This window comes from Acinetobacter sp. RF15B (assembly GCF_007558235.1).
GTDB classification, from domain to species: domain Bacteria; phylum Pseudomonadota; class Gammaproteobacteria; order Pseudomonadales; family Moraxellaceae; genus Acinetobacter; species Acinetobacter lwoffii_C.
Map to the genome: position 1 here is coordinate 173,015 of NZ_VLSR01000001.1, position 115,343 is coordinate 288,357.

104 protein-coding genes and 1 pseudogene (2 of these 105 running past the window's edge) are annotated in these 115,343 nt (G+C 44.3%); 47 read left to right on the plus strand and 58 right to left on the minus strand.

What is annotated here, in order from left to right; genetic code table 11:
- The 5 genes from ahcY to E2K74_RS00845 all read right to left on the minus strand — a co-directional run.
- Nucleotides 1-1,119 carry the 5' portion of an adenosylhomocysteinase gene (gene ahcY, locus E2K74_RS00825; protein WP_151205867.1) on the minus strand. Its footprint begins 264 nt before the window's first position, so only the first 1,119 of its 1,383 coding nucleotides appear in the window; it begins with the start codon at nucleotides 1,117-1,119; its stop codon lies beyond the left edge, outside the window.
- A 526-nt stretch (nucleotides 1,120-1,645) separates the two neighbouring features.
- Nucleotides 1,646-2,170: a tetratricopeptide repeat protein gene (locus E2K74_RS00830; protein WP_151205868.1), complete on the minus strand. Its 525-nt coding sequence runs from the start codon at nucleotides 2,168-2,170 to the stop codon at nucleotides 1,646-1,648.
- Nucleotides 2,171-2,290: 120 nt separating this feature from the next.
- Entirely contained in the window at nucleotides 2,291-3,295 is a 1,005-nt protein-coding gene (locus E2K74_RS00835) for a Tim44 domain-containing protein (RefSeq protein WP_151205869.1), read from the minus strand.
- 113 nt (nucleotides 3,296-3,408) lie between these two features.
- A complete protein-coding gene (radA, locus tag E2K74_RS00840) occupies nucleotides 3,409-4,800 on the minus strand; it encodes a DNA repair protein RadA (RefSeq protein WP_151205870.1) in 1,392 nt (463 codons plus the stop codon).
- A 140-nt stretch (nucleotides 4,801-4,940) separates the two neighbouring features.
- The gene (locus E2K74_RS00845; RefSeq protein WP_151205871.1) at nucleotides 4,941-6,293 is read right to left on the minus strand and encodes an alanine/glycine:cation symporter family protein; all 1,353 of its coding nucleotides are present in this window, start codon (nucleotides 6,291-6,293) and stop codon (nucleotides 4,941-4,943) included.
- Nucleotides 6,294-6,933: 640 nt separating this feature from the next.
- On the opposite strand from E2K74_RS00845, the gene E2K74_RS00850 reads away from it, so the two are divergent.
- From E2K74_RS00850 to E2K74_RS00880, 7 genes are all read left to right on the plus strand, one after another.
- Nucleotides 6,934-8,337 (plus strand): amino acid permease, encoded by a 1,404-nt coding sequence (locus tag E2K74_RS00850; protein ID WP_151205872.1) that lies wholly within the window; start codon nucleotides 6,934-6,936, stop codon nucleotides 8,335-8,337.
- A gap of 133 nt (nucleotides 8,338-8,470) precedes the next feature.
- Entirely contained in the window at nucleotides 8,471-8,704 is a 234-nt protein-coding gene (lptM, locus tag E2K74_RS00855) for an LPS translocon maturation chaperone LptM (protein WP_151205873.1), read from the plus strand.
- A gap of 24 nt (nucleotides 8,705-8,728) precedes the next feature.
- Nucleotides 8,729-9,973: a diaminopimelate decarboxylase gene (gene lysA / locus E2K74_RS00860; protein WP_151205874.1), complete on the plus strand. Its 1,245-nt coding sequence runs from the start codon at nucleotides 8,729-8,731 to the stop codon at nucleotides 9,971-9,973.
- 15 nt (nucleotides 9,974-9,988) lie between these two features.
- Nucleotides 9,989-10,834, plus strand: coding sequence for a diaminopimelate epimerase (dapF, locus tag E2K74_RS00865; protein WP_151205875.1), 846 nt, complete (start codon nucleotides 9,989-9,991; stop codon nucleotides 10,832-10,834).
- Between the two features lie 97 nt (nucleotides 10,835-10,931).
- The gene (locus tag E2K74_RS00870) at nucleotides 10,932-11,537 is read left to right on the plus strand and encodes an alpha/beta fold hydrolase (RefSeq protein WP_151205876.1); all 606 of its coding nucleotides are present in this window, start codon (nucleotides 10,932-10,934) and stop codon (nucleotides 11,535-11,537) included.
- Nucleotides 11,537-12,478 carry a site-specific tyrosine recombinase/integron integrase gene (gene xerA / locus E2K74_RS00875; protein ID WP_151205877.1) on the plus strand — a complete coding sequence of 314 codons (942 nt, stop codon included), beginning with the start codon at nucleotides 11,537-11,539 and terminating at the stop codon, nucleotides 12,476-12,478. The genes E2K74_RS00870 and xerA overlap by 1 nt, the downstream gene beginning before the upstream one ends.
- A 264-nt stretch (nucleotides 12,479-12,742) precedes the next feature.
- The gene (locus tag E2K74_RS00880) at nucleotides 12,743-13,114 is read left to right on the plus strand and encodes a hypothetical protein (RefSeq protein ID WP_151205878.1); all 372 of its coding nucleotides are present in this window, start codon (nucleotides 12,743-12,745) and stop codon (nucleotides 13,112-13,114) included.
- Here the strand turns inward: E2K74_RS00880 and E2K74_RS00885 are convergent.
- Nucleotides 13,041-13,634, minus strand: coding sequence for a GNAT family N-acetyltransferase (locus tag E2K74_RS00885; protein WP_151205879.1), 594 nt, complete (start codon nucleotides 13,632-13,634; stop codon nucleotides 13,041-13,043). The two genes, E2K74_RS00880 and E2K74_RS00885, sit on opposite strands and share 74 nt — an antisense overlap.
- Nucleotides 13,635-14,238: 604 nt before the next feature.
- Here E2K74_RS00885 and E2K74_RS00890 point away from each other — a divergent pair.
- From E2K74_RS00890 to E2K74_RS00910, 5 genes are all read left to right on the plus strand, one after another.
- Nucleotides 14,239-14,991, plus strand: coding sequence for an electron transfer flavoprotein subunit beta/FixA family protein (locus E2K74_RS00890; protein WP_151205880.1), 753 nt, complete (start codon nucleotides 14,239-14,241; stop codon nucleotides 14,989-14,991).
- 18 nt (nucleotides 14,992-15,009) lie between these two features.
- Nucleotides 15,010-15,942, plus strand: coding sequence for an FAD-binding protein (locus E2K74_RS00895; RefSeq protein WP_151205881.1), 933 nt, complete (start codon nucleotides 15,010-15,012; stop codon nucleotides 15,940-15,942).
- Nucleotides 15,943-16,244: 302 nt separating this feature from the next.
- Nucleotides 16,245-16,844 (plus strand): hypothetical protein, encoded by a 600-nt coding sequence (locus E2K74_RS00900; protein WP_151205882.1) that lies wholly within the window; start codon nucleotides 16,245-16,247, stop codon nucleotides 16,842-16,844.
- A gap of 311 nt (nucleotides 16,845-17,155) precedes the next feature.
- Nucleotides 17,156-20,131 carry a DNA gyrase subunit A gene (gyrA, locus tag E2K74_RS00905; RefSeq protein WP_151205883.1) on the plus strand — a complete coding sequence of 992 codons (2,976 nt, stop codon included), beginning with the start codon at nucleotides 17,156-17,158 and terminating at the stop codon, nucleotides 20,129-20,131.
- A 66-nt stretch (nucleotides 20,132-20,197) separates the two neighbouring features.
- Entirely contained in the window at nucleotides 20,198-20,608 is a 411-nt protein-coding gene (locus E2K74_RS00910) for a DUF3887 domain-containing protein (RefSeq protein ID WP_151205884.1), read from the plus strand.
- 38 nt (nucleotides 20,609-20,646) lie between these two features.
- Here E2K74_RS00910 and E2K74_RS00915 read toward each other — a convergent pair whose 3' ends face one another.
- The 4 genes from E2K74_RS00915 to E2K74_RS00930 are packed head-to-tail and all read right to left on the minus strand — an operon-like array spanning nucleotide 20,647 to nucleotide 25,435.
- A complete protein-coding gene (locus tag E2K74_RS00915) occupies nucleotides 20,647-21,738 on the minus strand; it encodes an ABC transporter permease (RefSeq protein ID WP_151205885.1) in 1,092 nt (363 codons plus the stop codon).
- Nucleotides 21,735-22,877, minus strand: a complete 1,143-nt coding sequence (locus E2K74_RS00920; RefSeq protein ID WP_151205886.1) for an ABC transporter permease — start codon at nucleotides 22,875-22,877, stop codon at nucleotides 21,735-21,737. The genes E2K74_RS00915 and E2K74_RS00920 overlap by 4 nt, the downstream gene beginning before the upstream one ends.
- Nucleotides 22,878-23,960, minus strand: coding sequence for an HlyD family secretion protein (locus E2K74_RS00925; RefSeq protein ID WP_151205887.1), 1,083 nt, complete (start codon nucleotides 23,958-23,960; stop codon nucleotides 22,878-22,880).
- A gap of 11 nt (nucleotides 23,961-23,971) precedes the next feature.
- Entirely contained in the window at nucleotides 23,972-25,435 is a 1,464-nt protein-coding gene (locus E2K74_RS00930; protein WP_151205888.1) for a TolC family protein, read from the minus strand.
- A gap of 437 nt (nucleotides 25,436-25,872) precedes the next feature.
- Here E2K74_RS00930 and serC point away from each other — a divergent pair, with 437 nt between their 5' ends.
- Nucleotides 25,873-26,952, plus strand: coding sequence for a 3-phosphoserine/phosphohydroxythreonine transaminase (gene serC, locus E2K74_RS00935; RefSeq protein ID WP_151205889.1), 1,080 nt, complete (start codon nucleotides 25,873-25,875; stop codon nucleotides 26,950-26,952).
- Between the two features lie 54 nt (nucleotides 26,953-27,006).
- Here serC and E2K74_RS14655 read toward each other — a convergent pair whose 3' ends face one another.
- Nucleotides 27,007-27,147 (minus strand): hypothetical protein, encoded by a 141-nt coding sequence (locus E2K74_RS14655; protein ID WP_162850556.1) that lies wholly within the window; start codon nucleotides 27,145-27,147, stop codon nucleotides 27,007-27,009.
- A 381-nt stretch (nucleotides 27,148-27,528) separates the two neighbouring features.
- Complete coding sequence (locus tag E2K74_RS00940; RefSeq protein ID WP_151203501.1) at nucleotides 27,529-28,461, minus strand: hypothetical protein; 933 nt, start codon at nucleotides 28,459-28,461, stop codon at nucleotides 27,529-27,531.
- 236 nt (nucleotides 28,462-28,697) lie between these two features.
- Here E2K74_RS00940 and E2K74_RS00945 point away from each other — a divergent pair, with 236 nt between their 5' ends.
- Nucleotides 28,698-29,183 (plus strand): YaiI/YqxD family protein, encoded by a 486-nt coding sequence (locus tag E2K74_RS00945; RefSeq protein WP_161982755.1) that lies wholly within the window; start codon nucleotides 28,698-28,700, stop codon nucleotides 29,181-29,183.
- A 12-nt stretch (nucleotides 29,184-29,195) separates the two neighbouring features.
- The gene (locus E2K74_RS00950; protein WP_151205891.1) at nucleotides 29,196-30,101 is read left to right on the plus strand and encodes a DMT family transporter; all 906 of its coding nucleotides are present in this window, start codon (nucleotides 29,196-29,198) and stop codon (nucleotides 30,099-30,101) included.
- A gap of 10 nt (nucleotides 30,102-30,111) precedes the next feature.
- On the opposite strand, the gene E2K74_RS00955 is transcribed toward E2K74_RS00950, so the two are convergent.
- Nucleotides 30,112-30,678 (minus strand): PilZ domain-containing protein, encoded by a 567-nt coding sequence (locus tag E2K74_RS00955; protein ID WP_151205892.1) that lies wholly within the window; start codon nucleotides 30,676-30,678, stop codon nucleotides 30,112-30,114.
- A gap of 25 nt (nucleotides 30,679-30,703) precedes the next feature.
- On the opposite strand from E2K74_RS00955, the gene E2K74_RS00960 reads away from it, so the two are divergent.
- The 3 genes from E2K74_RS00960 to E2K74_RS00970 all read left to right on the plus strand — a co-directional run bounded on the left by E2K74_RS00960 (nucleotide 30,704) and on the right by E2K74_RS00970 (nucleotide 35,147).
- A complete protein-coding gene (locus E2K74_RS00960; protein ID WP_151205893.1) occupies nucleotides 30,704-31,939 on the plus strand; it encodes a lipoprotein-releasing ABC transporter permease subunit in 1,236 nt (411 codons plus the stop codon).
- Nucleotides 31,932-32,615, plus strand: coding sequence for a lipoprotein-releasing ABC transporter ATP-binding protein LolD (lolD, locus tag E2K74_RS00965; RefSeq protein ID WP_151205894.1), 684 nt, complete (start codon nucleotides 31,932-31,934; stop codon nucleotides 32,613-32,615). The genes E2K74_RS00960 and lolD overlap by 8 nt, the downstream gene beginning before the upstream one ends.
- A gap of 84 nt (nucleotides 32,616-32,699) precedes the next feature.
- Nucleotides 32,700-35,147, plus strand: a complete 2,448-nt coding sequence (locus E2K74_RS00970; protein WP_151205895.1) for a DNA internalization-related competence protein ComEC/Rec2 — start codon at nucleotides 32,700-32,702, stop codon at nucleotides 35,145-35,147.
- 8 nt (nucleotides 35,148-35,155) lie between these two features.
- Here the strand turns inward: E2K74_RS00970 and E2K74_RS00975 are convergent, their stop codons facing one another.
- Entirely contained in the window at nucleotides 35,156-36,124 is a 969-nt protein-coding gene (locus E2K74_RS00975) for a lysophospholipid acyltransferase family protein (RefSeq protein WP_151205896.1), read from the minus strand.
- A gap of 125 nt (nucleotides 36,125-36,249) precedes the next feature.
- On the opposite strand from E2K74_RS00975, the gene sppA reads away from it, so the two are divergent.
- Together sppA and E2K74_RS00985 are read left to right on the plus strand one after the other, a co-directional pair.
- Nucleotides 36,250-37,272 (plus strand): signal peptide peptidase SppA, encoded by a 1,023-nt coding sequence (gene sppA, locus E2K74_RS00980; protein WP_151203517.1) that lies wholly within the window; start codon nucleotides 36,250-36,252, stop codon nucleotides 37,270-37,272.
- Nucleotides 37,269-38,063 carry an alpha/beta fold hydrolase gene (locus E2K74_RS00985; RefSeq protein ID WP_151205897.1) on the plus strand — a complete coding sequence of 265 codons (795 nt, stop codon included), beginning with the start codon at nucleotides 37,269-37,271 and terminating at the stop codon, nucleotides 38,061-38,063. Before sppA ends, E2K74_RS00985 begins: the two co-directional genes overlap by 4 nt.
- 83 nt (nucleotides 38,064-38,146) lie before the next feature.
- Here E2K74_RS00985 and purN read toward each other — a convergent pair whose 3' ends face one another.
- Together purN and purM are read right to left on the minus strand one after the other, a co-directional pair.
- Complete coding sequence (gene purN / locus E2K74_RS00990; protein ID WP_151205898.1) at nucleotides 38,147-38,776, minus strand: phosphoribosylglycinamide formyltransferase; 630 nt, start codon at nucleotides 38,774-38,776, stop codon at nucleotides 38,147-38,149.
- Between the two features lie 7 nt (nucleotides 38,777-38,783).
- On the minus strand, nucleotides 38,784-39,854 hold the full coding sequence (gene purM, locus E2K74_RS00995; protein ID WP_151205899.1) for a phosphoribosylformylglycinamidine cyclo-ligase: 1,071 nt from the start codon (nucleotides 39,852-39,854) through the stop codon (nucleotides 38,784-38,786).
- Nucleotides 39,855-39,989: 135 nt separating this feature from the next.
- Between purM and cxpE the strand changes: the two genes are divergently transcribed.
- The 4 genes from cxpE (at nucleotide 39,990) to E2K74_RS01015 (ending at nucleotide 46,269) form a co-directional block, all read left to right on the plus strand.
- Nucleotides 39,990-41,210 carry a chloramphenicol efflux transporter CxpE gene (cxpE, locus tag E2K74_RS01000; protein WP_151205900.1) on the plus strand — a complete coding sequence of 407 codons (1,221 nt, stop codon included), beginning with the start codon at nucleotides 39,990-39,992 and terminating at the stop codon, nucleotides 41,208-41,210.
- Between the two features lie 15 nt (nucleotides 41,211-41,225).
- Nucleotides 41,226-41,930 (plus strand): DnaA regulatory inactivator Hda, encoded by a 705-nt coding sequence (gene hda / locus E2K74_RS01005; protein ID WP_151205901.1) that lies wholly within the window; start codon nucleotides 41,226-41,228, stop codon nucleotides 41,928-41,930.
- 121 nt (nucleotides 41,931-42,051) lie between these two features.
- The gene (rbtA, locus tag E2K74_RS01010) at nucleotides 42,052-43,851 is read left to right on the plus strand and encodes a rhombotarget A (RefSeq protein WP_151205902.1); all 1,800 of its coding nucleotides are present in this window, start codon (nucleotides 42,052-42,054) and stop codon (nucleotides 43,849-43,851) included.
- A gap of 9 nt (nucleotides 43,852-43,860) precedes the next feature.
- Nucleotides 43,861-46,269: a CSLREA domain-containing protein gene (locus E2K74_RS01015; RefSeq protein ID WP_151205903.1), complete on the plus strand. Its 2,409-nt coding sequence runs from the start codon at nucleotides 43,861-43,863 to the stop codon at nucleotides 46,267-46,269.
- 19 nt (nucleotides 46,270-46,288) lie between these two features.
- Here E2K74_RS01015 and E2K74_RS14515 read toward each other — a convergent pair whose 3' ends face one another.
- From E2K74_RS14515 to E2K74_RS01045, 7 genes are all read right to left on the minus strand, one after another.
- Nucleotides 46,289-46,426 carry a hypothetical protein gene (locus tag E2K74_RS14515; protein WP_153228200.1) on the minus strand — a complete coding sequence of 46 codons (138 nt, stop codon included), beginning with the start codon at nucleotides 46,424-46,426 and terminating at the stop codon, nucleotides 46,289-46,291.
- Between the two features lie 60 nt (nucleotides 46,427-46,486).
- Nucleotides 46,487-47,236 carry an IS30 family transposase gene (locus E2K74_RS01020; RefSeq protein WP_151205904.1) on the minus strand — a complete coding sequence of 250 codons (750 nt, stop codon included), beginning with the start codon at nucleotides 47,234-47,236 and terminating at the stop codon, nucleotides 46,487-46,489.
- Between the two features lie 143 nt (nucleotides 47,237-47,379).
- Nucleotides 47,380-47,787: a DUF3106 domain-containing protein gene (locus E2K74_RS01025; RefSeq protein WP_151203533.1), complete on the minus strand. Its 408-nt coding sequence runs from the start codon at nucleotides 47,785-47,787 to the stop codon at nucleotides 47,380-47,382.
- Entirely contained in the window at nucleotides 47,777-48,094 is a 318-nt protein-coding gene (locus tag E2K74_RS01030) for a hypothetical protein (protein WP_151205905.1), read from the minus strand. The genes E2K74_RS01025 and E2K74_RS01030 overlap by 11 nt, the downstream gene beginning before the upstream one ends.
- Nucleotides 48,091-48,705 (minus strand): RNA polymerase sigma factor, encoded by a 615-nt coding sequence (locus E2K74_RS01035; protein WP_151203537.1) that lies wholly within the window; start codon nucleotides 48,703-48,705, stop codon nucleotides 48,091-48,093. The genes E2K74_RS01030 and E2K74_RS01035 overlap by 4 nt, the downstream gene beginning before the upstream one ends.
- A 165-nt stretch (nucleotides 48,706-48,870) precedes the next feature.
- Nucleotides 48,871-49,647, minus strand: coding sequence for a TrmH family RNA methyltransferase (locus tag E2K74_RS01040; RefSeq protein WP_151203539.1), 777 nt, complete (start codon nucleotides 49,645-49,647; stop codon nucleotides 48,871-48,873).
- Nucleotides 49,648-49,696: 49 nt separating this feature from the next.
- Nucleotides 49,697-50,671 (minus strand): class 1 fructose-bisphosphatase, encoded by a 975-nt coding sequence (locus E2K74_RS01045; RefSeq protein ID WP_151205906.1) that lies wholly within the window; start codon nucleotides 50,669-50,671, stop codon nucleotides 49,697-49,699.
- 184 nt (nucleotides 50,672-50,855) lie between these two features.
- Between E2K74_RS01045 and E2K74_RS01050 the strand changes: the two genes are divergently transcribed.
- Complete coding sequence (locus E2K74_RS01050) at nucleotides 50,856-51,035, plus strand: NF038105 family protein (RefSeq protein WP_151203547.1); 180 nt, start codon at nucleotides 50,856-50,858, stop codon at nucleotides 51,033-51,035.
- Nucleotides 51,036-51,112: 77 nt separating this feature from the next.
- On the opposite strand, the gene pal is transcribed toward E2K74_RS01050, so the two are convergent.
- From pal to E2K74_RS01100, 11 genes are all read right to left on the minus strand, one after another.
- Nucleotides 51,113-51,685, minus strand: coding sequence for a peptidoglycan-associated lipoprotein Pal (pal, locus tag E2K74_RS01055; RefSeq protein WP_151203543.1), 573 nt, complete (start codon nucleotides 51,683-51,685; stop codon nucleotides 51,113-51,115).
- A 54-nt stretch (nucleotides 51,686-51,739) separates the two neighbouring features.
- Nucleotides 51,740-53,023, minus strand: coding sequence for a Tol-Pal system beta propeller repeat protein TolB (gene tolB / locus E2K74_RS01060; protein WP_171480648.1), 1,284 nt, complete (start codon nucleotides 53,021-53,023; stop codon nucleotides 51,740-51,742).
- 205 nt (nucleotides 53,024-53,228) lie between these two features.
- Entirely contained in the window at nucleotides 53,229-54,851 is a 1,623-nt protein-coding gene (gene tolA, locus E2K74_RS01065) for a cell envelope integrity protein TolA (RefSeq protein ID WP_151205908.1), read from the minus strand.
- Nucleotides 54,852-54,854: 3 nt separating this feature from the next.
- Complete coding sequence (gene tolR, locus E2K74_RS01070; RefSeq protein WP_151205909.1) at nucleotides 54,855-55,304, minus strand: protein TolR; 450 nt, start codon at nucleotides 55,302-55,304, stop codon at nucleotides 54,855-54,857.
- Nucleotides 55,304-56,002 carry a protein TolQ gene (gene tolQ, locus E2K74_RS01075; RefSeq protein WP_151205910.1) on the minus strand — a complete coding sequence of 233 codons (699 nt, stop codon included), beginning with the start codon at nucleotides 56,000-56,002 and terminating at the stop codon, nucleotides 55,304-55,306. Before tolQ ends, tolR begins: the two co-directional genes overlap by 1 nt.
- A 27-nt stretch (nucleotides 56,003-56,029) precedes the next feature.
- Complete coding sequence (gene ybgC, locus E2K74_RS01080; RefSeq protein ID WP_151205506.1) at nucleotides 56,030-56,437, minus strand: tol-pal system-associated acyl-CoA thioesterase; 408 nt, start codon at nucleotides 56,435-56,437, stop codon at nucleotides 56,030-56,032.
- A 508-nt stretch (nucleotides 56,438-56,945) separates the two neighbouring features.
- A complete protein-coding gene (ruvB, locus tag E2K74_RS01085; protein ID WP_151205911.1) occupies nucleotides 56,946-57,953 on the minus strand; it encodes a Holliday junction branch migration DNA helicase RuvB in 1,008 nt (335 codons plus the stop codon).
- Nucleotides 57,954-58,189: 236 nt separating this feature from the next.
- Nucleotides 58,190-58,792 (minus strand): Holliday junction branch migration protein RuvA, encoded by a 603-nt coding sequence (gene ruvA / locus E2K74_RS01090; RefSeq protein ID WP_151205912.1) that lies wholly within the window; start codon nucleotides 58,790-58,792, stop codon nucleotides 58,190-58,192.
- Nucleotides 58,793-58,910: 118 nt separating this feature from the next.
- Entirely contained in the window at nucleotides 58,911-60,251 is a 1,341-nt protein-coding gene (locus tag E2K74_RS01095) for a deoxyguanosinetriphosphate triphosphohydrolase (RefSeq protein WP_151205913.1), read from the minus strand.
- Nucleotides 60,252-60,423: 172 nt separating this feature from the next.
- Nucleotides 60,424-60,555 (minus strand): putative transporter small subunit, encoded by a 132-nt coding sequence (locus E2K74_RS14775; protein WP_005097597.1) that lies wholly within the window; start codon nucleotides 60,553-60,555, stop codon nucleotides 60,424-60,426.
- Nucleotides 60,556-60,566: 11 nt separating this feature from the next.
- Complete coding sequence (locus tag E2K74_RS01100) at nucleotides 60,567-62,204, minus strand: sodium:solute symporter family transporter (RefSeq protein ID WP_151205555.1); 1,638 nt, start codon at nucleotides 62,202-62,204, stop codon at nucleotides 60,567-60,569.
- 1,372 nt (nucleotides 62,205-63,576) lie between these two features.
- Between E2K74_RS01100 and purL the strand changes: the two genes are divergently transcribed.
- Nucleotides 63,577-67,410, plus strand: coding sequence for a phosphoribosylformylglycinamidine synthase (gene purL / locus E2K74_RS01105; RefSeq protein WP_151205914.1), 3,834 nt, complete (start codon nucleotides 63,577-63,579; stop codon nucleotides 67,408-67,410).
- 286 nt (nucleotides 67,411-67,696) lie between these two features.
- Nucleotides 67,697-68,014, plus strand: a complete 318-nt coding sequence (locus E2K74_RS01110) for an NGG1p interacting factor NIF3 (protein ID WP_151205915.1) — start codon at nucleotides 67,697-67,699, stop codon at nucleotides 68,012-68,014.
- 232 nt (nucleotides 68,015-68,246) lie between these two features.
- Here the strand turns inward: E2K74_RS01110 and E2K74_RS01115 are convergent, their stop codons facing one another.
- Both E2K74_RS01115 and E2K74_RS01120 read right to left on the minus strand, forming a co-directional pair.
- The gene (locus E2K74_RS01115; RefSeq protein ID WP_151205916.1) at nucleotides 68,247-68,993 is read right to left on the minus strand and encodes a nitroreductase family protein; all 747 of its coding nucleotides are present in this window, start codon (nucleotides 68,991-68,993) and stop codon (nucleotides 68,247-68,249) included.
- A 102-nt stretch (nucleotides 68,994-69,095) separates the two neighbouring features.
- Nucleotides 69,096-69,896, minus strand: coding sequence for an enoyl-CoA hydratase-related protein (locus E2K74_RS01120; RefSeq protein WP_151205417.1), 801 nt, complete (start codon nucleotides 69,894-69,896; stop codon nucleotides 69,096-69,098).
- A gap of 103 nt (nucleotides 69,897-69,999) precedes the next feature.
- On the opposite strand from E2K74_RS01120, the gene E2K74_RS01125 reads away from it, so the two are divergent.
- Together E2K74_RS01125 and E2K74_RS01130 are read left to right on the plus strand one after the other, a co-directional pair.
- The gene (locus tag E2K74_RS01125) at nucleotides 70,000-70,569 is read left to right on the plus strand and encodes a nicotinate-nicotinamide nucleotide adenylyltransferase (RefSeq protein WP_151205917.1); all 570 of its coding nucleotides are present in this window, start codon (nucleotides 70,000-70,002) and stop codon (nucleotides 70,567-70,569) included.
- A gap of 47 nt (nucleotides 70,570-70,616) precedes the next feature.
- Nucleotides 70,617-71,183, plus strand: coding sequence for a YceI family protein (locus E2K74_RS01130; protein ID WP_151205918.1), 567 nt, complete (start codon nucleotides 70,617-70,619; stop codon nucleotides 71,181-71,183).
- An 8-nt stretch (nucleotides 71,184-71,191) separates the two neighbouring features.
- Here E2K74_RS01130 and E2K74_RS15090 read toward each other — a convergent pair whose 3' ends face one another.
- Together E2K74_RS15090 and E2K74_RS15095 are read right to left on the minus strand one after the other, a co-directional pair.
- The gene (locus E2K74_RS15090; RefSeq protein WP_413773035.1) at nucleotides 71,192-71,620 is read right to left on the minus strand and encodes a LysR substrate-binding domain-containing protein; all 429 of its coding nucleotides are present in this window, start codon (nucleotides 71,618-71,620) and stop codon (nucleotides 71,192-71,194) included.
- A complete protein-coding gene (locus E2K74_RS15095; protein WP_374982201.1) occupies nucleotides 71,548-71,862 on the minus strand; it encodes a hypothetical protein in 315 nt (104 codons plus the stop codon). Before E2K74_RS15095 ends, E2K74_RS15090 begins: the two co-directional genes overlap by 73 nt.
- A gap of 138 nt (nucleotides 71,863-72,000) precedes the next feature.
- Here E2K74_RS15095 and E2K74_RS01140 point away from each other — a divergent pair.
- Nucleotides 72,001-72,600 (plus strand): annotated as a pseudogene (locus E2K74_RS01140) (LysE/ArgO family amino acid transporter).
- A gap of 73 nt (nucleotides 72,601-72,673) precedes the next feature.
- On the opposite strand, the gene E2K74_RS01145 reads toward E2K74_RS01140, so the two are convergent.
- The 5 genes from E2K74_RS01145 to dapD form a co-directional block, all read right to left on the minus strand.
- Complete coding sequence (locus tag E2K74_RS01145) at nucleotides 72,674-73,132, minus strand: peroxiredoxin (RefSeq protein WP_151205919.1); 459 nt, start codon at nucleotides 73,130-73,132, stop codon at nucleotides 72,674-72,676.
- A gap of 78 nt (nucleotides 73,133-73,210) precedes the next feature.
- Nucleotides 73,211-73,621 (minus strand): hypothetical protein, encoded by a 411-nt coding sequence (locus E2K74_RS01150; RefSeq protein ID WP_151205363.1) that lies wholly within the window; start codon nucleotides 73,619-73,621, stop codon nucleotides 73,211-73,213.
- 16 nt (nucleotides 73,622-73,637) lie between these two features.
- A complete protein-coding gene (gene queC / locus E2K74_RS01155; RefSeq protein ID WP_151205364.1) occupies nucleotides 73,638-74,306 on the minus strand; it encodes a 7-cyano-7-deazaguanine synthase QueC in 669 nt (222 codons plus the stop codon).
- A gap of 32 nt (nucleotides 74,307-74,338) precedes the next feature.
- The gene (queE, locus tag E2K74_RS01160; RefSeq protein WP_151205920.1) at nucleotides 74,339-75,049 is read right to left on the minus strand and encodes a 7-carboxy-7-deazaguanine synthase QueE; all 711 of its coding nucleotides are present in this window, start codon (nucleotides 75,047-75,049) and stop codon (nucleotides 74,339-74,341) included.
- Between the two features lie 128 nt (nucleotides 75,050-75,177).
- Nucleotides 75,178-75,999, minus strand: a complete 822-nt coding sequence (gene dapD, locus E2K74_RS01165; protein WP_151205921.1) for a 2,3,4,5-tetrahydropyridine-2,6-dicarboxylate N-succinyltransferase — start codon at nucleotides 75,997-75,999, stop codon at nucleotides 75,178-75,180.
- Between the two features lie 295 nt (nucleotides 76,000-76,294).
- Between dapD and carO the strand changes: the two genes are divergently transcribed.
- The 3 genes from carO (at nucleotide 76,295) to E2K74_RS01180 (ending at nucleotide 79,662) form a co-directional block, all read left to right on the plus strand.
- Complete coding sequence (gene carO / locus E2K74_RS01170) at nucleotides 76,295-77,029, plus strand: ornithine uptake porin CarO (protein WP_151205367.1); 735 nt, start codon at nucleotides 76,295-76,297, stop codon at nucleotides 77,027-77,029.
- 308 nt (nucleotides 77,030-77,337) lie between these two features.
- Nucleotides 77,338-78,528, plus strand: coding sequence for a 2-methylaconitate cis-trans isomerase PrpF (gene prpF, locus E2K74_RS01175; RefSeq protein WP_151205922.1), 1,191 nt, complete (start codon nucleotides 77,338-77,340; stop codon nucleotides 78,526-78,528).
- Nucleotides 78,529-78,753: 225 nt separating this feature from the next.
- On the plus strand, nucleotides 78,754-79,662 hold the full coding sequence (locus E2K74_RS01180; protein ID WP_151205369.1) for a polyprenyl synthetase family protein: 909 nt from the start codon (nucleotides 78,754-78,756) through the stop codon (nucleotides 79,660-79,662).
- 83 nt (nucleotides 79,663-79,745) lie between these two features.
- On the opposite strand, the gene putP is transcribed toward E2K74_RS01180, so the two are convergent.
- From putP to E2K74_RS01205, 5 genes are all read right to left on the minus strand, one after another.
- On the minus strand, nucleotides 79,746-81,257 hold the full coding sequence (gene putP / locus E2K74_RS01185) for a sodium/proline symporter PutP (RefSeq protein ID WP_151205571.1): 1,512 nt from the start codon (nucleotides 81,255-81,257) through the stop codon (nucleotides 79,746-79,748).
- A 215-nt stretch (nucleotides 81,258-81,472) separates the two neighbouring features.
- Entirely contained in the window at nucleotides 81,473-82,327 is an 855-nt protein-coding gene (locus E2K74_RS01190) for an SPFH domain-containing protein (protein ID WP_151205570.1), read from the minus strand.
- A 3-nt stretch (nucleotides 82,328-82,330) separates the two neighbouring features.
- Nucleotides 82,331-82,813 (minus strand): NfeD family protein, encoded by a 483-nt coding sequence (locus E2K74_RS01195; protein WP_151205923.1) that lies wholly within the window; start codon nucleotides 82,811-82,813, stop codon nucleotides 82,331-82,333.
- A 102-nt stretch (nucleotides 82,814-82,915) separates the two neighbouring features.
- Nucleotides 82,916-83,833 (minus strand): patatin-like phospholipase family protein, encoded by a 918-nt coding sequence (locus tag E2K74_RS01200; protein ID WP_151205924.1) that lies wholly within the window; start codon nucleotides 83,831-83,833, stop codon nucleotides 82,916-82,918.
- Nucleotides 83,834-83,896: 63 nt separating this feature from the next.
- Entirely contained in the window at nucleotides 83,897-84,526 is a 630-nt protein-coding gene (locus E2K74_RS01205; protein ID WP_151205925.1) for a 1-acyl-sn-glycerol-3-phosphate acyltransferase, read from the minus strand.
- A 136-nt stretch (nucleotides 84,527-84,662) separates the two neighbouring features.
- Between E2K74_RS01205 and E2K74_RS01210 the strand changes: the two genes are divergently transcribed.
- Nucleotides 84,663-85,901, plus strand: a complete 1,239-nt coding sequence (locus E2K74_RS01210) for an MFS transporter (RefSeq protein WP_151205926.1) — start codon at nucleotides 84,663-84,665, stop codon at nucleotides 85,899-85,901.
- Between the two features lie 354 nt (nucleotides 85,902-86,255).
- A complete protein-coding gene (locus E2K74_RS01215; protein ID WP_151205927.1) occupies nucleotides 86,256-87,560 on the plus strand; it encodes a DcaP family trimeric outer membrane transporter in 1,305 nt (434 codons plus the stop codon).
- Nucleotides 87,561-87,861: 301 nt separating this feature from the next.
- Here the strand turns inward: E2K74_RS01215 and E2K74_RS01220 are convergent, their stop codons facing one another.
- Both E2K74_RS01220 and E2K74_RS01225 read right to left on the minus strand, forming a co-directional pair.
- Complete coding sequence (locus E2K74_RS01220) at nucleotides 87,862-88,539, minus strand: DUF421 domain-containing protein (protein ID WP_151205928.1); 678 nt, start codon at nucleotides 88,537-88,539, stop codon at nucleotides 87,862-87,864.
- Nucleotides 88,540-88,724: 185 nt separating this feature from the next.
- Nucleotides 88,725-89,261, minus strand: coding sequence for a hypothetical protein (locus tag E2K74_RS01225; RefSeq protein ID WP_151205155.1), 537 nt, complete (start codon nucleotides 89,259-89,261; stop codon nucleotides 88,725-88,727).
- A 167-nt stretch (nucleotides 89,262-89,428) separates the two neighbouring features.
- Between E2K74_RS01225 and E2K74_RS01230 the strand changes: the two genes are divergently transcribed.
- The 4 genes from E2K74_RS01230 (at nucleotide 89,429) to E2K74_RS01245 (ending at nucleotide 92,337) form a co-directional block, all read left to right on the plus strand.
- Nucleotides 89,429-90,451: a molecular chaperone DnaJ gene (locus tag E2K74_RS01230; RefSeq protein ID WP_151205929.1), complete on the plus strand. Its 1,023-nt coding sequence runs from the start codon at nucleotides 89,429-89,431 to the stop codon at nucleotides 90,449-90,451.
- Nucleotides 90,452-90,653: 202 nt separating this feature from the next.
- The gene (locus E2K74_RS01235; RefSeq protein WP_151205930.1) at nucleotides 90,654-91,016 is read left to right on the plus strand and encodes an endonuclease domain-containing protein; all 363 of its coding nucleotides are present in this window, start codon (nucleotides 90,654-90,656) and stop codon (nucleotides 91,014-91,016) included.
- 261 nt (nucleotides 91,017-91,277) lie between these two features.
- The gene (locus E2K74_RS01240; protein WP_151205931.1) at nucleotides 91,278-91,469 is read left to right on the plus strand and encodes a hypothetical protein; all 192 of its coding nucleotides are present in this window, start codon (nucleotides 91,278-91,280) and stop codon (nucleotides 91,467-91,469) included.
- Complete coding sequence (locus E2K74_RS01245; protein WP_151205932.1) at nucleotides 91,420-92,337, plus strand: GTP pyrophosphokinase family protein; 918 nt, start codon at nucleotides 91,420-91,422, stop codon at nucleotides 92,335-92,337. The genes E2K74_RS01240 and E2K74_RS01245 overlap by 50 nt, the downstream gene beginning before the upstream one ends.
- 49 nt (nucleotides 92,338-92,386) lie before the next feature.
- Here the strand turns inward: E2K74_RS01245 and E2K74_RS01250 are convergent, their stop codons facing one another.
- Nucleotides 92,387-95,281, minus strand: a complete 2,895-nt coding sequence (locus E2K74_RS01250; protein WP_151205933.1) for a valine--tRNA ligase — start codon at nucleotides 95,279-95,281, stop codon at nucleotides 92,387-92,389.
- Nucleotides 95,282-95,470: 189 nt separating this feature from the next.
- Here E2K74_RS01250 and E2K74_RS01255 point away from each other — a divergent pair, with 189 nt between their 5' ends.
- Together E2K74_RS01255 and E2K74_RS01260 are read left to right on the plus strand one after the other, a co-directional pair.
- Nucleotides 95,471-96,136 carry a hypothetical protein gene (locus E2K74_RS01255; RefSeq protein ID WP_151205934.1) on the plus strand — a complete coding sequence of 222 codons (666 nt, stop codon included), beginning with the start codon at nucleotides 95,471-95,473 and terminating at the stop codon, nucleotides 96,134-96,136.
- Between the two features lie 308 nt (nucleotides 96,137-96,444).
- Nucleotides 96,445-97,251, plus strand: coding sequence for an SDR family oxidoreductase (locus tag E2K74_RS01260; protein ID WP_151205935.1), 807 nt, complete (start codon nucleotides 96,445-96,447; stop codon nucleotides 97,249-97,251).
- Nucleotides 97,252-97,403: 152 nt separating this feature from the next.
- On the opposite strand, the gene metH is transcribed toward E2K74_RS01260, so the two are convergent.
- Entirely contained in the window at nucleotides 97,404-101,090 is a 3,687-nt protein-coding gene (gene metH, locus E2K74_RS01265; RefSeq protein ID WP_151205936.1) for a methionine synthase, read from the minus strand.
- 520 nt (nucleotides 101,091-101,610) lie between these two features.
- Here metH and E2K74_RS01270 point away from each other — a divergent pair.
- Nucleotides 101,611-103,233, plus strand: a complete 1,623-nt coding sequence (locus E2K74_RS01270) for an inorganic phosphate transporter (RefSeq protein ID WP_151205937.1) — start codon at nucleotides 101,611-101,613, stop codon at nucleotides 103,231-103,233.
- 393 nt (nucleotides 103,234-103,626) lie between these two features.
- Here the strand turns inward: E2K74_RS01270 and E2K74_RS01275 are convergent, their stop codons facing one another.
- Together E2K74_RS01275 and E2K74_RS01280 are read right to left on the minus strand one after the other, a co-directional pair.
- Nucleotides 103,627-105,171, minus strand: coding sequence for a hypothetical protein (locus E2K74_RS01275; protein ID WP_151205938.1), 1,545 nt, complete (start codon nucleotides 105,169-105,171; stop codon nucleotides 103,627-103,629).
- A 363-nt stretch (nucleotides 105,172-105,534) separates the two neighbouring features.
- Complete coding sequence (locus tag E2K74_RS01280; RefSeq protein ID WP_151205939.1) at nucleotides 105,535-106,152, minus strand: rhomboid family intramembrane serine protease; 618 nt, start codon at nucleotides 106,150-106,152, stop codon at nucleotides 105,535-105,537.
- Nucleotides 106,153-106,311: 159 nt separating this feature from the next.
- Between E2K74_RS01280 and nfuA the strand changes: the two genes are divergently transcribed.
- Nucleotides 106,312-106,950: a Fe-S biogenesis protein NfuA gene (gene nfuA, locus E2K74_RS01285; RefSeq protein WP_151204875.1), complete on the plus strand. Its 639-nt coding sequence runs from the start codon at nucleotides 106,312-106,314 to the stop codon at nucleotides 106,948-106,950.
- Between the two features lie 120 nt (nucleotides 106,951-107,070).
- On the opposite strand, the gene E2K74_RS01290 is transcribed toward nfuA, so the two are convergent.
- Together E2K74_RS01290 and E2K74_RS01295 are read right to left on the minus strand one after the other, a co-directional pair.
- Nucleotides 107,071-108,072 (minus strand): hypothetical protein, encoded by a 1,002-nt coding sequence (locus E2K74_RS01290; protein ID WP_151205940.1) that lies wholly within the window; start codon nucleotides 108,070-108,072, stop codon nucleotides 107,071-107,073.
- 13 nt (nucleotides 108,073-108,085) lie between these two features.
- Nucleotides 108,086-109,126: an alpha/beta fold hydrolase gene (locus tag E2K74_RS01295; protein WP_151205941.1), complete on the minus strand. Its 1,041-nt coding sequence runs from the start codon at nucleotides 109,124-109,126 to the stop codon at nucleotides 108,086-108,088.
- 313 nt (nucleotides 109,127-109,439) lie between these two features.
- On the opposite strand from E2K74_RS01295, the gene E2K74_RS01300 reads away from it, so the two are divergent.
- Entirely contained in the window at nucleotides 109,440-110,054 is a 615-nt protein-coding gene (locus E2K74_RS01300; protein WP_151204872.1) for a carbonic anhydrase, read from the plus strand.
- A 131-nt stretch (nucleotides 110,055-110,185) separates the two neighbouring features.
- Here the strand turns inward: E2K74_RS01300 and E2K74_RS01305 are convergent, their stop codons facing one another.
- On the minus strand, nucleotides 110,186-110,815 hold the full coding sequence (locus E2K74_RS01305; protein ID WP_151205942.1) for an arylesterase: 630 nt from the start codon (nucleotides 110,813-110,815) through the stop codon (nucleotides 110,186-110,188).
- Between the two features lie 11 nt (nucleotides 110,816-110,826).
- Here E2K74_RS01305 and E2K74_RS01310 point away from each other — a divergent pair, with 11 nt between their 5' ends.
- Together E2K74_RS01310 and E2K74_RS01315 are read left to right on the plus strand one after the other, a co-directional pair.
- Nucleotides 110,827-111,552 (plus strand): ABC transporter ATP-binding protein, encoded by a 726-nt coding sequence (locus E2K74_RS01310; RefSeq protein WP_151205943.1) that lies wholly within the window; start codon nucleotides 110,827-110,829, stop codon nucleotides 111,550-111,552.
- Between the two features lies 1 nt (nucleotide 111,553).
- Complete coding sequence (locus tag E2K74_RS01315) at nucleotides 111,554-114,049, plus strand: ABC transporter permease (protein WP_151205944.1); 2,496 nt, start codon at nucleotides 111,554-111,556, stop codon at nucleotides 114,047-114,049.
- Nucleotides 114,050-114,069: 20 nt separating this feature from the next.
- Here E2K74_RS01315 and E2K74_RS01320 read toward each other — a convergent pair whose 3' ends face one another.
- Entirely contained in the window at nucleotides 114,070-114,888 is an 819-nt protein-coding gene (locus E2K74_RS01320; RefSeq protein WP_151205945.1) for a rhomboid family intramembrane serine protease, read from the minus strand.
- A gap of 78 nt (nucleotides 114,889-114,966) precedes the next feature.
- Here E2K74_RS01320 and mtgA point away from each other — a divergent pair, with 78 nt between their 5' ends.
- A protein-coding gene (gene mtgA, locus E2K74_RS01325) for a monofunctional biosynthetic peptidoglycan transglycosylase (protein WP_151205946.1) crosses the window boundary here: on the plus strand, nucleotides 114,967-115,343 show its 5' portion. 298 nt of this gene lie beyond the right edge of the window; only the first 377 of its 675 coding nucleotides appear in the window; its start codon is at nucleotides 114,967-114,969; its stop codon lies off the right edge, out of view.

A 115,343-nucleotide genomic window follows, 5' to 3' on the forward strand; every position in this document is an offset into this window, starting at 1 on the left:
GTGACCTGTTGCGTTCCCCAGGTTCACCAGACGACCTTCAGAAAGCAGGATCAGGTAATCGTTTTCATTTTCAGAACGATATACTTGATGAACTTGAGGTTTTACTTCAACCCACTTGTAACCACGTAAATAGTTGGTGTCAATTTCAGTGTCAAAGTGGCCAATGTTACATACCACTGCACCCGGTTTTAAAGTGTCCAACATGGCAGCATCACATACGTGGTAGTTACCTGTTGTGGTAACAATCAGATCCGTGTTTTGCAGAAGCTCAAGGTTGATGTCTTCTTTTTTGCCTGTTTGAACGCCATTTTTGTATGGTGCAACCACTTCGTAGCCGTCCATACATGCTTGCATGGCACAGATTGGGTCGACTTCAGTGACACGTACAATCATGCCTTCTTGGCGAAGTGACTGGGCAGAGCCTTTACCTACGTCACCATAACCAATCACAAGCGCGCGACGGCCAGATAACAGCATATCTGTACCACGTTTGATCGCATCGTTAAGTGAGTGACGGCAACCGTATTTATTGTCGTTTTTAGACTTGGTGACTGAATCGTTGACGTTGATTGCAGGTACTTTCAGAGAACCGTCTTTCCACATTTCTAGCAGACGTTGTACGCCTGTAGTGGTCTCTTCAGTAATCCCGTGGATTTTTGCCAGCATTTCAGGATATTTTTCATGAACCAGTGCAGTCAAGTCACCGCCATCATCCAGAATCATGTTGGCATCCCAAGGTTTACCATTGACATTAATCTGTTGTTCTAGACACCATACATATTCATCTTCGGTTTCACCTTTCCAGGCAAATACAGGTACGCCAGACGCTGCAATTGCAGCCGCAGCATGGTCTTGAGTCGAGAAAATATTACAAGAAGTCCAGCGAACTTCTGCACCTAATTCAACCAATGTTTCAATTAAAACTGCAGTTTGAATCGTCATGTGGATACAGCCGAGAATTTTCGCGCCTGCCAGTGGTTTCGCAGCTGAATAACGCTTACGAAGCCCCATTAATGCCGGCATTTCTGCTTCAGCAAGTTTGATTTCTTTACGGCCGTAGTCAGCCAGTGAAATATCAGCAACTTTATAATCTGTAAATGAAGCATTAACCGCGTTCATCACGATCTCCTTATAAAAAACAATAATTGATCATTCAGTTCGCGGATGCCGTTGTTGGTCTGTCTAGAAAAAGACTGGCCGATCGTCGAGCCTGGCGCCTTTACATTTTGTACCTGTAAAACGTCGCAGCATCCCTCGACTAGCGAGGTATTGTACTTGGAAACTAATTCTGTTCCAACTCTATCGCTGCGCTATTTATAGATAAAGGTCAAAATTTAGGAAAGCTAGTCTGCAAAAATAGTAATCGCGTGTGGAGTTTAGCCAATAAAAAGTAAATAGCTATGCTCAGAAGTCTTGCTAAAAAGTGATTGATGATTCTGGATTATTTTTTTCGGACTCAAGCGAGTGTGGTGATTTTCATCTGGTTTTAAAGTAAAGAGGGAATTCAAATTGCTATTATAAATTTGGACAAACGAGCTTAAGTGTTGAATATTTAACTATAAAAAAACTGAAGATATTTTTGATTGCATAAAAAACTGGCGAATCTGAAAATATTGAACAGCCCATGATTAGATGGGCTTCTCATTTATTCTATTTTCTGCTCAATTTCATCTGCTTTCTTAGTCCAGTAATCTGCCTGTTCTTCATCAGCATCAATCCCCAGACCATTGGCATAGATAAAGGCCAGATCACGCATCGCCTGAACGTCACCCCATTCAGCAGCTTGCTTCACCAGTGTGATAGATTTTTCGACATCTTTTTCAATGACATCACCGCGGCGGTAAAAACCTGCCAGTTCCAAGGTTGCTGCAGGGTGCTTCTCGATATTGGCCTTGCTTAACCAGTAATAGGCTAACTCAAAGTGTGCTTTGGATTCTTCCGGGTCTTCTTCCGCCAGTTCTTTGGCATAGACCGTATAGCCTTCACCCAGCCAGTACATGGCTTCAACCAGTCCGCCGTTGGCTGCTTTTAAAGCCCATTCTTCTGCCAGAATGATGTCATCTTCATGCTCGCTTTGCATATACAGTTCAGCCAGTTCAAATTGCGCTTCGGCATTACCGGCAAGGGCACGATTAGAAAGGGCAGCAGGAGGAAAAATACGCTGAGTCATAAGGCAACCTCAAATATAGTGGCCCTAGGGTAAAATGAAAGCTCAAGAAAAGCTAATACTGCGCCATAAAAAAGCGATCCGAAGATCGCTTTTAAAACAGTATTGTTAAATTGCTATAAATTACAGTTCTTGCTGGATGCCTGCAACCAGCCAGTCTTGTTGGGAACCGGCAGGCTTTACAAAGTGCCAGATCTCAGCAAATGGTTGTGGTTGGCTGTTCAGGTCTTCGCTTACTGTACCGGTAAAGCGTACACTCACCACGTATTGACCATTTTCTGTAGATGAATCTGCAACCATCGCATTTAAGTTCGAGAACTCCGCTACGTCCTGATCCTGATTGGCCATAATATCGTTATACATGGACTGATACAGGTCAGGAGTTAAATAGCGCTGAATCTCAGAAATGTTGCTTGCTGTATTCATGGACTGAATATGGTTGAAGCGCTGACGTGCAACACGCAGGAAGGCAGCCGGTTCAGTTCCATCTGGTAGTTGCTGACCACTATTGGTATACGCTGTACCGAATGGCGCATTATTTACCGGCGCTGAACCAAATGATGCATTATTGCCCGTAGTGTTCCCGCTCACGCTTTGACCAAAGATGTTGGTATTATCACCACCACGCGGTGCAGCAGGCGCTTGGCCAAAGGGTGCTGGCTGACCAGCACCACTATTTGGCGCATACGGATTAGAAGCTACTTTTTTTTTTGCGCCCATCTTACGGAAAATGAAGAAGGCAACAGCAGCAGCAAGCAGGATCCAGATCCAGCCTGGAATACCGCCTTTTTCCTCTTCTTGAGCTGCCTGAGCTTCAGAGGCTGCAGCATTTTGATCATCAGCCAGTGCGTTGGCAGCAACTGCACCAATGGCAGCACCCGCAACACCCGCAGCAACCATACCACCTACACCTGGGCCAGATTTTTGCTGGGTTGCAGCACCCGCGGCTGGAGCCTGTTGTGCAGGTGCAGCTTGACGCGGTTGCTGATAAGACTGAGTAGGCGCCGCAGAACGTTGCATACCGTGGCTTTTACCGCCACCGACACGTTTTGCTTCAGCAGTTAAAGGTGCAACCAGTAATGCTGCTGTTAAAAAGCCGGCGATCAAACCACGCTGTCGAACTTCCATCCAATTTTCCTATATGAATAAATCTATTTGAACTCTCTATTTATATAGGCTTTATAGAGAATTTCAATTAGAAATCTGTATTTTTTTAGGCTTTTTCCGGATTTTAATCCACGCTAATTTAGTTCGTCACTTAAGCTGATGGCTTCTGTCAAGGCTTCATGTAAACGTGCTACCGCAATCACCTGAACGCCTGGAATCGGTTTTTGCGGTGCATTGGCACGTGGCAAAATAATATATTTAAAGCCATGTTTGACTGCTTCTTTCAGGCGCTCCTGGCCATTGGGTACCGGACGAATTTCTCCAGACAATCCGACTTCACCAAACACTGCGAGCTGCTGAGGCAGGGCTTTGGTACGGATGCTGGAAGCACAGGCAAGTAGAACAGCCAGGTCTGAACCTGTTTCGGTAATTTTCAGGCCACCGACTATATTGACATAGACATCCTGTCCGGAAGTCTGAACGCCTCCATGCCGGTGCATCACCGCCAGTAACATATTAAGCCGATTCTGTTCCAGTCCAAGTGCCACACGGCGTGGTTGACCATGAGCATCATCTACAAGCGCCTGAACTTCAACCAGTAAAGGGCGCGTACCTTCACGGCTAATCATCACGATTGAACCCGGAATGGCTTCATCATAGCGGCTCAGGAAAATCGCAGAAGGGTTGGCCACTTCACGCAGGCCTTTATCGGTCATGCCAAACACGCCGAGTTCATTCACTGCACCAAAACGGTTTTTGACTGCACGGATCATGCGGTAACGTGAATCTGACTGACCTTCAAAATACAGCACACAGTCCACCATGTGTTCCAGCACACGTGGACCCGCCAGCGCACCTTCTTTGGTCACATGGCCGACAATAAACAGGGCGGTACCACTATTTTTAGCAAAACGCGTCAGCAGGGCTGCCGATTCGCGGATTTGGGAAACACCACCCGGTGCAGACTGTAAGGTTTCGGTATATAAGGTTTGAATCGAGTCCAAAATGGCCACCGCAGGACGTTCCTGTGCCAGCACTTCACAGATGCGTTCCACGCAGGTTTCAGCCATGACTCTAAGCCGATCTGTTGGCAGATCCAGACGCTGGGCGCGTAAAGCCACCTGCGATAAAGATTCTTCACCGGTTACATAAAGCGCCGAGCTGTTGCCTGCTGCCATATGAGTGGCTGTTTGCAGCAGGATGGTGGATTTACCAATACCGGGGTCCCCTCCGATCAGGACCACAGAACCTGTGACCAGACCACCCCCCAGTACACGGTCAAACTCGCTGATTCCAGTCGGAAGACGGGTTTCATGAGAAACAGAAATTTTATTTAAAGTGGTGATTGCGGCGGCCTGACCGGCGTAACCTCCGCCCATTTTAGGCTGGGCACGGTGTGTCGTTGCAGGGGCAATAGTCACTTCTACCAAGCTGTTCCATTCACCACATTCTGAACATTGACCAGCCCATTTAGAATGATCTGTGCCACATTGTTCACAACGATATACACTTTTTGCTTTAGCCATAATCGATATAAAAACTGATAAAACTACTGCACAGCATACAGAGTAAAGGTGGTTTTTAAAATCATTCAGCGAAGATGAAAATCAAAAACCACCAGAAGCCAGAAGAGAAGGTAGTTTGCTGGTTCAGAAAACTTCTGGTCTTAATACAGCTCGCCAGATTGGCGACGGGCAACAAAGTCTTTGGACTCCTTAACGATAATGCCGGACAGTAATAGCAGCGCAATCAGATTAGGTACAGCCATCAGGCCATTAAAGGTATCGGCGAAAAGCCAGACCAGATCTAGAGTGGCGACGCAGCCGACAAAAACCGACAGGATATAAATGATGCGATACGGCAGGACAAACCTCTCACCAAGCAGATAGGTGGCACATTTTTCACCATAATAGCTCCAGCCGAGAATCGTGGAATAGGCAAAGAAAATAATCCCGAAAGTCACTACCCAGCCCCCAACGCCCGGCAGCAACCGGTCAAATACCTGGGTGGTCAGCACGGCGCCGGTTTCACCACCAAAACTGCTGCCAGCCAGAATATAACCGATTACCAGTACAATACCGGTAATTGAACAGACAATAATGGTGTCAATAAATGTACCGGTCATCGATACCAGACCCTGCCGAACAGGATGGTCGGTTTTGGCCGCAGCAGCAGCGATTGGGGCAGAGCCCATGCCAGCTTCATTGGAAAATACTCCGCGCGCCACACCATAGCGAATGGCAGCACCGACGGCACCACCCATGGCAGCCTCACCAGTAAAGGCATAAGTGAAAATCATTTTTAGGGCAGGCATCACCAGTTCAAGATGAGTAAAGATAATAATTAAGCCTCCGGCCACATAGCCCAGTGCCATGATCGGAACAATCAGGGAAGCCGCTTTGGAAATAGATTTAATCCCGCCCAGAATCACCAGGGCAGAAAGTAGGGTAATCACCACACCAGTGATCCAGGTTTCAACTCCCAGACTGTTTTCTACAGCCAGCGCAACGGTATTGGATTGAACCGAACTGCCGATTCCGAAAGAGGCCAAGGTGCCGAACAGGGCGAAGATCAGGGCCAGCCACTTCCATTTAAGTCCGCGCTCAATGTAGTACATCGGGCCACCGGACATTTCACCTTTTTCATTTTTAATGCGGTATTTCACTGCCAGTACGCCTTCACCATACTTGGTGGCCATACCAAACAGCGCCGTCATCCACATCCAGAAGATTGCACCCGGACCGCCCAATACACAGGCCGTGGCCACCCCGGCAATATTACCGGTACCAATGGTGGCAGACAGGGCAGTCATGAGAGAGGCAAAATGGGAAATATCCCCATGTTTTTCATGAGCAGGATGCTTGCCAAACACTTGTTTGATTGCAAAAGGCAGCATACGGAATTGCCAGAACACTAGGCGGAAAGTGAGGAATACACCGGTACCAACCAGCAGTACCAGCATATAAGGGCCCCAGATCCAGCCGCTCAAAGTTTCCATCAGACTTTGTAAATTTTGCATAAAATTCTTCTTATTGATCCATGTCAGTTTTATTTGAGGTCTTGATTAAAAAGTAATTACGATGCCAAGTGCGTTCATCCTGAACACAAATAATGGCGGATTTGTCTTCTATTTTTTGCACAATTTAAAAGTTTTGACAAGAAAATACTTGTTCAATTCACGAAGATAGAGAAACTCGGCAGGGCAAAAGATAGCGCTAAATGTCAAGCATGACGTACAGGCCTGTGGGGGAATGGGAATTGAAGGAGACCAGTCATCTGCTCATAGACGAAAGGCTGTTATTGGAATACACGAGTTATCCTCAAACTTAATAAAAAATAACTTCAACAAGACTTAGCTAAGTAGCTTGATTTTTCAGGCAGAAAGGCGGCTGTCTGAGAAATATCAACACCGATTGACTCAAATTTTAGAGAAATCCTCAAGAATGCAGAATAATTCGCTACTATACCTTTCCTGGAAACCAGAGGGATCAGTTTGGTGTACTCACTGAATGGATGGCTCTGGTTCTCTTGGTTTCAAGTCAATTTCTTAGCCGCGACTCGAGTGAATGGGAAAATATAAATGAAAAGCGATTTTCTTTTTTGTATTTTTATATTTTTAAGTTAACTTGTCGCCATTAAAAACAAAGTTGAAATGAATAATGTCAGAAAAATATAGCCACTCATCATCGCAAGAGGGTGAATTACAGCGTAGCTTGTCTAACCGACATCTGCAGCTAATTGCGATTGGTGGGGCAATCGGAACCGGCCTGTTTATGGGCTCAGGAAAAACCATCAGTTTGGCAGGACCGTCTATTCTGGTGATCTATATGATCATCGGCTTCATGGTGTTTCTGGTCATGCGTGCCTTAGGCGAATTATTGCTGTCTAATTTGCGCTATAAATCGTTTATTGATTTTGCTACTGACCTGATCGGACCATGGGCAGGATATTTTGTCGGCTGGACCTATTGGCTGTGCTGGATCACAATCGGTATTGCAGATCTTTCTGCAATTATTTATTACCTGCAGTTCTTCAATAACGGCCTGCCTTTCACCGCGGGTGAAGGGGTGCTGATCAGTATTGCTGCTATTGTCTTTATCATGGGACTGAACCTGGTCACGGTAAAACTGTTTGGTGAAATGGAGTTCTGGTTTGCCCTGATCAAGATTATTGCCATTATCGTATTGATTGCGGTGGGCTTATGGATGATCTTTACTGGATTTACCTCCGATGCAGGTACACAGGCTTCCTTTAGTCATCTCTGGGAGCATGGCGGTTTATTCCCAACGGGCGCTATGGGTTTTCTGGCGGGTTTCCAGATTGCCATCTTCGCCTTTGTCGGGGTAGAGCTGGTCGGTACTACAGCTGCTGAAACCAAAGACCCGGAAAGAAACCTGCCTAAAGCGGTCAATTCGATTCCGATTCGTATCATTATTTTCTATGTGCTTGCCTTGCTCATCGTGATGTCGGTTACGCCGTGGAATCAGATTGACCCGAATATTTCGCCATTCGTTGATCTGTTCAGTCAGGCGGGCATTGCTGCGGCTGCTATTATCATGAACTTGGTCGTGTTGTCCTCGGTCATGTCTTCCATGAATAGTGGGGTGTTTTCGACCAGCCGGATGTTGTTTGGTTTGTCACGTGAACAGCAGGCACCGAAATCCTTTGGACGTTTAAACAGTCGCGCTGTACCTGCCAATGCCCTGTATTTTTCTGCAGTATGTCTGTTATTAGGCGCAGCTTTACAGTACTTCGTGCCGAACACCGTAGAAGCATTTACTCTGGCAACGACCCTGTCGACGATTTTATTTATCTGTGTATGGCTCATGATTATCTGGAGTTATATGATTTACTATAAAACCCGTCCCGAGTTACATGCCAAGTCGGTGTTTAAATTACCAGGTGGACTGGTGACCTGCTGGATTGTGATTATTTTCTTTGTTGCCATGATTGGTGTCTTGGCGCTGGAAGAAGATACGCGTCGTGCCCTGATGGTCAGTCCGATCTGGTTTGTTTTACTGATTATTGGTTATCTGGGCTTCTATAAACAGAAACATAAATAATCCATATCAATAAAAACGTCAGCGATCTGCTGGCGTTTTTTAATGTCTCAAGATACTCTCTAAGCTTGAGCGCTTTGGTCTATTTCTATCATCGCGCTATACTTATATGAAAATACTCAGATTAGGTGGTCAGATGCATCAGGTCATTTGCTACATCAGTTTAATTACAGCCGGCTTTGTGCTGGCAGGTTGTGGACAATCGGGAGCTTTACATCTTCCTGCTGACCCAAATCACGATAAGCGTGCCAAATATCTGCTTTACAAAAACACCGAGCCTGCGGCACCTGCGTCTGGTGAAAAACAGGATGCACCAGTTAGGCAGCAGTTTGAAGCACCCGTAGAATCCGATTCAACATCATCTCCTTAAAACGTTCAAAGAAAGGATACGTTCATGAGTTTCACCCGTATTAATGGGGTATTGCACGCCGAGCAATGTTCACTGCAACAGCTTGCCGAGCAGTTTGGCACACCACTGTATGTTTATTCCAAAGCCACTTTTGAAAAGCATTATCTGGAGATGGACCGTGCTTTTAGCTTTATCGATCATCAAATCTGCTTTGCGGTAAAGTCAAACTCTAATATTGCGGTATTGAATGTATTGGCCAAGCAAGGTGCCGGTTTTGATATTGTGACCGGTGGTGAACTGGCTCGTGTACTCAAAGCCGGTGGTGAAGCGGCAAAAATCGTATTCTCGGGTTTGGGTAAATCTGAAGCGGATATTCAAAAAGCATTGGAAGTGGGGATTGCCTGCTTTAACGTTGAGTCACATGCCGAGCTGGATCGCATCCAGAAGGTAGCGGCTAAGATGGGTAAAAGAGCCCCGATTTCTTTACGCGTTAATCCAGATGTTGATGCCAAAACCCATCCTTATATTTCGACGGGTTTAAAAGAAAACAAGTTTGGTATTCCATCGGAGAGTGTATTTGACACTTACCAATACGCCGCGTCTTTGCCGAATCTGGAAATAGTGGGAATTGACTGTCATATCGGTTCGCAATTGACTGAAACCCAGCCTTTTGTCGATGCACTGGATCGTGTCATTGTGATGATTGATAAGCTGAAAGAGATGGGGATTCAGTTGAAACATATCGACATTGGAGGTGGTTTGGGAGTGACCTATAAAGATGAAACTCCGCCATCTGTCGAAGAATATGCCAATGCACTACGTCCGGCCCTGAAAAAACTGGGTTTAAAAGTTTATATGGAACCGGGCCGTAGCATTTCAGCCAATGCCGGCGTATTGCTGACTAAAGTGGATTTACTGAAACCAACGGTTCACCGCAACTTTGCCATCATCGATGCCGCTATGAATGACTTGATCCGCCCGGCGTTGTATGAGGCCTGGATGGATATTCAGCCGGTAACGCCACGTACAGATACAGCGAGTAAAGAGTGGGATGTGGTCGGTGCGATCTGTGAGACGGGTGACTTTCTGGGTAAAGAGCGTCAGCTTGCTATTCAGGAAAATGATGTGCTGGCTGTACTCGGTGCAGGCGCATATGGTTTTGTGATGAGCTCGAACTATAACAGCCGTGGCCGAGCCGCTGAAGTGATGGTCAATGGTGATCAGGCACATCTGATTCGTGAACGTGAAACGATTGAATCACTTTGGGAACGCGAGCGTTTATTGCCTTAAAAGGAGTAAATCAAAGTGTTATTAGAATTTACCAAGATGCATGGCCTGGGCAATGACTTTATGGTGGTGGATTTGATCAGCCAACGCGCTTATCTGGATACGCTGACCATTCAACGTTTGGCTCACCGTAATTTTGGTGTGGGTTTTGATCAACTGCTGATTGTTGAACCGCCTGATATTCCAAGTGCAGATTTTAAATATCGTATTTTTAACGCTGATGGTTCTGAGGTTGAACAGTGTGGTAATGGCGTGCGTTGTTTTGCGCGTTTTGTGCATGAACGTCAACTGACCAGCAAGACCAAAATCAAGGTGCAGACCAAAGCTGGCATCATTGAGCCGGAGCTGGGGGCCAATGGCTGGGTGCGGGTCAATATGGGCTATCCGAAATTCCTGCCGCAGGAGATTCCATTCCTGGCGGATGAGCCGGATAATTTATATGACATCGATTTGGAAGGTGATAAAAAGCTGACCATTGATGTGGTGAATATGGGCAATCCACATGCGGTGACTATTGTTCCGAATGTACTCACCGCAGATGTCGCAAAAATTGGTCCGCAGGTAGAATCGCATCAGCGTTTTCCTGCGCGGGTCAATGCCGGTTTTATGCAGATTGTGGATGAAATGCATGCACGTTTGCGAGTCTATGAGCGTGGGGTGGGGGAAACTCTGGCCTGTGGCACAGGGGCCTGTGCGGCAGCAGTTTCGGGTATGCGCCGTGGCTTGCTGTCCAGTAAGGTCGAAATGGAGCTTGCTGGCGGCAAATTGCAGATTGAATGGGTCGAGGGCGATGTGGTCTGGATGACCGGGCCAACGGCAAATGTCTATGAAGGACGGCTGGATCTACGTTATTTTCAGGGTTAATGTAGAACCTCGGGCGATCTAAAAAAGCGTCGTGCTCAGAACGGCGCTTTTTTTATGTTAGGATAAAATTATATTAAATGCATAGAACAGCAACGCCATGAATCAGCTTGTATTTTTACCCGGAGCATCGGGCAGTCAAGGTTTCTGGCAACCTTTGACTACTTATTTAGCACCAGGACAGGCTTATCAGATTTTGGCTTATCCGGGATTCGATGGCATCGCGCCAAATTCGGCCATTCACAACCTGCATGATCTGCAAGCCTATCTGAATCAGCAGATTGAAGCAGATTCTATCTTGGTTGCACAGTCTATGGGCGGTGTGCTGGCGCTTGGGCTTGCGCTTAATCACCCCGAAAAAGTCAAAGGACTGGTTTTGCTGGCTACATCTGGCGGCCTAAACGTGCAGCAGTTTGGCTGTGCAGACTGGCGAAAAGGTTATCGCGAGCAGTTTGAGGCAGTCCCTGACTGGTTTTTAGAAGACCAAACCGAATTTAGTCCGGAGCAACTTGCCAGCCTTGAGATTCCCATCTTGCTGATCTGGGGAGATCAGGATTCTTTAAGTACTGTTCAGCTAGGACAATATCTGGAACAGACCTTTCGAAGTGCAACACTACATACCCTCCAAGGCGGGGATCACTTTTTTGCTGCCAGTCAGCCTGCACAGGTGGCTGCGCTGATTGATACCTATCTGGAGCGTATTTAATGGGGTATATGGAGGGAACTGCTAAAGAGTTGCTCGGGATCTGGTTAAAAGAACGGGAAATTCAAAACCAGTCCAAACATACTTTACAGGCTTATACGCGTGATGTGACTGATTTTCTGGAATTCTGTGCACAGCAAAAACTGGCTTTAAATGATGTCGAAGCCACAGATTTGCGTCAGTTTCTGGCTGAAAAGGTAGAACAGCAAGGCTTGAGTTCAAGCAGTTTGCAACGCATGCTGTCCTCTATCCGCCAGTTCATGAAATGGGCGCAGCAGTCTCAGTATCTGGTCTTTAATCCGGCCGATGATTTTCAGCTGAAGCGTCAGTCACGTCCTTTGCCGGGAATGATTGATATTGAAACGGTCAACCAAATTCTAGATCAGTCCGCACCGGAAACTCAAGCACAGCAGCAGATGTGGCTGAGAGACAAAGCAATTTTGGAGTTGTTATATTCCAGCGGCTTGCGGCTAGCGGAAATTCAAGGTCTAAGAATCAAGGACATTGATTTCAATCGTCAATTATTAAGAATTACCGGTAAGGGGAACAAAACTCGAGTGGTACCATTTGGTTCAAAAGCCAAAGACAGCTTAATGGAATGGCTGAAAATTTATCCGTTATGGAATGGTGATTTTGTCGCAGATGCGAATGTCTTTATTACCCAAAAAGGCCAGCCACTGGGCGCCCGTCAAATTGAAAACCGGGTCAAGTTTCAGGCACAGCGCGCCGGTGTAAATGTCGATCTGCATCCGCATTTATTAAGACATTGTTTTGCCAGTCACATGCTGTCAAATAGCGGAGATCTACGCGCCGTTCAGGAGATGCTGGGGCATAGCAATTTAAGCACCACACAAATTTATACCCATCTTGATTTTGACCGTCTGGCACAGATTTATGATCAAGCCCATCCTCGGGCTCAACTTAAAAAATCGGACAGTTTTTAAAAATTAAGAGAGCAAGCAGGCTTTGCCGGTTTATGGTTTGTTAATTCTGGCGACCTCCTTGTCATCTAATTTAAATCAGGGGGTGAAACAATAGGGCGTCTAGATAGCATTTGAACTATTGTCGCATAATAAAAAGTCAATTTATAAGGTATAAAAGCCTCCTATCAGTATAAAGTGGGTTTGCATGAATAATCGAAGGGAAGGAAATTATTAACTGCCCCCACTCGTCATGTAAATATTGGAAAGAAAAATATAGGCAAAGTAATGATTTTAGATATTTTAGAGAAATATGATCAATTAACTGCTGCACAAAAAGAAATTTTTGCAGGCTATGGCTTGCGTCAGGTCAAACACTTTGTAGAAATCAGTTTAGCCAAGATTGAACCTGTACTTCCAGAAAATACCGTGGTTCAAGGAGTCAATGCTGCCGGTAAAGTTCAGGCGGTAAATCCGGTTACACAACAATATTATCTGTGGATTTCAGACCTACAGTGGCAAGAAACAGCACAGCCCTCGGATCATATTGATTTGAAAGAAGACTTTATGGCCGTTTGGGAGGTTTTTAAACTGGCGCAATATGAATTGATTGACTTAAGCCATGTACATCGTGATTTCCTGGAAAGTCAGCCTGCTTAAGGCTATATAAAATATGTGGGGCTAGAGCGTGGTGTTTGTCCAAGGCAGGATGATCAAAATATTCCACAATATTCATATTTAAACGCTGCATTACGGCTTGTGACTTTATATTATTCACTGCAGTAAATGACACAACTTCGGCAAGATTTAAATGTTGAAATGCAAAGACGAGACAGGCAAGTGCCGCTTCAGTTGCATAGCCTTTTCCCCAATACGCCTGAGCCAGACGCCAGCCCACTTCAGTACAGGGAGAAAAACTGAATTGTTCCGGTTGATAATGTGAGCCGGTAAAACCAATAAATTGTCGGCTGCATTTTAATTCTAGTGCCCAAAATCCCCAACTCTGTCTTTCAATCAGTTGGTAGAATTTATCTGCCAAGGTATTGCTTTGCCTGGTATTCAGGCATTGTGGGAAATGGCGCATCACTTCCGGGTCTGCATTCATCTTGGCAAAAGCCGGATAGTCCGACGGATGCCATTGCCGCAGTAATAACCGTGTGGTCTCAATTTCAATAGGCATAAAATATTCCGGAGGTTTTTTACAAGGGAAAGAGAAGTATATTTGCTCATTTAACCCCGTCTACAGTTTGTAAGTAGTCGCTAATTCTGAACCCTCAGATTTTAAAATCAAACCCCCTGAATTCGGCATGCTTTGGGGATGAAAGAAGGGAGAAAGTACAAGAAAATTTAACCTGAATGGAGGAGAAATAGACATCAGAATAATACTTCATCGAAGATGAATGGTCAGTCAGAGAAAGCTATGTCTAAAATGACAAAAATATTAAGGCCAGAGAATTGATTGTTTTGTGGGCCAAAAGAGGTGGGCTGGATATTTTAGCAGCACTACATCAAAACTACTGATGGGATTAATCAAATAAAAAAATACTAAAAATCAAAGGTTAATTTTTATATAAAACTGGATGCAATCCCTTGTAATAAAAAGATACTTATTAATTGTGAACGCATCGTTCAAGGAAATTTATATATTTTTACAGCTCTTTCCTGAATTGTGACTTGACCGAAATGCCGTACGCATTGCAAGATAGGGCACCTAAAAAAATTTAAGTGAAGAGTTACAATAACTTTTCTCAACATTTACATTTGCTAAAACAGCCGAGGATTACATGAAGGCTCTTGTTGCTGTAAAACGTGTGGTTGATGCCAACGTTAAGGTTCGCGTTAAGCCGGACAACAGTGGTGTTGACTTAACAAACGTTAAAATGTCAATTAACCCATTCTGTGAAATCGCAGTGGAAGAAGCGGTTCGTTTAAAAGAAAAAGGAACTGTTTCAGAAATCGTTGTTGTGTCTATTGGTCCTAAAGAAGCGCAAGAACAAATCCGTTCTGCGATGGCGCTTGGCGCTGACCGCGGTATTCTGGTGGAAGCTGATGATAGTCAGCTGGGTGCACTGGAAATTGCCAAAATTCTAAAAGGTGTGGTTGACGCTGAACAACCGCAACTGATCCTTCTGGGTAAACAGGCAATTGATGACGACTCTAACCAGGTTGGTCAGATGCTGGGTGCGCTTATGGGTGCAGGCCAAGGTACATTCGCTTCAGAAGTGAAAGTTGAAGGCGATAAAGTACAAGTGACGCGTGAAATCGACGGTGGTCTACAAACTGTTGAATTATCACTTCCAGCGATCATTACCACTGACTTGCGTTTGAACGAGCCACGTTATGCAGCTCTGCCAAATATTATGAAAGCGCGTAAAAAGCCGCTGGATACCAAGTCTCCTGCAGATTTCGGTGTAACCGCTACAACTAAACTGAAAACAGTGAAAGTTGAGTCTCCTGCAGAGCGTAAAGCTGGCGTACAAGTGAAGTCTGTAGATGAGCTTGTAGAAAAATTGAAAAACGAAGCGAAAGTGATCTAATACAGAAGGATAAAAATCATGAGTATTTTAGTTATCGCTGAGCACGACAACAAAGCATTAAACGCTGCTACTTTAAACGTTGTTGCTGCGGCGCAAAAAATCGGTGGTGATATCACTGTATTGGTAGCGGGTTCTGGCGCGCAGGCAGTTGCTGATCAGGCTGCGAAAGTGGCTGGTGTAAGTAAAGTATTACTTGCTGATGACGCTACTTATGCAAACCAGCTGGCTGAAAACGTAGCGAAACTGGTTGCAGAACTAGGCAAAGGCTATAGCTATATTCTGGCTGCTTCTACGACAACTGGTAAAAATATTCTGCCACGCGCAGCTGCTTTATTAGATGTCAGCATGATTACTGACATCATTGCGGTTGACGGTCCTAAAACCTTCAAGCGCCCAATCTATGCAGGTAACGCGATTGCAACTGTAGAATCAGGCGAAGACATCGTACTGGGCACAGTTCGTGGTACTGCATTTGATGCTGTGGCAGCAGAGGGTGGTTCAGCTGCGGTTGAAGCTGCTGCGTCCCAAGGTGATGCCGGTATTTCTAAGTTTGTATCAGAAGAAATTGTGAAATCTGAGCGTCCAGAACTGACAGCTGCACGTATTGTGGTTTCAGGTGGTCGTGGTGTAGGTTCGGGTGAAAACTATCACGCGATTCTTGATCCACTGGCTGACAAGCTGGGTGCTGCTCAAGGTGCTTCACGTGCTGCGGTAGATGCTGGTTTTGTTCCTAATGACATGCAAGTGGGTCAAACAGGTAAAATTGTTGCACCTGAACTTTATATCGCTGTCGGTATCTCTGGGGCGATTCAGCATTTGGCAGGTATGAAGGAATCTAAAGTGATCGTTGCGATTAACAAGGATGAAGAAGCACCAATTAATGCAGTTGCTGACTACTGGTTAGTAGGTGATTTGAATACTGTTATTCCTGAATTGGTTTCTAAAATCTAATTCCTGAATCAGGTTTAAAAAAGACGCTCTTGTGTAAGCAGTTAAAGTAATACTTTACTGTTTTGCTCAAGGGCGTTTTTTATGGCCGGTGTTAAAGTTCGAGCGATGAGTGATTTTTGTACGTTACATTTCCAATAGGAGCAGTTCTAAGTTAAGGGCAGAGTAGGGCTATGCTCGTATTGTGTCTTTGCAATGTGTGATTAAAACACACAGGGCTATTATTCGTATAAAGCATTTATGATATTATTCGCCATCTTTTTTTAAGCTTTACCCTACTTTGTCGTTTGGGTAGGAGTAGTCTTTTGTTGGTCGATACCCGGCTTACGTGGCCGATTGTAGCCATTGCCATACTGTGTTTTTTATTTCCATTCTCTGCTGATCTGCAAGTACCATTACACGATGGTGAAATAGTTCGTTTTGTGGAAAATTTACAAGCCTTGTTATTGCTAATGTGTGCCATATTTAGCTATTTCTATATTCGGCCCTTAGATTTGCAAGACGGAAAAAAGCAGTTTTGGTTGTGGGCAGTCCTGTGGTGGTTGTTGCTGTTTGGGCGCAGCACCAGTTGGGGGCGAGATTATTTTCCTGAGGTTCCTAAGCCTTATTTTCGTGCAATTTCGATCATGTTGATTTCCCCTGTGGTATTTATGCTGTTTTCTGAGCATTTAAGAAAAGAAATTATTCGAAAGCTTAAGCATTTTATGCTGCCAGTATGGGCGCTAATATTGGCTTGCTCGGGCTTAATTATTTCAGATGCGATTGAGCATGAACGTGTCATTGATACATTATTTCTACGTGACATTCAGTATAAGGATTTGATGGAAGAGCTTTATGAGTTCCCCTTAATCCTAGGGTTATTTTTGATCAGCTTTCATTTGATGAAGCAAGATAAATCCGAATAAATATAACTGCTGCGTATGAAAGGTTTTTAAGCTCGCTTGATTTGAAATGTGAGCGATTTAGCCAATTCCTAGCATAAGATGATATGTGGCTATATTTCTATTTTTGTTTGGCGGTTTGTGTAAAAAATAATCACTAAATTTAAGTAAATTAACAAGATTAAGATTGAAGCTAAAGCACAAAATTAGCCAGGTTTATGCTATAATTTAGGGCTGTATTTTAGTTTTTAGCTCTGTCGTTTGAGTTAATAATTTTGCTGGATTTACGACATATAAATATAAGCCAAAGCTGGCTTATAGAATAAGGAGTATGCATGAGCGTATCGGAAATTAGACCGATTGCCATTGAGGATGAACTCAAGCACTCGTATTTAGACTATGCAATGAGCGTGATTGTTTCACGTGCCTTGCCGGATGTACGAGATGGTCTAAAACCTGTTCATCGTCGTGTGCTTTTCGCAATGCACGAATTGGGCAATGACTACAACAAAGCTTACAAAAAGTCTGCCCGTGTTGTAGGTGACGTCATCGGTAAATATCACCCGCATGGGGATTCAGCCGTTTATGAAACAATTGTACGCATGGCACAGGACTTCAGTTTACGTTACCAACTGGTAGATGGACAAGGGAACTTTGGTTCGATCGATGGCGATAGTGCTGCTGCGATGCGTTATACCGAAGTCCGCATGCGTAAGCTGACCCATGAATTACTGGCGGATCTTGAAAAAGATACCGTTGACTGGGAAGACAACTACGACGGCTCAGAACGTATTCCACAAGTGATGCCGACCCGTATTCCAAACCTGTTGGTCAATGGTGCTGCGGGGATTGCAGTTGGTATGGCAACCAATATGGCACCGCACAACATGACAGAAGTGGTGAATGCGTGTCTGGCCTATGCAGATAACCCGAATATCAGCATTGAAGGATTAATGGAGCATATTTCCGGTCCAGATTTCCCTACAGGCGGTATTATCTATGGTAAATCAGGGATTGTTGATGCTTACCGCACCGGTAAAGGCCGTTTGCATATCCGTGGTAAATACCATTTTGAGGAAGATCAGAAGTCTGGCCGTACCACCATTGTATTTACTGAAATTCCTTATCAGGTCAATAAAGCTAAAACCATTGAGCGTATTGCCGAGCTGGTTAAAGAGAAAAAACTCGAAGGAATTTCAGAACTTCGTGACGAATCAGATAAAGATGGGATGCGTATTGCGATTGACCTGAAGCGTGGTGAAAATGCTGAAGTCATCGTTAACAACCTGTTTCTGAATACCCAGCTGGAAAACTCGTTCAGCATTAATATGGTTTGCCTGGACAATGGCCAGCCAAAATTGATGAACCTGAAAGATATCGTTGCAGCGTTTATCCGTCACCGTCAGGAAGTTGTGACCCGCCGGACCATGTTCGAATTACGCAAGGCACGTGAACGTGGTCATATATTAGAAGGCCTGACAGTTGCGCTGGCAAATATTGATGCCATCATTGAAACCATCAAAACTTCTGCTAACCCTGCTGAAGCGCGTGAGCGTTTGCAAGCGGGTGAGTGGGCAGCAGGTGGTGTGGCAGCATTGCTTGAAAAGGCGGGCGCTGTTTCTGTACGTCCTGATGAAATTGAAGGCGAAGATCCAAACCGTCCATTTGGTATTGATGGTGATGTGTATCGTTTATCTCCGACTCAAGTCAACGCGATTATGGAATTGCGTTTACACCGTTTGACCGGTCTTGAGCAGGATAAACTTCAAGCTGAATATTCTGAAATCTTGGCTCAAATTGCTGAATATACTGCTATCTTAAATGACTTCAACTTATTGATGAATGTGATTAAAGAAGAGCTTGCGCTGGTGCTGCAACAATATGGCGATGCACGTAAGACAGATATTGTTGAGTCTCGTATCGACTTCTCGCGTGAAGATCTGATTCCAGAAGAGCAGATGGTATTGACTGTTTCCCAGTCAGGTTATGCAAAAACTCAGCCATTGTCTGATTATGCCGCACAACGTCGTGGTGGCCGCGGCAAGTCTGCTACTTCGATGAAAGAAGATGATTATATCCAACATCTGATTGTGACCTCGAGCCATGCTACGGTGCTTTGTTTTACTAATGTTGGTAAAGTTTATCGTCTGCGTGTGTTTGAAGTGCCGCAAGCCTCACGTGGTTCCAAAGGCCGTCCAATGGTCAACCTGTTACCACTGGAAGAGCATGAAACCATTACTGCGATTCTGCCAGTCATGGAAGCGCCGAAGAAATTCAAAGAGCGTCTGGCAGGCTTCCGTAGCTTTGTAAAAGCAAATATGGAACAGCTGCAGAAGAATGACATTATCGCCAAGCATTATGCGGGTCTGGAAGCAGCATTTGCAGAGCTTAAAGATGGAGATGACCTGTCTGATGCCTTGCGTGTTCAGCTGAAGGAGTTGGGCGTTGAGCTTTCTGCGACTGATCTGGATGATGAAGTTGTTGCTGAATTTGCAGAGCTGGCAGAAAACCTGCGTAAAAACTTCTATGTGTTTATGGCTACCGAGTACGGTACGATTAAACGTGTAGAACTGGAACAGTTCTCCAATGTCCGTTCAAATGGTCTGCGTGCGATTGAGCTGAATGGCGATGATACCCTGATTGGCGTGGCCATTACCGATGGCGAACAGCAGATCATGCTGTTCTCGAATGAAGGCAAGGCAATCCGTTTTGCAGAAACTGATGTTCGTGCCATGGGGCGTTCAGCCAAAGGTGTACGCGGTATGCGTGTAACCATCGGCGCTGCTCAGGTCGAAGATGCCGAAGATGCAGATGTCGAGTCTGATGATGACGAGGCGATTGAAACCAGCTTTATTAGCCGTATTGTATCACTGGTGGTCGTTCCAGAAACAGGTGAAGTGCTGTGTGCTTCTGCCAATGGTTATGGTAAACGTACCACAGTAGATGAATTCCCGACCAAGAAACGCGGCGGTAAAGGCGTAATTGCAATCAAGACGTCCGAGCGTAATGGTGAACTTGTAGGTGCAGTTGCGATTGATGCTTCTAAAGAGTTGATGCTGATTTCAGATGGCGGAACATTGGTACGGACTCGTGCATCCGAAGTTGCACAAACTGGCCGTAATGCTCAAGGGGTTCGTCTGATCCGTCTTGGTGAAGATGAAACACTGGTTGGTGTAGAAGCCATTGAAGCGGTTGAAGATGAAGAGTTGGATGTATTGGCAGATACTGAAAATACAGAGTCGACTGCGGATCTTGTGGCTGGTGAGCAAGATGCTGAACAGGCAGATGATAACGCTACAGTAAAAGAGTAAATTCTTCACTGAACAAGAGGACGCTGCGGCGTCCTTTTTCATACATCGACTAAAAAAAGGTGAATGATGAAAACCAGATTAATGCTACTGGCTACCCTGATCGGATTGCATGGCTGTACTCAAGAGGAGATTCCGAATCCTAGTCCGGCACAGGAACAGGCTGCGCAAGCTGCTTATAATGATTTGCGCGAGGGTAAATATGATGAATTTTTGACCCATCTTGAACCTCAGCTACAGGCAGAATTTAAAGATAACCAGAAGCTAATGAAGCGCTTTTCTCGCACGATTCCTCAAGAAGCTTATAAGACCAAAACTTTAATGAGCAAACGCATTGAAGAGGAAAAAGGAGTGACTCAATATAAGATCAGTTATGAAATTGCCTATCCCAAAAATCTGGTGCAATATGATGTCAGTTTTGATCAGCCTCATGGTAGCAGCAAAATTCGTAACTTTAATATTCAGGTTTTTGGTGAATAACGTTGTGTTGGATGGGTCTTAATGAAACACGGCTTAATTTAACTGTGTGGGCGTAGTCGATAATAGCCTAAGCCTATGCAGATCATGCCGACCACAAACAGATAAGCAAGCTTTCCTAGAATCAGATGAGTGGGCACGCCCATCTGATTCAGCTGGATAAACATTTGAACAATCTGTGTCGAAGGTAAAGCCTGTCCAATGAATTGCATCCAGACGGGCATTGCAGCGTGTGGCCAGGCAACTCCGGACAGCATAAAAAATGGAATGGAAGTGAAGACAATTACATGTCCGGCACGTTCCGGCATATCTAGAAAACTGGCGAACAGGATCGTGATGCCAATTATACAGAACACAAACACTGGTACAGCGAGTAGCATGCCCCAGAAATTGCCACCACGTGGATAGTCAAACAACCAGAAGGTAAAGCCAAACAGGTAATAACAGCCCAGACAACCAATCATCAAAATGGCCAGACCAATCCCGCCCAAGGTAGTTAGATTAAGTATCTGTTTATTTTCCCGGTACAGGGCAATTAGCATGCTAAGTCCCAGAAAAATTGTCTGATGAATAATCAGTGGTGCAACAGCTGGAAATACATAACTGCCATAGCCGGATAGGGGATTGAAAAGCGGAATCTGGTGAATAGACAGGGCAGGTGAGAAATGTGAAATTTCGCTAAAACGTTCAGTATATTCACTTAGAGTATTTTCAACGGAAGCCACTAGACCTAAGCCAATCTGTTTAGTAATCAGGAAATTGGCTGCACTCAGGTATAGCCCGATCCCCCCATTTTCCCCATGTAGAAGGGATTGTGAAAGATTGTCCGGTAATAACAAGATCCCGTCAGCTTTTTGAGATTCTACCCATTGCCTGGCTTCAGCAAAATTCCCGGTGACGGCTATGGTCTGTACATTCGGGCTTTGACTGACGTGACTGATAATGCTGCTGGTTAGGGCGCTTTGCTCTTCATCGACAATAATAATCGGCAAGGCTTCGGCCTGTTCAGCTTTGTAGGCGGTTGGATAGAAAAAGCTGTAAAATAGTACCGAGAGAATCAGCGTGGTAAAAATACTGCTATTGCTGACAATATCTTTAAAGGTTTTGCAGTAAGCCCTCCAGAGTGCTTTCATGTCGACACTCCTTTAGTGGTCTTCTTTAAAAAAATATAGGCCAGTCCGGCGTAAAGTAGTACATAGATTATCAGTATTAACATCGGTTGCAGTGAAATAGCTTGCGGACTGCCAATCACCCATTGCTCGGTTTGTAATTTGGCATAAGGTGTATAAGGAATAATATGGGCCCAGAACTGGGTAAACAGCGGGGCATTATTTAAGGGTAAAGTCACACCGGCAAAACTGAGCGATGAACCACCATAGACCGCGAGTAGACCAAAAGATTTGGTCAGGTCCTGTGTAGCGAGTACGACCGCGCTACTGATAAAGGCATAGGCGCTATAGAATAAGATTTGAGCCAATACAATCAGCCAGAATGAGCCGGCAATAAACCAGCCGCGGAACTCAACCATCCACAACATCCAGGCCCAGGTCCAGAGACAGAAGATCGTCACATAGACCAGATTCTTAGAGAGAAGGGCTGACCAGAGATTCTGTTTATTAACCCAATGATGAAAAGTATGCCGCCTGAGCTCCTGACCTACTGAAAAAGCCACACAGCAACACAAGAGCAAATGCAGAATCGCCGGAACCATATACGGTTCCAGATAAAACTCATAATTCAGCTGCGGGTTATAAAGTGGAGAAATTTTAATATTCGGTGTTGGTGCATTCAGATCAGGCAGAGTATTGCCCAGATACTGTTTTCCGGTAAATTCAGCCATTGCCTGTAGTGTACTGAGTAACATGGCTGAAGAAATGGTATTGCCGATACTGAAATAGCTCTGATTAAAGGCAATACTGATTTCGGCATCTTGTGCCTGGACCAGTCGCTGTTCGGCACCTGTAGGAATATGGATGTAGCCCCAGATTTTATTCTGGTTGAGCAGTTTTTCAACCTCAACGCTCTGATCAGAAACGCTATACACTCGCAGAGTAGAATTCAGAGATAAATGATCATAGATCTGAGTACTCAGGCTGCTTTGATCTTGGTCAATAATAGCAATCGGTAAATGATCAGGTTTGCCTTTGGCAAACATGCTGCTGAATAAAATTAAAATGCAGGCAGGGGCCAGCAAGACCAGTGCCAGGTCCCATTTTTCTCTATATAAATAGGCCAATTCACGCTGAATGCCGGCCCAGAATCCAGTTGCCATTTATTTCGGCTCTTGCAGTTTAAACAATACACTCATGCCGACTTTCAGCTCTGGAATTTTGGCGGCAGGCACGAGATGAACTTTAAAACTGCGCACATCATAACCGCCAGTTTGGCGGGTAGTCTTGATCGTGGCAAACTCACCTTCAGCACTGATACTTTTTACATTAAAGTTCGCGGTTTTATTAAGGGCCGGGATATAACCTTCGAGCTGCTTTTGTTCGTGTAAAGAAGCATATTGATCTTCACGGATATTCAGACTGACCCAGCGTTCTGCCGAAATCAGGCTGACCAGAGGTACAGCAGTTGCGACCAGCTCCGAAACATTGCCATAGGTTTTGGATACCGTGGCATCGATCGGTGCCAGTAATTCAGTTTCTGCCTCAAGGGCATTGGCTTCGGCCACCGCTGCCCGGGCGATGTCCACCTGTGCATCGGCTGAACTTTTTTGCTGCGGTGTACTGCCACGTTTGGCGCGGATATATTGCTGATAGGCCGCTTCAGTCATTTGTGTGGCCGACTGTGACGCTGCATACAGTTCATCGCGGCGCTGACGGGAAATCACTCCTTCTTTAAACAGGTTTGCCCCCCGCTGATAGGAGGTTTTTGCCAGCTGTTCTTGCGCTTTCAGTGATTGCCAGTTGGCCTGCAGAGAAGCAATATTTTCGTCCTGTGAACCGCGTTCTGCGGTGGATTGGAGGGCTAGGGCAGACTGCAAAGTGGCGAGTGCCTGCTGTTTTTTCGCTTCAATTTCAGGACTATGTAACTTAACCAGTACCTGGCCTTTCTTTACTTCATCACCTTCCTGTACATAGATCCTTTCAATCCGGCTTGGAACTTTGGTCGCAATCTGAACTGTTTCCGCTTCAACCCGGCCTTGCAGTTCGAGCGCTTTAGGTTGATAGGTCTTCCAGAGGCCAAATCCAATCAAAACCAGAATGACCAGAATCAAGCTGCCCAGCAGATATTTCTTGCCAGACTTTTTCTGTTGTGCTTCGGCAGGATTTTCTTCAGTTTGATTGTTGTGTGCTACTTTTGAAGCAGGTTCATTAACCGGAGGATCAAGCTTTTGCTCATCAGTCATATTTGGCTCCATCAACGAATATAGTGAGTATTGGCATGCTGCATATAGTCTGGAAACTCAGCAATAGAGCCATGACTTTGTAATAATGTGGCGAGGGAGATAACATACTTATAAGCATTTAATGCTGTCTCTGCCTTTAAGCTGCTCAGCATATTTTGTGCATCAATTACCTGAGTTGCAGTGCCGACATCTTCCTTAAAAGACAATTCTTGAATACGCAAGTTTTCCAGAGCTACTTTCATATTTTGTTGTAATAAAACATCGCTTTGCTGGGCACTGACTGCTTCACTAAACGATTTATAAATCAGGTTTTCAACTTCCTGCTGGGTACGTGCTGTCATCAGTTCGGCAGCATAACGTTTCAGTTCGGCAGCCTGAATATTCTTGTTTTTATCAATGCCGGAAAACAAGTTATAACGTGCTGCAACCCCAACAATCCAGTTTTGCTGTGCGTCCAGACTGTATTCGCCAAAGGCAAAGACATTTGGCTTTTGAGCTGCCTGCTGGGCTTTGACATTGGTTTTAGCCAGTTCGGTATCCAGTTTCATTTTTTTAATTAAAGGTGAATTCTGGCTAAAACTGCTGAGCAGGATATTTACATTTTGTGGTTCAGCCCGATTGACAAATAAAGGTGTGCTCAACTCGGTAATGGTATTGTCCCGCAATAAGTTGTTCAACTGGAACAGTGCAGCATTCAGATTGGCCTGAGTATTTTGCTGGGTTCGATCAGCATTATTACGCGCCACTTCAAACTGCATACGCTGCCCTCTGCTAATAAATCCCTGCTGTTCCATTTTCAGGGCATTGCGATAATGTTGTTGCATGGCATTTGAATTAAAACGCGCTGCCTCTAATAACTGCTTTTGCAGTTGTACACTAAAATAGGCCTGAATCAGTTCAAAACGCTGTGTATCTTGCTGTTGCTGATTGCTCAGTTCACTGCGTCCAGCCTGAATCGTGGCAACCTCTTTGGCACTGCGGGTCAGTCCACCGGTATAAAGTGGCATCATAACTGAAACACTAGGGCGGACCACTTGGTCTTCAAGCACTACATTGGTTGAATCTGGAAGTAAACCCACGCCATCCCGAATAGGTTGTTTCAGGCTTTCTTTAAGCGGGTCAGCGATACTCTGGTCTAAATTAAACTCATCAATCTTATTATTTAAACCACTGTTCAGAGACTGCTCAAGATTATTTTTAACCGCCCCTAAAGGAATGTCTAATTCATTGCGAAAGGCATAGGCCCGGACATTGAGGTCGATATGTGGTAATCCAATTCCTTTAATCGCTTCGGCTTCCAGTTTAGAAGCCTGCTCAAGGCTTTGAAAAGCCTGACCCGAATAAGAGCGCTGTAGCAATTGTCGTTCTGCATCCTGAAAGCTGATGTTTTGTGCATAGCTAAAACTGCCATACATCATGAATGCAAGCACACTAAAACCCCAGCAGACATATGGTTTATTTTTCTTCATGTTCATCAAGTTAGTGATGTAAAAGTCACATTAAATCAGTCTAGGCTGAATTATAAATCAAGTATTTGCAAGACAGGCGACAGTAAAGTTGTAGTATTGTTGTAATTGAAATCCATCCCGTTTAAATGATCTACTTTGATTGTTATCCTGATCGCGTCTAAACAAGCACAAATTGAAAAATTATACTATTTTTATTCCCAAACTTCCCCCGCTCCTAAAATACCTTCAGAGTTGAGTGCGGCCATATTTTATCCATATAACTTCTATGCAGTGAAATCATGAATTTAAAAACTAAAAATAGAAAAAATTCAAATTATCCTTTGAATCTAGATTGATTTTTTGACTGTATTTCACTTCCTGGATTGAAATAATTTTGTGCAAGGAAGGCTGATATATGGTTAAATGCCATCATTTTATTGTGTTTCACTCTGAAAGGAAAAATCATGCGCGCGTACAACTTCTGTGCTGGTCCTGCTGCATTACCTACTGCCGTTCTTGAAAAAGCTCAAGCTGAAATGCTGGACTGGCATGGTAAGGGGCTTTCGATCATGGAAATGAGTCACCGTAGTGCCGACTATGTTGCGGTGGCTGAAAAAGCAGAAGCTGATTTACGTAAGCTCATGAATATTCCTGAAAATTATAAAGTATTATTTTTGCAGGGTGGAGCATCCTTACAATTCTCGGCGATCCCTTTGAATTTGCTGGGTAAAAACAACAAAGCTGACTATATTCACACGGGGATCTGGTCTGAAAAAGCCCTGAAAGAAGCAAAGCGCTATGGTGATATTAATGTCGTTGAAGCTGGCACCCAGATTGAAGGTAAATATGCCATTAGCGCACAAAGCGAATGGACATTGTCTGATGACGCAGCTTATGTGCATTATGCCGACAATGAAACCATTGGCGGTCTGCAATTTGCGGATATTCCAGAAACAGATAAGCCACTGGTATGTGACTTCTCTTCAAGTATTCTGTCTGCGCCACTGGATGTGTCTAAATTTGGTCTGATTTATGCCGGTGCGCAAAAGAATATTGGTCCTGCCGGTTTAACGTTGGTGATTATCCGTGAAGACTTGCTGGATCAGGCAAAACCTGAGATTCCAAGCATCCTGAGATATGCGGATCAGGCTAAAAATGGCTCTATGGTCAATACTCCATCGACCTATGCGTGGTACCTGTCAGGTCTGGTATTTGAGTGGCTGCTAGAAAATGGCGGTGTAGAGGCTATACATAAAGTGAATATGGAAAAAGCAAACTTGCTTTATGGCTATATTGATGCCAGCGATTTTTATGCGAATCCGATTGCTAAGGCAAACCGTTCAATCATGAATGTGCCATTTACCTTGGCTCATCCAGAACTTGAAAAACAGTTCCTGAAAGAAGCTGAAGCCAATCATTTGTTGAATCTTGCCGGCCACCGTTCAGTTGGCGGTATGCGCGCCAGCATTTACAATGCTGTTCCTCTGGAAGGGGTGCAGGCATTGGTGAATTTTATGGATGACTTCGCTCAACGCAATGCTTAATGCCTGAAAAGCAGAAACCCGGTAATGGCCGGGTTTTTTTTGTGCAGCTATAGTTTAAAAAATAAAAGTATGAAGGATAAAACCACAGATCAGCATGCCCAGTGCAAAAAATACACATGACATCATATCGAGATCATAGCGGGAACCAAGTCGATGTTCGACTTGCTGTAAATTTTCTTCTTGCACGATTTTCATAGATATTTATAGTCCGATCTATTTATCGTAAATCATTATTTGTTGACCGTATTTTTATCATAAAAAATTGATTAAATAAAGAACATTCCGAGCTAAACTTGTTAAAGTTCGTATTATTTAAATAACCGAGTTTAATATCTAAAGATTTATTCTAAGTTTTTAATTTCATAATTTTTTTAATCTCAAAAGCTCAATTAAAAACAAATTCACAAGAACGCTTCATTGGGTTTAAAAGCTTTTATAAAACGAAGTAAAATAAAGCCGAAATTCATTATTTTCGCTTCAATCACCCCTTCAAAAATAATCGGAAAATAGAAAAAATTAAGTTAAAAATAACCAGGAGATATTCGGCTATAAGTGAATATCTCCTCTCTTTGCAAGTTATGCTGATTTTTTATAGATACTGGCCTGAATCCAGAGATTGCCTCGAATATACTGTCCGATTTCAAAATCCTTATATTCGGTATTGCGAGTAGCAATCCGGATGAGGGTGGCGGGCTGGCCTTCATCATGAAGCAGGGTGACATCGTATAAAGTATAGTTCTGAGCCATAAATTGCATGGTGGTTTTGCCGACAATATTGCCCTGGAACCAGGCTTCATCTTCCTGCCCCAAGGTTTCGCCGTAGAGATAAGCCACCATTTTGGAAAAATCGACAGTGACGGGTTCTTTATCTTCTTCGGTTTTGGGTTCCCATGCATCAATCTGTTCCTGCAAATTCTCAGGAGCCACACCGTTATTGGCCGCCAGAATATCATTTAGGGCACGGTGATGTTTAATGGATGCCGGATCATCCACCACCAGATGTTCATGATCACCGACGGCTTCAAGCTCATAAGCCCAGGCATTCAGGTTGACGATATAAGACTGGTCTTTTTCATAATGCTGTCGATTAACGCTATACAGGTTGTCGAAAGCATAAATAATACTGTTGGCACCAAGATTCAGGCAAAGCACAGCTTGGGTATTGGATTTGCAGGAAATAATCCGGTCAATACTGGCTTTGATCTGATACGGGCTTTCAAAACATGGAAATGCGGTTTTTACAGCCTGAGGCTTGTTGTTTTCTACCGCAATCACCTGACTCAACTGCACCGCAGCTTTGCTAGGTCCCTGAATCAGCCAGGTCGTTTCATCCATTTCACCTTCTTGCGTACACAGGCCCATGGGCATAACAGGCGCGTCAAGAGCTTGGCCTAACCATTGGGGAACATCTGTGCCTGGATTTTCGGTCAGCAAGGTCCAATGCTCGACATGACTACCGAAATTCTGATCATCAATGGTAATGATCTCTGGGCTATTCTGTTTTTTCATATACACAATTGATCTTGGATGACTTATTTATGTTAATCGAGGGTTATTACGATTTTTCAAGTCAATTGAATGAATTTTAAAATTAAAATGTAAATCGGATGAAATCTATTTTTTCTTGAAGGCCAGCTGTACAAGGATTCCAGCCTTGGTTTTCTGCATAGAAAAAGCCAGAACCATACTTTTAATCTTCAACCTTGAGCGGATGATTTGCTACACTAATCGGGATTTCTCCCTTTATGGAAAGCTTTGTGTTGCCATTTAAACTTTGGGTCGATGCCGATGCATTGCCTCGTATCCTGAAAGATGTGATTATCCGCGCTTCAGATCGCTACCAGCTGGAAGTGACTTTTGTAGCCAATCAGCCTATAGGAATTACGCCTTCAGTACGGATTAACTCGATTCAGGCCATGAGCGGAGCAGATGCGGCGGATCAGGAAATTGTGGATCGTATGAAAGCGCATGATATTGTAGTTACCCAAGATATTCCTTTGGCTGCAGAGGTGATAGAGAAGGGCGGAATTGCCATTCATCCACGCGGGGAAATCTATACTGAAGCCAATGTGAAGGCACGTCTGCATTTACGTGATTTTATGGATACCTTGCGTGGCGCAGGGGTGCAGACGGGTGGCCCACCCCCCATTTCTGAACGGGATAAGCGTGAATTTTCCAGTTCATTAGACCAAACCATTCAAAAGCAGAAACGTAAAACTTCCGTTCTCTAAGAGCTTTATTCCATGCCTATACAAACCAATATGATTGTGACCTATGCCTTATTGGTTTTTATCTGGGCAACAACACCGCTGGCAATTGTCTGGAGTGTCACAGACCTGCATCCACTTTGGGCGTTGGCCTTGCGCTTTTTCTTGGCCTTACCATTTGCTTTTGTACTGCTGTGGATATTTAAAAGCCGATTTTCTCTAGACCGGATTTCCCTGCATAGTTATCTGGCCGGGGCATGCAGCTTTATTGGCTCACAGATTTTTACCTATCTGGCGACGGGCTATTTAAGCTCTGGGATTATCGCGCTGATGTTCGGGCTGTCTCCGATTATTGCCGGCCTGATTGGTCGTTTTGTGTTTCAGCTCAAGCTTTATCCTTCACAGTGGTTAGGTATGGCGATTGCCCTGTTGGGACTTGGTATTATTTGTATTGGCGGTAAAGACCAGCATATTCAGCCTGTGGGTATTGGGCTGATGTTGCTCAGTGTGGTTATTTATTGTGCTTCCATGTTCTGGGTAAAGCAGATCAATGCACCACTTGAGCCAATGACGCAGGCGGCCGGTTCAATTGCAGTTTCGGCACTACTGGCTGGTGCTATGTTGCCTTTTATCTGGCAATTTGCACCAACTGAAATCCCCCAGGCCAAATCCCTTATCGGGCTCAGTTATACGGTGATTATGGCCTCACTGGTCGCTATGTTCTGCTACTTTAAACTGGTACAAAAAATTAAGGCAACCACACTCTCTTTAACGACAGTGGTCACCCCGATGTTTGCCCTGTTTGTCGGGGTGATATTGAATGATGAAAAATTGTCGTTTATGGCGCTGGTAGGCGTGGTTATTTTACTGTTAGGTTTACTGGTTTATTTTTCTAAAGCGATTAAGGCAAGTTATTCTGCTCGCCTTCCGGAAGACTTTTGAGATTTACATTTTACTGGCTGAAATTGCTTTTGACCGACTCACCCAGCTTGACGCGATCCTGCGGATGTAAGGTAATAAAATAAGCTCCCGTCCGGTATTTGCCATTTTCTTCTTCACGGCTATAGGCCACCTGTGCGGTTGCCGCGATATGGAAGAAGTTCTCAGGATGGCTTAAGGTCACATGTAAATAAGTGCCTTCATTGATCAAATGGTTGCTAAAGAAGCTAAAACCGGTCTCCGAAAAGTTGACCTGTTCCGGTATAGGCAACAGGCTTTGTACAATGGCATCGTATAAAGAGCCAGTAATAAGGTTTAATTTTTGATTAAATAAGGATAAGATTCGAGAAATTTGTTGATCTTTTTCAGACAATTGTTCTAATTCGTAGTTAACAGCATGATCAAATTGATCTAACTCGGCAAGTAGTAGAAAATAGCGAGGCAAGACAAAATTAGAGTCATAAGGGTCATTTAAGGCAACATCATCGGAAATAATCTGATAATTGATTCGTAAGGCAGCATCGATTCGAGACATGACGCGTCTTTCCGCGAATCCGCTTGGATGCTGGAGATTTTCCATAATTTATTACCTCGGACTAGATGGTATGTTCAAACCAATCTCGCTGTATATAGGGTTGAAATATACTCGCGCACGGCGTAGTAACCACTTTATTTCTTTTATTGCACTGGTCTCAATGATCGGTCTCACACTCGGTGTAGCCGTCCTCATTACAGTGTTATCTGTGATGAATGGTTTTGATCGCGAGCTAAAAAACCGTGTCTTGGGAATGATACCTCAAGCAACTGTTTCTTCAACACAAATCTTAACAAATTGGCCTGAACTTGCAAACAAAATTGAACAGCATGAGCATGTCCAGGGGGTAGCACCATTTACCCAGTTACAAGGGATGCTGACCGCTCAGGGACAGGTTGCCGGAATTATGGTGACCGGGATTGAACCAGAATATGAAAAGAAGGTTTCGATCATTCAAAACCATATGGTTGAGGGCAGTATTGATCAGCTGAAAAAGGGTGAATTCGGGATTGTTTTAGGTAAGCAGATGGCCGATGCCATGGGGGTTGGCCTGAATGACAACATTACCCTGGTTTTACCTGAAGCCACACCTTCACCGGCAGGAGTGGTGCCACGCTTTAAACGTTTTAAGGTGGTCGGCCTTTTTAGTATTGGTGCCGAAGTAGACTCGATGATGGGCTATATCGCCCTGAATGATGCCTCGACCTTACTGCGTTTGCCTGATGGCGCACAGGGGATACGCATGAAGCTGGATGATATTTTCGTTGCTCCGCAAGTATCGCAGGAAATTACACGTGATTTGCCAGCTAATTTCTATGCCTCTGACTGGACCTATACCCACGGCAATCTATTCAGCGCGATCCAGATGGAAAAAGCCATGGTCAGTTTGCTTCTCTTTCTGATCGTTCTGGTGGCAGCTTTTAATATTGTGTCATCGCTGGTCATGGTGGTGACTGACAAGAAATCAGACATTGCGATTTTGCGGACCTTAGGTGCTTCACCTGCCACAATTACCAAAATCTTTATGGTGCAAGGTAGCGTGATTGGAGTCATTGGTACGTGTGCTGGGGCAATTCTGGGTATTATTAGTGCGACCAGTATCAGCAGTTTTATTGGCTGGTTAAATACTGCATTTGGTTTAAATATGTTTGATGCTTACTTTATTAACTATTTACCTTCTTATCTGCGCTGGCAAGATGTGGTTGTAATTGTGGGTCTGTCACTGGCGCTAAGCTTTGTTGCTACCATTTATCCGGCTTTGCGAGCAGCGAAAATTCAACCGGCAGAGGCATTGCGCTATGAGTAATCTGATTTTAGATGCCCAGAGTATTCAGAAGTCTTTTACAGATGGAAAATCGACTGTTGAAGTAATTAAGGGAATTTCATTGCAGGTTCAAGCTGGTGAATTTGTGTCAATTGTTGGCTCAAGTGGTTCTGGTAAAAGTACCTTATTGCATGTGCTGGGCGGGCTTGATCGCCCGACTGCCGGGCAGGTGATGGTCAATGGTCGTCGCTTTGATAATCTGTCCGAGGCAGAGCGCGGCTATATGCGAAATGAACATCTGGGCTTTGTTTACCAGTTTCATCATCTTCTTCCAGAGTTTACTGCATTGGAAAATGTGGCCATGCCCTTGATGCTACGCAAAGGAACCACTTTTAAGGAAGCCAAACAGCAGGCTGAATATCTGCTGGAACGTGTCGGACTGTCTCATCGCCTGACGCATCAGCCTGGTGAGCTGTCAGGCGGGGAGCGCCAGCGTGTAGCATTGGCACGGGCTGTGGTGACTAAACCCAAGCTGTTGATGGCCGATGAACCGACTGGCAACCTAGATCGTAAAACAGCGGAAAAAATATTTGAACTGCTGACAGAGCTGCGTCGTGAATTTAATATGGCGATGCTGATCGTTACCCATGATGAACAGCTGGCACATGCAGCAGACCGAATTTTACATATGCAGGATGGTCTGTGGCTGGAGAACTAAATTACAAGAAAAATCTTCTTTAATTGAAGCCCACTCCGGTGGGCTTTATGATGGCCTGAAAATAATAACAAGATAGAACAATTCATGTTGCAGTGGCTGTGTGTGGGCTGGATTGCAGGTCTGGCCTTTATGGGAAAAAATATTCTGAATATTCAGCTGAGTACTTCACTCATTATGCTGATTGCGGCATTTTGCTACCTGGGCTGCTCTATATTTAACCCGCTTTTGAATACACCGCTACGACGCTTTGTTATCGTGTGCCTGATGAGTATCATCGGCATGATGTTGGGGCAGGGCTATGCCAATCAGCAGCTTAGTCAGCGCCTCCTGAATATTGAGCATAAAGTTCAGCAGAAAGAAGTTGTGGTCTATATCAAAAACCTGAATAAGCTGGGAAGCAGCTCGATTCAGCAGCCTTTAGAAGTACTGATAACGCAAGGCGACGTTATAAAATGGATGGGATTTTTAGCGCCATCTTCTCTAAACAAAGCTGTGGATACTCAGAACACTCATGGCTCTACGCTTGAGTTGGGGCGTTATTATTTGTTACAGGGAGAAGTTCGACCAACCCACAGTTATGCAACACCGGGAGCTTTTGATGCAGAAAAATGGGCTTTAGAGCAGAATGTGATGGCTGGTTTTCGGATCCAGAATATTCAGCAACTCGATCCTGCTGCTGTGTATGCACTGGGCTATGGCAGGCATCTTCGGGAACAAAAAACATTCCATTCGCGCTTTTTACTCTGGGTGGAAAAGCAGCGACTGCAATTAAGAGCATTTATCCTTAGACAGCCTGTGCAAAATAAAGGCCTGTTACTGGCCTTGCTAACGGGCGATGAGAGTTTACTGGAACCCGCCACACAAGAGCAGTTCCGGCGTTTTGGAATGAGTCACCTATTGGCTATCTCTGGCCCGCATGTGCTGATTTTTGCCTTGATGTGCTGTTCAGCTTTGCAGTGGATGGTGTCAAGATATTCACCTCGGCTTTATTTGCGTTGGCCGCGTCAGTATTTTTTAAGTGTGCCTTTCCTGCTCTGTGTTTTACTTTATTGTGCCTTTGTGGGCTTTGAAGTGCCCGCAATGCGAACCATGCTGATCTGTGTGCTTGGAATCATCACGATGATCTTGAGGCAGCAAGTCCAAGCTTTAAAACTGCTGATTTTAAGTGCAGCCTTATTACTTTTATTTGACCCTTTCAGTATTTTATCGGCTGCGTTTTGGCTGTCTTATGGCGCCTGTTTTGTCTTGCTCAGGATTTACCAGACGATTCAGCAACAACCGCGTGAACTCCAGCCCAGTACCTGGCAGCGCCTGTCTCTGGCAGGCAAAGTGCTGGTGGAATCTCAATGGAAGATTTTTCTGGCCTTATTCCCTTTAATGATGCTGTTCTTTAAGCAGCTTGCCTGGATTACCCCCTTTAGTAATCTCGTCGCCATTCCGTGGATTGGCCTGTTGATTGTTCCTCTGGATATTCTGGCTGCGGTAGTGTTTTTTATTGCAGAGCCATTTTCAAGCGTGCTATTTCAACTGAATGATCTTCTCTTGCAAATACTGCTGGCCTTTTTGAATGTACTGGATTACTGGTTCAAGCCGCAGCTCATTCCATTCGCCATGAATATCTGGATGATCGGCCTGATAATATTGGCCCTTCTGATTGTCTTTATGCCAAGAGGTGTGTTACCCAAATCCTGGGCTGCCTTAAGTTGTGTACCGCTTTGCATTCCGCAGTTTTATGCTGCACCTTTTCAATTATCGATACTTGATGTGGGGCAAGGGCAGGCGATTTTCATCCGGAATGGTCAGCACAGCATGATGGTGGATATGGGCGGATATTATGATGAAGAAAAATTTAGTGTGGGTCGGCAAATTATTATGCCTTTTTTATCGGTGCAAGGCGTAGCTCAGCTTGATCAACTGATATTGACCCATCTGGACCAGGATCATAGCGGAGCGTATTACAGTATTAAAGATCAGCTTAAAGTCAAAGAAATTTATGCCAACGAGACCCTTAAGGGTGATCAGTCTGTCCCATTTCAGTATTGTCATGCAGGTATGCAATGGCAATGGAGACAGCAAGTTAAGTTCACTGTTCTATCTCCTCCAATTCAGCATCTTTCACAAGCTGCTATAAATAAAAATGAAAATTCATGCGTATTACATATCGAAATACAGGGTGGGGCACCGTATCAGAATTTCTTGCTCATGGGTGATGCGGGATGGCAAACAGAATTCTATCTGCTGCAGCATTATCCGGCGCTCAAAGTGGATGTGCTTGTGTTGGGGCATCATGGCAGCAAGCATAGTTCCGCCTATGAATTTCTGAAACATTACCAGCCTAAACTTGCGATTGCTTCTGCGGGGCGTTTTAATCGTTATGGGCATCCCAGTGGTATGACCCAAGCTCGATTGGACGCCCTAGAGATTCCTCTGATTACCACTATTGAAAAAGGCACAATTGAATTTTCAAAACAGGGGCAGAATATGTTAGTACACACCTACCGTGACAAATTTTCCTGGCTTAAGCGGAATTAAACCCAGATTTAAATAGGTGCAATAAATTTATTTTGTTGTTGAGCTGCTGTTCTGATCTGCTGGACTTTGGCCAAGGCTTGTTGATGCTCCATGGTATACAATCCGCGTAATTCTGGATTGGCCTTGAAGCGTTTATAACTCCAGTGATAATGCTCAGGATAGCGCCGTATCAGGTTTTCAAGAGTCTTAAAAATGACCTGTGTTCCATAATTTGCATCATTTTCATAGATCTGCTCGTCCATCGCTTCGATATGCATATCGAAGCCGCCATTGTCATTACGTAAAGCGTATAAAAACAAGGCTTCGGCTTTGGTTTTTTGAATAAGTTTGGCACTTAAATTGCTGGTAGCGAGCGGGATACCAAAATAAGGCAGATATTCCCCCCCGATACTTGGGGTATGATCCGGCAGAATAACAGTCGTCCCTCCTTGTCTAAGTGCCTTAAAGATTTGACGGACACCCGAGTCATTGGTCGGAACCAGATGGGCTTTTTCACGGCTACGTGCCAGATGTACAAAACGATCAACAGCTGGATTTTTAACTGGCTTATACATGATGGTCATTTGGGTATACTGGGCAAAATAGGCATTCATAATTTCCCAAGTCCCAAAATGCGGCACAATTAACACAAGTCCCTTATTTTCAGCTAAAGCCTGCTGAAAGATGTCTTGACCATGAACCTGATGGATGCGGGACAGGTTTTTTTCGTTACTGGAACCCCAAATACTAAAGAACTCGAAATAAGACATCAGTTCATTACGGATGGCTGCACGGGTAATTTGTTCCCGTTGCTCCTTGGAAAGCTCAGGCAAGCTAACTTCCAGATTTAATCGAATAGTATTGGAAGTTTTTGAAATTTTTAAAATATTGACCAAACCAGCCAGAGCCTGCGCAATCCAACGTGAAAATTGAATCGGCTGACGGCTAACAAACTTTAATACACTATAAGCAATATTCTGCGAGCTTCGTTCAGTCATTGAGTGTTAATAGGTAAAATGAAAGAAAATAAAATTTATTATAGGCGAAAACGTTTTGTTTAGACAGAATTACCTCATTCAGTGTATATAATGGGTTCAAGATAAATCAATTTATTGGGTTGTTTATGTCCGATTGGCCACCAAAACCTGAAAACCAAATACAACAGTCATCACAGCCAGTGCAACCCACTGGTCCGGAATGGAAGCTGCTGGAGAAAGCAGTTTTAGCTTCTGTAGAAGAACAGCGCCGTGCCCGTCGCTGGGGAATTTTTTTCAAATTTTTAACTTTTGCTTATCTGCTGATTATTATTTTAGCACTCGGTAAAAGTTGTAGTGTAGCTTCTTCTGAGGCCGGCTCAGGCGCAGGTGTGCATCTTGCAGTGGTCGACATTGTGGGTACGATTGCTGCTGACAAACAGAGTGTAAATAGCAACAATACGATTAAATCACTTAAAAAAGCCTATGAAAATAAACAGAGTAAGGCGGTGGTGCTGAATATTAACTCGCCAGGCGGTTCACCGGTGCAATCGGATGAAATCTGGCAGGAAATCCAGTATCTGAAAAAGCAGCATCCGGAGAAAAAACTGTATGCAGTGATTGGAGATACCGGTGCATCCGGTGCGTATTATATTGCTTCGGCAGCCGATGAAATCATTGTGAATCCATCCAGTCTGGTGGGTTCAATTGGGGTGATTATGCCAAATTATGGCTTAAATGGTCTGTTACAGAAAATGGGAGTTGAAGACCGTACCATGACCTCTGGTGAAAACAAAGCCTTGCTCTCTATGACTCAGCCGGTAGATCCTGAACAAAAAGCACATGTACAGGGTGTGCTGGATAATGTGCATGGTCATTTTATTCAGGCGGTAAAACAGGGACGGGGCGACAAGCTGAAATCAACTGATCCTGCCATATTCTCCGGTTTATTCTGGACAGGTGAGCAGGCAGTAAAACTCGGTATTGCAGATCGTGTTGGTAGTCTGAACACATTAAAACGTGAATTGAAAACAGATAAAGCCTTGAACTATACCATCGAATATAGCCCATTTGAGTCAGTGCTTGGCCGTATGGGATCATCAATCGGTGAAGGAATTGCCACTTCGGTTGCCCAGAAACTCCAGTCAGAGAATCATACATCGCTGCAATGAAGCCTTTAATCCATTTTGCGCACGCCAATGGCGTGCCCTCCAAAGTCTATCAAAAGCTGTTCGATGCACTGCAACCGGACTTCGATATTATTTATGTTCAGGCTCTAGGCCCAGATAAACGTTATCCGGTAGACAATCACTGGCGGGGCCTGACTCAGCAAGTGACTGATAGTATTGTACGTCAGGCACATGGCAGGCCAGTGATCGGTTTAGGCCATTCTTTGGGTGCAGTATTGAGTTTTCAGGCAGCCTTAACACGTCCGGAACTGTTTTCTCAAGTGATTATGCTGGATCCACCCTTGATGATGGGAAAAGAAGTATTGGCATTACATGCTGCAAAAATACTGCGTTTAAAGGCGCTGGATCAAATGTCACCGGCTGGTTTATCCAAACGCCGTCGTGATCATTGGGACTCGCGTGAACAGGCGGCTGAGCTACTTCGTCCCAAAGGTTTTTATCGAGATTTTGATGCAGACTGTTTTCAGGCATATATTGATCATGGTCTTAGCACTGATCCAGTGCGGGGCGGTGTAGAGCTGACTATTCCGAAGATGGATGAAGTCGAGATCTTCAGGACCAATCCATCACTTTGGTGGCTGCCTCAGTCTAAACCTCAAGTTCCGGTGAAAGTGCTGGTGGCTGAAAAAGGCCCTTTTCTCGAGCGTCGATTCCCTCAACAGATTGAGAAAAAATTCGGTATTCCCTTTGAGATATTCCCCGGCGGACATATGTTTCCTCTGGAGCAGCCTTTAAAAGTAGCAGAGAAAGTCAGACAGCTCATCCAGGGATAAGCTGGAATAATTTATCAGCTGGTTTTTCTAACAGAATAAATAAAAAACGCCTTCGAAAAGGCGTTTTTTATTTATTTGAAATTTTAAAACTTGCAGAATTGAACCGGTTCATGCATCAATTTACCCTGGTAATAGAGCCCAGTATCAGCAGGCTGAAGGGTTCCGCTACAGATCCATTCCACCACTTGTGGGTAGATCAGATGTTCCAGCTTATGAACTCGCTCTGCCAGGGTTGTGGCATTGTCCTGATGACTGACTTTAAGTACACCTTGAGCCAGTGCCTGACCGGCATCTAGCTCGGCAGTCACATAATGCACAGTACAGCCATGCAATACGTCTCCGGTATTTAATACACGTTGATGCGTATGCATACCTTTGTAATACGGTAAGAGAGAAGGGTGAATGTTCAGCATTTTCCCTTCCCAGGCTTTTACAAATTTTTTACTTAAAATTCGCATAAAGCCTGCAAGTACGATCAGGTCCGCATCCCAGTCCAGAAGCTGCTGATGCATAACATCATCAAATGCTTCACGGCTTGGATACTGCTGGTGTTCAATCACCGCAGTTGCAATTTCTGCTTGTTGTGCACGCGTTAAGGCATATGCTTCAGGTTTGTTGGAAAGTACCCCGACAATTTCCCCTGACAGATCTGCATCAATCAGGGCTTGCAGGTTTGATCCATTTCCTGAAACAAGAACAGCGATTTTAATCATCTAGGGCTTAAGCGAAAACTACACGAATTTTTTCGTCAGCATCTGCAACAGACTCAGCATTTTCGACAATATGACCCATCGCCCATGCTTTTTCGCCGAAGCTATTTAGAAGCTCTATGGTTTGATCTGCAGCAGCTGCATCAACAACCAGTACCATACCAACACCACAGTTGAATGTGCGGTACATTTCAAACTGTTCTACACCACCTTCGCGTTGTAACAGTTTGAACAGCTCTGGCCATTCCCATGACGATTCATTCACTACCGCTTGTGCACCATTTGGCAATACGCGTGGCAGGTTACCTGGTAAACCACCACCGGTAATGTGTGCCATTGCATGCACATCAACGTGTTTTAACAGTTCAAGAATAGATTTTACATAGATACGGGTTGGTTCCATTGCCACATCGGCAAGTGGACGGCCATCTACGATTTGATTCAGATCAATATTTTTTACGTCAAGAATTTTACGAAGCAGAGAGTAACCATTTGAATGGGCGCCTGAAGAAGCCACACCAATCAATACATCACCCGCTTTTACTTTTGAGCCATCAATAATTTTGCTTTGCTCAACCACACCCACACAGAAACCTGCAAGATCGTAATCTTCACCTTCATACATGCCTGGCATTTCAGCAGTTTCACCGCCTACCAATGCACAGCCGGCAAGTTCACAGCCTTTACCGATACCAGTGACGACATTGGCAGCAACATCGACATTCAACTGGCCAGTGGCATAATAATCGAGGAAAAACAGTGGCTCTGCGCCACATACCAGAAGATCGTTTACACACATGGCCACCAGATCTTGACCAATCGTGTCATGACGGTTCAAGTTCAGGGCTAAACGTAATTTTGTACCAACACCATCTGTGCCAGATACGAGAACAGGTTCTTCATAACCTTTAGGGATTTTACAAAGTGCACCAAAGCCGCCTAGACCGCCCATCACTTCAGGACGGGAAGTACGCTTTGCGACAGTTTTGATTCGGTCGACTAACGCGTCGCCCGCTTCAATATCGACACCTGCATCTTTGTAGCTTAAACCAGTGTTTGGGGTAGAAGTTGAGTTGCTCATAATGAAGTCTCCGCATTCGCGGCAGGGATTATAACCCGAATATGCAAAACTCTTATGGTATTTGTGGCTTAAAATGCTATCTTTGTGGAAATATTTTACTTTTTATAATGATTAATAGAGAAAAGGTCAAAATTTATGATAGATCGCACATTGCGTCGCGTGTTTATCCTAGCTGCGATAGCTTTATTGCTGTGGATGTTGTATTTACTGAAACCTGTTGTTATTCCATTTGTTGCGGCATTTTTGATAGCTTATCTGTTAAGTCCGTTGGTCGATAAGTTTCATGATGCCGGACTACCGCGCTGGCTTTCAATCAGTATCGTGTTTATTGGAATTGGTGTCCTGGTGACCCTGGCCATTTGGTATCTGATTCCATTAATCTGGCAGCAGCTGATGTATGCACGTGACAACATCCCGGCGATAATTGGATGGATCAATTCAAGCTTTTTACCCTGGTTGTCGAATACCTTTAATATGGTTGAAATGGAAGTCGATACGAACCAGATTTCCACTGTGGTCATGGACTATGTACAGACCCATTATAGTGCAGATAGTATCCAGGCCTTTGTACTGCGTTTGGCCCAATCCGGGATTAACTTTTTACAGATTGGCGGGATGATTGTTCTGATTCCTATTATTGCTTTCTATTTCCTGCTGGATTGGGACCGTATGCTGGAAAGCTTGCGCCGCTTGATCCCGCGTCCTTATGAAAAAAGTACCTTGAAGATCGTATCTGAGTGCCATAATGTTTTGGGGGCTTTTGTCAAAGGACAGTTCCTGGTCATGGTTTTATTAGGAATTGTTTATGCAGTCGGCTTGCAACTGATTGGACTTGAAGTGGGCCTGATTATTGGCATGGTGGCAGGTCTGGCCAGTATTATTCCTTATCTGGGTTTTGCTGTCGGGATCATTGCAGCGGTGGTTGCGACCTTCTTGCAGTTTGGGATTGACTGGTGGCAGCTGGTTTTGGTCGGTGTGGTGTTTATGGTGGGGCAAGCCGTAGAGGGGTATGTGCTACAACCTTTCTTGCTCGGGGATAAAATTGGTTTATCGCCAGTTGCTGTGGTGTTTGCGGTATTGGCAGGTGCGCAACTGGCCGGCTTTCTGGGGATGCTGATCGCCTTGCCGGTTGCTGCTGTAATTGTAGTGTTATTGCGACATATACGGGAGTATTATGAGCATACGGATTTTTATGGTTATAAAACCCGGGTGATCAGAGATGCTTCGACAGGGTCGATCAGTGTTGAGACTGCAGACGTAGACGTTGATATTGAAATGAAAAAGCCAGAAGCAAAATCACTGCAGGCTGATGAAAAATCCAGTAAGATGGATGCCTCTTTTAATAAAGACTCATAAGGCCATTAATATTATATGCGTCAATTGCAGTTAGATATAGAACCTCAACTCGATGCCCGAATCAGTGATTTTTCGGGTCCGGGCTGGGGGCATGTCATTGATGCCATTCGACAGTTACATGCTGGATTAATTAACCGTTTTTATGTATATGGTGGGGCAGGTACAGGTAAAAGCCATTTACTGTCTGCGATTTGTGACTCTTATCTGGAGATCGGTAAGTCGGCCATTCAAGTCTCTTTATTAGAGCTGCTAGATGCACCCACTGAAGCCATTACCTCTCTGGACCGTTTTGATCTGATTGCGCTGGATGATATTGAAGCCATCAGTGGCGTACCGCATTGGCAACGCGCCGTTTTTCATTTGATTAATTATAATAATGAAGGGGGCGGTCAGCTGGTGTTTTCATCGCGTTTCGCGCCTATTGAATTAAAACTGGAACTACCAGATCTGCAATCTCGTCTGACCCAGGCGGTCAGTGTTCGAGTACCCAATGGTAGTCTGTATGCTGACCGTTATGCACTGGTCTCTTCGGTTCTGGATCGTCGCGGGATACATCTCGATCCACAAATTTTTGATTATTTACTTAACTACGGATCTCATCAAACCTCGGTATTATTGCAGACCCTGGAGCAGATTATCCAGCTATTAAAAGGAGAAAAGTTAAAGGTAAGTCATGCCAATTTAAGACAGATTTATGCATTAATTGACGAATATCGATAAGTTATAAAAAATCTTGAGTAATTACTCAGTCTATGCCAAAGTAAGGCAAAATTATTCGCTGTTGCACGGATTATGCAACTCTAGAAAAAAAACAAATAAATAAAAAACTAAGGAGAAGGTTATGCTCAAGAGGGGCATAGGCGTGGCTTTGCTATGTATAGCAGGGCAGGCATATGGTGCAGATATTGTTGTAACCACTACAGAAGATATTGAAAAAGACGACAAGGAATGTTCCCTTCGAGAAGCCATTGAATATATTAACCGAGAGGCAGGCAAAGAAGGCTACCTGGGATGTGGGGGAGAGAACTCTACAACCACCATTTTATTAAAAGCAAACAACACCTATGTCCTGAATAAGCACATTCCGGTTAAAAAATCCCTGACTATTCGATCTGTTGCTGAAAATGATGGAAACTGGAGCTCTACCGAGCAGGTGCGGGGCAGGGAAAATGCCCGTATTCAGATGAAAGGTACAGATAACCTGTTCCGGATTGCTAACAATGAAAATTGGATTACTGCTACTTTAAAAGAGCTAGACCTAGAAGGCTGTGGAGCGGCCAGTTGTGCTGAGGAAGGGGGCTTGATCTATAACCAAGGTAGATTAAGCCTGGAGCACAGCCGTTTGTTTAAAGGCGCGGCTATAAAAGGAGGCGCAATTTATAGTGCTGGTCAGTTTGGTGACAATCTGATGAGCAGTGTAATTATCAAAAATAGCCTGATTGAGAATAACAAAGCACAACAAGGGGGCATTCTTTATACAAAGTTGCCATTTTTCTTTATCACGCAAAGTGTACTAAGAGACAATCAAACCTCAAATCTGAGTAGTGCCAATATTTATACAGCTGGTCAGGTCGCTGATCTTGAAACTATTGAACGAAAAAATGCAGAAATGAGCAGCAGTACGCTACTTAAAAACAGCGGAGTGCTCATTAATGTAGTGGATGGAATGGGACTAAATAACCTGACCATTGTCGATAATGCAGATACAGCCTTACGTTTGGAAGCGCCGCATGCTAAAGCTTATGTAGCCAATAGTATTATCTTGAAAAATGGTGTACAGGATTGTCAGATTACCGCTACAGATAAAACAACTGTTCAAAATAATCTAGTAGGGAGTTGTGGAACCGGAGAAGCCCGTTATCCAAACCAGATCTGGACTGGAACCCATCTATTTGCAGAAAAAACGAATCAGAGTGAAGGCGTTTGTCAAAATTTCAGAGAAAATACAACAGCAATTTTATGCCCTTATAGCATACCAAAAGACCAGTTCTTAGGGTATATACGGCCGCGTATTTTGTTGAGTCATGCGGTGGTAGAAGACTCGCCTATCGTAAATAAAGGCCTGCCTTCGAATAAGATAGATAGTGAAGTGATTGGCTGTGCAGAAGCTGACCAGCGGACTAATAACCGTTTGATGGATAACCAGTTTTGTGACCGCGGTGCCATTGAAGTGATTGTTCCAACCTCTATGAGTCTGGTCGGCCAGGATTTGCTGAAAGGTGAGGTGGCCAAATTTTCAATACAGCCCTATCTTGGCGATAGTGACCTCTTGCCTAAAGAACAATGCAGCATTTTGGTAGGCCCACCTGCATCAGGACAAAGCTGGCAAGATGGATGTTTGAGAATTGTACAAACCAAAACAGAATCAAAAGGTAAAACCACCATTGATCTTGAAGGGAATGTGACTTATACCCCGGACTCTGGTTGGCATGGCGCAGATATTTTTGAAATTCAGGTCGTGACGTCTTCTACACGCTTTAATAAATCCAAGCCTTATCTGGTTTTGAGTACACAGATTGTGCAAGAGCCTAAAAATGAAATACAAGACAAGTCAGTTAAAACTTCTGGAGGCGCGTGGGGTTTTGGTGGACTAATTGCTTTGTTGGGATTAATAGGATTACAACGTTCTCTGAAAGATTAAGGAACAATCATGAAAAATTATAAAAAAGGATTGCTTGCAGTCATGATTTTATCTGCCATGAGTTTGATGGCAGCTGAAGATAAAACTATTTATGTCACCACACTGTTAGATGAAGATGGGGAAAATTCTAAAGCTTGCTCTTTACGTGAAGCGATTAAAACTGCAAAGCTGGATAAGTCTTATGGGGGGTGTAATGTTGGACGTACACTCCGACTGGATGGGAGTGCAGCTGATGTCATTCAGCTTGAGGCGGGTGAATATAAGCTAGACCGTGAACTGATTGTAGAGTCAGCAGTGAAGATCTATGGTAAATCCCCCTATAGCTATAATACAAAAAGCCCGATCACTTTTTTATATCCTACCCGTGAAGCGCTGAAAACCACCATTTCTGGTCAAAGTAAGACCCGACTATTTAACACCTTAGAAAGTCAGGTGAGCTTAAATATCCAGAACCTTATATTAAAGGATGGTTATGCGACGAAAAATTCTTATGATCAGGGCAATGGGGGCACATTTTATGTCGCGGGGCCTTTAGGCGTGATTAATAGTGAAATTGTAGGGTCTAAAGCAGAGGCAGAAGGAGGAGCAATTTATGCGACTGCCTTGAATAATGAAAAAAATATCCAGATAGTAGATTCTTTAATTCGCAACAATGTGGCAAATACGTATGGCAGCATCTTGGCCATGGATTGCAGTGGAAATTTAGGCAGTACCCAAACGGTGGTGGATATTATCCGAAGCAGTCTGATTCAAAATGGTTCCAGTCATACAGCGAGTATTCTAGATTTTTGTGGCGCAGCTAAAGTAAATATCCAAAATTCAACCATTGCCCAAAATACTGCCAGTGCCCAAGGCTACATTCTGCGTATGGCCCATCATTTAAGCCGGCCTTTAACCAGTAGCTCAGTGCTTAATGCTTCTAATAATACAATTGTAGAAAACGTAGCAAAATCAGTTTTATATTATGATGACTTGGGAGTAAAAACGCTTAAACACAATGTTTTGGCATTTAATAAAGGTTTATCTTGTGAATATGCATTGAATGCAGGAAGTCCTCCCCCAGCACCAAAAATTTCTTTCACGAGCGATTTCAATGCAATAGAGCAAGCTGGGGAATCAAGGTGTGTATTGCCAGAGCTGGAGAAAGAAAAGGTCTCAACCAATATTGATGTATCCAATACAGCGCTTGAAAAGCTGTTGACGCCTTTTATAGAGCCCTCGATCAATAACCGTTATTTAGGTATGTATTATCCAGTTGATAATCAAACTGATACAGATCTGGTTGATATTGGAGACAAGAATTGTATTGAAAACGATCAGCGCGGGATTGAGCGTGTCGTTGATGCCACTTTGCTTTTCAATCCAGCTGCAAGAAATACCTGTGACATTGGCTCGATTGAAATGCGGCGTTTTACTGCAGCAGATATAGTCGGACTTAAAAATGTATCGTTAACAGAGCTATTGAATTCTTACCAAAAAAATATTGATGATCTTCAATCTATTCTGAATCATAAGGATACTTTGCCAGAAGAGCTTCCAGGTTTAAAAGAAGAGTTAAGAGAGTTTGAAGAGCTGCTCAAATATACCAAGCAGCACCAAAAATATCGCGCTATTTATATTGACCCTTTTAAGCTGGCGATGCCACAGGAAAACTTGGAAGCCAAAGAAATTATCATTAAAGCGCTTAATGCGCAAAACTATGATGTTGAAGTGAAGTCTTTGGGCGTAGGTGGATTAACAGGGGAGGGGGATTCACTTACGGTAACAGGTCATCCAGAAGATCCGAATTTAAAGTGTGAATGGAAGCCGGATCTTCAACGGATCATCATGTATCGTACTGATGGGAAAGTAACTGATGCTAATGATATGGAATTCTGTAAATACACCTTGAAAGATAAGAAGACAGGAGCGAGTAGCTCGGGAATTTTAAAGGTTACTTTTGCCAATATTCAGCCCATTATCAAGAGTGATGTCTATGCCATTAGCCCTGATAAGTATCTCAGCGTAACTGTTAATCCTTTGGAAAATGACAGTGATGATGGGGATGGACCTGCGATTAATGGCAAACCGGCTTTTTATCGGAATAACGACGGGCTAGAAATTCCTATCCGGATTAAAATGCCGGCAGGAGTAAGTGTTAGTGCTGAACGTGAAGGTCCTTGCCCAGGTGATTATCAAGGTGAGAGATGCTATGGCGGCCAACTGACTTTTAAAGTGAAAAATAGTTTAAGTCAGGCAGACTATACGATTATATATAATATATTTGATGCCGATGGGCTGATGTCTGCTGATGCAGAGATTTTACTACGCAATACGCTGAAGAACACCAATAATACTTCTAGTGGTGGCGGCTCTTTCGGTATTTTCGGGCTGCTTGGCTTGGTTGGTTTAGTTGGCTATCGCCGCTGGAAAAAATAATCACAACCTTCTGATATTCTTAGATTAGCATTTGAAGCGCAACACCATGTTGTTGCCATAATACCTGACTCGGACTTTTAAAGCCGAGTCTTTTTCTTGGACGATGATTCAAGCGCTGAGTCATTTCTGCAATGTATGCATCCGTATAGTCATTCAAGTCACTGCCTTTTCTAATATATTGTCTGATCAATCCATTCGTATTTTCATTTGTTCCTCGCTACCAGGCGCTATAGGGATCAGCGAAATACCAGTCGACATCTAATTCCTGAGCAGCATACTCATGCAGGCTGAACTCCTTACCATTGTCCGCGGTAATTGTTTTTAGGTGCGCTTTGATCGGTTCCAATAATCTGATCGTAGCCTGGCAAACTTCCTCAGCCTTGCGCGTGCTGCACTTTTTCAGCCAAAGATAACCTGTCTTCCGATCTACAATTGAAACCAGGGATTGTTGGTGGTTCTTGCCAACAATCGTATCTATTTCCAAATCACCGAAGCGGGAGCGCTGCTCAATCTCAGCAGGTCGATCATGGATACTTTTGCGGTTTGTCAGTTGGCCACGAGTCTCGATAGAGCCATATTTTCTCTTCCTTTGATTTCTGAAACGTAAGTTGTGGAAGAGCACACCACCTCTGCTTTTATCCTGCTGTATAAACCTGTATATGGAATGCAGGCTGACTGAAACATGAGAAGCAATCTGTTCGGGGCTCCATTGGAGATCAAGATAAGCCATGACTTGTACCCAAGTATCATAAGGGATTCTTTTAGGATTAGGACAATGCCGTCTGCGAGCTAATTTATTGGCGTGTTTAGCGAAATAACCATTCCTTGCCCGATTGCGTGCTATTTCTCTGGAAATAGTGGAAGGTGAGCGATTTAGCCTCCAGGCGATATAACGTTTAGAAAAACCTTCACGTAACAATGTGGAAATCTGATATCTTTCTTCTTGAGTAAGATGAGTATAGTTCATGATGCAACTTTGACTTTGGTCGGTCGGAAGCAAAATGCTAGCTCATCTTGCTTTCTTCCAATAATTTAATCTCTGTTGCACTTCATTTGAGAATCCAAGATTTTAAAAGCCTCTATTTAGAGGCTTTTAATATTCTTTAGATTTCAGTGAGAGCTGGGCTGAGTCAATTGCTGATATTTTTGAATATATTCTTCACGAATGGCCAGACGTTCTTCAGGTTTGGCCTTTTGCATCCGTAAACCTAGCTCTTTACGTTCCTGGCTGCTCATCATTTGCCAGGTTTCACGCATTTTCTGTTTTTCAGTCTCAGGAAGCTGAGTAAACCAGTCTAGACGTTGCTGCAAATTAATTTGTTGCTGTTCCGGAATTTCCTTCAAGGCCTGATAGCGTTTAATCAAGGCCAGTTGTTCAGAATCAGACAGATCTTCCCAGGTATCATTGACCTGAGTATGCGCGTCCTTGGAAAAAATCCAGAAACGTTCAACCCCTGCAAAACTGGTTTGTAAAAAGCTAAATGCGCAGAACGCAATCGCTAATCTTTTAGCTGCCATGGGGAACCTTGTCCTCACCTAAAACCATTAGCATTTCTAAATCTTCCAGCATTTGTGGAGAGAGTTTGGGTACTGAAACAGTTTGGGTTTGTGGCTCATGCTGGGTAGCAATATTCGGTAAAACGATTACACCTGCAATTGCGGCTGCCAGAGCAAAACCAGACATTTTTAGAAATGCAAAACGTGAATGTTTAGATTCCTGAATTTCATCAAGAACATGGTGCATCACCACCGGTTTGTCTTTATGGTGTTGTGCCAGTCCATCAAGTTTGGAAGTTACTTGCTTTAAGAAATCATCTTCTTTCATTCGGATGACCCTCCCAGATATGGATTTAAATGTGCTAAAGAGGCACGCAGTCCTTGAATAGCACGGTGATAATGAGTTTTTACACTTCCTTCACTGCAGTTCATAATTTGTGCCGTGGTATGAGTATCAAAGCCTTCCCAAGCTCTAAGCATAAATGCCTGTTGTTGACGTAACGGTAACTTGGCAATGGCCTCCTGAATTTCTTCAGCAGTAACCGCCTGATCCAAAAACTCGAGTGGGGATGGTGTTGATTCATCTACCAAATGATCGAATTCAATCTCATCGTCATCGAGGCTGACTTTTTTAAAAAAGGAAAATGGCTGGCGCCGACGCGCTTCTTTCCGGCGCCAATCCTGCAACTTGTTGTTAAGGATCGTATAAAACAGGGGATACCATTCTTCAGTGCTTTTTTCAGCATAGGATTTATGCAAGGCAATAAAGGCTTCCTGAACCAGATCCATGGCAATGCCATGCTGATCCTGAGTTGCACTTTCCATCATGACCAAAGCGCGACCAGTCACATCCTGCATGAAATTCTTTAAGCGAGACTCCGCGGTACTCTTTAGAATACTTGCCTCTTGTGACTGTAACGGTTTTGGTGCTAAATCCATAGAGATGGAAAACCCTGTCATTGGACACCCACCATTATTCCCAACTTTATATATATAACGCTGGGACTAATGATTCGGTTGACAATAAAACTTATTATTTTTGTAGTGTAATCTATTTTACAAATACACGGGTTGGAATTAAAACAATGTAACCTAAATACTCATCTAGATACGTTGACGGACCATTTCAAAGAAGCAGATTGACCCGGCAATCGCAACATTTAAGGATTCCTGTCCACCCGGTTGCGGAATAGCCACGGCTTCTGCATGTTGCAGGGCATAATCTGATACCCCTTGGCCTTCATTGCCTAGAATCCAGACACAGGCTTTACGCAGATCCTTGCTATACAGGTTGCTAGAACGATGTGAGCTGGTGACATACACTGGAATCTTGAAGTTTTGCAGTACCTCTTCCAGGGCAATATTTTCAAAAGTTTGCAAAGAAAAATGCGCGCCCATACCTGCACGTAGTACACGTGGTGACCAGAGTGAGGCTGAACCTTTGGTGCAAATTACCTGATCAATACCGGCCGCGGCAGCAGAACGTAACAGGGTGCCGACATTGCCCGGGTCCTGCACATTTTCCAGAATCAGGGTGTCTGCCGTGTAGTCCAAGGTCTGGCTTGAGCTTGGAATATCTACAATCGCCAGACAGGCCAGAGAAGTACCTAAGGTACTTAAATCTTTATAGAGTGATTCACCAATCACGAATACCACGCCTGAGTATTTTTTTAAAATCGTATCGAAATCAGGATGCTCCAAGGCGTGTTCAGTTGTGAAAATGGAGTTGATTTTTTTATTTTCATGTAACCATGCAAGACACAGGTGCGTGCCTTCAAGCACGGTTTGCCCTTGTTTTTTACGATAAGAATTCTGCTCAATTAAACCACGCAGGTGTTTAATTTTAGGATTGTCTTTGGATTCAAGGAAGATGGTTGGCATAGGGAAAAGTCCACGGCAGTCGATCAGATCATCAACTGCCGTTTAAAAATTAATGATGGTAGCTGGTGACAAGCTCAACTTCGTTTTTTGAACCGATAATCACAGGCACGCGCTGATGCAAATCTGTGGGTTCGATTTCGAGAATGCGTACACGGCCCGTTGTTGATGTACCGCCTGCTTGTTCCATCAACATGCTCATTGGATTGGCTTCGTACATTAAACGCAGACGGCCGGCTTTTTTAGGATCTTTCAGGTCGTATGGGTACATGAAAATCCCGCTGCGGCACAGAATACGGTGAATATCACCTACCATACAGGCCACCCAGCGCATATTAAAGTCTTTTTCACGTGGGCCAGTTTTGCCCGCGAGCAGTTCATCAATATAACGTTGTACCGGTTTTTCCCAGTGACGCTGATTTGAAGCATTGATTGCATATTCTTGGGTATCGGCTGCAACCTGAATATTTTCAGAAGTCAGTAAAAACTCCTGGCTTTCCGGATCAAAAGTAAAGAATACGGTACCGGCACCCACAGTCAGCGCCATCATGGTGGATGGACCATAGAGCACATAACCCGCAGCAACCTGATGTACACCAGCCTGCATGAAATCTTCCGCCTGAGTTACCGCATTTTTTGCAGGCAGAACCGAGAAAATAGTACCTACACACATATTGATGTCGATATTGCTTGAACCATCGAGTGGATCGAACAAGACCAGGTATTGACCATTTTCTTGTGCAGGTGTAAAGGTATCCAGCTCTTCCGAGGCCAGACCGCCGACATGCGGGTGCTGTTGCAAAGCATCAATCAGATAATCATTGGAAATGACATCCAGTTTCTTTTGCTCTTCGCCTTGAACGTTTTCAAGCTGGGCGCTTCCCAATATACCTGCTAAAGCACCTTTTTGCAGAAGCTGGTCAATACGCTTACATGTATTCCCAATTGTTTCAATTACTTGTGCAAGTTCAGGTGTGAGGTTCCCGCTTTGTTGTTGTAAAAACTGGGATAAGGTGCGGTATGACATAAGAGAAAAGCTCCAAGACTTAAATCAGGAAAAAATGATCAAAACGATATGCGGCTACATTTTAGATGAGAACGCTTGAAAAGAACAATTAAACTGGGTTATTTGTTGTGATTTTGCCCTTGCAACTCTGCTGGAAAGTGCTATGTTGAAGGCAAAGGAAAAAGTTGTATATAGGAGCACAGAGATGACGGTATTAAAGTTTGATGCGACTCCGACGCCAGGAGAGGCAATTAATTTGGATGAGATTTCTGAAGACAAGATGAAAGAAGCCTGGAAGGATTATGAGGCTAAGCCTGAATATAAAAAATTCAATAAGCATGACATGATTGAATCGATGCAACCTGCTGAGGAAGAGCAGGGATGACCTCATCTTCAAATCTTCATGCAATAAAAAAGCACTCGATTGAGTGCTTTTTTATTGGGCTTAGAGTGTGGTAATGATTATTTCAACAATGGCGGAACGGCTTCGTAATTGATTTCAACACGGCGGTTTTCTTTCCAGGCACTTTCATCATGGCCTGGATTCACCGGCATTTCTTTACCATAGCTGACCGCTTCCAGTTGGTTGGTATTGACACCAGTGGTGATCAGGAAGCTTTCAACCGCTTTAGCACGGCGTTCACCCAGTGCCATGTTGTATTCGCGTGTACCGCGTTCATCTGTGTGACCGGTTAAGGCTACACGGGAGTTAGCATTGGCCATCAGGAACTGGGCATGGGCCTGAAGCGTGCGAATGTCGTCATTGCTGAGTTCGCTACTGTCATAGTTAAAGTGTACAACGCGCTTTGCAAGATAAGCCTTATTCTCAGCCGTCACCCCTTTGGATGATGCGCCAGCCATGTTTTGTGCACCTAATGCTGCATCTTCACTCAAGCCTTGAGTATTGACGGTCGTGCTACCGCTAGTATCCAGGTTGCCGGTCTGTACTTCAGCGGCAGGCTTGCGGCTTGCACAACCCGTCATCACTACGGCTGCTGCAAGTAAAGGAAGCGCAAATAATTTTACTTTGTTCATCTTCATCTCCATGAAGGTTGATTATGGGGTAAAGCATTTTTAAATATTAAACTGTTATCTGGGTGCCCAAGCCGGTTCACGAACTTCACCGGTTTCACTTGGTAAATTCATGCGAAAGCGGCCATCCAAGGTCATGATTGACAGCAGACCACGTGCGCCTTCGCGTGTGGCATAAACCACCATCTGCCCATTTGGCGAGAAGCTTGGCGATTCATCCAGACTGGTTGGAGTCAGGATATTGGTTACACCAGAGTTTATATCCTGTACCGCTACTTTATAATTACTGCCGCTTGGGCGATGTACCAAGGCAAGCTTTTTCCCATCAGCACTTAAAGTTGCGCGAGCATTAAAGGCACCCCGAAAGGTTAAGCGTTTGGTGGTTTGATTGACCAGGTCGTAACGGTAGATCTGCGGAGAACCCCCACGGTCTGATGTAAAGATAAAGGATTTGCCATCTGGTGCATAACGGGCTTCGGTATCAATTGAGCTATCATTGGTCATACGCTGTAACTGGCGTGTTTCCAGATTCATCTGATAGATTTCCGGATTACCGTGCATGGAGGCAGTAAACAGCATAGTTTTGCCATCTGGCGAGAAGCTTGGCGCGCCGTTTAAGCCACGGAAGCTGGCCAGTTTTTCACGTTGACCTGTAGCCAGTTCCTGTACATAAATAGCAGGGCGCTTGGTCTCAAAAGATACATAAGCAATTTTTTTCGCGTCCGGTGTCCAGGCTGGTGACAAAATCGGATCGCGTGAGGTCAAGATGGTCTTTGGCTGTTCACCGTCGGTATCGGCAATTTGCAGGGTATAACGCTGTTCCGGTGTGGCCGGGTTACGCAGCACATAAGCAATACGGCCGCTAAAGTCACCTGCAATTCCTGTTAATGCCTGATAAATTGCATCACTGATCATATGCGCTGCCTGGCGGGTACGCGAGGCGGGAACAGTGAGTAATTCATTGAGTAAATATTGTCTTTTTTCAACATTATAGAGTTGATACTGGATGCTAAACGAACCATCAGGATTGGTTTTAGATGAACCCGTTACAACATAAGGTACGCCAGCAGATGCCCAAGCTTCTGCATTAGGGGTGTTGAGGGTCGCTGTCGCAGGCAGGTTTTTTGAAGCACTGGTAAATTTTCCAGAACGATTCAGGTCATTTTCTACAATCGGATAAATACTCTGGTCTTGACTAAAAGGCACGATGGCAATTTTAGGCGCTGCTTCAGGGGCTTTGGTAATTTCCAGATGCAGCTGGGCCTGTGACTGGTTCGCCGTCACTGCACCAAGGGCGGTCATAAGGGCAAGGCAGAGTAGGTGTTTGCGAGTCTTTTCCATCATTCGTTATTTACTCAAATCAACGGCGTTATTCTAAGGTGATCGGGCTACATCATCGCATGGATTTATGTGAATAAAACCATGAATTTATCACCAAACTGTTATGCGACTGTGAAAAGCGAATATTTTTCAGTCTATTTTAATTAAAGTCTAACTTAAAAATCCAGCCATCACCCCTGTTCTGGAAGATGGCTGGATTTTTTATTTATTGGGCTGTGAAGGTTGAGGTAAAACTTCGTGCTTCTCGGCGTGCATCTGGATCTGAAGGCATCGGATACGGCGCAGCAGCACGAACTGCAGCTTCTACGCTGGCTTTCATGTCTGCATCACTTGAGTTTACGATGACAGAAACCACACCACCATTATCATTTAAGGTCACACGAGCAGTAGCACGCTGACCTGATGATCCCACTGGAGTATCCCAAGCACGTTTAATTTTATTTTCGAAATCACGTTTTGCAGTAGACGCAATCCGTTTTGATTCTGCTTTTTTCTGAGCAGCTTCTTCAGCCGCCTGTTTGGCTGCTGAAGCCTTGGCATCTGCCTCAGCTTTGGCTTTCGCATCGGCATCCGCTTTACGTTTTGCATCTGCCTCAGCTTTGGCTTTTGCATCGGCATCTGCTTTACGTTTGGCATCCGCGTCAGCTCTAGCTTTTGCATCGGCATCCGCCTTACGTTTGGCATCCGCTTCGGCTTTCGCCTTTGCAGCAGTATCTGCCTTACGTTTTGCCTCCGCTTCGGCTTTCGCCTTTGCAGCAGTATCTGCCTTACGTTTTGCCTCCGCTTCGGCTTTCGCCTTTGCAGCAGTATCGGCTTTGGCTTTAGCTGCCGCATCGGCTTTTGCTTTGGCATCAGCATCTGCCTTACGTTTTGCCTCCGCTTCGGCTTTCGCCTTTGCAGCAGTATCGGCTTTGGCTTTAGCTGCCGCATCGGCTTTTGCTTTGGCATCAGCATCTGCCTTACGTTTTGCCTCCGCTTCGGCTTTCGCCTTTGCAGCAGTATCGGCTTTGGCTTTAGCTGCCGCATCGGCTTTTGCTTTGGCATCAGCATCTGCCTTACGTTTTGCCTCCGCTTCGGCTTTCGCCTTTGCAGCAGTATCGGCTTTGGCTTTAGCTGCCGCATCGGCTTTTGCTTTGGCATCAGCATCTGCCTTACGTTTTGCATCCGCCTCAGCTTTACGTTTTGCATCCGCATCCACCTTACGTTTTGCATCTGCCTCAGCTTTGACTTTGGCATCGGTATCAGCTTTACGTTTGGCCTCCGCGTCAGCTTTCGCCTTTGCAGCATCGGCTTTACGCTGTGCGTCAAGCTCGGCCTTACGAGCAGCGTCGGCTTCAGCTTTGGATTTCTGCGCTGACTCAGCTTTGGCTTTAGCAGCTGCCTCTTTAGCCTGTTCGGCTGCTTTCGCGCGTTTTGCAGCTTCAGCTGCTTGCTGGGCGGCCTTGGCTTGAGCAAGCTCTGCTGCTTTCGCTTCTTGCTGGGCTTTTTGAATATCGATCTGTGGTGGTGATGGTGCAGGTTGCAGTGCCGGAGGGGTTGGTGCAGCTGCTGTTGGAACCACCGGGGCAGGCTCTACGCTCGGTTCAGCTGTTTGGGTAATTTCTTCTGCCACATTTTCATGGGCTGTTTCTTCAAACTCGGTTTTTTCGTGAGTCAGCGGTTTTAAGTCCTCAGTTTTGATCAGGACCGTTTTGATCTGTTTTGGTGGTTCGGGTGGCTTACTCATGCCCAGAAAAAGTAGGCCCACCAAAGCGACAGCGTGGATTCCCAAGGTAAATCCAATCGCCACTGCTTTTTGCTGAAAGGGTGGTTTCTGATAATTTTTCATACTTTATTCTAATGGTTTGGTCAGTAAACCGACTTGGGACAGACCGGCATCTTGCAGGCTCGACATCAGCGCCATGACATCGCCATAAGGACGGGTGGTGTGACCGTTGATCACGACATTCAGCAGCTTGTTATTCTTCTCAGCCTCGGTCTGCGCTTTCACCAAAGTCTGGCTCAACTCAGCTAGTGTGACTGGGCCTGTGGTCTGGTTTTTGTAGTCCAGATAATAGGTTCCATCTTCTTTCAGCGTGACAATAGTGGGTGCATCTTTAGATTCGATGGGTAGGCCATTGGCCTGAGGCAAGTCAACTTTAATACCGCTGGTAATCATGGGAGCCGTCACCATGAAAATAACCAGAAGTACCAGCATGACATCAATATAAGGTACAACATTCATGTCACTTTTCAGTGGTTTTTTAATACGCGCAAAGCGTCCTGCACCTTGAATAGCCATTAGTTCGTGTCCTGTGTTACGCCCACCGACTGACGTTGCAGCAGCGCCACCATTTCTTCGGCAAACAGGGCACGATCTGAGTACAGGGTTTCGCCTTTAGCGGTGAAATGGTTAAAAGCCAATACAGCTGGAATTGCTGCAAACAGGCCAATGGCTGTAGCAATCAGCGCTTCTGCAATGCCTGGTGCAACGGTCGCCAGCGTTACCTGCTCGACATCAGCCAAGCCAATAAAGGCATTCATGATGCCCCAGACCGTACCAAAAAGACCGACATAGGGTGCAACTGAGCCAATGCTGGCCAAAGCTCCCAATCCCTGTTCAAGTTGTCCCTGATCACGACTGAGGCCGACACGCAGAATACGCTCTGTCCCTTCAATGGACTGGGTAGTCGGCGCATGACGCTTTTTCAGTTTCAGGAACTCACCCAGACCTTGATAGAAAATATCTTCAAGACCGGTACGTTTAGAATTTAGCTGGGCATTGTTATATAAGGTTTTCAGTTCGGCACCTGACCAGAAAATTTTCTGGAAATGCTGGTCTTCAGCCTGAGCCTTTTTATAGCTCATATATAACTTGGCAATCAGATACCAGCTGTACAATGAGGCTAACAGCAAAGAAAGCATCACCAGTTGTACGACAGGGCTTGCTTGTAAAATAAGATCTGAAACTTGAAGAGATGATTCTAACTGAGTTGCCATAGTTGTTACGTGTGCCAATTAATTTTTTTAGTCTTGTTCCAATTCTTTTCGAATCAGTTCGCGTATTTCATCTGGAAGTCGACGCGGTTTCATTTCTGCACTAATACATGCCAACTCTACCTCGCCAGATGCAAGCATGATTTCACCACGATAAATATTTTGTTGCAATACAAATGATGAAGCTTTACATGAAATGACACGTGCAGTAACAGTAATTAAATCATCCATTAAAATTGGACGCATATACTTCACGCTAATTTTGTGCACAACAAAGTTATAGTCAGACTGATGCCAGTAATGACTGACGCCAGCCGCACGTAACCATTCGGTACGGGTACGTTCCATATAGCGAATATGGTTGGCGTGATAGACAATGCCACCCGCATCAGTATCTTCAATATAGACGCGGATATTGAATTCAAAGTGATTCGCCATAGTTTTGTTCCATGCAGGTTTTACGAAATATTTGCTTGTTTTAAAAGGTGGGGCAAGGTTTGAAATCTACTCTATTCCCTCCTGAAGCCAAGCAAATTAGCGCGTCAAAGTTTAGCATTGTGAGCCTTGAGACCAATGGCACAAGATGTCAAATCTGAGTCGGCACGTTATTGCGTCTGTAGAGCGCAGTCAATTGCTTATTTATGAGGCAATCTTAGCAGGGTGAGTACCTTGACTCATCTATATCTGAATAGGGGGAAATCCGCTTGTGTTGTTCTGTTTTTAGCTCATTTGAGTCTGCTGGGTGATTTTAATGAAGGCAAATATTTTGGCAGTGCTCAGAGCATAACTGTATATACCTGGTCTATCCGATATGAATAACTTGGTTTCTTACCCAAGTCACGACTGACAAACGCTAAGGATTCTCTGCGTTACCCATAAGGACAGGATGATATGAAAATGCTCAATATTGACTGAAAACCATAAGGGAGTATGTACTCCCTTCCCGTCATTTATCCTTTGGTTCAGGTGGAGTCATGCCAAATTGTAAATACGCCATATTGGTGGCAATACGTCCACGTGCAGTTCGCATGACATAACCTTGCTGAATTAAGTAAGGTTCAATCACATCTTCCAGAGTCCCGGAGTCCTCTGCCATGGCCGCTGCCACGGCTTCAACACCCGCAGGGCCACCCTCAAAACGTTCCAGTAACATCGACAGGTAACGGCGATCTAAAGTATCCAGGCCATCTTTATCGACATTCAACATATCCAGCGCACGTTGTGCCATGTCCTGAGTGACTTCACCAGTGCCTTTGACCTGTGCATAGTCACGTACGCGGCGCAGTAAACGGTTGGCAATACGTGGTGTGCCACGGGCACGGCGGGCGATTTCTTTTGCACCATCGTCTGTCATTGGGACATCCATTAAGCTGGCTGAACGTGACACAATATGGGTCAGTTCAGCAACAGAATAGAACTCTAAACGCTGCACAATGCCAAAACGGTCACGTAGGGGAGAGGTCAGCAGACCAGCCCGTGTGGTTGCCGCCACTAGTGTAAATGGAGGTAAATCCAGTTTGATTGAACGGGCAGCCGGACCTTCACCAATCATGATGTCTAGCTGATAGTCCTCCATCGCTGGGTATAGAATTTCTTCAATTACTGGGGAAAGGCGGTGAATTTCATCAATAAATAAAACATCACCCTCTTCAAGGTTGGTCAGCATCGCTGCCAGATCACCCGCACGTTCCAGCACTGGGCCTGAAGTGGATTTTAAGTTGCCGCCCATTTCACGGGCAATAATATTGGCCAGTGTGGTTTTTCCAAGGCCGGGAGGACCAAAAATAAGCGTATGGTCGAGGGCTTCTTCACGGCCACGAGCAGCGCCAATAAAGATTTCCATTTGTTCACGGACCACGGGCTGACCGATGTAGTCATCGAGGGAGGTCGGACGGATGGCACGATCAAAATGATCTTCGGGTTTTTCAGAACCACTGATGAGACGGTCTTGCATATCGATTTAATTCATCTCTTTATTGAAGCTGTTTGATGCTGTTGGGACAGCCTCAAATAATGATTTGTGTTTAACGGCCATTGCGTAGGCGGTATTTTACTTTTGACAGGGCAAAAGTAACAAAACCCTTTGTTAGATTGAGGATATGTCCCTATATCCCAATCTAACGGACGACATCCATGTCGTCTAACGTGTAGTAAAACTAAGTGCTTAACATATGTGGTTGACGTTAATCATTAGCGATTCATCGATTTTAATGCTGCACGGATGATGTCACTGGCTTCTGTGAAGTCGGCTTTCACTGCATTAATCAGTTTTTGTGCTTCAGCAGGTTTGTAGCCTAATGACTGTAATGCAGCTTCGGCTTCGGCCACTGCAGAGTTCCCCATAAACTGAATCTGGGGTGCAGTAGAATTGGCCGGTGTGGTACCTGTGGCCATCGCCTTAAAGCGGTCTCGCAGCTCAATCATCAGGCGTTCAGCGGTTTTTTTGCCCACCCCCGGTACTTTGACCAAGGTGTTGAGGTCTTCGTTCTCAACTGTGTGAATCAGCATTTCTACACTTAACGTTGACAGAATACCCAGTGCCATTTTTGGGCCAACGCCATTCACCTTTAATAAGGTCCGGAAAATGGTTTTTTCCTGGGCATTTAAAAAGCCATAGAGTAACTGCGCATCTTCACGTACGGCCAGATGTGTCCACAGGGTAATGTGCTGACCTTTCTGGAGCTGGCAAAAGGTGGTAAGTGGTGTATCAATTTCATAACCCACTCCATTTACATTTAACAGGACAGTCGGTGCTTCAAGCGCCAGTACTTCACCAATTAGGCATCCAATCATCTTTTATCATCACTAAATTCAGTTTGTAGCATAGTAGTCAGCATTTTCAGTAAAGGCAAAACCACTGCTGCACAATGGGGGATTTTACTGTCATCATCACTTAATACAGCAGGATATTTTATAATAATCCGACTTTATTGCCCTGTAATTCCTGTGACAGGTTATAGGCCTGATGATCAGAAAATTTTGAGATAATATCCAGGACCTGCATAATATTTTCATAATGGCTGGCTGTGAAATTCGCACCTGAGCGTTGCAGAATCGACATCAGGCGCTGTTCCTTAAAGCTCAGCGTTTTATGCGGTATAGTCAGCGGAATAAATGCATCCAGAATATTCTGCAAGCATTGATGAGCAATGATTTCCAGTCCTGCTTTTTGCGGATGCTCAAAAATCCTGTCACGCGCCAGTTCTTTGGCCCGGTCAATCCCGCTTTCAATATCTGCTGTGCAATATTGCAATAACCCACCCTGTAACTGGCCCGATAAAATCTGGTCATGATGTCGGGCAAAGGCCGTGGTCACTTCATTCACCAGGCGTTTCATCACACGGCCACGCAAGGCGGCAATTTTCTGCTGCCAAGTGGTATTTTCCATGGCTATCTCGGACGGAACACCATAGTCGCCCAGCAGATTTAGAAATACCGGCTCCACTTCCTCATAACTCAGCATATTCAGGCTGATGCCATCTTCTAGGTCAATCAGGGCATAACAGATGTCATCGGCTGCTTCGAGCAGATAGGTGAGTGGGTGACGGCAGTATTGATACTCGTCTAACTGGATCAGTCCAAGCTCTTCTGCGATCTGTTTTAAAATGTCTTTTTCCGCCTGATAACAGCCAAATTTGGCTCGTTGACTGGCCGGGCGGTCACCTTGAGATGCAATGGTTTTGGACAGCCACGGATATTTCAAATAAGCGCCTAAAGTGGCATACGTCAGGCGCATGCCACCGTCGTTGGGATGATAGTCAATCTTGGTCAGCAGGCGCAGACCTTGGGCATTGCCCTCAAACTGGCGTACATCGGCTTCCTGCTCGGGACTCAAATCTTTTAAGAAGTCCGTATGCGATACATCATCAAACCATTCCCGAATTGCATATTCACCCGCATGACCAAAGGGCGGATTACCAATATCATGCGCCAGACAGGCTGCCTGAATAATGGCACCGACATCTGCCGGGGAAATCCAGGGTGGCAGCCGGTCTTTAATTTTCTCTGCTGCCAGCATTCCCAGCGAGCGTCCAATACAGGACACTTCAAGCGAATGGGTTAAACGGGTGTGAATCCCGTCATGCTGGGTCAGGGGGTGAACCTGCGTTTTACGGTTCAGCTGCCGGAAGCTCTGGGAAAAAATAATCCGGTCATAATCTTTATGGAACGGGCTGCGGGCCAGTTCAGTACTTTGCTTTTTACTACCAATCCGAACTGTGGAAAGCAGTTCTAACCAACGCATTTGAGTCATTTATCATTATTCAGTTCTTTGCTCTGTGCATCATGCCAAAAAAGTGACGACAGCACTAGGGTGCTGCGACATGAATTGTCGGAACACACAAAAATCTGTGGAAATTTCAGTTGAACAGTTGCCATAAAAAACAGGTCATATTGACCTGTTTTTGTCTCATGAGAGTGGTGTACTAAAGCAAATCTTCACCACTGATCTTGGCTTCCTGGATGTCTTTATAGACTCCCATACAAATGACGAACAGAATCATCGTCGCCACCAATGGCCAAAAAAGTACATATAGGGTCATAAATTGACTACTCATCTGAAATCTCCTTATTTACTTTTCTCAGATACCTGGTGAAATTCAATCACCATTTTATTGATTTGTTTAAAATCAAATCGTTCTTTGCTATTCATTAAAGTCAGGACAGTACAGACAATGGCGCTGCTGCCATAGGCGGTCAGAGAACTCAATAGCGTGCCATAATCACGCAGGAAGCCGATGGTCCATGGAAGGAAGCCGATACTGGCCAGAATGCCGACCACCAGGCCAACTTTCTTGCCAAAGAAGCCAAAGCTCATCAGACCCAGTACCACACCAATACCGAGGGTCGCCATAAGCTCAAAGCCAAGTGCGATCAGACCCTGAATCGGCAGCCATTCAAATCGAACCACCAGAAAGCTTAAAAATGCGATACCGACAGACCAGTTAAAGGCACGAGCATTGACCTTGTCCCAGTACAGGCTGGCAATCACCGGGAATACAATGGCACCCCAGAGCGCGCCGACGAAAATCAGCATCGCCAGAATATCGAATTTAAGCGTGGCAATTAAAATACCGAGCATGGTGGCTACAATCATGGTCATCCGGCCAATAAACAGCATCTTCTTCGGATCAGGGCGATTTTTAGCAATCTGTTTGCCATAAATGTCGGTCATTACGATGGCAGACAAGGCGGATAAGTCCGAATCCGCCGTTGACGAAAGCGCGCCAATTACCATGAAAAAGAGTAAGGCCACCATAAATGGAGACAGATACGTCGCTGCCATTTGTGGAATCAGGTTGTTCAGGTTGCCATCAATCGGCTGAATACCGGCAAAGAGTGCCAATAATCCGAGCATTCCTAAACCGACGACAATCGCTGCATAACCAATGGTTGCGGTAATGAAACTCGGTTTGATCAGGTCTTTACGGACTGCAAACATGCGTTGAGCAATGGTCTGGTTACCAATTGCATAGGCCAGTACCGCCACAAAAAATGGTGCGCCCTGTTCTAAAAATGCGGTTTTTGAAAAGAAATCCAGTTGTTCAGGTTGCAGATTATGCATGCCGGTCTGGAACAGTGACGGGCCGCCCAGCGTAAAAAATAGCGTTGGAATAATGATCACTGCCGCCACAATCATGGCAACCAGTTGACCAAAGTCGGTAAATACCGAGGAGCGGAAACCTGACCATAAAGTATAGGACAGGACGCCAAATCCGGTAATCAAGACCCCATGGATAAAGCTGAGGGGAGACAGAATTTCAACCAGCGCACCAGCTGCGGTAAAGTTTACCATCAGGCTGATTACGCTCCCGACAATGTTGGAGCCGGCCAGAATCATCTGGCTCTGGTTGCCATGCCGCGCATGCATGATTTCTGCCAAAGTGTGCGCATTGGGTGCCAGTTCGCGGAAACGTTTGCCAAATGGATAGATAAATAAAATCATCAGTGCACCCCACAAACCATAGTGTAAGGCACCGGAAACACCGTATTTATATCCGGACGAAGCTGCTGCATAAAATGAAGCGGCCCAGATCCAGGTGGCGGTCATACTGGCCGCAGACATTCCAAAGCCGATGGAGCCATTCGAGACCATATATCCATCGACATTTTCATTTTTTTGCTTAATGCGTAACGACAATAGAAAGGTGATGCCATAGAAAAGCACCATCAATAGTACAGTTGCTGTACTAGTGAATTGAAACATATATACTCCTTAAGCGGGTCACCTTTTGTTTTTGAAAATTAAATCATTGGCAACAGATTAAGGCTCTAGATTAGACAGAGCAGTGAAGCTACAGAAAATAAAAAAACCAGTGTCTGAATATCAATTTGATATGCATATCTGCAGCAGAAAAGAGGATGGTTTATGCGTCCCGAATCTGGACATTTCCTCAACAATTGGCGTAGAGGTTAACATAAAATCATCAAATTTAATGATGAAGTCCTCAATTATGCAGATTCTTTGCTGATATAAGGCTATTTTCGATTTCTACATCTTCTAATATGTGGACCTGTGAGTGGTATATTTTTATAGGAATTACAGCCATTTATTGCAGGGTTTTTAATTAGAATAAAGATTGATATTAGTCAGGAAATAAAAAAGTAACAAAATTTTAATATTTGCTATTTTCTGCATTATGAGTCGTGATTTTTCTCATAATAGGCCACGAAATTATCATTAATTCATGTCTCATGCTGCCTATATATACTAAATTTTTACATAAGAATAGAGACTGAGAATCAGTTTAAATTTAAGCTTTATATTTTCAATTGATTAGCGTTTAATTTCACTCTTTTGAGTGAGAGGTTTAAGAAATATTTGAATCAATATTCTGGGTTAATATGTCAATAAAAGCAGGCCTAATATCTCTAAAATGTATTTAATAAAATAACCCTATTTATTTTAAGTCTCACTCCTTGTTAAAAACTAGGGTGGGGTCCTATATATGAGATTCAAGTATCTTTAAATGCAGCTCATATATTAAAAGGAGCGAGCAGGATAATCCGGGCTGCCCGATATTATTGGAAGTCGATTGAAGCAGGCGACATGACAGGTTTATGCCCAGCAGGACCAAATATATAGAACAGCGAGGCAGAGTCTTGACGCGTGCGCTGGAGTCCGGAATAAAGATAGCGGGATACAAAATTATTTCGGTATGGCAACTCGCTGACAAGACACAGAGAGACGAGCTGAAAAAATGAACCCGAGTGTTTTTAGTCTATCTCGAGAAGCTTGAGCCTAAACCTATCCTTTCCTTAATAAGGTTTTTATAGCGGCTCAAGAATAAGTGCTGTACGCATTTTAAGTAGTCTTGCTGTTGAAAAATAATACAATTTTATTAAATGAAATTATTCTTCATCGGTTTTGATTTTTATTTAACAAATTGTGTTAGTCTACGCGACCCGATTCAATTTTCCTGCTTGAAAATAAAACAATATTTTAAAAATACAGAATATTTCAGCAGTAGTTTTCGTATTTGCCATCTAGCCGATTTCCTTATTTCACAGTAGAATATGCGCTCTCTCAAGTCACATTGTGGCATGGTTTACGACCATCCCGTGGAGCCAAAATCAGCATGTTTATTGTTGCCGGTGCACCTGCACATTCTTCATTTAAGAAAACTCAACTACTTTCACGTTTATCGTCAATTAGTTCTGTTCAATCAATTGAAAGTCAATGGGTCTACCTCTTTGACCAAGCGCTCAACGAGCAACAACAGCAATCCGCTTTGCAGCTTTTAAATGATGGTCAATCTTTTGATTTACACCAAGCGACAAGTGATGAAATCCAGATTTTAGTAACACCACGATTAGGCACCATTTCTCCATGGTCATCCAAAGCGACAGATATTTTCAAGAACTGTAATACCCCAGTTCATCGTCTGGAACGCGGTGTTTTATTTACCTTGAAAGGTGAAAAAGAGCTTTCTAAAGAAGTACTGCAGGTTTTACATGACCGCATGACTGAAAGCGTGTTTAATACGATTGAAGATGCTGCGGCACTGTTTACTGAAACAGCACCAAAACCTTTGAACTCGATTGATATTCTGGGTCAGGGCAAGGCAGCGTTAGTTCAGGCGAACAATGAATTCGGTTTTGCACTGTCTGATGAAGAAATTGATTATTTAACCGATGCCTTTAACAAGCTGGGCCGTAACCCGAACGATATTGAGCTGATGATGTTTGCACAGGCAAACTCTGAGCATTGCCGTCACAAAATCTTCGGTTCAGAATGGACCATTGATGGTGAAGTTCAGCCTTTGTCACTGTTCCAGATGATCAAGAACACCTATAAGGAATCACCAACAGATGTATTGTCTGCTTATAAAGACAACGCCTCAGTGATTGTAGGTTCTGATACGCAACGTTTCTATCCAACCAAGGAAGATAACGGCCAGCACGTTTATAAATATAAGAGCCAGGCCGCTCATATTCTGATGAAAGTGGAAACACACAACCACCCGACTGCGATTGCGCCATTTGCCGGTGCTGCGACCGGTTCAGGCGGTGAAATCCGTGATGAAGGTGCGACAGGTCGTGGTGGTAAGCCGAAAGCTGGCTTAACCGGTTTCACAGTATCTAACCTGAATATTCCTGGTTTTGAACAGCCTTGGGAAGAAAACTACGGCAAACCATCACGTATGGCATCGCCACTGCAAATCATGATTGAAGGCCCACTCGGTGGCGCAGCGTTTAACAACGAATTTGGTCGTCCGGCTTTAAATGGTTATTTCCGTACTTTTGAACAGAACGTCAATGGCGAAGTGAAAGGCTTCCATAAGCCGATCATGATTGCAGGTGGTTACGGTAACATCCGTCCTGACCATGTAGAAAAAGATCCGATCCAGCCGGGCGACTTGCTCATCGTGCTGGGTGGTCCTGCGATGCTGATCGGTCTGGGCGGCGGCGCAGCGTCTTCTGTAGACAGCGGTACCATGGGTGAAAATCTCGACTTCGCATCGGTACAGCGTGAAAACCCGGAAATGGAACGCCGTTGTCAGGAAGTCATTGATACTTGCTGGCGCATGGAAGATGAAAACCCGATCGTTTCGGTACATGACGTCGGTGCAGGCGGTATTTCGAATGCAATGCCTGAACTGGTCAATGACCACGAACTGGGTGCGGTACTGGATCTGCGTAAGATTCCATCTCTAGAGCCAGGCATGTCGCCAATGGAAATCTGGTCAAACGAAGCACAAGAGCGTTATGTGCTTGCGATCCGTCCAGAATCTCTACCACTGTTTGAGTCAATCTGTGCGCGTGAACGTTGTCCGTTTGCGGTGCTGGGCGAAGCGACTGAAGCGCGTCATTTAACTGTTGAAGATCCATTATTTGGCAATAAGCCGGTGGACATGCCAATGCAGGTGATGCTTGGCGGTACCCCGCGTATGAGCCGTTCATATGAAACAGTGGAGCGTAAAGGTGATGACTTTGATGCGTCTAAAGTCACTGACCTGAAAGATGCGATTTATCGCGTGATCAAGAACCCGACAGTTGCATCTAAATCATTCCTGATCACTATTGGTGACCGCTCGATTACCGGTATGGTTGCACGTGACCAGATGGTGGGTCGTTGGCAGATTCCTGTCGCGGATGCTGCAGTGACCACCACCAGTCTAGTTGGTTATAACGGTGAAGCAATGGCGATGGGCGAGCGTCCACCGGTAGCATTGTTAAATCCGGCAGCATCTGCACGTTTATCGGTTGCTGAGTCTATTACAAATATCATGTCGGCGAAGATTAAACAGATCAGCGACATCAAACTGTCTGCAAACTGGATGGCGGCTGCCGGTCAACCAGGTGAAGACCAGGCATTGTTTGAAGGCGTAAAAGCCATCGGTATGGAAATGTGTCCAGCACTGGGAATCGCGATTCCTGTGGGTAAAGACTCATTGTCGATGCGTACGACCTGGAATGACGAAGGTACAGATAAATCTGTGACTTCGCCAATGTCAGGGGTAATCACGGCATTTGCGCCAGTGACTGATGTGCGCAAGACATTGACCCCTGAATTGAAAAACATCGATTCTGTACTGCTACGTATCGATCTTTCTAAAGGCCAATTCCGTCTAGGCGGCTCGATTCTGGCTCAGGTTTATAAAGCGATTGGTTCAGTAACCCCTGACGTTGATAGCTTTGATGACTTGAAAGCTTTCTTTGCACTGGTTCAGGAGTGGAACGATCGCGACCTGATCAAGGCCTATCATGACATCGGTGATGGCGGCTTATTGGCTACTGTTGCAGAAATGATGTTTACGTCACGTCTGGGCGTTGCACTCGAAGAACAATCTGTGGCTGCACTGTTCGCTGAAGAAATCGGGGCAGTTCTGCAAATTGCCAAAGCAGATTGGGAAGTATTGCAAGCAGAAGTTGCGACTTCAAGCTTGAAAGATGCTATCTCTGTTGTGGGTACAGTCAACAATATGGACCAGTTGTCTGTAAATGGTCTGGTACTTGAGCGTGCCGATTTGCAAGTGGCCTGGACTGAAGTTTCTCATCAAATCCAGCGTTTACGTGACAACGTCGAAACTGCGGATCAAGAATTTTCCCTGATTACAGACCAGTCCCACCAGGGCTTGATCGCTCAACCGACATTCGATTTGAATGAGCCAGTTGAAGCTCCATATATCAATTCACGTCGTCCAAATATGGCAATTCTGCGTGAGCAGGGTGTGAATGGTCATGTTGAAATGGCAGCTGCATTCGATAAAGTAGGCTTCAACACGGTTGACGTACATATGAGTGACCTGCTGGCTGGCCGTATCAGTCTGGATGACTTTGAAGGTCTGGTGACCTGTGGTGGCTTCTCTTATGGTGACGTACTCGGTGCAGGCGGCGGCTGGGCCAAATCTGTATTGTTTAACCCGCAGCTACGTGACCAGTTCGAGAAATTCTTCAACCGTCAGGAAACCTTCTCTTTAGGTATTTGTAATGGTTGTCAGATGTTGTCTCAATTGGCACCCCTTATTCCGGGGGCAGATGCATGGCCGCGTTTCCATCGCAACAAGTCAGAGGTTTTTGAAGCACGTAGTGTTAACGTTCGTGTCGAGAAATCTCATTCTGTATTGCTAGAAGGCATGGAAGGTTCTATTCTTCCAATCGCTGTGGCGCATGGTGAAGGTCGTGTGGTTGCATCTGCTGAAAATCTGGCTGCACTGAATGCAGGTAATCAAGTGATTATGCGCTATGTTGACAGCCAAGGTCAGGCAACAGAACAATATCCATTAAACCCGAACGGTTCGCCTGAAGGGATCTCTGGTGTAACTTCTCAAGATGGTCGTGCAACAATTCTGATGCCACACCCAGAGCGTAACTTCCGTGCGGTTCAGCATTCTTGGAAACCGGAAGACTGGGATCAAGATGGTGCCTGGTTACGTATGTTCCGTAATGCACGTAAGTTTATTGGTTAATTTTTATAAATTCATCTGAATGAAAAGCCGCCTTCGGGTGGCTTTTTTATTGGGTGATATTTTTCTTTTATTTTTGCTCTTTTAAGGAATTAAACCAGTGATTAACTTTATGAAAAGAGAGAAATTTAATAGTATCTTCCAGAAAGGTAGCTGCTGCTTTGAAGGGAGTTTATTTGCTAAACTTTTTAGCTGTTCCTCCAGCAGGTTCGCAAGTAATCTTTGATTAGACATCATGATGCTTGATCCATATGATGGATTAATACTCCTAGAATATATACCAATTGATATGCTTAAACTCATTTATTACGTTCCTGAATCTCATCTTGAATCGACTAAACTTGCCATTTTTACAGCCGGTGCCGGAGGGATAGGCGATTATGAACATTGTGCCTGGCAGATTTTAGGCACTGGCCAGTTTAAGCCGCTGAAAGGCGCTGATCCATTTATTGGTGAGGTCGGTGAGCTTGAACAAGTTTCAGAATGGCGGGTAGAAACCATTGTGCCTGAACATAAGGCCAGTGAGGTGGCACGGGCGTTAAAGGCCATACATCCTTATGAAGAGCCGGCTTTTGAGTTTATTCAAATGGTGGAGATTCCACTCTAATAGCTTTTAAACCAATATTCGGTACACTGAAACGCCATCCGCACTGGTTTAAGGCAGGACTGAAGATGAAAAAAAATCTGTGATGTATCGACAGCGAGAAGGTTTGAGCCGATTTTGTGGATGACAATACTTCGATGTTTCGACCTACTTTGTCCCAAAACAACAGTAGGTCGAAGCGAAAGTTAATGTCAAAATTAAGACCTTATTGAAAAAGAGTCCATCTGGAAGAACCTTAAACCTTCTGAATAAACAGCTCACGATCAAAACGGTACTGCGGGAAGAATACGCCATCTTTCGCACGCTCACCTGCTGCAATGACCATGACAGGATATTGTCCATCATTTAATGCCAGAATTTCACGTACCAGCGGCTCATCAAATCCTTCCATCATGCAGCTGTCAAAGCCATAAGCACGTAAGGCCAGAACCAGATTTTCACAGGCCAGTGCTGTGGTTTTGCTGGCCCACAGTTTGGCATCCGCAGGATTAAATGCTGATACTGGCATTTGCTTGTCCAGTGTACGGGCAACTTTGAACGCCACTTTCTTAAAATTGCCAAAGGCATTCAGATAACCGGTTTTGTAGTTATAGGGAATGTATTTGTAGTATTTCTTGACTGCAGGTGGGGCTTCTGGAAATGGAAACTCATTAATATTACGTTTGGCCATTTCATCTATACGGTCAGTGCGGGCAACACAGACAATCAGTTCAGATGCTGTCTTGGCAGCCAGCTGGCTCATGCAGGCTTTCACCAGGCGTTTCTTTTTGGCAGGACTTTGTACCACATAGAAGGTCCAGGGCTGCAAGTTCGATGAGTTGGGGGCCAGTAAGGCGAGGTCCAGACAATCATCGAGCACTTCGGCAGGAATCGCTTTGCTGGTAAATTTACGTACCGAACGGCGGCTTTCAATCACCTTACGGAAGTTGTCTACATCAATATCTTGGGGAGCAGGCTCGTAGTAGCGCTTTTTTTCAGTCATGGTATTTATATTCTTTTTACAGTGATGTGGAAAGAAATGGGGGTGAAATATAAGAAAACCACCCAGCTTATCGAACCAAGTGGTTTTATAGACAAACTTAAATTAGTTGAATTGAGAAAAATCCGGCTTACGCTTTTGCATAAAGGCCGCAACTGCTTCCATCATTTCAGGTGAGCCAACACGCTGCATAAAGATGTCAGCTTCATGATCAATCCATTCAACAATTTCATTTAAATTATGTTTCATCAAGGCTTTGGACTGGACCAGAGAAGCCAGCGGAAGGGCCGCCAGTTGAGCAGCTTGCTGTGCTGCTTTACTATAAACCTCTTCTTCAATACTGTTCACTAAATTGGCTGAACGTGCTGTTTCACTGTTAAATTTTTGTGCAGTAAGTAATAACTCAGCCGCCTTGTGATAACCCGCCTGTTCAATTAACAATTTACTTGAAGCTCCTTCAGGAGAAAGTCCCAGACTGACAAAAGGAATCTGGAACAGGGCAGTATGATCACTATAAACCAGGTCACAATGCAACAGGATCGTTACCCCAATACCAATAGCTACACCGCGTACGGCTGCAATCAAAGGCTTAGAAAATTTAGCTGCCGATTTTAATAAAATAAAAGGAGGGCCTTCTGCTGCAGGGGCCTGACCCTTCATTGCTGCATACTTCATAAAGTCTTGCATGTCATTGCCTGCACTAAAATCTGCATCCTGACCGCGTAAAATTACCACCCGGACACTGCTGTCCTGATCGGCTTCATCGAGCGCCTGGGCAATCCATAAGTATAATTCACCATACAAGGCATTTTTGGCTTCAGGGCGGTTGATAGCCAGCGTGAGTACGCCCTGATCTAAAATTGCGTTTAAATGCGGATGAGGTTGTTGAATACAGCTCAGTGTCATCGTACTATCCTTGCTTTAAAACTTAATTTAATTTTATGGCGTTTATTATGTCGCATATTTATTTAAACGACACAACTCTCGAGTCATAAAAAATTGATCTGTTATGAACTATACATTTGATTATCTGGTTTTTATTGGCCGTTTTCAGCCCTTTCATCTGGCCCATATGCAAACCATTAAAATTGCATTAAAACAAAGCCGGCAAGTGATTCTGGCCTTAGGTTCGGCACAGAATGAACGGAATATTAAAAATCCATTTAGTGCTGCTGAGCGTGAACAGATGGTTTTATCTAATTTTTCCGCTGAAGATCAACAACGGATCAAATTTGTTCATGTGATTGATGTTTATAATGACCAAAAATGGCAGAAACTGGTCAAATCACTCGTCACAGGTGTCGTTGAACCAGATGCAAAAGTGGGTTTAATTGGCCATTTTAAGGATGAATCTTCCTATTATCTTAAGCTGTTTCCTGAATGGGAGATGGTCGAGCTTGAAAGCCTGAAAGGCGCAATTTCAGCAACGCCGCTACGTGAAGCTTATTATGCTGGGAAAATTATTGAATCGGCTTTTCCCTTGGGAACCAGTGAGTTTTTACATCAATTTCAAAAAACACCTATTTACCAACAATTGCGGCACAAATACCTGACTCAAGACAAAACCAATCTTGAGTAAGCTAATAGCTCAAGGCAAGCAATTGCAGCGGCCTAGGAGTGAAGCAGATGAATGTCAGGATCGCGAAAAGCGTCTTAGTTGCAGGAATACTGAGCTTAAATTTTGCTACTCATGCCACTCCTCAGCAATGGGAACTCACGCCAGAAACTCAAGTCGGTTTTGAGATCAAGTCGATGGGGTTGTCGATTGTAAAAGGTAAATTTGAGCAGATTCAGTCTAGCATGAGTTTTGATCCTGCAGCTCCACTCCATGCCTCCGCCCAGTTTGTTCTCGACATCAAAAGTTTGAGTTTAAATAAGCCCTCGTTGAGTAATCTGATTCTGGGAGAAGATTTCTTTGATGTTGAAAAATATCAGACTGCGACTTTCACGAGCCGTGAATTTATCGTTTTAGGTCCTCATCACTACAGTATTACAGGTGATTTATCCTTGCGGGGCGTGACCCGACGGGTGGTTTTGGATACTATCTTAAAACCCAGTATCAGCCAGCCCCAACGTTTGGATGTTGACGCGACGACAGTGATAACACGCAGTGACTTTGGAATGAAAAAAGCATTTGGCGGGATTGGAGAAAAAGTCAATATTGTAGTTTCTGGACAATGGCAGCTTAAATAGGCTCGGCTCTAAAAACGGCTCTGGTTGAATAAGGAGCTGGCCTGATGCAAGATCACTCCGGTTAATACCCTAAGAGCAGGAGATTGCTGCTGCCAGTGATGCCAATACCATGGCACATCGCATTGGCATTCTGGCAATATCTCGACCAGTGCGCTATTTTCAAGACAGTCAGCGATTTGATATTCAGGCACTAAACCATAACCCAGTCCTGAAAAAATGGCCTCAGCAAATGCTGTTGCAGAGGGAGTGTAATAAAAAGCAAAGCATTGCTGATGTAAGCCGAATTGAGCCAGCAATGTGTGGCTATGCAAATGATCTTGATCATTATAAATGACGGCAGGGGCCTTAGGTAGCGCCTCTCGACTTATCCCTCGTTTAAACCACGATTGTACAAAAGCAGGGGTCGCCACCATGCGATACGCATCTTTCCAAGACAATGTGCTTTACAGCCCGACATGGCTTCATTTTGGCTACTAATGCAGGCATTGACTTGGCCTTGTTGCAAAAGCTTATGCGTTTCACTTTGAACGGTCATCCGAAGATGCAAAGCAATCTTTTTTTGAAATGAGTGTGACTGACAGGCAGGGCAATAGCCAAGTACCCGCAAGCTTACTGCGGAGGCGGTGATATTTAATACTTTTGCTGCAACGTCAAAACTTCGTGTTTCGGCAACTGCCAGAAAAGCCGCATAATTTTAGAATTAAGGAGCATGGGCTAGCTAAAAGAAATTTGGTCTGGATGATATTTTCTTAATTATATTTAATTCAAAAGTCGGATATGGAGAATGATGGCATTTTTATAATGAAATGACATGTCGATGTTAAATGCCTATATACAGGGGCTAGCCATTGGTTTTAGCCTGATTATTGCCATTGGTGCGCAGAACGCTTTTGTGTTGAAACAAGGATTGAAACAGTAGCATATCTTTGCCATTTGTCTCTGCTGTGCATTATCAGATGCCATCCTGATTTCAGCTGGAGTTTTAGGTTTCTCACAGCTGATGCTGTTATATCCGCATTGGCTGAACATTGCCAAGTATTTGGGTGCGACGTTCTTGTTGATCTATGGTGCACAACATTTTTATCAGGCCGGGAAAAGTGAGCAGCGCTTAATACCAGACCAAGATGCAGAGCCTGTCTTATATAAAGTCCTATGCATCTGTCTAATACTGACCTGGCTGAATCCGCATGTCTACCTAGATACTGTGATATTAATGGGGTCTATCTCCACCCAATATGCAAATGCACAATTTTATTTTGCTCTGGGAGGAATCACTGCCTCCTTCGTATTCTTTTTTAGCCTGGGCTATGCGGCACGTTATTTGCAGCCGGTTTTTCATCGCCCTCAAGCCTGGAAGATACTGGATATACTGATCGGCTGCGTGATGTGGTCAATTGCGATTTCTTTATTAAATTAAGTCTATTGGGAGCATGAATCTAAGAAAAAGACATGAAGAGGAACTTCATGCCTTTTTAGGGGAGGAGAGCAAGTTAAGCCGCTTGAAGGGCTTTTAAATCCTCTAGCACCTGCTCAGCATGACCTGCAGCTTTCACTTTGCGGTATTGTTTAAGCAATATGCCGTTATGGAAAATAAAAGTTGAGCGTTCAATGCCCATAACTTTTTTGCCATACATATTTTTTTCTTTGATCACATCAAAGTGATTACATAACACTTCTTCTTTATCGCTAATCAGATTAATCGTCAGATTTTGCTTTTCAGTAAAGTTTTGATGGGCTTTAACCGAATCACGTGAAATACCAATAATTGTGGTATTTAAAGCATCAAACTGATCTTTTAGGCATGAAAAACTGACCGCTTGAGTGGTACAGCCGGGGGTAGAATCTTTGGGATAAAAATAAATCACCAGCCATGGTGTATCCAGTTGAGCTAAATTGATTTCACCTGTCGTGGCAGGAAAATTCTGGTCAAGTAAACTGATCTCAGACATGACTACTCCAATTTCTATAGATTTTTCAAAAAAATAAGCCACATATTGTGGCTTATTCTAGCAAATAATCTGGACGGATTATTTCTTTGCTGCCTGAGCAGATTTCATCGCTTCTTCAGTTAAATTTTTCAATTTACCAGTCAGCTGCGGACCGAAACATGCTTGCAGATCTTTATTCTGTTTTTGTACAAACGCTAAAGTACCCGGGCTTTTTTTCTGGTTAATCGTACTTTGGATTTCCCATTTTTGAGCATTGGTCAGCTTGCCGTCTGCTTCTACAGCACAGCTACAATACTTGCTCACTTCAGCAGCAGTCAGTTTTTTGCCTTTAGCAGTTTCATCTTTACAAACATTGATCAATGCAGCTTTAACATTGGTGCTTTTATAAGCTTGTTGTAATTTGTCTTCGGCTGCATGGGTTGCCGTTGTAAACATTGCCGCAGCTGAAACGATCGCTGAAAGAACGATACTTGATTTTAACATTTTCATATATTCTACCTTGTCTTTACGGTATATAACGTGTCGGGTCTTCAACACCTGCGTCTGCAAAACCTTGTTTGCGTAAACGACAACTGTCGCATTTTCCACAGGCACGTCCTAGGTCATCTGCCTGGTAGCAAGATACCGTTTGACTGTAGTCTACGCCATGTTCCAGACCTAAGCGAATAATATTTGCTTTGGATAAATGTAACAAAGGTGTTTCAAATTTGAGCGCCTGACCTTCAATACCGACTTTGGTGGCAAGGCGAGCCATGTTGGCAAAAGCTTCAATAAACTCTTGGCGGCAGTCTGGATAGCCCGAATAATCCACTGCATTAATTCCGATTACGATGGCCTCAGCGTGTAAGACTTCTGCCGCTGCCAGGGCATAAGAGAGGAAGATGGTGTTGCGTGCAGGGACATAGGTAATAGGAATACCTTCCTGTTCCTGATCCGGGATCTCAAGGCTAGGATCAGTCAGGGCTGAGCCACCCAGGTTACCTAAATCAATATTAATTACACGGTGTTCTATACCCGCACGTTTTGCCAAGGCACGTGCTGCGTCCAGCTCGGTGGTAGAGCGCTGACCGTACATAAAGCTTAGCGCAATACATTCATACCGTGCCTGCGCCCAAGCCAGACAGGTTGTTGAGTCTAATCCGCCAGATAACAATACAATGGCACGAGGGCGCATAACTGATACTCCAAAAATAACTTTATAAAAAATTAACGACCTGTTTCATCGTTCCATAACAACTTGTGAAGTTGCAGCTGGAAACGAACCGGGAGATGGTCTTCCAAAATCCATTGGGCTAAATCACGTGCCAGTGCTGGCAAGTGTACCGAACCTTTTTCAATCGCAAATGCGGGCGAAAACCAAACTGTACTGACTTTCTGCTCCAGTTGATAGAGCTCTACCTGCTGTTTTGACCATTCATAGTCTTCACGGTTACAAATGACGAACTTGATCTGATCATGCGGGCTTAAATGGTCCAGATTAGAAAGCAGATTTCGTGAAACTTCACCTGAAGTTGGGGTCTTTAAGTCTAAAATTTTAGATACACGCGGGTCTACCTTTGACACATCGAGTGCACCGCTGGTTTCAAGCGATACTTCACAGCCCAAGTCTGCCAGGCGCTGCATCAAGGGCAGGGCATTGGGCTGCGCTAAGGGTTCACCACCTGTCACACAAATATAAGGGGTTTTAAAAGCGAGTGCAGTCTGAATAATATCATTCAGAGCTTGACGTTCACCGCCTTCAAAAGAATAGGTGGTATCGCAGTAGGTACAGCGTAGTGGACAGCCGGTTAAACGAATAAATACCGTTGGCAGTCCAGCCGCATTGGCTTCACCTTGTAATGAATAAAAGATCTCCGTAATGCGTAAACCCGCAGACGGATCAGAAACAGGAATAGCAGAAGATCGAAGCATATTCATAACACTATTAACCACTGAAAAAAATAATTAGGTATAAAAATAAAAATCCCTACGATCATTGCTAACCGTAGAGACGAGGAGCGGTTGAGGCCCCGAGGAACAATAAATGTTCCGCAGCAGACTACATCTTAATCTTCACGAAGTAAGTCATTTAGGCTAGTTTTAGCCCGAGTTTTGGCATCTACCTTTTTCACGATGATTGCAGCATACAGGCTGTATGTACCACATTTAGAAGGAAGGCTGCCCGATACTACGACAGAACCTGCAGGAACCCGACCATAGTAAATTTCGCCAGTTGCGCGGTCATAAATTTTGGTAGACTGACCAATAAATACGCCCATGGAAATGACCGAACCTTCCTCTACAATCACACCTTCTACAATTTCAGAACGCGCACCGATGAAGCAGTTATCTTCAATAATAGTTGGGCCTGCCTGAAGGGGTTCAAGTACCCCCCCAATGCCTACCCCACCTGACAGGTGAACATTCTTACCAATTTGTGCGCATGAGCCGACAGTAGCCCACGTGTCAACCATGGTGCCTTCATCAACATAAGCACCAATGTTCACATAAGAAGGCATCAATACCACATTTTTTGCCTGATAAGAACCCTTACGCGCTACAGCAGGAGGAACGACGCGCACACCCGCTGCTTTAAACTGCTCTTCGGTCCATTCGGTAAATTTGGTATTTACCTTGTCATAGAAACGAAGGTCACCAGCTTCCAGCGATTGATTGTCGTTTAATTTAAATGATAACAAGACTGCTTTTTTTATCCATTGATGAACTATCCATTCACCATTGATTTTTTCTGCGACCCGTAAAGTACCATTGTCCAGACCAGCAATTACGTCCTCTACTGCTTGACGGACTTCAGTAGGACAATCTGCTGCGCTAAAATTTGCACGGCCTTCAAACGCTTGCTCAATGATTGTTGAAAGCTGAAGCATGAGTTTCCTTCCGAAAAAAATTTCCAATATTTTACACTATATTTTTGGGAAAAAAGTAAAAACTCGGCAAGGTAATGGCTAATTTAAAAAGTAAAGTGATAAGTATAATTTCTTTATTTTTAATGTGTACAAACATTGTTTAAAAAACACTTACCATTCAACAAGAAAAACTAATTTGTATCAAAAAACAACAAAAGCTAAGCAAAACTTGCATAAAAAATATTCATTAACTCCTTTATATTGAGCTCATCACATAACTAATGATCAAAAAAAAGTTCTTTTAAGGAGAGAAATAATGAAATCTTTATATCAAGCTTTAGCTGTATCCGTTTTAGCGGTAGCAGCAGGCTCTACAATGGCGGCTGATGAAACAGTTGTGACAGATGAGGGTGTGGCATCTTTTTCTTTCTTTAAACCTGCTTCTGTTCGTGCTGAAGTCGGAACGACCGGTTATGGTGGCGCACTTTCATGGAGTGTGAACCCGTATGTAGGTGTAACCCTAGGTTATAACGGTGGTGATATTTCCTGGTCTGATGACTTGTCAATCAATGGCACGAAATACGATCTGGATATGGACAATAACCTGACCTATTTAAATGCCGAAATCCGTCCTTGGGCCAACTGGTTTTATATGGCCGCGGGTGTAGGTTATATTGATAATGATTATGGCTTGGAAAGTCGTACAGGAGCTAATGGGGTTATTACTGTTGATGGTAACCGTTATCAAACTGTAGGTGGAACTACTGGTCGTGTAACTGGTGATCTATCATATAAAAATAATCTTGCACCATATGTAGGTATTGGTTTCTCACCAGCAATTACCAACCGTTGGGGCGTATTCGGTGAAATTGGTGCCTACTATAATGGCAATCCAAATGTTAATTTAACTTCAACTGGTAACTTTGAAGCACTTGATCCAAACGCACCAGATTTTGATACAGCGTTAAGAAATGAAGAGCGTGAAATTCGTAATGACAACGAATATGAATGGCTACCGGTTGCCAAACTGGGTGTAAGCTTCCGTTTCTAAACATTCATCTCAGCAATAAAAAAACAGGCTACGGCCTGTTTTTTTATTTATCATCTTGTTGATAAAACTGAGTATCTATTCCCGGGATGAAGTCATAGAGTCATGGCAGCCTTTTCAGGTGAGTTTGAAGGGGAGACTGTGATAGGTCAGAATCCTTGAAGGATACCAAATGGCTTGATGGCCGGTTTTTATACTAAGGTCGGGCTTGGTAGTGTTGTGGCTTAAACCTACTATAGTTAAAACCTAGAGATCCAATAATCTAAAGAAAACAACGACAAATCAAGATAAATCAAAGGAAGAGAGCATTCATGAGTTTTGCAGCCCAGATCAAGATTCCCGCCACTTATATGCGTGGAGGTACGAGTAAAGGCGTATTTTTTAAGCTGGATGACTTGCCGCCTGCTGCCCGGCAGCCGGGCCGAATTCGTGACCAGCTCCTGCTACGTATCATTGGCAGTCCTGATCCCTATGGCAAACAAATTGATGGGATGGGGGGAGCAAGTTCAAGTACCAGTAAAACTGTGATTCTATCCAAAAGCCAGCAAGAACATCATGATGTAGATTATCTGTTTGGACAGGTATCGATTGATCGACCTTTTGTTGACTGGAGTGGCAATTGTGGCAATCTGACCGCAGCAGTAGGTGCATTTGCGATTTCCAATGATCTGGTGGATCAGGCACGTATCCCGGAAAATGGAATATGTATAGTCCGAATCTGGCAAAAGAATATCCAGAAAACGATTATTGCGCACGTGCCTATGCAGAATGGCCAAGTGCAGGAATTGGGTGATTTTGAACTGGATGGAGTTACTTTCCCGGCGGCTGAGGTGCAGATTGAGTTTCTGGACCCGGCGGATGACAATGCCGAAGGTGGCTCAATGTTTCCAACAGGGTACCTGACCGAAACGCTGCACGTGCCAAATATTGGCAGCTTTGAAGTCACCATGATTAATGCCGGTATTCCAATCGTATTTTTAAAGGCTGAAGATCTGGACTATAACGGCACCGAGTTACAGGAGCATATTAATAATGATGCCGCTGCACTGGCAAAGTTTGAAACTATTCGTGCTTATGCTGCCAAGCAGATGGGACTGATTCAGGATGTTAGTGAAGCTGCAACCCGTCAACACACACCGAAAATTGCTTTTGTTGCAGCACCAAAGACTTATATTTCTTCTAGCGGTAAAGAAGTCACCGAAGCGGATAGCGATATTCTGGTACGCGCCTTATCTATGGGGAAACTACACCATGCCATGATGGGTACAGCTGCGGTCGCAATTGCAACGGCTGCTGCAATTCCGGGGACATTACTAAACCAGGTTGCCGGTGGGGGAGAGCGGGAATCGATTCGCTTTGGCCATCCTTCAGGAACTTTAAGAGTCGGCGCACAAGCAGTTCAGGAAAATGGTGAATGGAAGGTAAAAAAGGCCATCATGAGCCGCAGTGCGCGTGTGCTGATGGAAGGCTGGGTGCGGGTGCCTGAAGATGTTTTATCTTAATGCTTTTTTTAAATCGCCTAAGTAAGCCTCTGGCCCTGCGGTGGGTTTTTATGGGGCAGAAGAAGTGCTTTCCTGGATTTATCTTGTATTAATCCAGGAATTACAGAACAACAGGTCGATTTAAAGCTGAAAATTCAAAGTAATTCTAGGTACAATGCCTGCTAAGCACACAGGCGTTTAGCCGCTTGTCATTCTATTTTTCTGGACTACGTATTCGAGGCGAATGTGTCATCTATTACTGACGTATCAACCCATGCATTAACTCAAGCACAACAACGGATTCACCACGACTTACTGGCCGCTTTAGAGGCTTTTGCCATTCCTGAGCCGCTAAAGTCGGCAGTCCATCATGCCGTGATGCTTGGCGGCAAGCGGGTACGTCCAGCCCTGTGTTATGCCACCGCCTCCCTAAAGCCCAACCAGAATACCGCTGCGGTACGCCGTGCGGCTGTTGCGATTGAATTTATTCATTGTTATTCACTGGCCCATGATGATCTACCATGTATGGATAATGACCTGTTACGCCGTGGGCAGCCGACTTGTCATGTGGCCTATGGTGAAGATACGGCGCTGTTGGCCGGAGATATTCTGCAGTCCATGGCTTTTGAAATTCTGGGTAGCCGTCTGTTTGATCAGGGACCGGCTGTCGAGTCGTCGATTGTCTTGAAGCAGATGCAGATTTTAGCAACGGCCTCTTCAAAAATGGTCAATGGTCAGGTGCTTGATTTACAGTCTGAAGGCAAGAAAATTGATCAAGAGGCTTTAGAAACCATTCACCGTAATAAAACCGGTGCTTTAATCAGCGCAGCAATTATGATGGCGGCAGTGACAATCTTTGAAGGAACCGATCTGGCGATTCCTAAACTGCGTGAATTTGGACAGGTAATTGGTTTGGCCTTCCAGGTGCAGGACGATATTCTGGATATTATTTCCGACACGGAAGTGTTGGGTAAAACCGCAGGCAAGGATGAACAGGTTGAGAAATCGACGTATCCGGCCCTAATGGGTTTGGAGCAGGCCAAAATTTATGCCCAGCAATTACATGATCAGGCATTGACTGCTTTGGCTCATTTTGAAGGCGAAGCTGAGGAACTGATGCACATTACCCAGTTCCTGCTCCATCGTAAAAGCTAGTTGGAAAAATTGTGCCAAGACAGATGAAAACCCATCTATAAAAAAAAGAGGACTTAACGTCCTCTTTTTAGTGGATCGCTCAATTATTTGCTTTGGTTATACAGACGTTCTGCTTCTTCAAAACGGGTGGTAATTGCGGCAGTTGGGGTTTTGTCTATCAGGCTCACCAGTACAATCGCAATCCATGAGCACATAAAGCCGGGGATAATTTCATAGATTCCAGCTGGAATAACTCCCAGACCAGTAACGCCCAATGTGTTTTTCCAGAGAATAACCATAGCAGCACCGACGATCATCCCTGCCAGAGCACCATTTAAAGTCATGCGCTTCCAGAACAGTGACAGAATAATCAGAGGGCCGAACGCTGCACCAAAACCGGCCCAGGCATAAGACACCAAGCCCAGTACTTTAGATTCAGGATTACCCGCCATCCAGATGGCAAGCAGGGCAATCAGAAGCACCATTAAACGGCCGACCCACACCAGTTCTTTTTGTGAGGCATTTTTACGCAGAAAAGATTTATAAAAATCTTCGGTGAGGGTGCTTGAACAGACCAGAAGCTGGCAGCTTAAGGTACTCATGACAGCGGCTAAAATTGCAGCCAGCACAATACCGGCAATCCATGGATTAAACAGGATTTTGGTCAGTTCCATAAATACTGTTTCAGGATTGGTACTCACAACAGTGGCTAATTCTGGATGAGCCTGGAAATAAGCAATACCAAAGAAACCGGCTGCGACTGCACCGCCCAGGCAAAGAATCATCCAGGTCATACCAATACGGCGTGCATTCGGAATCGACTTGACAGAATCTGCCGCCATAAAGCGCACCAGAATATGCGGCTGGCCAAAATAACCTAAGCCCCATGCCATCAGTGAAAGAATGGCTACGGTACTCAGATCACCCACCAGATTCATGGCCTGTGGACGGGCAGCTTCCAGCGCCAACGTGACCTGTGACAGATCGGAGAACGTCAGCAAGGTCACAATTGGCGTCAATAAAAGTGCAAAAATCATCAGGCCGGCCTGAATGGTATCGGTCCAGCTGACAGCCAGAAAGCCACCAATGAACACATAGCTGATGGTCGCAATCGCACTGATCCAGAGAGCTGTACTGTAAGACAGGCCAAACATACTTTCAAACAGACGGGCACCGGCGACCATGCCTGAAGCACAATAAATTGCAAAGAAAATCAGAATGACAAAGGCTGACACAATACGCAGGACTTTCTTCTGGTCATTAAAGCGGTTGGAGAAATAATCTGGCAGGGTCAGGGCATTGTGCTGGACTTCGGTATGTACACGTAAACGCCCGGCAACCAGCAGCCAGTTCAGCCATGCGCCGATGATCAGGCCAATTGCAATCCACATCTCTGACAGGCCAGAGAGATAAATTGCACCTGGCAAGCCCATTAGCAGCCAACCACTCATGTCAGAAGCCCCGGCAGAAAGTGCAGTTACGAAACTACCTAAACGTCGGCCCCCTAAAATGTAATCAGAAAAGTTATTGGTTGCGCGATAAGCCATCAGGCCAATCACGACCATGGCGACGATATAAAGAAGAAAGGTAATTAAGGTCGGATTTAGGGGACTCATACAATATCCATTTTCGAGTTTTCACAGGAGATCGAAATAAGGACTTTCATGATGACCAGAGTGACGTCGGGACGTATATTTCCAGCCAAGTCCGAAGGATTTCAAAATAAATGCGAAATTTAACCATAAATTCACACTCTTTGCTGAGATTTCTTGTCCCAAAGGAAAATAGGCAACCTGATGGCTGCCTGTTTTCAGAAGAGGAAGAGGGTATTTTAATGATTTCTTCCCATCACGCCGCGGATGGTATTGAGTATATCGGCAGGCAGTACCACAGTTTTGGCATTTGGAGATTTGGCCATATCTTGCATGGCTTTGACATATTGTTCACCAAGTAAATATGCCACCGGGATTTCATTATCTCCAATTGCAGAGGTCACCATGTCAATGGCACGTTGTGAAGACTCAGCCAAAACGACTTGTGCTTCCGCATCACGACGTGAAGCTTCCAGACGACCATCCGCTTCCAGAATGGCAGCCTGTTTTTCACCATCGGCCTTGGTTACGGTTGCACGGCGCTGACGTTCTGCAGCGGCTTGTTCTTCCATTGCGGTCTGCATTGTAATAGATGGCTTAATATCTTGAATTTCTACGGTTTTTAAGGTGATGCCCCAGTCTGAAATATCATCTGAAATACTGGATTTTAAACGTGCCTTGATATGGTCACGTGAAGATAAAGCATCATCCAGATCCATTTCACCCACGATAGAACGTAGTGAAGTCTGAACCAGGTTTTGGATGGCCCAAGAGTAATTTTCAATACCGTATACGGCTTTTTCAGGTGTGGTCAGGTTGATATACGCCACGGCATTCATGAGCAGCACCGCGTTATCACGGGTAATCACTTCTTGAGAGGGAATATCCAGCACGATATCTTTGGTTGTGACTTTATAGGCGACTTCATCGACATAGGGAATGACGAAATTCAGGCCCGGATTCAGGGTGGTATGGTATTTACCAAGTCTTTGTACGATCCACTTATAACCTTGCGGAACAATACGCACACCTTTAAAGATGGTAATTGCAACAAAAGCTAAAAATGCAAGAACAATTATAGAGCCACTAGACATAGCTTATTCACCTTTTTCATTTTGATAATGAGTGCTGTGGGGTTGTACGACCAGATCGTTGCCGAGAATCTCTACGACACGAACACGATCTCCGACCTGTACCTTATCCAGTGCCCGGCAATTCCATTCATCTGAGCCTAATACCGGCATGGGAAAGCGTACCCGGATTTGCCCATGCTCCATATTGGTTTGAATGACCATGCCAATTTGACCAATCGTGGCTTCACGTGACAATCCGGCCTTGGTCTTGTCGGTTGAAAGCGGCTTGATAAATTTGAACCAGAGTAGCGTACACAGAACCGAAAGCACGATCCAGGTCAGGAGCTGGGTGGTCAGGCCCATCATCGGGAACATCCAGTACAGAATACCGACCATGATGGCACCTATCCCGAACCATAGGGCAGCAAATGCAGGCAAGAGTAATTCTGAAAGGATCAGCAGAATCCCTAATACAAACCAGTGCCAAGGTTCAAGAACTAATTCCATATCGTGACCTATATCGCTAAGTATTTAATTAATCATCATCTTTATATGATTTGCTCCAATGTAACAGATGCTGCCACAGATGAATATAAAAAAACTCATGGATCAGAATCTGGCAGGGCGCGGCGGTTTAAATGCAGCCGGAGACTGTTTGAAATCATGAATAGCTTTTTCAATGGCACGGATTTTCAGTTGGGCAGCTTTTTCACCTTCCAGAATGGTGGCATTACTGGACTTTAAATCAAGCGTGCCGATATGGCCCACTTGCGGCTGAATCACCACGGTCGCCTGTTTCAGCTCTTCATTAATACTTTGCTGTCCCATGATATTAATAGTTTGATCCAACAGTCCCCACATATTGATGGCTTTGCTGCTGTCCGGCCGGGCAGAAATATCTACGGCAATCACCAGATCGGCGCCCATATCCTTGGCCGTTTTAACCGGAATCGGGCTGACCAGACCGCCATCAATATATTTTTTGCCGCCAATGACTGCAGGCACAAAGACATTCGGAATACTGCAAGAGGCACGAACGGCTTGTCCGGCATTGCCTTTAATAAAATCTGCCTTACGCCCATTGTCCAACCGGGTAGCGACTGCGGCAAAACGGATCGGGAACTGTTCAATGGGTTTGTTCGCAATCTGGCTATTGACGTAATCCTGAAGTTTTTGGCCCGCAATAATCCCTTGCCGGTTCAGGGTTAAATCCCGAATATCGGATTCTTTAAAATTCAGGGCAATTTGTTGTAATTGATAAGGAGACTTACCGCTAGCGTACAGGCTGCCGACAAAACTTCCGGCACTGGTACCAGTGACAATTTTCGGTTTAATACCATGTGACTCCAGGACTTTCAGCACCCCGATATGGGCAAAGCCTTTGGCGCCTCCGCCGCCAAGCGCAACGGCGACCACCGGTTCGCGCGCTTTAATCGGAGTCGTAGCAGTCGGAGTTTTACTGGCTTTATCACAGCCAGCCAAGCTTAGGCCAAGACAGCCAATAAAAGCATAATGAGCGAATTTCATTGTAGAAAATGACGGTTAAATCAACAAAATTGAGGCTATCACATCAAAAAAATCGGTTTTTGCCTAGTCTTTTTTCAAAAGCTTTTGTAATGGCTTCGCCACCCAGGCCGGATTTTTTGCCGAGAACTTGCCTGCATAATGTTGATAGATCTGCTCCAGGTCGTATTCATAGTCACCGGTCAGATGATAAACCCCCAAGATATGGATGGTCTTGAGGTCATAATCAAAAGAGAACATGACAATCGGTAGCTGTGCCTCTTGGGCAATATAATAAAAACCGCTACGAATTTTTTCCGGTGCCTTGCGAGAGCCTTCAGGCGCCATACCAATCCAGATTTGTTCGGACTGTTCAATAATCTCTACAATCTGCCGGGTTTGTCCTTGTGCGCTACTTCGGACGACTGGCACCACATCCACCCACTCCAGAATCGGTTTCAGCGGAGTACGAAACAAGCTGTCTTTCCCAAAAATAGTAATCTGGATTCCAAGACCCAGCAGAGCATTAAACCCCAACCAGGCATCAATATTGGAGGTATGTGGCGAAATGATAGCAACCGCTTTAGGCAAATCCGGAAATTCTCCTTCGATTCGCCAGCCTTGGGCTAAAAATAGCTGTTTAAAAAAGCTCCGGCTCAGTTTGCTACCGCGAGAGGGAACATGCGGAGGAAGGGTGGGAAAGCGTGTCATGGTCATCAGCGTTTCTTCCTGAAACTCATTTCTCTTTATTTTTGATCATATTAGACTGTTGTAAAATCTGGATCATTGGCAAAATATATAGCATTCTTTAATACCTCTGGTGCATTTTATCTTTCGGGGACCTAGTCTAAATATGCGGAATACTTATATTTTATTGTTTTCCCTATATTGGGCGCAGGGACTTCCGGTTGGGTTTATGACTCATGCCTTACCCGTGATTCTGCGAGCACAGGGCGTGTCTTTGGCGCATATCGGGGGCTTTGGTCTGCTCATGTTGCCCTGGTCGATTAAAGTCTTCTGGGCACCGCTGGTTGACCGTTACGGAGTTAAAACTCAAGGGCATTATCGAAGCTGGATTATTCCACTGCAATTGCTGTCAGTTGCCGTATTAATAGGTCTGTCTTTTTTACCTATTCAGGCTTTAAACCAGCCATTGTATCTACTGGCTTTTTTTACCGCATTGCTGCTGATGAATGGGGTTGGTGCGACTCAGGACATTGCTACCGATGCGCTGGCAGTTAATATCTTGAAAAATGAACAGCAGCATTGGGGCAATACTTTTCAGGTGATTGGCTCACGTCTGGGTTTTATTGTGGGTGGCGGGGCCATTTTACTGTTTCTGGATTTACTGCAATGGCAAAGCACTTTTTTATTCTTGGCTGCACTGGTTTTTCTAAATACACTGCCGATTTTAAGATTTAAAGAACCCTCGCACCATTTAGCTGTATCCGAAACAGTGCCGGCTTCGACCCGAATTCGAATGAAAACCTATTTTCGATATTTCTGCTCAGACTCCACCTTGGCTAAATGGCTGCTGGTATTACTCACCTTTAAGGTAGCCGATGGATTATCCGGGCCTTTATTAAAACCTTTAATGGTTGATATGGGCTTGAGCCTGAGCCAGATTGGTATCTACGTGACCATGTTAGGGGCTTTTGCTGCCTTGCTCGGCGCAGGGTTGGCGGGCTGGTGTCTGAAATACTGGTCTCGACCGCGAAGTCTGCTGGTTTTTTCAATAGTTAAAATATTGACGCTGATGGTTTATGCCTGGTTAGCCGGACAATATGAAGCGCAACTACCAATCAATCATTGGGTCATTTATGCCGTAAATGCCGCAGAAGATATGGTGTCTGCCATGCTTTTGGTGGTGATGTTGACCTTGATTATGCAATACAGCCGCAAGCATCTGGCGGGTACGGATTTTACTTTTCAAGTTTCGGTGATGGCCACAGTGAGTGGTGGCCTATATAGCCTGAGCGGGATATTAGGAGATTATCTGGGCTATACCCAGTATTTAACCTATATTGCATGGATCAGTGTATTGTTATTATGGCCGATCATATTGTGGTGCAGAACAACGCAGAAATCCTAATCATTGCAAAGCATCAATTAAATCCGTATTAAAAATAATCAATATATTTTGAAAATGTCGTTAATACATATTTTAGCTAAAAGTATGAGATAAAAATGATTTCAAACTGAGTTAAAAATTGTTAAATTCCTGATGTTTTCAAACGACTTGTTATATAGGCAGGTTAAAACGTAAATCCAGTAAAATCAGGTGATGTGATCAGGATGATGTTTAACCTTGCATATTGTTCAGGAGTTATCTCGCGAGATAATCAAATAAGTCAGTTTATAATTATAGATATTCAACACGGTTTAGGTTTTTGGGAATCAGCAAGCTTTCAAAGCCAATGAACGTTTGTTCAATATGGAGAATGTAATGAGTCAAGTTTTAACACGAAAGTTTTTAGCTAAAGGATTAGCAGTTGCAGTAACCACCTTGATGATGGGGACGGTTGCACATGCTGAAACACAAGAGCAAAAAGAAATTAAGCAGCTGCGTCAAGAAATTGAAGCATTAAAAGCATTAGTCGTACAGCAGCAACAAGTTCAGCAAAATCAAGCCGTACAGATTGAACAGGTTAAAGCAGCACCCCAACCATCAGCAGCTGCACCGAAAGCGCTAGCTACAAAATCAGATACCGAAGTGAAGCTATATGGTTTCGTTCGTGGTGATGCGAACTATATCATTGAAGGTTCAGCAGGAGATTTCTCTGACGTTGCTAAAACCGATGGTCAAACCAGAGACAAGCTCGTCGCAACAGCAAAAACAACACGAATTGGCTTAGATTTTAAAACCAATGTCAACGGTGCAGAGGTGGGCGGTAAACTTGAAAGCGATTTCGCAGGGTCTAGTGATTCATTCCGTATACGTCACGCATATTTAACCTATGAAAACTGGTTGATTGGTCAAACCCAATCTAACTTCTTGTCAAATCACGCCCCGTTTATGATTGACTTCAGCACCAACGTCGGTGGGGGTACTACACGTATACCAATGGTTCGTTATGGTTTTGATTTGACACCGGCAACACAATTGTTCCTGGCGGCAGAAAAACCAAAATCAACTGCTGTACACAGTAAATTAAATGCCGAAGGCAAAGAAGTAAGTGTTGAACATATTAAATCAAGCACACCAACACTAACCGCTAAATTGGCACACAACTTTGATGACAACAAAGGTAATGCATCTGCGCGTGCTTTAGTTGAAGTGTATAAAGATGAAGATATCAACAAGCGTAAAACAGGTTGGGGTCTAGCAGCAGGTACAACGTATCAAGTGCTTGATCCTTTAAAAGCGACGCTAGATGTCAGCTATACCAAAGGTGTAAACGGTATTTTGTATGGTACCGATGCCAATGCTGCATTTATGGATGATGAAAATGACCGTCATATTGAGCAAAATGAAATTTGGGCGGTACAAACGGGCTTAACCTACAGCATTTTACCTAACTTAAAAACCTCACTAGGTTATGGTGCATTGTTTGCTGATAAAGACTCAGACTATGCAGAGCTCAATAAGACTGCAAACAAAGAAGTACAACAAGCATGGTTAAACCTGGTGTATTCACCAGTTAAACCGCTTGAGTTTGGTATTGAGTATGTCAATGGTGAGCGTAAAACCTTTAATAATGAAAAATTCAAAGATAACCGTATTGGTTTAATGAGCAAATATAGCTTCTAATTGATAAGCTGAAGTTTTAAAAAAATCCCACCACTCGGTGGGATTTTTTTAAAACTTCCTTGACGAGAAGATATCTTTAATAAAGCCTGGGGATTGCTACAGGCTTGAAATACAAGTTTTAATTTGGAGTTTTTATTTGAGTAAGCGCTGGAATTAGGCAACTTTATATCTTACTTTAGACATTGTGGGTGGTTCGTATGATGAACAAGCATGACCTTTCTGTGAGCGTAAGAGGGTATATCTCTTATACAAAGCTCGGCCATAATCAGAATTTTTAATTTATCTGAAACATCGGTCTACTTTAAGTGACGCGATAACTGTTCATGGCTTCTGTCCAATCCGCGCTCGTACAACGTGGGCAGATCTGTTCTACATGAGAAAGATGCTGAACTTGTCCACAGTAAATACAGGCGTAAAGCTGCTCTGGCTTCACGTCTTGAATGGTCATACAGGTTTTGAGGAAAAGAGGTAAGCCAGGTCGAACATCCTCTGGCTTAAAAAATAGGATACTGAACTTTCCATCTGTTTCCAGTAGTCCGGTACGGACCTGTCCCAGATGTTCGATACCTTGCTGACGCATTTCAGCAAAGAATTCATCATGTGACATTTTACCTTTTTTGATTTCTTCGACCACCAATCTGCCATTTTCAACGATATAAATCGGTTTGCCTTCGAGCAAATCTTCAAAGGGTTGATACTTCATCATCAGCCATGTGGTCAGGCGGTACATAGTAATGATAATACTCATAATGAGCAGTGCCTGAATCAGGGGCAGATCCTTGGTAAACATCGGATCACCGGCAATCGAGCCGAGGGACAAAATAATGGCCAGCTCAAATACCGAAAGTTGCCGTACGCCACGTTTACCGGTCAGCCGTAAAAATAGAATAATCATGATAAACATACACACACAGCGCACCACAATTTCAGTGGCAAATTCCCAGGTGGTATCGTGGATAAAGATCGTGGCCCAATCCATATAAGCTGTCCCTGCATCTCATTATTGGTTTAGAGTCTAGCAATCTGACACGTTTATTTGCTCTGTGTTTATGTAAGCTTTTGAATACAGAAAACATTAACTTAATAAAGCGAATTTCAGATTTAGATCGCAATATAAATTTTATTGAGTGAGTTTATTGATCTAACCGAGTACTGAAAATAAGTTTAATCCTGTAGGGCATAAATTTTTTCAATCTGCATAATCAGTTGATGACTTAGATCGTGAATATGCTGGCTATGCTTGCTAAGTAAAGCTTGATGTTTGAGTTGTTTTTGATCCTGCGGCTGCAATAAATGTTGTTGCAGAATCTCTTCAGAATGAAACAGTTCAAATGCCAGTTGATTCAGGTTGGAGTCATAAATTTGACTATGTACAAAGATATGCAGTTCCTTGGAAAAAACTGGAATTAGTTCCAGATATTCAGTTTCCAGCGTTTGCAGGATATTCTGGGTACTTTGCTGATGTGACTGCATTTGTTGAATAAATTCAGAGCTATAACGGCGAATACGATAGAGGGTAGGGAGCAAGGTGACAAAGTATTTCTGTTTTTGCTTGTCTTGCAGGGCATCATCACGATTTTGTGCCAAATGGTTTAAATACAAGGGCACACTAATCGCCACAAAAATTGCAATTACAGAGCCAATCGCTTGCACCCATGCGGCAAGTTCCTGATTAAAGATTAAATCTGCTTGCGTCGGCATCTGAATCTCCTTTTCAGTACAATAATGACTGGAAGTCCTGTCGTATTGATTCCTTGATATTAAACAAAAACTGCCCAAATAGGGCGAATATTTGTACCGAGTGTGGGCATACAGCTCAGGTATAAAAGCGTTAAACTTAGCGCTCTGTCCTGTTTTTCTTGCATGTCATGTCTTTTGAGTTAAAAACTACGCCACAAGCTGTTTTAGACGCCTCACCCCAGCATAGAAAGCTGAATGTGCTGATTGATCAGATTGAGCAACAAAAGCGGCTACTGCTGGCATGGCAAACTGCTAAAGATGAAATTCGTGTCTATAGTCAAAAGGCGCTCCTGCCTGCGTATCGCGAGTTATATAGCACGCTGTATGAGCAAATGCAGATACTGTGGAATAGCCTAATTTATTATGATTTAAGCAAGTCAGATCGCGCCGTGGTGGAAGATAAAATCCAAACGCTTGCTCGTTTACTCCAATGTTCTCATTTGCTGAGTCAAAAGCAGTTAGATGAAGTAGAAAATATGTATGCTTATTATCAGCAGGCAGATGAATATTCAAAGAAAAAAACCAAAAAGAAAAATATAGACAGTTTTGATCAATCTGAAAATATTGAATCTCCCGCTGATGAAGATTGGAATAATGACCAATACCAACAAGCAAAAGAGCAAGCCAAATTAAAGCGTCAGCAAGATAAACAAACCCAAGCCGAAAAGTTAGTAAACCAGTCACTTAAAACCGTGTATTTAAAAATTGCTTCGATTATTCATCCTGACCGCGAACCTGATGAATCTAAAAGAGTTGAAAAGACTGAACTATTACAACGTGTCAATGAAGCCTATGAACAGGAAGATTTGTTCTGTTTACTGAAACTTCAGCTTGAAGTGGAACAAAGTAAAACTGGTGCAAATAAGGGTTTAAACGCAGAGCAAGTCAAGTTTTACCAACATGCGTTGGAAGCGCAAAGCCAAGCATTAAAGATGCAGATTCAGGAGTTGATTGACTCGCTCGTTTGGTCAAATAAAGCCAAAATTGCAGTCCAGAAGTCGAAAGGGCGATTGAATATTACGGACTTATATAAGCAGATTGATGCGGATGTGTCTGCGGTCAAGCAACAGCTGAAAGCAGAAAAGCAAAGACTGAGCTTTATGGGGAAAGAGAGTGGGTTGGAGATGTTGTTGGAGCATGGCGTGCTTTAATGCTTTTCTCCCTTTCCCTTTGGGATGAGGAACAACATTCTGCAAGGGGGTGAGGGTTGTTTTTTTAGATTCACCTCTCCCTTGCGTAGCAGTGCTACTCATCACTTGCGCTTCGTTTTAAAGCAGCGCTTTAAAACTTGCTCAGGAGAGGGAACTTCATTGTGTATCGTATAATGACAATAAATTTAAGAGGGAAATAAAAATGAAAATAGATCCCCAATTATTAGAATTCGCCAAATACATGCGCCACTCTGCCACCGATGCAGAACATCTGATGTGGCAAATCCTACGTGCCAAGCGGTTTATGGGCTTAAAATTTAGGCGTCAGCATGTGATCAAACCTTATATTGTGGACTTTTATTGTCATGAAGTTGGTTTAGTGATTGAGTTGGATGGGAGTCAGCATGGAATGGATGATGCGATTGGATATGATGCTGAACGCACCAAGTTTTTAGAGGCGTTGGGTTTAACCGTTGTGCGGTATTGGAATCATGATGTGTTGAGTGGGACGGATGTGGTGTTGGGGGATTTGTGGAATGTGTGTTCACAACTGAAAAAAGATTAGTAATGAAAGCTCCTTCTCCCTATGAGAGAAGGCGGGGGATGAGGGAAGAATTAATAATGAAAAAAATTTAAAAGCACCTCTCCCTGACCCTCTCCTGAAAGGAGAGGGAACTCCATTGTGAAAGTTGTGCAGATACTAAATCAAATGACACTCCCTCTCCCTTTGGGAGAGGGCTGGGGTGAGGGTTATTAAAAATACCGTGATTGAATCATCTTAAAATGATATAAAAACATATAATTAAGAATTTTTTAGGGGGATGTAGTGAATTCTAAAGTTGAAGTCAAAACTAAAGAAGATCATGGTCTATGGTATGACAATAATATTGATCCATACAAAGGATTAGCAGAAATTATTGCTGTAACTTTAAAAAACTCCTTAATTTCACAAAAGATTAGTTTTGTAGATGTTCCGTATCGGCATAAAACTAAAAAAAGTTTTCTCAAAAAAAATTAAAGATAAGCTTTCAGAGAAGGATTATAGCCCAACCTCAATGACTGATTTGGCTGGTGTTCGTGTGATTACATTAATTGAATCAGATGTACAAAAAGTTTGTACCCTTATTGAATCGATGTTTAACATCCATAAAGCGGACAGTGTAAATAAGTCTGAAAACTTAGGTGAAGAGAGAGTAGGTTATCGTTCTATTCATTTTGTGTGCGATGTCGGAGAAAGTAGGGAAAAAATGCCTGAATTCTCAGCCTATAAAGGATTATGCTTTGAAATTCAGGTGAGGACAGCTCTAGAGCATGCATGGGCAGAAATAGAACATGACCGGGGTTATAAACTAGGTGGTAAACTGCCTTCACATTTAAATCGTCGTTTCAAGCTTTTGTCAGGACTATTAGAATCTGCTGATTTAGAGTTTAATAGACTTACAGTGGAAATTGAAAATTATGCAAAAACAATTGATATAAAAGAAGATAATAATGAAATAGAGTTTGAATTAACAACTATCGGTATTTGCTCCTTGCTCGATGATAAGTATCCACATCTGATTACAGTTAATAGCTTTTCTGCAGAATTAGTAACTTCCGAAATAATTAAAGAAATAGAAGATTTTGGAATCAAGACTTTAAATGAGTTAGATAGATTAATTAGGGAAGCCACTAAAAATTACAAATTTTCTAGTGAAAATAGTTACATCGGTTTTTTAAGAGATGTGATGTTAATAACAGATATGGAGAAATATTTTAAAAATTCTTATTCTAATATGGAAGATCAATGGGGTAGTAATGATGGTTTTAAACTTCTATTGCAAAAATATTCTGAAAAGGCAATTAGAGAAGCACATAAAAAATATGGAGTTTTTCTGGAGGGATAAATAAAAAACCCCCTCAAATAAGGGGATTTTTTTGAATCAACCTACAGCATTAAAGCGCCGCAATTTGCTCCATATTCGCTTTAATCTTCGCGAGCTGATCAGCAAACTCAGCAAGCTTCACTTTCTCGCCTTCAACTACAGCAGCAGGTGCTTTGGCCACAAAACCTTCATTGGCTAACTTAGTTGCAATTTGGTCATGCTGTTTTTGAACCTTGTCGAAGTCTTTTTGTAGACGACCCAATTCCGCTTTAGGGTCAATTAAACCCTTCATTGGAACGAATACAGACACATGACCGACTACAGATGAAGAAGACAATGGTGGTTGTTCAGCATCTGCAAGGAAGGTAATGCTTTCAACTTTAGCCAATGCCTTGAACAATGGTTCAATACGTGCAATTTGTGCTTTTTCAGCATCAGTAGTGTTTTGAAGCAGAACAGGCAACAAGCGTGCATTGCCTAGACCCATCTCACCACGGATGTTACGTACCGCACCAATCAAACCTTGCAGCCATTGCATGTCCGCTTCAGCTTGGTCATTGATTAACGCTTGCTCAGCAACAGGGTACTGCGCCAACATAATGGTTTCGCCAGAAATGTTGAGTTTCGGCGCAAGCGTTTGCCAGATTTCTTCTGTCAGATAAGGCATCAACGGATGAGCCAAACGCAAAGACGTTTCCATTACCGCAAGGAGAACACGACGCACTTCAGCTTTACGCTCTTCAGATACGGTTTCATCATTTAGAACTGGTTTAGTGAGTTCCACATACCAGTCACAGTATTCATTCCAGATGAACTCATAAATCGCTTGCGCAGCCAGATCTAAACGGTAGGTTGCAAATGCGGTCTGCACCGCTTGTTCCGCTTTTTGCAGACGGCTGACGATCCATTGTTCAGGCAATTCCCATAGGTCTTGACGTGCTTCTGAACCAATGGTTTGACCTTCAACATTCATCATCACAAAACGGGTTGCGTTCCAGATCTTGTTGGCAAAGTTACGGTAACCTTCAACACGTTTCATATCGAACTTGATGTCACGACCGGTGTTGGCAAGCGCACAGAAGGTGAAACGAACCGCGTCAGTACCGTAAGACTGAATCCCTTCAGGGAATTCTTTACGGGTTGATTTCTCAATCTTCGCTGCCTGTTTCGGGTTCATCAAACCTGTTGTACGTTTTTGTACTAAAGTTTCAAGATCCACACCGTCAATCAAATCTAGCGGGTCAAGCACGTTCCCCTTAGATTTAGACATCTTCTGACCTTCACCGTCACGTACCAGACCATGTACATATACAGTCTTAAACGGTACTTGTGGGGTGCCATCTTCATTTTTCATGAAGTGCATGGTCATCATGATCATGCGGGCAACCCAGAAGAAGATGATGTCAAAACCAGTGACCAGTACATCAGTCGGGTGGAAGGTATTTAAGAAATAGTTCTCAGCATCTTTTTTCGCATCGCCGGTCCAGCCTAAAGTCGAGAATGTCCAAAGAGCAGATGAGAACCAGGTGTCCAGTACGTCTTCATCTTGGCTTAACTGAACGTCAGCAGGGATGTTGTTTTTCGCCCGTACTTCAGCTTCGTCACGACCCACAAATACATTGCCGTCAGCATCGTACCAAGCCGGGATACGGTGACCCCACCACAATTGACGCGAGATACACCAGTCTTGAATATTGTTCATCCACGCCATGTACATGTTGCTGTACTGCTCAGGTACGAACTTGATACGGCCGTCTTGAACCGCTTCAATGGCAGGTTTGGCAAGTGGCGCGATCTTCACATACCATTGGTCTGTCAATAACGGTTCTACGATGACACCTGAACGGTCACCACGAGGTGGTTTTAAAGTATATGGTTGGATTTGGTCTAACCAGCCTTCTGCTTCTGCTTGAGCGACCAATTTTTTACGTGCTTCAAAACGTTCTAAACCAATGTAGTCCGCAGGGGCAGGAATGGTTTTAGAAATTTGCTCGCCCGCTTTTGCGATGTATTCAAAATCGCTCAACACTTCCGCATTTTTGTTGAAGATGTTGATGATTGGCAATTCGCAACGTTTACCCACTTCATAGTCATTGAAGTCGTGTGCAGGGGTGATTTTTACACAGCCTGTACCGAATTCTTTGTCGACATATTCATCTTTAACAATTGGAACCGCACGACCAGTAATTGGTAGGATGATGTTTTGACCTACCAAGTGCGCATAGCGCTCATCATCAAGCGCAACCGCAACCGCTGTATCACCGAGCAATGTTTCAGGACGAGTGGTTGCCACCACGATGTGGTCTTTACCGTCGTGGGTACGAAGTGACTTATCTTCAAAGAAGTATTTGAAGTGCCACAGTGAACCTGCTTCTTCTTTATCCGACTCAACTTCAAGGTCAGAAAGCGCAGTTTGTAGTTTTGGATCCCAGTTAACCAGACGTTTACCGCGGTAGATCAAGCCATCTTCATGCAATTTTACAAACACTTCTTTGACTGCATTGGATAGACCATCATCCATGGTGAAGCGTTCACGTGACCAGTCCACAGAAGAGCCCAGACGACGGATTTGATGCGTAATATTTCCGCCTGATTGTTCTTTCCACTCCCAGACTTTTTCAATGAACTTTTCACGGCCCAGATCATGACGGCTGATACCTTCTGCACCGAGCTGACGTTCTACCACCATTTGGGTGGCAATGCCGGCATGGTCAGTTCCTGGCTGCCAAAGCGTATTTTTGCCAGACATGCGGTTATAACGGGTCAGGGCATCCATAATGGCATTGTTAAAACCATGACCCATATGCAAGCTACCGGTGACGTTTGGCGGTGGAATCATGATACAGAATGATTCACCTTTTTCAGAGGGCTTGAAATAGCCACGCTCTTCCCACGTTTGGTACCATTTTTTCTCGATCTCAGTCGGATCGTAAGTTGTAGCAATATTTTGCGCTGAATCAGTCATAGTTCGAACAGATCAAAAGTAGATGAAAAATTGTAGCTATTGTAGCAAAAAAAATAACGACTGCGGCAGTCCAAGCAGATGCAAACTTTAACCGGACTGCTTGAGAGATTGATGACCCTATGGTAGAACGGAATAAAAGGCGACTCATCGCAAATGACAAGAATACGACTCGGATATGAGGAAACCCAGATGAGCTATAACATTTATCTACAACTTCAGCCTGAAACTCATCACCGTTTTAGAGAGCTTCATTCCCGGTTAAATGCTGGAGATCAGATCAGCCTGGCCAAACCTTTGGGAGAAAATCTGGCGGATATGGCCTGTGAAATTATCGAACAAGTTTTCGGGCAGGTTGCCCGTCTGTCCACTTCACAGGATCATGAGTCAGAAAAGGTAATTCAGCAGATTCTCGATACCATTCATAAATATATGCCATGGTCTGTTTCATTTTTTGCCAATCAGCGGCTGCTGCCTTTGGTTAATTATTTGTATGACCTAATGCATGAAAATGAAGGGGATTATTTTATGCGTTATCCGGTTGAACCGCATCTGGTGACAGACTTGCTCAGCTATGCCTATGATATGAAAGCCGGCAATCAGCATGCTGTATCACTGGCTTTAAAAGCTTTCATTGAAGTAGTGGATCAGGGTGTCACCCATTTGGTACGTCAGCCCAAAAGTATCCTGAAATTTAATGTGGTAGTTGATAAAACCCTGAATGGTGTGATTAATTTAACCACACAGCTCGGTTATAAACGTTTTGATAAATTGGGAAGCATCTATGATGTACATACCATGAGTCATTATTTCGAGCATTTTTTAGCATTTCTGGAAGATGAAGTGAGGGTTTGCTAACCCTTTATTTACGGTTGCGACGTGAGTGAGATATCTCGCAAGATTTTATAGCTGAGATGAGATGAGGCAAGAAGTTGCGTTGTTCTAAATGAATGACTCATCAAGAGATAGCGGCAAAAAATATACTCGTCCTCTTGCACTATGAACAACGCGATGCTTGGTTCTTGCTCATGGAGTTAAAACTCTCGCAGATTTCGGTATGAAACTTGGTCATGCTTGATCTGCTCAAGCTGGTTTATAGCGCAATCCATTTCAAGGGCAGCAAACTCTAAATACACAGCGAATATTTCAAAGATAAGAGGGATTCAATGGCACAGCTGGAAAATTTAAAAGACAAGGTCGTCTGGATTACCGGGGCATCCTCGGGGATTGGTAAAGCAATTGCACAGGAGTGTGCGATGCAGGGGGCACAGGTCATATTGACGGCACGCCGTTATGAAGAACTGGAAAAAGTCCGTATCAGTTTGCTTAATCCGGACCAGCATCTTGCTATTACTGCTGATATTACTGATGAAAGCCAGGTACGCCAAGCCTATGAGCAGGTCCTGAGCGAAAAAGGCCGGATTGACTGGCTGATCAATAATGCCGGGCTGAGTCAACGTGCGCTGATCTTGGATACCAGCATGCAAACTGAGCGTACCATTATGGAAGTGGATTATTTCTCACAGGTGTTTTTGACCAAAACCGTATTGCCGACTTTTTTACAGCAAAAATCTGGCCGGATTGTTTTTGTTTCCAGTGTAGCCGGCCTGCTGGGAACCCAATACCGTGCTTCTTATTCAGCGGCCAAAGCAGCGATTCATATGTGGGCTAACAGTTTACGTGCTGAAGTGGCGGAGGATGATGTGGATGTTTCTGTGATTTTCCCGGGCTTTGTAAAAACCAATGTGTCGATTAACGCCCTAAATGGAGAAGGCAAAGCTCAGGGCTTTAATAATGAAGCGACGGCAAATGGCTTGGAGGCCGAGGAGTTTGCCCAAATAGCTGTCAAAGCCTTAATGAAGGGTGAGGAATATATTGTTGTCGGTGGTCGTAAAGAAGTGCTAGGAACCTGGGTGTCGCGTGTATCGCCAGGCATGTTGTATAAAATGATCCGTAAAACCAAGGTCAAATAGGCGCTTGGTTCAAGCAATTCAATTGATATATGAAACACCTCCTTTAAAACAAGGAAGGATGATCAAATATAAAAAATCCCCCTCATTTGAGGGGGATTTTCTTTTCAAATCTCAATTGGTTTTTTCTCCCTTGATGACAGGGGCGAGGTGGATTAATTCACTGAATCATCCAAATTCGGCGCTAACCAGCGTTTTGCTTCATCCAGTGTCCAGCCCTTACGCTTCGCATAATCTTCCAGCTGATCGCCAGAGATTTTACCCACGTTAAAGTATTCAGTTTCAGGGTTGGCATAATAGAAACCGCTCACTGATGAAGGTGGCCACATTGCAAAACTTGTGGTTAAGTACGTACCAATTTTATCCGTTGTATCTAACCAGTCAAACAATGGCGCTTTTTCAGAATGTTCAGGACAAGCCGGGTAGCCCGGTGCAGGGCGAATACCGACATACTTCTCTTTGATCAATTCATCATTGGTTAATTGTTCGTCCGCTTGGTAGCCCCAGAACTCTTTACGAATACGCTGGTGCAAATGCTCGGCAAAGGCTTCAGCAAAACGGTCACCCAAGGCTTGAACCATAATGGCATTATAGTCATCGCCTTTGGCTTTATATTCCTGCGACAGCTCTTCCGCACCGAAGATCGACACGGTAAAGCCGCCCAAGTAATCCTGAGCCACATCTTTAGGGGCAATAAAGTCAGCCAGTGAATAGTTGGCTTTGCCGGTCACTTTGTCGGACTGCTGGCGTAGGTGTTCGAAAGTATGAGTGACCTTACCGGCTTCATCCATGACAGTAACCGTATCTGAACCGGTACGGTTCGCAGGGTAAAGACTGAAAGTCGCACGTGCATCGAAACGTTTGTTCTGGATGATGTCTTGCAGCATTTCCTGGGCTTGAGCATACAGGTCACGCGCGGCTTCACCGACAATTTCATCTTCCAGAATTTTCGGGAATTTGCCTGCCAGACTCCAAGAAATAAAGAATGGTGTCCAGTCAAAGTATTCCACCAAGGTTTCTAAAGGATAGTTAGTGAAAGTTTGTGAGCCAATGAAGTTTGGTTTTGCCGGGGCATTCTTGTTGAAGTCAATTTTAAAACTATTTTCTATAGAAGCCTGATAGGACAGCTTCGCCGCTTTCGGCTGTTTGTTGGCAAGACGGGTACGGATTTTTTCATAATCCGCAGCATAGTCGGCCAGCAGTTGAGGCTTCATTTCCGCAGAAAGCAGTTGTGTCGCTACACCAACTGCACGTGAAGCATCAGCGGTATACAGTACACCATCATTTTGATATTGCGGAGCGATCTTCACCGCAGTATGAGCTTTAGAAGTGGTTGCACCACCAATCATTAATGGAATGTTAAAGCCTTTACGCTGCATTTCTTTGGCGACAAACACCATTTCATCCAATGATGGCGTAATCAGACCCGACAAACCGATAATATCTACTTTTTCATCAATCGCGGTTTGTAGAATTTTCTCGCAAGGCACCATCACGCCAAGGTCAACGATGTCATAACCGTTACAGCCCAGTACCACGCCCACGATATTTTTGCCGATGTCGTGTACGTCACCTTTAACGGTGGCCAGTAGAATTTTACCTTTGGCTTCGCCTTGAGTCTTTTCTGCTTCAATGAATGGGTTCAGCCATGCAACTGCCTGTTTCATCACACGCGCGGATTTCACCACTTGAGGCAGGAACATTTTGCCGGCACCGAACAGGTCACCGACCACGTTCATACCTGCCATCAATGGACCTTCGATCACATCCAGTGGACGTGCAGATTTTAAACGGGCTTCTTCAGTATCCTCATTGATATAGGTGGTAATACCTTTCACCAAGGCATATTCCAGGCGTTTTTCTACGCTTTCATTACGCCATTCCAGGTTCTCTTCGGCTTTTTGCGCGCCGCCTTGACCCCGGTATTTTTCAGCAATTGCCAGCAGTTTCTCGGTCGCATCCTGACCGCTTTCACCCTGATTGCGGTTCATCACCACATCTTCGACCGCTTCTTTCAGCTCGGCAGGAATATCATCATAAATCGCCAGCTGACCCGCGTTGACGATCCCCATGGTCAAACCTTTCTGGATCGCGTGATACAGGAATACCGCATGAATCGCTTCACGCACTGGTTCGTTACCACGGAAAGAAAAGGAGACGTTGGAGATACCACCGGAAATCATCGCATTTGGCAGGTTCTGTTTAATCCAGCCAGTCGCTTCAATAAAGTCCACACCGTAGTTGTTGTGTTCTTCAATACCGGTCGCTACTGCAAAGACGTTCGGGTCAAAAATGATATCTTCAGACGGGAAGCCGACTTCATTGACCAGCACATCATATGAACGCTTACAGATTTCTTTTTTACGTTCAGCAGTATCAGCCTGACCATCTTCATCAAAGGCCATCACGATCACGGCAGCACCGTATTGACGACAGAGGCGGGCACGTTCAACAAACTCGTCATAGCCTTCTTTGAGGGAAATCGAGTTAACCACCGCTTTACCCTGTACACATTTCAGACCAGCTTCAATAATTTCCCATTTAGAGGAATCCAGCATGATCGGCACACGTGAAATATCTGGTTCAGAGGCAATCAGATTCAGGAAATGCACCATGGCACCCTGTGAATCCAGCATGCCTTCATCCATGTTGATGTCGATGATCTGTGCACCGGCGGCCACCTGTTGACGGGCCACGTCCAATGCTTCAGTAAAGTTTTCTTCTTTAATCAGACGCAGGAACTTTTTCGAGCCTGTGACGTTGGTACGTTCACCCACGTTCACAAATAATGAATCTTTGGTAATGTTAAATGGCTCTAAACCACTTAAACGGCAAGCAGGTGCAATTTCTGGCAGCTGGCGCGGGCGAATACCTTCAACCGCCTGGGCAATGGCACGAATATGATCCGGCGTGGTACCACAGCAACCGCCAGTAATATTAATCAAACCACTTTCAGCAAATTCTTTCAGGAATGCCGCAGTTTCTTCCGGGGTTTCATCATAGCCACCGAAAGCATTTGGCAGGCCGGCATTCGGATGCGCTGAAACAAAGGTATCGGCAACGTCAGACACGGTTTTGACGTGTGGACGCATGGCATCTGCACCCAGTGCACAGTTAAAGCCAATCGAAAGCGGCTCTGCATGACGCATCGAGTTCCAGAAGGCTTCTGCTGTTTGACCGGTCAGGGTACGGCCTGAAGCATCGGTAATCGTGCCCGAAATCATGATTGGCAGATCATAGCCTTGTTCTTTAAAGACTTCTTTAACTGCAAAGATGGCAGCTTTGGCATTTAAGGTATCAAATACTGTTTCAATCAGGATGATGTCTACACCGCCTTCAATCAACGCCTTGGTTGATTCGATGTAATTCACTTTTAACTGATCAAAGGTAATGTTACGGAACGCAGGGTCATTGACATTTGGAGAAATAGAGGTGGTACGTGAGGTTGGACCCAGTACACCGGCTACAAAACGTGGTTTTTCAGGCGTTGAATATTTGGCGCAGGCTTCTTTGGCCAGACGTGCCGCTTCACGGTTAATCTCCGGCACCAGCTCTTCCATGTGGTAATCCGACATGGAAACGCGCGTACCGTTAAAAGTGTTGGTTTCAATAATGTCAGCACCCGCTTCAAGATAGGCTTCATGAATACCTTGAATAATTTGCGGTTGGGTCAGCACTAAAAGGTCATTATTACCTTTGAGGTCATGTGCCCAATCTGCAAAACGCTCACCACGATAATCCGCTTCTTCCAGTTTATGACGTTGGATCATGGTACCCATCGCACCATCGATAATGAGAATTTTCTTGGCAAGAAGTTCTTTTAGAGTGGTAAGTGTGGACATGCAGACTTTCTCAGCAGGAATCAAAAATGTGTGTAATCTTAGCAGATTAGTTATCCAATATCTGCTGCATGAACTTAAGAATGATGGATATGCGTGATATAAAAATTTGATAAGTCTATAGATGTGCAGCTACAGATAAGAGCATCGGGTGTAGTAAGCCGGCCAAGCTCTTAAAGCTGGGGAGAATCAAGATCTAAAGAATAACCGACTGCTTTTATTCATAATATTGTCATATTTCTTTGGCATGATGTAGCCATAAAAAATTTGTCATCATTCGGGGCGCACTATATTTCACGTATGACAGCGTTTTAGTGTATTGAAAGCAGGAAAGGGTAAAAAGAGGTGGAAGGAGCAAATAAATAATTTTTAATAAAAAATCAGCGGCAGTATTCAGATGAAATAATATGCGCTGATCGGAATAAAGCTGAAAAATTTGCTTCATAAGCCGGCAAACTGTCATATAATTGTCACAATTTAACTGAACAATACGGGGATCATTGTATCCTCTATTCCTGCTTGCATGAATTCTAACCAAACTCCCATAGATTCAGCACAACAAGGGGCTTCTGTACAGAAGTCAACCAATGTTCATGTGCCCACACCGAAATTTTTTATGCCGGTGTTTTTGACTGTTATTATTTCCACGCTGATTTATATCGGCTTCCAATTGTCTGCAGATTTAGCGCATGTCCCTGCTTTAAGCCTCTATTCAGTGATTCTGCTGGCCACGGCCCTGTTTATTGCTTTGGGTTTCGAGTTCGTGAATGGTTTTCACGATACCGCGAATGCAGTAGCGACGGTGATTTATACCAATGCGCTCTCTGCACCTGTTGCAGTGATGTGGGCGGGTTTCTGTAACTTTCTCGGTGTGATGGTCGCAAGTGGCGCCGTAGCATACGGAATTATTGCTTTACTTCCAGTCGAACTGATTATGAATGTAGGAAGCGGCGCAGGTTTTGCGATGGTTTTTGCCATGCTGATCGCGGCGATTCTCTGGAATTTGGGCACCTGGTTTCTTGGTATTCCGGCTTCCAGTTCGCATACCCTGATCGGTTCGATTTTGGGGGTAGGCATCATGAACTATATTCTGAATTCGGGTGCAGGGGCTTCAGGTGTGGACATGGAGCAAGTCATGAAAGTGGGTAAGGCGCTGTTATTTTCGCCTTTAATCGGCTTTGCATTTGCAGCAATCCTGTTTCTGCTGGTGAAGAAAATCTTTAAGCGTCAACTGGAACTGTTCCAACCGCCTGAAGGCAACAAGCCACCACCACCGATGATTCGTGCCATTCTGATCTTTACCTGCACCGGCGTAAGCTTTGCGCATGGTTCAAATGATGGTCAAAAGGGTATGGGCTTGATCATGCTGATTTTGATTGGCTGTGTACCTTTGGCTTATTCACTGAATAAAAATCTTGATAGCCAGCATATCCAGTCTTTTGGTCAGTTATCTGCACAAACAGCTGATTTGATCTATCCAGAGCATGCCGATATTCCAGATGCACAAGCGCGTGATGTGATTACCAAGTATATTCAAACCAAGGAACTTACACCTGAAGTGGTGCCGGCGCTGGCGAGTTTGACAGACCATTTAGGTGAGAAAGTGGGTACTTATAGCAGCATTAAGGATGTACCAGAAGCACAGGTATCTGAATTCCGTAATGATATGTACTTAAGCACAACAGCATTCAAACGTCTGGATAAGGCGGAAGCTTTACCGGCTATGTCTGGTGCAGAGGAAAAAACAGTAGGAGCATATCGTGACAATCTGGACTCTTTCCTGCAATACATTCCGACCTGGGTGAAAGTGGCAACAGCCTTGGCTTTGGGGCTAGGAACGATGGTGGGTTGGAAGCGCATTGTCGTGACTGTGGGTGAGCGTATTGGTAAACAGCATATGACCTATGGTCAGGGGATGTCTGCCGAGCTTGTCGCGATGTCAACCATTGCTGCGGCAGATGGCTTGGGGATGCCAGTCTCGACTACACACGTTCTGAACTCTGCCGTTGCCGGTACGATGGTGGCGAACAAGTCTGGTTTGAATTTCCAGATGGTGAAAACAATTTTATCCGCCTGGATATTTACCCTGCCTGCAACAATCTGTTTATCAGGTGGTTTGTACTGGTTATTATTGAAAGTATTCTAAAAAGGTTTGATGTGAAAAACGCTGCTGGAGCAGCGTTTTTTTTATGAGTGGGAGAAAATTTTCTAACCTTAAAATTGGTGATTTTTTTGCTGAAATAGAAGACCGTTTGTTATCCAATGGCTTGCAAAATTATAAGGGATGCTCCCTCTCCCTATGGGAGAGGGCTGGGGTGAGGTGAGGGTAATCAGAAGGCTAAAAGTACTTTCAATAGAAGGATTAATAGCTAATTTCAACTAAATGTAAAAAATGAGTATTTCTTAGCCTTACTTTTGAAAGATCAAAAGTAACAAAAATCTTTTGTTAGGCTGATGATATGTCCCTATATCACAGCCTAACGGCGACATCCATGTCGCCTGACCAATAAAATTGATTTCATCTTTATTTCAGAAAAAATTACTTCTTCAACTTACCCAACAATCCTTTCGGCAGTTTATCCGTTGCAAAACCATACAGCGCAGCAAAAGGCAATGCCGTGCGTGGCAGGTAAGCCACTCGCCATAAACCGCCATGATTGGCGCCGTGCATCATTAATTCTAAAGGATGATCAAGTTTTACTTCTGGATTGGCAACAGAGTCAGGATTGCGCAGGTCATGAATCCAGAGTGCGGCCATAATGGCATTGGTGGTTTCGGGGGCAAAAGCTTCTACATCGAACAGGCTGGCACCATTAAAAGCAGCTTTGAGCAACGGGTTTTTGGTCACCGAATAGGTTGTGGTGGAGGGGGCAATATTGATACTGACACGTTGACCCTGGGTACGTGCCAAGGTGGCACGCCATTGCTGGATGCGTTTTGCTAAAGCATAGTTCGGACCTTGCTCTACCACCAGACAGTCCGCAATGCCATAGGCCTGACCCTGAGCCGATTGAATCAGGTCTGTATTGTTCTTTTTAAAGAAATACTGGCCGGACAGGCTAGAAATACCTTTAGCAATCAAACCTTCGGCCTTGGAGCGCTGCTGGTATTTAAGCTGGGCCGCCTGAATCACATCTTGCGGTACAGCATACACATCCGTTGGGGTACACATATACATCAGACTGGTCTTGGTTTTTTGTTCACTGACGTATTTCATGATGGCATCCATTGCCATAGATACACGCACATGTTTTTCACCATCCAGATAGGCAATCGCAGCCAAATCCAGATCCTGCTCAAATTGCGCCAGCCATTGGGCAATTTCAGGAATCTGGGTTAATAAATTGGCACCGAGCTTTTCTTTCAGGATATGGTCTGCTGTATCGGTATTTAAAGCTTCACTTGAGGGTGCATACAGTGTGGCATTACCTTGACGGACAGTCTCAATAATCTTGCCCCAGACCCGAGTATTGGGCAGGTCGATGGCCACAATATTGGCTTTCCATCTGGACAGCCAGGTCAGTGGCCCGGCTTCAGAGGCAGCACCAAACAACACGGTGGTACGGTCCGAAAGATCAAACCATTCCGGATGAGCCACACAGGCACGCAGAGCCTGGGCATGGCTGGCTTCGACAATGCCTTGATCTTGCCAGGTTTGGATCTGCTCAAGTAAGGCGGGTCCATGCAACTTTTTGCCTTGATAAGGCACATACCATTCTGGTGCTGCCGCTGACTGACCCATGATTTTGAAGGTATGCAGCGGAGCGACGGCCAACGTCATGACCCGACTCAAAGCATACTTTTGACCATCACGGTAAAACTCAAAACTTTCATGCGCCTGTTTTAGCCCATGTTCTGCAATGCTAATAGCTGCTTCAGCATTTTTTAAACCATTTTCAACCAGACGTTTAAAATGAACAGGATACTGTTTGCGCCAGTTTTTTTCAGATTGTACTGCAGCTGCATGTTGCGGATTGACAGCAGAAAGTGCATGAGCCAGTAATTCACGTCCGACTTTGGAGGTACTTGGTTTTTGTTGTTGGGTATGGCGTGGAAATTGTAGACCGTCTAAAGATGTGGACATGCAAAATATCTCGTGGCTTAACATAATTAATATACAGATGTATACATTATCGCTGTGAACTTGCTGCTGAGGTTGGCAATAACTGCCATCCTATATGTCAAAATTATTACCAGATGTTTCAATTGAGGCCAGGTTAATAGACTCGGGCAAGTCAAGTAGTGACGTCGATCAGCTGAATCATTTTATTTAAATAGGTGAAGTGCTGAGCGCGGTGAAAGAGTGATCGCAATGAGTTATTTCGGAGTTGGGTTGTATAAAACGCTGCCTGAGGGAAGCAGACTTTTTAGCCATTTAGGTATTTGATTATCTATTTTGCCACCCGGGGATAGAAGTGTAGCGACTATCCTCAAGTTCAGGACCATGCTAGAAAGGCAGCTGCGACAGTTTATTCAGGAAGTGTGGAATGAGTCGAGGTTCGATCAGAATGGTAATAATCACTCCATAAGCTGCACCCCAAAGGTGGGCACTGTGGTTAATATTAGAGTTACCGCGCTTGCCGGACCAGATGCTGTAGGCCACGTATAGGACTGCAAAAATAATGGCGGGCACTGGGATAAAAAACACAAAGATCAATTTCCAAGGTTCAAATAGAATATAGGCAAACAGAACCGCAGACACTGCACCCGAAGCGCCTAAACTTGCCCAGCGTGGATTATTTTTATGGTGCAGGTAGCTGGGAACAATCGCAGCAATTAAACCGCCCAGATAGAATAGTACAAAGCCAAGGTCATAGAGATACTGGCGATAAAAACTTTCAATAATACTGCCAAAGAAAAACAGGGTAATCATATTGAACAGCAGGTGAGTGCCGTCTGCATGAATAAAACCATGTGAAATGAAACGGTCATATTCACCGCGTTGAATGGCAGGTGGCCAGAAGATCAGGCGGTTCATGACACGCTCTTTGGAAAAAGCAATAAAAGAAATAATGCAGGTAATCAGAATGAGGGTAACAGTATGATTAAAAGGTAAATGCAGCATAACAGGTCGTTCTCATTCTGAATAATAATGCTCAATCTTGCCATTAATCTGGTATTTAGAGAGCACTTTTATAATAATTCCGACAATTTTAGTTGAAATTTTATCTTTACCCCGCATCTTCAGTTAAAATAGTAACTTCAGCTTGAGGAAATGATTGTTATGTCGACTGAGAACAGCAGCACTGCAGTGGTTGAAGATATTCCGAATTTATTGATTACACCGTCTGCCCAAGAGTATTTAAAGGATTTGTTGGAAAAACAGAATACGCCAGGTATTGGTGTGCGCGTTTTTGTTGAAAATCCGGGTACACCGCGTGCTGAATGTTGTATGGCATATAGCGCCCCGGATGAAGTTGTTCCCACAGATTACAAGCAAGAATATCCAGATTTTCCTGCATTTATTGATTCGCCTTCAATTCCGTACCTGTTAGATGCGGTCATTGACTACAACAAAGACCGTTTTGGCGGCCAGTTGACCTTCCGTGCACCGAATTCAAAAGTGCCGCGCGTAGGCCCTGATGCTTCAATCGAAGAGCGTATTACTTACGTACTTCAGTCTGAAATTAACCCGGGTCTTGCAGGCCATGGCGGGAACTGTGCATTGGTCGAAGTGGTTGAAGATCCTGAGCATGGTTTAACTGCTGTACTTAAATTCGGTGGTGGTTGCCAAGGCTGTTCAGCTATTGATGTCACCCTCAAACAAGGGGTTGAAACCACCTTGAAACAGCATGTTCCTGAACTGATGCAGGTGGTTGACCAGACTGACCATAGTCAGGCAGAAGGCGCTTATTTCAAATAATATTTGAGTGAAAAAGCGAAAAAAATCCCTCGGTTAGCCGAGGGATTTTTTTATGCAATGACATGAATTCTATTGGCAGGTTTTGGGCAATTGAATAAAAACTGCAAGCGGCTTTTCTATCTAGACATTCAAGATTTTTAAGGTTTCTTCGCGATAATAAAACTGTTCAAGATATTTACGGGCGCGTGTGCTCAGATGCTGCTGGGAAACCATCTGCTGGATAAGCGGAACGAGCAGTTCATTCAACTCATGCTGGATCAGGGCTTCATCAATATTCAGGTCACGCAATAACTGGTCAAAAGTATGGGTCTGATTACGGATGTACCAGGTATATACTCCATCATGAATCTGTTGCTGCATATATTCGGTTTGTCGTAAATGATCCCAGATTTCATGGGCTAGACCGACGGTATGGGGTAGATCCTGGGTTTCAATATAGTTTTTCAGTACCGACAGCGGCATTTCTTTAACCTTATGCCAGAGATTGGCCTGAAAATGGTACAGCTTTTCATCATCAAAATGCTGGTTCAGTACATGTTCACTCATCTGGCTGAGTTTTAGAATATTTTTTTGCAGATAACGGGCAACAGTATCATCTAAGCTGCTATCCGTAACGTTTTCCAGAACAGATTTGCCCATTTTCATGAAACGGGAAACCCCGGGAACACTTTTGGCAATTACGGAGTTATCCAGATAGTCCTGAATTGAGTGCTGAATCAACTGCGTAATCATGGCTGAAAATGCCGGATTATTGACCACGGTTTTGATCAGGCGCTGACGGTGTCCGCTTTTGCTGGACACATATTGCGCGATCTTATCAACAGTTAATACCGGAATAACATCAGCAATTTTAGTCTGGTCATTGGCTGGATGCACCAGTGCAAAACGAATATGTTCAGCAATCTGCTCGACCAGAAAAGTTGTGGCTGCTGTAGCTAAAATCTGTTTTTGCAGTAACTGGCTAATCAGTTCACAGCTCCACAACTCTTTTAAGGGGTGTTTACGGAACCAGAGATAGAACTCATGAAACTCGGTCTGAATGGTATCAGCCTGAGCAAATGTCTGCTCCAGAAAATCAAGCTGGGCATCGATCAATTGCTCAATCATGGGATGTTTCTGCATGGTATCTCTGAACTTAGTTTAAAGGGATGAGTTTATCAGCTAGAGGGTTTTTTAGGGTCTGTGTCTTGGCCAGAAAAGGCAAATAGCTCTGGGCAACCTGTTTTTCTGCTTCCAAAATCGGCATATGACCAACATTATTTAAAATGACCGGCGTTTCGGCACGTTTAAGCAAAGAATAAAGCTCTTTAACCACTTCAACATTAATAATCCGGTCCTGCTTACCCCACAAGATAAGCGTTGGAGCTTCAACTGTCCGGGTGAGGCGTGCAAAGCTTTCCGGAGTATAAATCCGGTTGAGCATGACGACCTGATCAATGGATTTACTGGTCTGCTCAGAACGTGAAATCAGCAGTTTTTCCTGGGCATATTTTAATTGATAGGGCACCACAGGCGGATTTTGCATCAGCTGTTTGGATATACCTTCCAGATCTCCAGGTTTGGTGACAATCAGATCCTTTAAGGCATGTGGGTCTTTGGTGTAAGGGGTATTGCCCAGTTTATAGATCCCGGCACTATTGACTAAAAAAAGGCTTTGGGTATCAAATGGATATTGTGCAGCATAGACGGTTGCTATAGAGCCGCCGAGAGAGTGTCCGGCCACATGCAGATCCTGCTCAATGCCTAAGGTTTCAGCAAACAGGCGCAGTTGGGAGGTGACATTTGGTACTGAAACATCAAAGTTGGCAGGAACCTTGGTCTCGCCATTACTGGGCAGGTCAGGAATAATCACATGATAATAGGGGGTAAGAAACTGTGCGACACGATTCCAGTTATCCCGGGTTCCGGCCAGTCCGTGAATAAGTAATATAGAAGGTTTATGTTTGGCCCCGCCTTCACTATAACTCCAGCTAATATCACCAATTTTAAGTGTTTTAGACTGAAGGCCTGCCTGATGGCGTTCCTGGATCAAATATTGCTGTAAGAGCTGTGTTGATTTTTCAGCCTTGGTTCCGGTAAATAAATTTTGTGCATAACTGAGTCCAGATAAAGTCAGACTCAGGCTGAGTAAAGCCAAACAAAACATATTTGAGCGCAACTTTATTATTTTCGTCATTGCTACTTTCCTCAAATTAAATGATCGGGCAAATCGCCCCCCCAAAAATACTTCCATGTTCTAAATTTAAAAAGTATGGATGAATCTATCCTTATCTTTGGTTTATTTTAAAGGATTATTGGCTATTGTTCATCTATGAATTTTTTGTTTAAGACAATAAATATGAGGTGAAATGTGACCAGATTTGCATAAATGGCCAGCCAGAGCTGAAACAATTCAATTGCAAAAAAATTAAACAGCTAATTTTTTTTGCAAGTGACTTTCAAAAAATCTAGCAGTAAGATATTCCAACTCAATACAGTGGTGGTAAAAAATGCTCACAGCTCAGGAAGCGCTAGAACGTCTTAAACAGGGTAATCAACGTTTTGTTACGGGCGATACCTCTCACCCAAGGCAATTGAGCCATCAACAGCGAGCAGAAATGGCAGAGGATCAAAACCCTTTTGCGATTGTCTTGGGGTGTTCGGATTCACGTGTCCCTGCGGAAATGGTATTTGATCAAGGCCTGGGGGATCTGTTTGTCATTCGTGTGGCAGGCAATGTCGTAGCACCCTCACAGGTTGGGAGCGTAGAGTTTGCCGCGGAGCGTTATGATTGTGCGGTGGTGGTGGTATTAGGTCATAATCATTGTGGCGCTATTCAGGCCACGATTGATACCTTGACCTGCCCAGATTGTCCACCATCCAATAATCTGATGTCGATTGTAAACCGGGTACGTCCATCCGTTGAAACACTGCTGCAAACTGAACTGAAAGATGATCTGGCTAAACTATCCAAGCATGCAGTACGATCCAATGTCTTTGCCTCAGTGAACCAGTTGCGTCATGGCTCGGCCGTGATTGAAGGTCTGATTGCCAAAGGCAAGTTAAAAGTGGTGGGAGCAGAATACTCACTGGAAACCGGAGAAGTTGTTTTTTTTGATTTCTAAGAGTTAAAGATCAGTTTTTAAGTCTTCCGAACTCTCCTTTAAAAAAGGAGAGTTTTTTTGTTGAACTAACTTTAATTTTCAAGAGTTTTTTTCTCGTCAGGAAGGCGGGAAAATACTTTTAAACATGCATTTTACAACGCACTTTGAATATAGGGATAAGCATTGTTCAAGAGAATCGTTTGTGCTTTGGCATTCGGATGAATCTGATCCTGCTGCATCAGACTTTTATGGCCGGCCACACCCTGCATAAAGAAAGGCAATAATTTGACCTTATATTGCTGGCTTACCACTTTATAATTATTTTCAAATGCCTTGCCATACGCTTGACCATAATTCGGTGGCATTTTCATGCCAAATACAATCACTTTGGCCTGGGCTTTTTGGCTTTGCTGCACCAGATTGGCCAGATTTTTCTGGATCATTTGCGGTGGCTGCCCGCGCAAGCCATCATTACCACCCAGTTCAATCACGACAATATCCGGACGATGAGTCTGTAACAGTTTAGGCAGTCTTGCCACTGCACCACTGGTGGTTTCGCCACTCATACTTGAATTGACCACTTTGTGCTGTTTCGGATAGTGTTGGTCTAAGCGTTTTTGCAATAAACTTACCCAACCTTGCTGTGGTTGAATACCATAACCTGCACTTAGACTGTCACCCACAATCATAATGGTCTTTGCCGACACGCCGAAAGGAATCAGGCATATACTCCACAGGATCAGGCAAGGCAATACACGGGTTTTCTGAACTCGATCTTTCATATAGGACACGTATGATTCAAAGCAGTTACGATTCGACCATCATGCCACAAGCAATTATTTCTGCCCAGAAGCTGACACAAAAGATACAGCTTTCACAAAAACAGCTGACGATTTTTGAGGATCTTTCACTAGACATACAGGCTGGGGAACAGGTGGCGATTACTGGTCGTTCGGGTTCGGGGAAGTCGACTTTACTGGGAGTTTTAGCGACTTTGGATCAGGCCAGTTCTGGTCAGCTGATGGTATGTGGCGAACAGGTGTCGAATTTAAGTGAAGAGCAACGTGCTGTAGTCCGCTTAAAAAATATCGGTTTTGTATTTCAGTCCTTTCAGTTGCTGCCACATTTGACAGCTTTAGAGAATGTCATGTTACCGTTGCGTTTGCAGCCGGGTTTTAAATATAGCGAGGCAGAGCAGAAGGCACTGCTGCTGCTGAAAAAAGTTGGTCTGGACCGGCAGGCCCAGCAAACGCCAAAAGTCTTATCGGGGGGAGAGCAGCAACGGGTAGCAATTGCCCGGGCATTGGTCAGTGCACCTAAAATCATTTTTGCAGATGAACCTACAGGCAACCTGGATGGTGAAACGGCGCATGAGATCGAGCAATTACTGTTTCAGCTCAACCGTGAACTGGGCACCACGCTGGTTCTGGTGACCCATGATCCAAAACTGGCCCAACAATGTCAGCGGCATTTTGAGCTGCTGGATGGTCAGCTCGTTGAACATGCCAGCGGAGGATGATATGCAGCCGCTATTTCGTCCCTTACTCACACAAAGTTTTAAAAGCACGGGTATTTATCTGCTGATTATTGCCCTGACCTTGGCCATTAGTGCCACGACTGCGCTGAAGTTCAGTAATGAACAGATTCAAAATGCGGTCGCTTTGCAGGCCGCGGAGATGCTGGCAGCTGATCTGGTGCTGTCAGATAATGAACCTTTGGCAGAAGAATGGCGTGATCAGGCCAGACAGCTGGATTTACAGCAGTCTGAGGTAACCTTCTTTAATACCATGGCTTTTACCGATGAACAGTTTGTCATGGTCAATGTCAAGGCGGTTGATCAGGCCTTTCCGCTGCGTGGTCAATTGCAAACCCAACCTGCAAAAACAACCATTCAACCCGGTGAAATCTGGCTCAGTCCCCGAGCGATGGATCTGCTCAATGTAAGGTTGGGAGATGAGCTGAATATTGCTGATGCAAAATTTAAGTTCACCGCTCAAATTGCAAAAGACTCCAATCAGGAGCTTGGTTTTTCCGGGTTTTCGCCTACCGTCATCATCTCTCAGGCAGATGTTGCACGAACTCAGGCCATTCAGGTGGGCAGCCGGATTGACTACCGTTTGCTACTGGCTGGTAATCCTGAACAGACGCAAGAATATGAAGCTTGGTTCAAACAGCAGATAAAATCTAAAAAAGAGAAAATGGATGCACCAGTCGCCGAAGTAGACGGGCAGGAGTTTGAGGAGCAGGGTAGTCTTAAATTGCGTAATGCCAGCGAGGGCAATACCCGTTTAATGCGTCCGATTGCCAATCTGGATACCTTTTTGCAATTGGCCAATATCCTGACCATTTTATTATGCGGAATTGCGATTGCTTTAACGGCACAACGTTATGTACAGCAGAATCAGGATCATATCGCGCTGATGCGCTGTATAGGCGCGACCAAGCAGCAGATTCTGGCCGCTTATCTGGCCTTGCTTGGAGTCGTGCTACTGGTTGCCATGCTGATCGGGACGCTCATTGGGATCAGTCTGGGATATGGCTTATTACACTTCATGCTGCAACTGATTCCCAACCTGCAACTTGAGTTTTCTGTGATGAAGATGTTGCTGGGTCCTTTACCCGTTGCCATGCTGACCAGTGCGATTGTCTTGCTGTGTTTTGTGATGCCGAGCCTGTTTCAGCTGTTAAATACGCCACCTATTCGGGTAATTCGCCAGCAGGAAAAGTCGGTCCAGTCCATGCTATGGATGTTACTGTGCGGGACCTTGGGCCTGATTGTTTTTAGCGTGATTCTGACTGAAAATATTGTGCTCACCGCCTGGGTGATTGGGGCAATTATCCTGTTGTGTGCTGTGCTGTATTTTACGGTCTGGAGCACGTTAAAACTGCTACGGAACCTGAAATTCAACCTGTCGGCTTATGTCCGTACGCCGTATCAGACTGCTTTGCAGATTACCGCACTGGCTCTCGGATTGAGTCTGATCAGTGTACTCACCGTACTGCGTACCGATCTGCTGGAACGCTGGCAGCAACAGTTGCCTGAAGGTACACCGAACCAGTTTGTGTATGGTTTGCCACCTTATGAGATGCCTGAGCTGAAAGCCCAGCTAGAACAGAATGGCTGGAACAGCACGCCACTTTATCCGAATATTCGCGGGCGCCTGGTGGCAAAAAATGACCAGCCTTTTAACGCTGAACTGATTAAGCAAAGCAATACTTTAAGACGCGAACTGAATCTGACCCAGTCAGACCGTTATCCTCAGGATAATGTCATTGTTCAGGGCGAAGCGGTATTAAAACAGCCGGGCGAAGTGTCGGTCGAAGCGCAGACTGCCAAGAAACTGGGCATCAAGCTCGGCGACAAACTAAGCTTTAGTCTGCCTGAAGGTAGGCTGGAAGCGAAAGTGGTGAATCTGAGAACCGTGGAGTGGGAAAGCTTTAGTCCGAACTTCTTCTTTATTTTTGCACCCCAGAGCATGGATGCCAATGCCGGCAGTTATCTGGGCAGCTTTTATGTGCCTGAAACAGACAAAGATCAACTGGTTTCTATTATCCAGCGTTTTTCCAACACGGTTTTTATTGATGTCAGTCTGATTCTGGAAGAAATCAAACGCATAGTAAATGTTCTGGTGCAGATCATTACTATTCTGGCGATGCTGGTCAGTGTGTCCGGCTTTCTGGTATTGATGGCCTGTCTGAATCTGCTCATGGATGAGCGCAAACGAGAAGTGGCTTTAATGCGTTCTTTTGGCAGTTCCAAGCGCAAACTAAAAAACCTGATGAGTCTGGAAGTTGGCTTTATCGGCCTGTTTGCTGGCGTGGTGGCATGTTTGTTTGCCGAAGTCATCAGTGCCATTGCCAGTTATAAAATGGATCTCCTGATTCAGCCACACTGGGAAATCTGGCTGATTTTACCGGTCTTGATGACACTGCTTTGTGCGCTGGTGGGGCGTTATCGACTCAGCTATCTGTCCGATATTCCCCCCTTGCAAAGCCTGCGCGAGATGAATCACTAAGATTCATCTTCTTTGTGGCTTTAAATGTGCAGCTGCTGTTGCATCATGTGGAGAATGTCCTGCCAGAAAGGACGGATTGGCTCCAGCAAGGCCAGATTATATTGATAGAGCAGGTCACACGCGACCACGCCCATAATCAGGGCAATGAGTTGCATCAGTTTGCCCCATTGCAGTCGTTGTAGCAGATACCAGAGCAGGGTCAGGCAGGCCCCCATGATCATGCCGCCGATATGGGCAGCATTATTAATCCCGCTGATCATAAATCCCATGGCGAGGTTTAGGCCCATAACCATGATCAGGGTTTTCTTGTCCAGAATAAAGCGCTGTTGAGGCAGTATTGGCAATATGGACAAGACCGTCAGGGCTGCACCCAGCCCCATGACAGCGCCAGAAGCGCCAGCACTCACGCTGGGTAAAAGCTCGGGATTGGCCACGCCACCTTCAATTAAGGTATAAGTATCCTGAATGTTCATGTAACCGCTAAATAGGCTGCCCATCAGGCCGGCACACAGATAAAGCCCAATAAAGTAAAAACGGCCAAACAGCTGTTCAGCCACGCTACCAAAAATATACAGTGCCCACATATTCAGCATGAGATGAATCAGGCCAAAATGGAAAAACATGCTGCTAAACAAGCGTATGGGTTCCGCCAGATAAGTTAAGGGAGCATAATCCGCTCCCCAGGAAATGGCATCTCTGGAACTAGGCTGGCTAATATCCATGCCACTTAGCACCTGCCAGCCAAATAAGCCGACATTGATACCAATCAGGAGCGCAGTTATCCACCAGAGTTGTACTTCCGGTTTACGATAGGAGGTGGGTGGAGAGTATTTAGACATGCTATTTTTTTTGCGATGAGTGTATATTTCGCATAAGCTTAACACGAAAAATCAAATATTCAGGAGTAACGCACTGACATGAAAGCCTTTCTGATCCGCACGATTTTAATCATCGTCAGTGTGATTTTACTTATACAGTTGTGGATTTTTGCAAGTTTGGTCTGGTGGCGAACCAATCCGGTGAATACCACCATGATGATGCGGATTGATTACTGGACTGAGCCTTCCAAGCCCATTCAGCACCAATGGCGGCCTTATGACGAAATTAGCCTGAACCTGAAGCGTGCCATCGTTACGGTAGAAGACGGGAAATTTATTCATCATCATGGCTTTGACTGGGATGGTATCCAGACCGCATTAAACCGTAACAAGAATGAAGGCCGCGTGGTGGCAGGGGGGTCAACCATTTCCCAGCAATTGGCAAAAAATCTTTTTTTGGTAAATAAACGTTCCTT

What these genes read in the sequence shown, in the direction of transcription:
- xerA (WP_151205877.1), top strand. Translation starts at nt 11,537, where the DNA reads ATGGGGTATATGGAGGGAACTGCTAAAGAGTTGCTCGGGATCTGGTTA.
- E2K74_RS00850 (WP_151205872.1), top strand. Translation starts at nt 6,934, where the DNA reads ATGTCAGAAAAATATAGCCACTCATCATCGCAAGAGGGTGAATTACAG.
- E2K74_RS01280 (WP_151205939.1), bottom strand. Translation starts at nt 106,152, where the DNA reads ATGCTGCATTTACCTTTTAATCATACTGTTACCCTCATTCTGATTACC.
- E2K74_RS01115 (WP_151205916.1), bottom strand. Translation starts at nt 68,993, where the DNA reads ATGACTGAAAAAAAGCGCTACTACGAGCCTGCTCCCCAAGATATTGAT.
- E2K74_RS01100 (WP_151205555.1), bottom strand. Translation starts at nt 62,204, where the DNA reads ATGTTTCAATTCACTAGTACAGCAACTGTACTATTGATGGTGCTTTTC.
- E2K74_RS01025 (WP_151203533.1), bottom strand. Translation starts at nt 47,787, where the DNA reads ATGGCAGCTAAAAGATTAGCGATTGCGTTCTGCGCATTTAGCTTTTTA.
- E2K74_RS00845 (WP_151205871.1), bottom strand. Translation starts at nt 6,293, where the DNA reads ATGCAAAATTTACAAAGTCTGATGGAAACTTTGAGCGGCTGGATCTGG.
- rbtA (WP_151205902.1), top strand. Translation starts at nt 42,052, where the DNA reads ATGCTCAAGAGGGGCATAGGCGTGGCTTTGCTATGTATAGCAGGGCAG.
- E2K74_RS00940 (WP_151203501.1), bottom strand. Translation starts at nt 28,461, where the DNA reads ATGAAAAAACAGAATAGCCCAGAGATCATTACCATTGATGATCAGAAT.
- E2K74_RS01220 (WP_151205928.1), bottom strand. Translation starts at nt 88,539, where the DNA reads ATGGATTGGGCCACGATCTTTATCCACGATACCACCTGGGAATTTGCC.
- ruvA (WP_151205912.1), bottom strand. Translation starts at nt 58,792, where the DNA reads ATGATTGGATGCCTAATTGGTGAAGTACTGGCGCTTGAAGCACCGACT.
- E2K74_RS01290 (WP_151205940.1), bottom strand. Translation starts at nt 108,072, where the DNA reads ATGCAGAAACATCCCATGATTGAGCAATTGATCGATGCCCAGCTTGAT.
- E2K74_RS01045 (WP_151205906.1), bottom strand. Translation starts at nt 50,671, where the DNA reads ATGTCATACCGCACCTTATCCCAGTTTTTACAACAACAAAGCGGGAAC.
- carO (WP_151205367.1), top strand. Translation starts at nt 76,295, where the DNA reads ATGAAATCTTTATATCAAGCTTTAGCTGTATCCGTTTTAGCGGTAGCA.
- E2K74_RS00895 (WP_151205881.1), top strand. Translation starts at nt 15,010, where the DNA reads ATGAGTATTTTAGTTATCGCTGAGCACGACAACAAAGCATTAAACGCT.
- E2K74_RS01120 (WP_151205417.1), bottom strand. Translation starts at nt 69,896, where the DNA reads ATGACACTGAGCTGTATTCAACAACCTCATCCGCATTTAAACGCAATT.
- hda (WP_151205901.1), top strand. Translation starts at nt 41,226, where the DNA reads ATGCGTCAATTGCAGTTAGATATAGAACCTCAACTCGATGCCCGAATC.
- radA (WP_151205870.1), bottom strand. Translation starts at nt 4,800, where the DNA reads ATGGCTAAAGCAAAAAGTGTATATCGTTGTGAACAATGTGGCACAGAT.
- tolQ (WP_151205910.1), bottom strand. Translation starts at nt 56,002, where the DNA reads ATGGCAACTCAGTTAGAATCATCTCTTCAAGTTTCAGATCTTATTTTA.
- purM (WP_151205899.1), bottom strand. Translation starts at nt 39,854, where the DNA reads ATGAGCAACTCAACTTCTACCCCAAACACTGGTTTAAGCTACAAAGAT.
- E2K74_RS01110 (WP_151205915.1), top strand. Translation starts at nt 67,697, where the DNA reads ATGCTTAAACTCATTTATTACGTTCCTGAATCTCATCTTGAATCGACT.
- E2K74_RS01145 (WP_151205919.1), bottom strand. Translation starts at nt 73,132, where the DNA reads ATGTCTGAGATCAGTTTACTTGACCAGAATTTTCCTGCCACGACAGGT.
- E2K74_RS01125 (WP_151205917.1), top strand. Translation starts at nt 70,000, where the DNA reads ATGAACTATACATTTGATTATCTGGTTTTTATTGGCCGTTTTCAGCCC.
- metH (WP_151205936.1), bottom strand. Translation starts at nt 101,090, where the DNA reads ATGTCCACACTTACCACTCTAAAAGAACTTCTTGCCAAGAAAATTCTC.
- lptM (WP_151205873.1), top strand. Translation starts at nt 8,471, where the DNA reads ATGCATCAGGTCATTTGCTACATCAGTTTAATTACAGCCGGCTTTGTG.
- E2K74_RS00885 (WP_151205879.1), bottom strand. Translation starts at nt 13,634, where the DNA reads ATGCCTATTGAAATTGAGACCACACGGTTATTACTGCGGCAATGGCAT.
- E2K74_RS01035 (WP_151203537.1), bottom strand. Translation starts at nt 48,705, where the DNA reads ATGGATTTAGCACCAAAACCGTTACAGTCACAAGAGGCAAGTATTCTA.
- tolB (WP_171480648.1), bottom strand. Translation starts at nt 53,023, where the DNA reads ATGGAAAAGACTCGCAAACACCTACTCTGCCTTGCCCTTATGACCGCC.
- ruvB (WP_151205911.1), bottom strand. Translation starts at nt 57,953, where the DNA reads ATGCAAGACCGTCTCATCAGTGGTTCTGAAAAACCCGAAGATCATTTT.
- E2K74_RS01215 (WP_151205927.1), top strand. Translation starts at nt 86,256, where the DNA reads ATGAGTCAAGTTTTAACACGAAAGTTTTTAGCTAAAGGATTAGCAGTT.
- putP (WP_151205571.1), bottom strand. Translation starts at nt 81,257, where the DNA reads ATGAGTCCCCTAAATCCGACCTTAATTACCTTTCTTCTTTATATCGTC.
- E2K74_RS14775 (WP_005097597.1), bottom strand. Translation starts at nt 60,555, where the DNA reads ATGAGTAGTCAATTTATGACCCTATATGTACTTTTTTGGCCATTGGTG.
- gyrA (WP_151205883.1), top strand. Translation starts at nt 17,156, where the DNA reads ATGAGCGTATCGGAAATTAGACCGATTGCCATTGAGGATGAACTCAAG.
- cxpE (WP_151205900.1), top strand. Translation starts at nt 39,990, where the DNA reads ATGATAGATCGCACATTGCGTCGCGTGTTTATCCTAGCTGCGATAGCT.
- E2K74_RS14655 (WP_162850556.1), bottom strand. Translation starts at nt 27,147, where the DNA reads ATGAAAATCGTGCAAGAAGAAAATTTACAGCAAGTCGAACATCGACTT.
- E2K74_RS01305 (WP_151205942.1), bottom strand. Translation starts at nt 110,815, where the DNA reads ATGAAAGATCGAGTTCAGAAAACCCGTGTATTGCCTTGCCTGATCCTG.
- E2K74_RS01275 (WP_151205938.1), bottom strand. Translation starts at nt 105,171, where the DNA reads ATGTCCACATCTTTAGACGGTCTACAATTTCCACGCCATACCCAACAA.
- E2K74_RS01230 (WP_151205929.1), top strand. Translation starts at nt 89,429, where the DNA reads ATGTCTTTTGAGTTAAAAACTACGCCACAAGCTGTTTTAGACGCCTCA.
- pal (WP_151203543.1), bottom strand. Translation starts at nt 51,685, where the DNA reads ATGAACAAAGTAAAATTATTTGCGCTTCCTTTACTTGCAGCAGCCGTA.
- E2K74_RS00930 (WP_151205888.1), bottom strand. Translation starts at nt 25,435, where the DNA reads ATGAACATGAAGAAAAATAAACCATATGTCTGCTGGGGTTTTAGTGTG.
- E2K74_RS01320 (WP_151205945.1), bottom strand. Translation starts at nt 114,888, where the DNA reads ATGTCTAAATACTCTCCACCCACCTCCTATCGTAAACCGGAAGTACAA.
- E2K74_RS00985 (WP_151205897.1), top strand. Translation starts at nt 37,269, where the DNA reads ATGAAGCCTTTAATCCATTTTGCGCACGCCAATGGCGTGCCCTCCAAA.
- E2K74_RS01260 (WP_151205935.1), top strand. Translation starts at nt 96,445, where the DNA reads ATGGCACAGCTGGAAAATTTAAAAGACAAGGTCGTCTGGATTACCGGG.
- E2K74_RS01205 (WP_151205925.1), bottom strand. Translation starts at nt 84,526, where the DNA reads ATGACCATGACACGCTTTCCCACCCTTCCTCCGCATGTTCCCTCTCGC.
- E2K74_RS01295 (WP_151205941.1), bottom strand. Translation starts at nt 109,126, where the DNA reads ATGACGAAAATAATAAAGTTGCGCTCAAATATGTTTTGTTTGGCTTTA.
- queE (WP_151205920.1), bottom strand. Translation starts at nt 75,049, where the DNA reads ATGAATATGCTTCGATCTTCTGCTATTCCTGTTTCTGATCCGTCTGCG.
- dapD (WP_151205921.1), bottom strand. Translation starts at nt 75,999, where the DNA reads ATGCTTCAGCTTTCAACAATCATTGAGCAAGCGTTTGAAGGCCGTGCA.
- E2K74_RS00835 (WP_151205869.1), bottom strand. Translation starts at nt 3,295, where the DNA reads ATGGAAGTTCGACAGCGTGGTTTGATCGCCGGCTTTTTAACAGCAGCA.
- purN (WP_151205898.1), bottom strand. Translation starts at nt 38,776, where the DNA reads ATGATTAAAATCGCTGTTCTTGTTTCAGGAAATGGATCAAACCTGCAA.
- queC (WP_151205364.1), bottom strand. Translation starts at nt 74,306, where the DNA reads ATGCGCCCTCGTGCCATTGTATTGTTATCTGGCGGATTAGACTCAACA.
- E2K74_RS01270 (WP_151205937.1), top strand. Translation starts at nt 101,611, where the DNA reads ATGAATTCTAACCAAACTCCCATAGATTCAGCACAACAAGGGGCTTCT.
- E2K74_RS01150 (WP_151205363.1), bottom strand. Translation starts at nt 73,621, where the DNA reads ATGAAAATGTTAAAATCAAGTATCGTTCTTTCAGCGATCGTTTCAGCT.
- lysA (WP_151205874.1), top strand. Translation starts at nt 8,729, where the DNA reads ATGAGTTTCACCCGTATTAATGGGGTATTGCACGCCGAGCAATGTTCA.
- E2K74_RS00890 (WP_151205880.1), top strand. Translation starts at nt 14,239, where the DNA reads ATGAAGGCTCTTGTTGCTGTAAAACGTGTGGTTGATGCCAACGTTAAG.
- E2K74_RS00910 (WP_151205884.1), top strand. Translation starts at nt 20,198, where the DNA reads ATGAAAACCAGATTAATGCTACTGGCTACCCTGATCGGATTGCATGGC.
- E2K74_RS01310 (WP_151205943.1), top strand. Translation starts at nt 110,827, where the DNA reads ATGATTCAAAGCAGTTACGATTCGACCATCATGCCACAAGCAATTATT.
- E2K74_RS01040 (WP_151203539.1), bottom strand. Translation starts at nt 49,647, where the DNA reads ATGCCAACCATCTTCCTTGAATCCAAAGACAATCCTAAAATTAAACAC.
- E2K74_RS01020 (WP_151205904.1), bottom strand. Translation starts at nt 47,236, where the DNA reads ATGAACTATACTCATCTTACTCAAGAAGAAAGATATCAGATTTCCACA.
- sppA (WP_151203517.1), top strand. Translation starts at nt 36,250, where the DNA reads ATGTCCGATTGGCCACCAAAACCTGAAAACCAAATACAACAGTCATCA.
- E2K74_RS01195 (WP_151205923.1), bottom strand. Translation starts at nt 82,813, where the DNA reads ATGGAATTAGTTCTTGAACCTTGGCACTGGTTTGTATTAGGGATTCTG.
- E2K74_RS00970 (WP_151205895.1), top strand. Translation starts at nt 32,700, where the DNA reads ATGTTGCAGTGGCTGTGTGTGGGCTGGATTGCAGGTCTGGCCTTTATG.
- serC (WP_151205889.1), top strand. Translation starts at nt 25,873, where the DNA reads ATGCGCGCGTACAACTTCTGTGCTGGTCCTGCTGCATTACCTACTGCC.
- E2K74_RS00920 (WP_151205886.1), bottom strand. Translation starts at nt 22,877, where the DNA reads ATGGCAACTGGATTCTGGGCCGGCATTCAGCGTGAATTGGCCTATTTA.
- E2K74_RS01210 (WP_151205926.1), top strand. Translation starts at nt 84,663, where the DNA reads ATGCGGAATACTTATATTTTATTGTTTTCCCTATATTGGGCGCAGGGA.
- nfuA (WP_151204875.1), top strand. Translation starts at nt 106,312, where the DNA reads ATGTCGACTGAGAACAGCAGCACTGCAGTGGTTGAAGATATTCCGAAT.
- E2K74_RS01030 (WP_151205905.1), bottom strand. Translation starts at nt 48,094, where the DNA reads ATGAAAGAAGATGATTTCTTAAAGCAAGTAACTTCCAAACTTGATGGA.
- E2K74_RS01245 (WP_151205932.1), top strand. Translation starts at nt 91,420, where the DNA reads ATGTTCCGTATCGGCATAAAACTAAAAAAAGTTTTCTCAAAAAAAATT.
- E2K74_RS01315 (WP_151205944.1), top strand. Translation starts at nt 111,554, where the DNA reads ATGCAGCCGCTATTTCGTCCCTTACTCACACAAAGTTTTAAAAGCACG.
- prpF (WP_151205922.1), top strand. Translation starts at nt 77,338, where the DNA reads ATGAGTTTTGCAGCCCAGATCAAGATTCCCGCCACTTATATGCGTGGA.
- E2K74_RS00960 (WP_151205893.1), top strand. Translation starts at nt 30,704, where the DNA reads ATGTTCAAACCAATCTCGCTGTATATAGGGTTGAAATATACTCGCGCA.
- E2K74_RS01050 (WP_151203547.1), top strand. Translation starts at nt 50,856, where the DNA reads ATGACGGTATTAAAGTTTGATGCGACTCCGACGCCAGGAGAGGCAATT.
- E2K74_RS01200 (WP_151205924.1), bottom strand. Translation starts at nt 83,833, where the DNA reads ATGAAATTCGCTCATTATGCTTTTATTGGCTGTCTTGGCCTAAGCTTG.
- E2K74_RS01300 (WP_151204872.1), top strand. Translation starts at nt 109,440, where the DNA reads ATGCTCACAGCTCAGGAAGCGCTAGAACGTCTTAAACAGGGTAATCAA.
- E2K74_RS00880 (WP_151205878.1), top strand. Translation starts at nt 12,743, where the DNA reads ATGATTTTAGATATTTTAGAGAAATATGATCAATTAACTGCTGCACAA.
- E2K74_RS00915 (WP_151205885.1), bottom strand. Translation starts at nt 21,738, where the DNA reads ATGAAAGCACTCTGGAGGGCTTACTGCAAAACCTTTAAAGATATTGTC.
- E2K74_RS01235 (WP_151205930.1), top strand. Translation starts at nt 90,654, where the DNA reads ATGAAAATAGATCCCCAATTATTAGAATTCGCCAAATACATGCGCCAC.
- E2K74_RS01095 (WP_151205913.1), bottom strand. Translation starts at nt 60,251, where the DNA reads ATGACTCAAATGCGTTGGTTAGAACTGCTTTCCACAGTTCGGATTGGT.
- E2K74_RS01250 (WP_151205933.1), bottom strand. Translation starts at nt 95,281, where the DNA reads ATGACTGATTCAGCGCAAAATATTGCTACAACTTACGATCCGACTGAG.
- E2K74_RS00975 (WP_151205896.1), bottom strand. Translation starts at nt 36,124, where the DNA reads ATGACTGAACGAAGCTCGCAGAATATTGCTTATAGTGTATTAAAGTTT.
- ybgC (WP_151205506.1), bottom strand. Translation starts at nt 56,437, where the DNA reads ATGGCGAATCACTTTGAATTCAATATCCGCGTCTATATTGAAGATACT.
- E2K74_RS00955 (WP_151205892.1), bottom strand. Translation starts at nt 30,678, where the DNA reads ATGGAAAATCTCCAGCATCCAAGCGGATTCGCGGAAAGACGCGTCATG.
- E2K74_RS01225 (WP_151205155.1), bottom strand. Translation starts at nt 89,261, where the DNA reads ATGCCGACGCAAGCAGATTTAATCTTTAATCAGGAACTTGCCGCATGG.
- E2K74_RS01190 (WP_151205570.1), bottom strand. Translation starts at nt 82,327, where the DNA reads ATGTCTAGTGGCTCTATAATTGTTCTTGCATTTTTAGCTTTTGTTGCA.
- E2K74_RS01130 (WP_151205918.1), top strand. Translation starts at nt 70,617, where the DNA reads ATGAATGTCAGGATCGCGAAAAGCGTCTTAGTTGCAGGAATACTGAGC.
- E2K74_RS00925 (WP_151205887.1), bottom strand. Translation starts at nt 23,960, where the DNA reads ATGACTGATGAGCAAAAGCTTGATCCTCCGGTTAATGAACCTGCTTCA.
- E2K74_RS01015 (WP_151205903.1), top strand. Translation starts at nt 43,861, where the DNA reads ATGAAAAATTATAAAAAAGGATTGCTTGCAGTCATGATTTTATCTGCC.
- E2K74_RS00945 (WP_161982755.1), top strand. Translation starts at nt 28,698, where the DNA reads ATGGAAAGCTTTGTGTTGCCATTTAAACTTTGGGTCGATGCCGATGCA.
- E2K74_RS00950 (WP_151205891.1), top strand. Translation starts at nt 29,196, where the DNA reads ATGCCTATACAAACCAATATGATTGTGACCTATGCCTTATTGGTTTTT.
- E2K74_RS00870 (WP_151205876.1), top strand. Translation starts at nt 10,932, where the DNA reads ATGAATCAGCTTGTATTTTTACCCGGAGCATCGGGCAGTCAAGGTTTC.
- purL (WP_151205914.1), top strand. Translation starts at nt 63,577, where the DNA reads ATGTTTATTGTTGCCGGTGCACCTGCACATTCTTCATTTAAGAAAACT.
- E2K74_RS00830 (WP_151205868.1), bottom strand. Translation starts at nt 2,170, where the DNA reads ATGACTCAGCGTATTTTTCCTCCTGCTGCCCTTTCTAATCGTGCCCTT.
- tolR (WP_151205909.1), bottom strand. Translation starts at nt 55,304, where the DNA reads ATGGCTATTCAAGGTGCAGGACGCTTTGCGCGTATTAAAAAACCACTG.
- E2K74_RS01255 (WP_151205934.1), top strand. Translation starts at nt 95,471, where the DNA reads ATGAGCTATAACATTTATCTACAACTTCAGCCTGAAACTCATCACCGT.
- tolA (WP_151205908.1), bottom strand. Translation starts at nt 54,851, where the DNA reads ATGAAAAATTATCAGAAACCACCCTTTCAGCAAAAAGCAGTGGCGATT.
- lolD (WP_151205894.1), top strand. Translation starts at nt 31,932, where the DNA reads ATGAGTAATCTGATTTTAGATGCCCAGAGTATTCAGAAGTCTTTTACA.